At 59.6% G+C, this 101736-nt stretch carries 85 protein-coding genes and 4 pseudogenes; 41 read left to right on the top strand and 48 right to left on the bottom strand.

Going from position 1 to position 101736, the window contains the following annotated elements; genetic code table 11:
- On the top strand, positions 1-184 hold a 184-nt coding region (locus AB1E34_RS21425), incomplete at its 5' end, for a transposase (RefSeq protein ID WP_372574352.1).
- 186 nt (positions 185-370) lie between these two features.
- Here AB1E34_RS21425 and AB1E34_RS21420 read toward each other — a convergent pair.
- The 14 genes from AB1E34_RS21420 to AB1E34_RS21355 all read right to left on the bottom strand — a co-directional run bounded on the left by AB1E34_RS21420 (position 371) and on the right by AB1E34_RS21355 (position 19024).
- Positions 371-1477 (bottom strand): polysaccharide biosynthesis/export family protein, encoded by a 1107-nt coding sequence (locus AB1E34_RS21420; RefSeq protein ID WP_372574351.1) that lies wholly within the window; start codon positions 1475-1477, stop codon positions 371-373.
- Positions 1474-2841, bottom strand: a complete 1368-nt coding sequence (gene tagF, locus AB1E34_RS21415; RefSeq protein WP_372574350.1) for a type VI secretion system-associated protein TagF — start codon at positions 2839-2841, stop codon at positions 1474-1476. The genes AB1E34_RS21420 and tagF overlap by 4 nt, the downstream gene beginning before the upstream one ends.
- 9 nt (positions 2842-2850) lie before the next feature.
- Positions 2851-6330, bottom strand: coding sequence for a type VI secretion system membrane subunit TssM (tssM, locus tag AB1E34_RS21410; RefSeq protein ID WP_372574349.1), 3480 nt, complete (start codon positions 6328-6330; stop codon positions 2851-2853).
- The gene (tssL, locus tag AB1E34_RS21405; RefSeq protein WP_372574348.1) at positions 6327-7772 is read right to left on the bottom strand and encodes a type VI secretion system protein TssL, long form; all 1446 of its coding nucleotides are present in this window, start codon (positions 7770-7772) and stop codon (positions 6327-6329) included. The genes tssM and tssL overlap by 4 nt, the downstream gene beginning before the upstream one ends.
- Entirely contained in the window at positions 7769-9109 is a 1341-nt protein-coding gene (gene tssK, locus AB1E34_RS21400; RefSeq protein WP_372574347.1) for a type VI secretion system baseplate subunit TssK, read from the bottom strand. Before tssK ends, tssL begins: the two co-directional genes overlap by 4 nt.
- Positions 9106-10362 (bottom strand): hypothetical protein, encoded by a 1257-nt coding sequence (locus tag AB1E34_RS21395; RefSeq protein ID WP_372574346.1) that lies wholly within the window; start codon positions 10360-10362, stop codon positions 9106-9108. The genes tssK and AB1E34_RS21395 overlap by 4 nt, the downstream gene beginning before the upstream one ends.
- A complete protein-coding gene (gene tssG / locus AB1E34_RS21390; protein ID WP_372574345.1) occupies positions 10359-11336 on the bottom strand; it encodes a type VI secretion system baseplate subunit TssG in 978 nt (325 codons plus the stop codon). The genes AB1E34_RS21395 and tssG overlap by 4 nt, the downstream gene beginning before the upstream one ends.
- Positions 11333-13111 carry a type VI secretion system baseplate subunit TssF gene (gene tssF / locus AB1E34_RS21385; RefSeq protein ID WP_372574344.1) on the bottom strand — a complete coding sequence of 593 codons (1779 nt, stop codon included), beginning with the start codon at positions 13109-13111 and terminating at the stop codon, positions 11333-11335. The genes tssG and tssF overlap by 4 nt, the downstream gene beginning before the upstream one ends.
- Positions 13104-13613: a type VI secretion system baseplate subunit TssE gene (tssE, locus tag AB1E34_RS21380; RefSeq protein WP_372574343.1), complete on the bottom strand. Its 510-nt coding sequence runs from the start codon at positions 13611-13613 to the stop codon at positions 13104-13106. Before tssE ends, tssF begins: the two co-directional genes overlap by 8 nt.
- A 1-nt stretch (position 13614) precedes the next feature.
- Positions 13615-14421 carry a type VI secretion system accessory protein TagJ gene (locus AB1E34_RS21375; RefSeq protein WP_372574342.1) on the bottom strand — a complete coding sequence of 269 codons (807 nt, stop codon included), beginning with the start codon at positions 14419-14421 and terminating at the stop codon, positions 13615-13617.
- Positions 14418-15791: a type VI secretion system contractile sheath large subunit gene (gene tssC, locus AB1E34_RS21370; RefSeq protein ID WP_372574341.1), complete on the bottom strand. Its 1374-nt coding sequence runs from the start codon at positions 15789-15791 to the stop codon at positions 14418-14420. Before tssC (AB1E34_RS21370) ends, AB1E34_RS21375 begins: the two co-directional genes overlap by 4 nt.
- Before the next feature lie 40 nt (positions 15792-15831).
- The gene (gene tssC, locus AB1E34_RS21365; protein WP_372574340.1) at positions 15832-17310 is read right to left on the bottom strand and encodes a type VI secretion system contractile sheath large subunit; all 1479 of its coding nucleotides are present in this window, start codon (positions 17308-17310) and stop codon (positions 15832-15834) included.
- Entirely contained in the window at positions 17310-17834 is a 525-nt protein-coding gene (tssB, locus tag AB1E34_RS21360; protein WP_372574339.1) for a type VI secretion system contractile sheath small subunit, read from the bottom strand. The genes tssC (AB1E34_RS21365) and tssB overlap by 1 nt, the downstream gene beginning before the upstream one ends.
- A 134-nt stretch (positions 17835-17968) precedes the next feature.
- Entirely contained in the window at positions 17969-19024 is a 1056-nt protein-coding gene (locus AB1E34_RS21355; RefSeq protein WP_372574338.1) for a type VI secretion system protein TssA, read from the bottom strand.
- Positions 19025-19194: 170 nt separating this feature from the next.
- Between AB1E34_RS21355 and tssH the strand changes: the two genes are divergently transcribed.
- The 11 genes and pseudogenes from tssH (at position 19195) to AB1E34_RS21300 (ending at position 32109) form a co-directional block, all read left to right on the top strand.
- Positions 19195-21786, top strand: a complete 2592-nt coding sequence (gene tssH, locus AB1E34_RS21350; protein WP_372574337.1) for a type VI secretion system ATPase TssH — start codon at positions 19195-19197, stop codon at positions 21784-21786.
- A gap of 91 nt (positions 21787-21877) precedes the next feature.
- Positions 21878-22354: an Hcp family type VI secretion system effector gene (locus AB1E34_RS21345; protein ID WP_372574336.1), complete on the top strand. Its 477-nt coding sequence runs from the start codon at positions 21878-21880 to the stop codon at positions 22352-22354.
- Positions 22355-22467: 113 nt separating this feature from the next.
- The gene (locus AB1E34_RS21340) at positions 22468-22905 is read left to right on the top strand and encodes a hypothetical protein (RefSeq protein WP_372574335.1); all 438 of its coding nucleotides are present in this window, start codon (positions 22468-22470) and stop codon (positions 22903-22905) included.
- Positions 22906-22978: 73 nt separating this feature from the next.
- On the top strand, positions 22979-25225 hold the full coding sequence (locus AB1E34_RS21335) for a type VI secretion system Vgr family protein (protein ID WP_372574334.1): 2247 nt from the start codon (positions 22979-22981) through the stop codon (positions 25223-25225).
- 60 nt (positions 25226-25285) lie between these two features.
- Positions 25286-26281, top strand: coding sequence for a DUF2169 family type VI secretion system accessory protein (locus AB1E34_RS21330; protein WP_372574333.1), 996 nt, complete (start codon positions 25286-25288; stop codon positions 26279-26281).
- Positions 26278-27813 (top strand): DUF4150 domain-containing protein, encoded by a 1536-nt coding sequence (locus tag AB1E34_RS21325; RefSeq protein ID WP_372574332.1) that lies wholly within the window; start codon positions 26278-26280, stop codon positions 27811-27813. Before AB1E34_RS21330 ends, AB1E34_RS21325 begins: the two co-directional genes overlap by 4 nt.
- Before the next feature lie 27 nt (positions 27814-27840).
- Complete coding sequence (locus AB1E34_RS21320; RefSeq protein ID WP_372574331.1) at positions 27841-28953, top strand: hypothetical protein; 1113 nt, start codon at positions 27841-27843, stop codon at positions 28951-28953.
- A 91-nt stretch (positions 28954-29044) separates the two neighbouring features.
- A pseudogene (locus AB1E34_RS21315) lies at positions 29045-29434 on the top strand (integrase core domain-containing protein); the annotation flags it as partial.
- Between the two features lie 274 nt (positions 29435-29708).
- Entirely contained in the window at positions 29709-30119 is a 411-nt protein-coding gene (locus AB1E34_RS21310) for a hypothetical protein (RefSeq protein WP_372574330.1), read from the top strand.
- Positions 30120-30482: 363 nt separating this feature from the next.
- Positions 30483-30650 (top strand): annotated as a pseudogene (locus AB1E34_RS21305) (IS630-like element ISSpo6 family transposase); the annotation flags it as partial.
- Between the two features lie 89 nt (positions 30651-30739).
- A pseudogene (locus AB1E34_RS21300) lies at positions 30740-32109 on the top strand (IS5 family transposase).
- 287 nt (positions 32110-32396) lie between these two features.
- Here AB1E34_RS21300 and AB1E34_RS21295 read toward each other — a convergent pair.
- From AB1E34_RS21295 to AB1E34_RS21285, 3 genes are all read right to left on the bottom strand, one after another.
- Entirely contained in the window at positions 32397-35516 is a 3120-nt protein-coding gene (locus tag AB1E34_RS21295) for an efflux RND transporter permease subunit (protein WP_372574329.1), read from the bottom strand.
- On the bottom strand, positions 35517-36671 hold the full coding sequence (locus AB1E34_RS21290) for an efflux RND transporter periplasmic adaptor subunit (protein ID WP_372574328.1): 1155 nt from the start codon (positions 36669-36671) through the stop codon (positions 35517-35519).
- Between the two features lie 208 nt (positions 36672-36879).
- Positions 36880-37854, bottom strand: a complete 975-nt coding sequence (locus AB1E34_RS21285; protein ID WP_372574327.1) for a LacI family DNA-binding transcriptional regulator — start codon at positions 37852-37854, stop codon at positions 36880-36882.
- A gap of 188 nt (positions 37855-38042) precedes the next feature.
- Between AB1E34_RS21285 and AB1E34_RS21280 the strand changes: the two genes are divergently transcribed.
- From AB1E34_RS21280 to AB1E34_RS21240, 9 genes are read left to right on the top strand one after another with little or no spacing between them, the layout of a single operon-like run.
- On the top strand, positions 38043-38987 hold the full coding sequence (locus tag AB1E34_RS21280) for a phosphotransferase (protein WP_372574326.1): 945 nt from the start codon (positions 38043-38045) through the stop codon (positions 38985-38987).
- Positions 38975-40291 (top strand): phosphopyruvate hydratase, encoded by a 1317-nt coding sequence (gene eno / locus AB1E34_RS21275; RefSeq protein ID WP_372574325.1) that lies wholly within the window; start codon positions 38975-38977, stop codon positions 40289-40291. Before AB1E34_RS21280 ends, eno begins: the two co-directional genes overlap by 13 nt.
- Positions 40288-41148 carry a fumarylacetoacetate hydrolase family protein gene (locus AB1E34_RS21270; protein ID WP_372574324.1) on the top strand — a complete coding sequence of 287 codons (861 nt, stop codon included), beginning with the start codon at positions 40288-40290 and terminating at the stop codon, positions 41146-41148. Before eno ends, AB1E34_RS21270 begins: the two co-directional genes overlap by 4 nt.
- Entirely contained in the window at positions 41145-41894 is a 750-nt protein-coding gene (locus tag AB1E34_RS21265; protein ID WP_372574323.1) for an SDR family NAD(P)-dependent oxidoreductase, read from the top strand. The genes AB1E34_RS21270 and AB1E34_RS21265 overlap by 4 nt, the downstream gene beginning before the upstream one ends.
- Positions 41895-41941: 47 nt before the next feature.
- The gene (locus tag AB1E34_RS21260; protein ID WP_372574322.1) at positions 41942-42658 is read left to right on the top strand and encodes an SDR family oxidoreductase; all 717 of its coding nucleotides are present in this window, start codon (positions 41942-41944) and stop codon (positions 42656-42658) included.
- Positions 42659-42714: 56 nt separating this feature from the next.
- Entirely contained in the window at positions 42715-43980 is a 1266-nt protein-coding gene (locus AB1E34_RS21255; RefSeq protein ID WP_372574321.1) for an ABC transporter substrate-binding protein, read from the top strand.
- A gap of 26 nt (positions 43981-44006) precedes the next feature.
- Entirely contained in the window at positions 44007-44975 is a 969-nt protein-coding gene (locus AB1E34_RS21250) for a carbohydrate ABC transporter permease (protein ID WP_372574320.1), read from the top strand.
- The gene (locus AB1E34_RS21245; protein WP_372574319.1) at positions 44968-45867 is read left to right on the top strand and encodes a carbohydrate ABC transporter permease; all 900 of its coding nucleotides are present in this window, start codon (positions 44968-44970) and stop codon (positions 45865-45867) included. Before AB1E34_RS21250 ends, AB1E34_RS21245 begins: the two co-directional genes overlap by 8 nt.
- Before the next feature lie 11 nt (positions 45868-45878).
- Positions 45879-46988, top strand: a complete 1110-nt coding sequence (locus AB1E34_RS21240; protein ID WP_372574318.1) for an ABC transporter ATP-binding protein — start codon at positions 45879-45881, stop codon at positions 46986-46988.
- Between the two features lie 150 nt (positions 46989-47138).
- Here AB1E34_RS21240 and AB1E34_RS21235 read toward each other — a convergent pair whose 3' ends face one another.
- From AB1E34_RS21235 to AB1E34_RS21225, 3 genes are read right to left on the bottom strand one after another with little or no spacing between them, the layout of a single operon-like run.
- Positions 47139-47816, bottom strand: a complete 678-nt coding sequence (locus tag AB1E34_RS21235) for a GntR family transcriptional regulator (RefSeq protein ID WP_372574317.1) — start codon at positions 47814-47816, stop codon at positions 47139-47141.
- Positions 47813-48844 carry a Gfo/Idh/MocA family protein gene (locus AB1E34_RS21230; protein ID WP_372574316.1) on the bottom strand — a complete coding sequence of 344 codons (1032 nt, stop codon included), beginning with the start codon at positions 48842-48844 and terminating at the stop codon, positions 47813-47815. Before AB1E34_RS21230 ends, AB1E34_RS21235 begins: the two co-directional genes overlap by 4 nt.
- Entirely contained in the window at positions 48841-49926 is a 1086-nt protein-coding gene (locus AB1E34_RS21225; RefSeq protein WP_372574315.1) for an isocitrate/isopropylmalate dehydrogenase family protein, read from the bottom strand. The genes AB1E34_RS21230 and AB1E34_RS21225 overlap by 4 nt, the downstream gene beginning before the upstream one ends.
- A 136-nt stretch (positions 49927-50062) precedes the next feature.
- On the opposite strand from AB1E34_RS21225, the gene AB1E34_RS21220 reads away from it, so the two are divergent.
- From AB1E34_RS21220 to otnC, 7 genes are read left to right on the top strand one after another with little or no spacing between them, the layout of a single operon-like run.
- Complete coding sequence (locus AB1E34_RS21220) at positions 50063-51070, top strand: Bug family tripartite tricarboxylate transporter substrate binding protein (protein WP_372574314.1); 1008 nt, start codon at positions 50063-50065, stop codon at positions 51068-51070.
- 57 nt (positions 51071-51127) lie between these two features.
- On the top strand, positions 51128-51877 hold the full coding sequence (locus AB1E34_RS21215) for a hypothetical protein (protein ID WP_372574313.1): 750 nt from the start codon (positions 51128-51130) through the stop codon (positions 51875-51877).
- Positions 51878-51881: 4 nt separating this feature from the next.
- Positions 51882-53393, top strand: a complete 1512-nt coding sequence (locus AB1E34_RS21210; protein WP_372574312.1) for a tripartite tricarboxylate transporter permease — start codon at positions 51882-51884, stop codon at positions 53391-53393.
- Complete coding sequence (locus AB1E34_RS21205; RefSeq protein WP_372574311.1) at positions 53393-53680, top strand: putative quinol monooxygenase; 288 nt, start codon at positions 53393-53395, stop codon at positions 53678-53680. Before AB1E34_RS21210 ends, AB1E34_RS21205 begins: the two co-directional genes overlap by 1 nt.
- On the top strand, positions 53677-54474 hold the full coding sequence (locus AB1E34_RS21200; protein ID WP_372574310.1) for an N-acyl homoserine lactonase family protein: 798 nt from the start codon (positions 53677-53679) through the stop codon (positions 54472-54474). The genes AB1E34_RS21205 and AB1E34_RS21200 overlap by 4 nt, the downstream gene beginning before the upstream one ends.
- Positions 54471-55700, top strand: a complete 1230-nt coding sequence (gene otnK / locus AB1E34_RS21195; RefSeq protein ID WP_372574309.1) for a 3-oxo-tetronate kinase — start codon at positions 54471-54473, stop codon at positions 55698-55700. Before AB1E34_RS21200 ends, otnK begins: the two co-directional genes overlap by 4 nt.
- Entirely contained in the window at positions 55697-56368 is a 672-nt protein-coding gene (otnC, locus tag AB1E34_RS21190; RefSeq protein ID WP_372574308.1) for a 3-oxo-tetronate 4-phosphate decarboxylase, read from the top strand. Before otnK ends, otnC begins: the two co-directional genes overlap by 4 nt.
- Positions 56369-56554: 186 nt before the next feature.
- Here the strand turns inward: otnC and AB1E34_RS21185 are convergent, their stop codons facing one another.
- From AB1E34_RS21185 to AB1E34_RS21170, 4 genes are all read right to left on the bottom strand, one after another.
- On the bottom strand, positions 56555-57832 hold the full coding sequence (locus tag AB1E34_RS21185; protein ID WP_372574307.1) for a TRAP transporter large permease: 1278 nt from the start codon (positions 57830-57832) through the stop codon (positions 56555-56557).
- Positions 57833-57835: 3 nt separating this feature from the next.
- Entirely contained in the window at positions 57836-58342 is a 507-nt protein-coding gene (locus tag AB1E34_RS21180; protein WP_372574306.1) for a TRAP transporter small permease, read from the bottom strand.
- Positions 58343-58412: 70 nt separating this feature from the next.
- Positions 58413-59384: a TRAP transporter substrate-binding protein gene (locus tag AB1E34_RS21175; RefSeq protein WP_372574305.1), complete on the bottom strand. Its 972-nt coding sequence runs from the start codon at positions 59382-59384 to the stop codon at positions 58413-58415.
- Positions 59374-60126: a GntR family transcriptional regulator gene (locus AB1E34_RS21170; RefSeq protein ID WP_372574304.1), complete on the bottom strand. Its 753-nt coding sequence runs from the start codon at positions 60124-60126 to the stop codon at positions 59374-59376. Before AB1E34_RS21170 ends, AB1E34_RS21175 begins: the two co-directional genes overlap by 11 nt.
- 97 nt (positions 60127-60223) lie before the next feature.
- On the opposite strand from AB1E34_RS21170, the gene uxuA reads away from it, so the two are divergent.
- A complete protein-coding gene (gene uxuA / locus AB1E34_RS21165) occupies positions 60224-61435 on the top strand; it encodes a mannonate dehydratase (RefSeq protein WP_372574303.1) in 1212 nt (403 codons plus the stop codon).
- Positions 61432-62901 carry a mannitol dehydrogenase family protein gene (locus tag AB1E34_RS21160; RefSeq protein WP_372574302.1) on the top strand — a complete coding sequence of 490 codons (1470 nt, stop codon included), beginning with the start codon at positions 61432-61434 and terminating at the stop codon, positions 62899-62901. Before uxuA ends, AB1E34_RS21160 begins: the two co-directional genes overlap by 4 nt.
- 49 nt (positions 62902-62950) lie before the next feature.
- Here the strand turns inward: AB1E34_RS21160 and cynS are convergent, their stop codons facing one another.
- The 10 genes from cynS to AB1E34_RS21110 all read right to left on the bottom strand — a co-directional run bounded on the left by cynS (position 62951) and on the right by AB1E34_RS21110 (position 75708).
- Positions 62951-63412, bottom strand: coding sequence for a cyanase (cynS, locus tag AB1E34_RS21155; RefSeq protein ID WP_372574301.1), 462 nt, complete (start codon positions 63410-63412; stop codon positions 62951-62953).
- Between the two features lie 32 nt (positions 63413-63444).
- A complete protein-coding gene (locus AB1E34_RS21150; RefSeq protein WP_372574300.1) occupies positions 63445-65175 on the bottom strand; it encodes a bifunctional protein-serine/threonine kinase/phosphatase in 1731 nt (576 codons plus the stop codon).
- Positions 65176-65255: 80 nt separating this feature from the next.
- Positions 65256-66083: a formate/nitrite transporter family protein gene (locus tag AB1E34_RS21145; RefSeq protein ID WP_372574299.1), complete on the bottom strand. Its 828-nt coding sequence runs from the start codon at positions 66081-66083 to the stop codon at positions 65256-65258.
- 653 nt (positions 66084-66736) lie between these two features.
- Positions 66737-68263 carry a sulfatase family protein gene (locus AB1E34_RS21140; RefSeq protein WP_372574298.1) on the bottom strand — a complete coding sequence of 509 codons (1527 nt, stop codon included), beginning with the start codon at positions 68261-68263 and terminating at the stop codon, positions 66737-66739.
- 86 nt (positions 68264-68349) lie between these two features.
- Positions 68350-69333 carry an ABC transporter ATP-binding protein gene (locus AB1E34_RS21135; RefSeq protein WP_372574297.1) on the bottom strand — a complete coding sequence of 328 codons (984 nt, stop codon included), beginning with the start codon at positions 69331-69333 and terminating at the stop codon, positions 68350-68352.
- On the bottom strand, positions 69326-70384 hold the full coding sequence (locus AB1E34_RS21130; protein ID WP_372574296.1) for an ABC transporter ATP-binding protein: 1059 nt from the start codon (positions 70382-70384) through the stop codon (positions 69326-69328). The genes AB1E34_RS21135 and AB1E34_RS21130 overlap by 8 nt, the downstream gene beginning before the upstream one ends.
- The gene (locus tag AB1E34_RS21125; protein WP_372574295.1) at positions 70359-71507 is read right to left on the bottom strand and encodes an ABC transporter permease; all 1149 of its coding nucleotides are present in this window, start codon (positions 71505-71507) and stop codon (positions 70359-70361) included. The genes AB1E34_RS21130 and AB1E34_RS21125 overlap by 26 nt, the downstream gene beginning before the upstream one ends.
- Positions 71504-72487: an ABC transporter permease gene (locus AB1E34_RS21120; RefSeq protein ID WP_372574294.1), complete on the bottom strand. Its 984-nt coding sequence runs from the start codon at positions 72485-72487 to the stop codon at positions 71504-71506. Before AB1E34_RS21120 ends, AB1E34_RS21125 begins: the two co-directional genes overlap by 4 nt.
- A 125-nt stretch (positions 72488-72612) precedes the next feature.
- On the bottom strand, positions 72613-74541 hold the full coding sequence (locus AB1E34_RS21115) for an ABC transporter substrate-binding protein (RefSeq protein ID WP_372574293.1): 1929 nt from the start codon (positions 74539-74541) through the stop codon (positions 72613-72615).
- Positions 74542-74580: 39 nt separating this feature from the next.
- Complete coding sequence (locus tag AB1E34_RS21110) at positions 74581-75708, bottom strand: mandelate racemase/muconate lactonizing enzyme family protein (RefSeq protein ID WP_372574292.1); 1128 nt, start codon at positions 75706-75708, stop codon at positions 74581-74583.
- Between the two features lie 234 nt (positions 75709-75942).
- Between AB1E34_RS21110 and AB1E34_RS21105 the strand changes: the two genes are divergently transcribed.
- From AB1E34_RS21105 to AB1E34_RS21085, 5 genes are all read left to right on the top strand, one after another.
- Positions 75943-76602 carry a GntR family transcriptional regulator gene (locus AB1E34_RS21105; protein ID WP_372574291.1) on the top strand — a complete coding sequence of 220 codons (660 nt, stop codon included), beginning with the start codon at positions 75943-75945 and terminating at the stop codon, positions 76600-76602.
- A 271-nt stretch (positions 76603-76873) separates the two neighbouring features.
- Positions 76874-78073 (top strand): ABC transporter ATP-binding protein, encoded by a 1200-nt coding sequence (locus tag AB1E34_RS21100; protein ID WP_372574290.1) that lies wholly within the window; start codon positions 76874-76876, stop codon positions 78071-78073.
- Between the two features lie 39 nt (positions 78074-78112).
- Positions 78113-79333 (top strand): ABC transporter substrate-binding protein, encoded by a 1221-nt coding sequence (locus tag AB1E34_RS21095; RefSeq protein ID WP_372574289.1) that lies wholly within the window; start codon positions 78113-78115, stop codon positions 79331-79333.
- A gap of 59 nt (positions 79334-79392) precedes the next feature.
- Entirely contained in the window at positions 79393-80331 is a 939-nt protein-coding gene (locus AB1E34_RS21090; RefSeq protein WP_372574288.1) for a carbohydrate ABC transporter permease, read from the top strand.
- Positions 80328-81191, top strand: coding sequence for a carbohydrate ABC transporter permease (locus AB1E34_RS21085; RefSeq protein ID WP_372574287.1), 864 nt, complete (start codon positions 80328-80330; stop codon positions 81189-81191). The genes AB1E34_RS21090 and AB1E34_RS21085 overlap by 4 nt, the downstream gene beginning before the upstream one ends.
- A 72-nt stretch (positions 81192-81263) precedes the next feature.
- Here AB1E34_RS21085 and AB1E34_RS21080 read toward each other — a convergent pair whose 3' ends face one another.
- The 3 genes from AB1E34_RS21080 to AB1E34_RS21070 all read right to left on the bottom strand — a co-directional run bounded on the left by AB1E34_RS21080 (position 81264) and on the right by AB1E34_RS21070 (position 85028).
- On the bottom strand, positions 81264-82436 hold the full coding sequence (locus AB1E34_RS21080) for a glycerate kinase family protein (protein WP_372574286.1): 1173 nt from the start codon (positions 82434-82436) through the stop codon (positions 81264-81266).
- 43 nt (positions 82437-82479) lie between these two features.
- Complete coding sequence (locus tag AB1E34_RS21075) at positions 82480-84231, bottom strand: SLC13 family permease (RefSeq protein WP_372574285.1); 1752 nt, start codon at positions 84229-84231, stop codon at positions 82480-82482.
- A gap of 503 nt (positions 84232-84734) precedes the next feature.
- A complete protein-coding gene (locus AB1E34_RS21070; RefSeq protein ID WP_372574284.1) occupies positions 84735-85028 on the bottom strand; it encodes a hypothetical protein in 294 nt (97 codons plus the stop codon).
- Between the two features lie 186 nt (positions 85029-85214).
- On the opposite strand from AB1E34_RS21070, the gene AB1E34_RS21065 reads away from it, so the two are divergent.
- From AB1E34_RS21065 to tnpA, 5 genes are all read left to right on the top strand, one after another.
- Positions 85215-86279: a hypothetical protein gene (locus AB1E34_RS21065; RefSeq protein WP_372574283.1), complete on the top strand. Its 1065-nt coding sequence runs from the start codon at positions 85215-85217 to the stop codon at positions 86277-86279.
- Between the two features lie 128 nt (positions 86280-86407).
- Positions 86408-87805: an ABC transporter transmembrane domain-containing protein gene (locus AB1E34_RS21060; RefSeq protein WP_372574282.1), complete on the top strand. Its 1398-nt coding sequence runs from the start codon at positions 86408-86410 to the stop codon at positions 87803-87805.
- A 1-nt stretch (position 87806) separates the two neighbouring features.
- Positions 87807-89375 carry a sensor histidine kinase gene (locus AB1E34_RS21055; protein WP_372574281.1) on the top strand — a complete coding sequence of 523 codons (1569 nt, stop codon included), beginning with the start codon at positions 87807-87809 and terminating at the stop codon, positions 89373-89375.
- Between the two features lie 103 nt (positions 89376-89478).
- On the top strand, positions 89479-90162 hold the full coding sequence (locus tag AB1E34_RS21050) for a response regulator transcription factor (protein ID WP_372574280.1): 684 nt from the start codon (positions 89479-89481) through the stop codon (positions 90160-90162).
- A gap of 176 nt (positions 90163-90338) precedes the next feature.
- On the top strand, positions 90339-90755 hold the full coding sequence (tnpA, locus tag AB1E34_RS21045) for an IS200/IS605 family transposase (protein ID WP_372572594.1): 417 nt from the start codon (positions 90339-90341) through the stop codon (positions 90753-90755).
- 145 nt (positions 90756-90900) lie between these two features.
- Here tnpA and AB1E34_RS21040 read toward each other — a convergent pair whose 3' ends face one another.
- The 10 genes from AB1E34_RS21040 to AB1E34_RS20995 all read right to left on the bottom strand — a co-directional run bounded on the left by AB1E34_RS21040 (position 90901) and on the right by AB1E34_RS20995 (position 100247).
- Positions 90901-91299 (bottom strand): MAPEG family protein, encoded by a 399-nt coding sequence (locus tag AB1E34_RS21040; protein ID WP_372574279.1) that lies wholly within the window; start codon positions 91297-91299, stop codon positions 90901-90903.
- Between the two features lie 25 nt (positions 91300-91324).
- Complete coding sequence (locus AB1E34_RS21035; protein ID WP_372574278.1) at positions 91325-91711, bottom strand: VOC family protein; 387 nt, start codon at positions 91709-91711, stop codon at positions 91325-91327.
- Between the two features lie 70 nt (positions 91712-91781).
- Positions 91782-93017 carry an RNA polymerase sigma factor gene (locus AB1E34_RS21030; RefSeq protein ID WP_372574277.1) on the bottom strand — a complete coding sequence of 412 codons (1236 nt, stop codon included), beginning with the start codon at positions 93015-93017 and terminating at the stop codon, positions 91782-91784.
- Positions 93018-93021: 4 nt separating this feature from the next.
- Complete coding sequence (locus AB1E34_RS21025; protein WP_372574276.1) at positions 93022-93393, bottom strand: YciI family protein; 372 nt, start codon at positions 93391-93393, stop codon at positions 93022-93024.
- 196 nt (positions 93394-93589) lie between these two features.
- On the bottom strand, positions 93590-94588 hold the full coding sequence (locus tag AB1E34_RS21020) for a D-cysteine desulfhydrase family protein (protein ID WP_372574275.1): 999 nt from the start codon (positions 94586-94588) through the stop codon (positions 93590-93592).
- Between the two features lie 61 nt (positions 94589-94649).
- Entirely contained in the window at positions 94650-94913 is a 264-nt protein-coding gene (locus tag AB1E34_RS21015) for a hypothetical protein (RefSeq protein ID WP_372574274.1), read from the bottom strand.
- The gene (locus tag AB1E34_RS21010) at positions 94913-95653 is read right to left on the bottom strand and encodes an aspartate/glutamate racemase family protein (RefSeq protein ID WP_372574273.1); all 741 of its coding nucleotides are present in this window, start codon (positions 95651-95653) and stop codon (positions 94913-94915) included. Before AB1E34_RS21010 ends, AB1E34_RS21015 begins: the two co-directional genes overlap by 1 nt.
- Before the next feature lie 48 nt (positions 95654-95701).
- Positions 95702-96940 (bottom strand): NAD(P)/FAD-dependent oxidoreductase, encoded by a 1239-nt coding sequence (locus AB1E34_RS21005; protein ID WP_372574272.1) that lies wholly within the window; start codon positions 96938-96940, stop codon positions 95702-95704.
- Between the two features lie 4 nt (positions 96941-96944).
- Positions 96945-99158 (bottom strand): TRAP transporter permease, encoded by a 2214-nt coding sequence (locus AB1E34_RS21000; RefSeq protein WP_372574271.1) that lies wholly within the window; start codon positions 99156-99158, stop codon positions 96945-96947.
- An 81-nt stretch (positions 99159-99239) separates the two neighbouring features.
- Positions 99240-100247, bottom strand: coding sequence for a TAXI family TRAP transporter solute-binding subunit (locus AB1E34_RS20995; protein WP_372574270.1), 1008 nt, complete (start codon positions 100245-100247; stop codon positions 99240-99242).
- Positions 100248-100376: 129 nt separating this feature from the next.
- Here AB1E34_RS20995 and AB1E34_RS20990 point away from each other — a divergent pair, with 129 nt between their 5' ends.
- Positions 100377-101339 carry a LysR family transcriptional regulator gene (locus tag AB1E34_RS20990; RefSeq protein ID WP_372574269.1) on the top strand — a complete coding sequence of 321 codons (963 nt, stop codon included), beginning with the start codon at positions 100377-100379 and terminating at the stop codon, positions 101337-101339.
- A gap of 42 nt (positions 101340-101381) precedes the next feature.
- Here AB1E34_RS20990 and AB1E34_RS20985 read toward each other — a convergent pair.
- Positions 101382-101736: pseudogene (locus AB1E34_RS20985) on the bottom strand (hypothetical protein); the annotation flags it as partial.

Genomic DNA, 101736 nt, shown 5'->3' with positions numbered 1-101736 from the left:
GCCGCCATATTCGCCTGACCTAAACCCGATCGAAATGGCCTTCTCGAAGCTGAAGGCGCATTTGCGAAGGATCGGGGCTAGGACATTCGACCAGATGTTCGATGCACTCGCCGAAATCTGCAATCTGTTCACATCGCGGGAATGTTGGAATTACTTCTGTGAGGCTGGATATGGATCAGGTTAAAGGCTCGGAACTTTAGGTTCGAGCAGGGACATTCAGCAGAAGGGCATAGGTTGCCACGCCGCAGAACCACAGTGCCGATGACGATGGCATTTGCGCTAGAAAACTGGAGCGTCATGGCGAACACGACCGCAATGAAAGTCCAGCTAGGGCAACATAGCTGTGGGCTGGCGCCAGTCCGTCGCAGATTTACTCCAGTACCAGAGGTGCCTGCGGAGCGGGCACTTCGGGTGGGCTGTTGAATATCTGGAAGTATTTCGAGAAATTCGCCAGCGGGGCATTGCCGACATAGAGTACGTCTCCGTCTCGCATCTGAAATTTCGAGGCGTTCAAGATCTGCTGAGGGTCCTTGTAGTCGGCGCGAAAGATTACATCGCCGGTCACGACCCGCTGATTGCCTTGCCAATCGCGCAGCATGAAGGACTCGCCCGGCTTCATGCGCCGCATTACGAAGACCGACCGCGGATTGGCGCGGGAGGCCTGCAAACCGCCTGCCTTGGCGACTGCCTTGGCCAGGGTGACGGCCCCTTCCGCAAACGGGAACTCGCCGGTGTTCAACAAGGCACCCTCGGCGAAATAGCTGGCATCGCCCAGACCGACAACCACCGTATCGTTGGGCAGCAGGGGAATATCAGAACGCGGGTTGGCGATCAACTCGTCGAGCCGTTGGCTGGCCTGATGGCTGCCGCGCAGCAGGGTGACGACGGTCTGGTCTGGCGCGGTTCGGGCGCCGCCAGCTGTGGCGATCCCGTCCAGCACGCTCTCGCCGCCGGGCGTCAAACCGTATACGCCCGCCGCACCGACGGCGCCCTGCACGGTATAGTTGTCGGTCGCTTTGCGCGAAATCGATACGGTCGTGGACGGATTGATGGCGTTTTCGCGCAGTGTCTGGGTGATCAGGTTCTGTGCCCCGGCGGTGGAACGCCCGCCGATCTGCACCGTGCCCACGAAGGGCAGGTTCACCGCGCCGGTGCTGGAAACCGGGAACTCCCCCAATGTCACGGCGCCGCTTTCGGCGGCGTTGAACATGCCGGATTCACCGGTGTCAAACAGCGTCACGCTGATCGTGTCGCCGGGCTTGATGACGCCAGGCAAGTGGTTTTGGCGCCCCAACGTACTCAGATCGCCCCCGAGCTGACGATCGCCCAGTTTGGCCACGACCTCATCATTAATCTGCAGGATCGGCACGTCCGCCTTGCGGGATTTTGACAGCACAGTCTGAGTCTTCGGGCCGTCTGACGGGGCGCAGGCCGCAAGTGCCAGTGCCATCAGGACGGCCAGGGATTGTCGTTTCATTCTTCTTTGCCTTTCAGTTCGTTTGCCAGCGTGCCCTCTGCGGGGAGCCTGGCCTTTAAAATCACGGTCACAGCGGCGGCATCCATTGCGGCCCCGGCGATGATCGCGTCCTGTGCTAGGTGGTCGGCTGCCCGCTGCGCTGTGGCGGCAGAGCCGAGAACCCGGGACATGTCATGCTCGGACAGGACTGCGTGCACCCCACCCGAGCAGAGCAGGAACCGGTCTCCGGCCATCGCCTCACCGGCGGTGGTTTCGACATTCGGGCGCATCTCGGCGCCAAGGGCGCGGTTGATCATGGTTGGTATCATCCGGTCAACATGATCGCGCGTCAGCTGGGTGAACCGCCCGTCGCGCATCATGTAGGCGCGCACATTTCCGCTCCAAAACAGGGCATAGCGCCCGCCCTGGATCAGCAGCACACCCGCTGATGCGGCGAAGACCCTTCCGGTCGGCAGGCCGCGCGCGCGCAGCTTGGTGTTGACCGTCCCCAGCTTGCCCTTGGCCTCGGCGATGAGATCGTTCATCGAAAACGGGTTTTCGATCGTCGCAAGGGTTGCGGCGGCGTCTTTCACCGCATCGTTCAGACCCGGCACATGTCCGATACCGCTGAGCAGGCTCATGGCCTGCCCATCGGGGCTGATTGCAACGGCGTCGGTCAGTGTGGCCTTGCGTGCCGCTTTAACAGCCGCGCCGCCGCTTTCGGCGCTGAGCAGCACCCGCTGCGGTGTCGCCGGGGCCTCGGGTGTGGGTGCGGGCTCGTCGGCCCCGGAGAGGGGCTGACGCAGAAGCTGTTGGTGAAACGAGGCGGGGTCCGGCAAGCCGTCGGTCCTGAGAACCGCGCCTCCGCGCGTCCACCAGAGACTCTGGTTCGCCCCATTGTTTGTCGCCGCGCGCGTAACCGGTGTGAACAGAAACTGCATCGCGGCCAGATCGTGATCCAGGCCGGAGCGATTGAACCCGGCCTCCAGCACGGAATGCGCGCGCGCCTCGGCCCATTCGAACCAGGCGGACATGTCCTGGATCAGATGATCCAGGCGGCCAGCATGTCCGGGCAATGGTGTCGCGATCACCAGAGGAAAGTACCGGCCCACCCGGTCCACGCTGGGGATCATCACCAGCATGACCGGATCGGGGCTAAGCACACCGCCGCCCACCAGCCCGTTCCAGGCGGGGGCGACGAGGAAGCTGTCAAGCCAGTCGCGCCCCAGTGCGCGCTGGCTTTCGCGCACGCATTGGCGCAGCCAGTCGTCCAGCGCGTTGATCATTCCGCGGGACAGCCCGTGCGAGACAAAGTCGCCCTGCGTAGGCAATTTGCCGAAATAGCCGGTGCGCAGTTCGACCTGCGGGCGGGTCCGGGATGACATGGTCCGCATCTACTCCATCAGGGTCCGGGGGCAGGAAAAGGCGGACATCGCCTCAAGCTCGAACGGGTTGTTGACGCTATCCGCCGTGATCCGGAACCGCAGCCCGTAGCCCGCGACCTGAAAGGCGGCGTCGAACTCGTTGCGCGAGACCGGCGTGATCCGCTGTGCGCGGTCGATCAGCCGGAAGGCGCTCCAGTCGCTGTTGATCACCAAATCGTTGCTGCGTGCGCTTGGCAGGGCACGGAGGAAGGCGCGGCCCGGGTTCTGGCCCGGCCATATCAGCGGACGACGCGGCGCGTTGGCGAAGCCATAGACCGATATCTCGCCGCCAAGGCCTACCTGCACCGTGGACGGGTCGCCGCTGCTGCCGATCAGGTCGAAATCTACGCCCACTTCGGGATGGGTGGCGCCTGCCGGGAAAAACGCAGTGCGGATCTGGGCGGCGCGCTGGAACTGAGCCAGAGCTTCGGAGCTGTCGCCTGCTGTCCCCAGACCGCCCTTCCAACTCCACGGGTTGGTGGAGCGATCAACGAACGGGTCGAGATTGGCGGCAAAGAAGCTGTCGAAGACGCCGTCGGGGCCAAAGATGCGCGTGAAATCATCAAGGGTCACCTCGCGCGATTGCTGCCGGTCGAACGGGTAGCGCCCCGCGACCGCGCGCAGGCATTGCTGGGCGGGACCAGCGGCCCAGATTGCAGACAATTCGTCGCGCGCGCGTTCGACCGTGCTGGCCGCCAGCGACCCGGCCAGACCGGTTAACCATGCATCCGCCGGTCCCGGCAGAGCGCGGGCCGAGGCCACAAGCTCTTGAATACCCTCGTTGAGCTGGCTTTCCGCAGCAAAGACCTCAGCCGCGCGCGCATCGCTCGCATTGACCCGGTTGAGCTGCTGATAGATGCCGTCGAATTGCGGAGTGAGCGCCGCGAAACCTTCAGCCGTCTCCTCTCCTGCGTCAGCCTCGCTTGCCAGCGCCCGCCGCAGTGGGCCGAAGAGATCGGGCGCCGCAGCTGGATCGAAAGACAGCGCCGAGGCGTCGAACCCCTCGGGCGCAACGGAGAGCGGACCGATCAGATCGGTCCGGTCGACAATGTCGGTTGCCAGGCGTTGCAGCGGATCGGCTTCTGATGACAGCAGCAGCAGCAGGTCGGCCCCGTCGCCCAGCGATGCGACTGCGCGGATGCGGATATCGCTCACGGTGTCACGCCACATATCGCTGAACTGTGTCCAATACAGCTCGACCGCATTGCGGGCGATCTCGCTGACATCGTCGGGCCTGGACCCGCCCGCGCCGCGCACCCAATCCTCCTGCGCGGCGATCTCGGCCATGGTCCCGACCTGCGGCAGCAGGACGCCCTGATATCCCGCGCTTGTGTAAAGCCCGGGGATCGGCTCGGTCAGCGCTGTACCCGACATGCGCTCGAACGCATCCGAGGCCGCGGGGCCCACGGCACCGGCGACGCTCCAGCCGGGTAGGGCGCGGGTTTCAGTGCGCGTCGCCAGCAGATCGAGCGTGCGTTGTGCGGGCGAGCGGTTGGCGATCGTCTCGCGGGTCTTGGCCACCAGATCGGTGTCGATTTCCAACACCGGAAGGTCTCCGCGTTGCAGCATCGCCTCAAGATGGCGATGCAGGGTGACGCGAGTGGGCGCGCGGCCCGGTCCGGGATAAAGCGTGGCAAAGACATCCTCGGCTTGGGCCAGCAGCGCATCGGCATCCACCGGACCGTAACCGGCAAGCGACAGGTAGTGCTTGAGCGTCTCGAACGCCTCGGCCTCGGTCAGATCGTCGGATTTGAGCCTGTCCTGAAGCGCCACCATGTAGCGGGGTTGCAGATAGGTGCCCAGCGCGGCGGCATAAAGGTCCTGATAGCGCGCGTTGATGCGCCGCTCCTGCCCAAGCCCGAAGCCCAGCAGATAGAGCGGCACCTGTTCGGCCTCGGCATCGAAGACGGCGGGCGTGGTTTCCAGCGTGTTGAGCGCCGGCAGGACCCGCAGGAAATCGCGGTCCCGTACGTCCTGCGTGGGGATGTTGCGGGCGCGGGTGGCATAGCGGGCCAGCGTATCATCTGCGCGCACCAGCGCCCGGTGGTTCACCAGATAGCTGCTGGTCCACGAGATCGAGAGGCCCAGCACGACCAGCGCCAGTAGCGCATAACCGGCTGCGATGACAATCTTGCGGCGCTGGCTGACACGCCGGTCGCGGGCGATCAGCGCGGCCTCGCCCAGGATCACATCCGAGAACAGCCGCGACACGAAGTAACTGCGGTTCATCGCACGCGCGGGCGCGCCGGGAATGCGCCGCGCCTCGGCGTCCTGTGTAGCTGACGCGAAATAGAGGCCCCGGATCAGCGGGGCTGAGACGGTTGCAGTGCCCGAGGCCAGTTCCTCGACAATCTCGCGCAGGCTGTCATGCAACGCGGCGATCTGGGCTGGAAACCGGAAGATCGCGCCGCGCCGGTCGATATCGGTCTCCTGTTGCAGTCGTTCCAGCAGCAGCCCGTTCAGCCGGTCCTGCAAAGCGGAGTACTCATGGCTGAACATCTCGGGCAGGTCGCCGTCCCGTTCGGCCTTCTCGAAATCGAAGGTCATGCCCCAGACCTGCTCGCGCGACTGGCCGCCCAGATCCTCGAAGAACGTGGCGAATCCGTTCAGCCGGTCGGCTTTGGTCAGCACGATATAAACCGGCACGCGGGCCTTGAGCGTATCTTCGATTTCGGCGAGACGCTGACGGATCGCGCGCACTTCGCGCAGGCGCTGGTCGGGCTCCTGCGTCAGCAGGTCGGTCAGCGACAGGGTCAGAACTACGCCATTGATGGGCTGCGCGGGGCGGCGTTTGCGCAGCATCGACAGGAAGCCCAGAAACCCCTGCGCGTCGCGTTCGCGCTGGCTGTCCTGCGTGGTATAGCGCCCGGCCGTGTCGATCAGGATCGCGCGGTCGGTGAACCACCAATTGCAGTTGCGGGTGCCGCCGACGCCCTGCACGGGTTCGGCCCCCATCGCGTCGCCCAGCGGAAACTTGAGCCCCGAATTGGTCAGCAGGGTGGTCTTGCCCGCGCCGGGCGCGCCTATCATCAGATACCACGGAAATTCATAGACATAGCCGACGCGCTGCCGGGCCACCTTGCGCATCAGCTTCATCGCCTCGCGCAGGCGGTCGCGCAGATCGTTGATTTCTTCCTGGGTCTCCTCTGCGGCACGCGCCCCAGGCGACTGGGTTGCGTCCTCGACCAGCTGTGCATCTGCCTTGCGGGCACGCCGCCACGAGAGAAGCTGCCAGATCGCGCCGAGCACCAGCACAATTGCGATGGCGATAAGACGGTTGCGTGCGGGCGCAAGCGGCGCGAAATCGCCATAGGCGAGGCGCGGACCGAAGACCCAGATGAGGACGCAGATCGCGATCAGCCAGACCAGCACCAGAAAGCGCCGCCCGACGACGCCCAGATAGCTGTCCATCTGCGACCTGAAACTTGTCCACATGCCCAGAGGATTCATTGATTTGCCTCCGATGGGTTGGCCTGCGGCTCATAGAATTGCGGATCGACCCGGTCGCCCGCACCCCGCACGAGGATTTCGGTGCGGCGGTTACGCTCACGTCCTTCAGGAGTGTCATTGCTGGCAATGGGTCTGGTATCCGCCTCGCCGCGAATATCGACGCTGTCCGAGGGGACATAGCCCACCAGAATGTCGCGCACCGCATTTGCCCGTGCGGTCGACAGGTGAAAGTTCGACGGGTAGGGCGCGGCCCGGATCGGCAGGTTGTCGGTATGGCCCAGCACGGTCACGTTGAAATCCTCCGCCGCCAGCGCCTGGCCGATGCGGTGGAAGAGCGGCTCGAAATCCTCTTCGACCCAGGCCGCGCCGACGCCGAAGGCCCCGGAATTGGCAATCCGCACCAGCACGCTGTCGCCATCGCGCAGCAGAGTGACGAGGCCCTGTTCGACCTCGGGCTGCAGGAACGAGATGAACACCTCGATCGGTGGTGGTGATGGTGGCGCGATCGGCTGTTCTGGGACCACCGGTTCTACCTTCAAGGGCGGCGCTTCGGCGGGCGGCGGGGTGGGCGGAGGGGTCGCCACCGGGATGAACAGGGTGGGTACATCATCGGGTGGCAGCGTCGCCATCTGGTCCAGCGTGCCATTGGTCGCGCGGCCAAGCAGTAGCGTGAACGCCAAGAAGATCAGCGACAGCAGCAGCAGCGCCAGACCACTCAGCAGCCAGAACATCCGACCCCGGCGCAGGGGCATATGGGCAGCGTCTTCGCCCTGCCAATGGGGTGAGAGATCCCGCTCGGTCCCGTCGAAATGCTGGCGCAGCACGCGGTAGAGGTTGTCACGGATCTGCGCCAACTCGAGCCCGCCGCGTGCACTGACGCGGGTGCGTCCCTCGAAACCCAGCGACAGGCAGAGATAGATCAGCATCAGGATATCGCGATAGGTGCCCGGCTCCTGCTGGAAACGGCGCAGCAATTCGAACACCTTGTCTCCGCCGGTCACGTCGTGATGAAAGGTCGAGACCAGCCCTTCGATCGCCCAGCCTTCGCCCCATGGGCGGTTGCGGATCACGTCGTCCAGCGTGGCGCAGACCACGTAATGCGCCGCGCGGGCCTGCAACGGCACGATACCTGCAGCGCCCAGCCGTTTTTCATAGTCCTTGACTGCGGCGATGGTTTCGCGCCGTAACTGGCTCAGATCGGGGGTCAACTCGCGCTTGCGCAATGCGTGGGCGAGGTTTAGCAGCGGTGCCGCCTCGGCGACCACCACGGGCAGGTCGCTACCATCCAGCCGGAACCCGGCCAGAATGTCGGGAACCGAGATCGGGTCGGCAACCGGTTCGGCCTCGGGCGCAGGCCTTACCGGGTCGCGCTTCTTGCCGGGTGTGGGCAGGACGATCAGCGGTTCGTCCTTGCCATCAGGCGGGCTGGATGCGGCGGTCACGGCCTGATCCCCCACAATTCCATTTCAAGCCCCGGGACTTCCGAGGATAGATGCAGGGCAATGGTGCCCGAGCTGGTCACGTCGCGCCACACATCCCCTTGGGTTTCCAACGAAAAATAGGTCGTGCCAGAGCGGAAGGGCAGTTGCCGCGGTGCCACGGGCATGGCCCGCACCTGCACGCCCGGCAGCGCCACGTTGACCAGTTCGGCGATCCGTTCGACCGGGCCGATCTTGATCTGGTTCGGCAAGAGGCGGCGGAGCCGCTCCTCGGGGATGTCGGCCTTGACCGCCAGTACAAGCGCCGCTTCGTCCTTGAGGCCCTGATCGGCGATCATGCCCACTTGCACCCCATGGCGACGCTGCTCCAGCGGGATCGGCACTGCGCTCTGGTCCAGCACGGTCGAGAGCGCGCGGCGCAGCTCGTCCATCACCGGTTCGAAACTGGCTCGGGGATCGATATGGCGATAGGCGGGCAGTTCGGCGGGCAGCCGGGTGTCGGTGGTGAAGGTCGCAAGCTCTCCGGCCAACGAACGTAGCGTGCGATAGGCGCTTTCGGGATGAATCTGTGCAGCCTGTTCGGCCAGATGTTCGACCAGCGGGCTGGCGCGGTTGAGCGTCTGCAACATCAGGTAATCGCCCAGTTCCGCCGAGCCGCGTAGCGTCGGTTCCGCCGCGCGCCGGGCGATGGCCGTGGCGCGATGGCGCAGGAGGCCCAGCAACTCGTTCATGAAGCCCAGCAGACGGGGCGCTGCGGCGATGGTCTGCACTGGCGGGATCATGTCGGTGTCGAGCACAACGCTCAGATCCGCGCGCACTTCGACGATCCGGGCGATAGGCAGGGTCTCGAACCCGGCCAGATCGTCGCCATCCGTCTTGAGGCTCAGCGCAAAGCGGCCCACGGCAATCGGCGCGGTATATGAAATGTCGGTATTGTTGTCATCGGCATCGAATTCCTCGCGCCTCAGCCTTACGCCGCGTGCGGCCTCGCCCTCGCCGGGGCCGAACTCGGGCGCGCCGGGCCGTTGGGCAGGCAGCGCCAGATAGACCGTCACATCGGTCATGCCCTCGGATAGCGGCAGCGGATCAGGCAGAGCACATTGATCGGGTGCCGAGAAAAGGGTGCCGTCGGCCAAGGTGCCCCGGATCGAAGTCAAACCGAACCGCCCGATCCCCAGCGCGGCCTTATCGGGCGTCAATTCAAGCAGACCCCAGGGGTAGGGGGCCAGCGTTGCGGTGCGGTCGCGCACAAGGCCCTCGACCCAGCGGTCGGCCTGCTGAAAATGCTGGACTTTCAGGAACATGCCTTCAGTCCATGCGACACGGTTCTGGGTCTTCACCTGTTCTGCCTTTCCAACGGATCAATCAGGGCGTCGCGCAGCGCGCGCGCCAGCGTCTCGGGGTTGAGCGCGGCCTCTTCGGAGCACCAGCGCGCGCGGTATTCCCGCCATGCCTCGGTCGTCGGGCGCAACCGGGCAGCCACACCGCCCGTGGCGGTGACGTGATGGGTGATGGTCTCGGGGGCCAGGTCTTCGCGCGCTTGCGTTAATGCAGCCACAAGCGTCTCGGTCAGGGCGGCCTGGCGCGCGACGATCCGCGCAAGGCAAGTCGACAGAACCTCGACCGACAGGCCCGCCGGATCCGAGAGCAGGATGGCGGGTTCGAATGCCGCGCGGGCGGGGATATCCTGTCTGGGCGGATCGACATCCAGATCGCCCAGAACGCGGTTTGTCAGCGCCTCGACCTCGCTCAGCCCGTCAAGCGCGACTCGCAGTGCCTCGCCCGCGTTGGCCAGCTGCGCCGCCTCGGGGGCGTCCACCTCGCCTTCGTAGATCCCGAGCGCATCATGCAGGGGTTTCAGGGCGCCGGGACCACGTTTCGTGGCGATGGCGGGAGAGGGCGTCGCGCGGGCCTGAGTTGCGGCAAGGCTCAGCCCCTCGCGGGGCGCGGCGATCTGTTGGAACCGGTCGGGTGCAGGGGTCTCGCTGTTCCAGTCATCGGGCAGGAGCACGCGCGCGACCGGGTCGTGATCGGGATGCGATGGCAGGCTGTCCTCCAGTTCGACCGTTGCCTCACGTCCTGCGCCGTAGGTTCCCAACTGGTCCCAACCAGCGTTGCGCGGACCGGGATCGGGTGCCTGACCGAGTAGGCCATCCAGCCATTCCTCGCCACCCCGTCCCGGCAACGGACCCGAGGCATCCTCGCCGCCGGGAGCTACATCCGACAGGATCGCGCTGATCGTGGGCGTGGCGGGATCGGCAAAAAGATCGGTGACCCCAGCCGCCTCGCTGGCCCGGGACTGATCTACCCGGGCGCGCAGTTTGTGCGCGCCAAGGATCACCGTCGCGCCGTGGTGGATCGCGACTTCGTGGCCTTCGGGTACGGGATGGCCTTCTATCAACACATTGCCCGATGCCTCGGCCACAAAGCCGCCGCCAGCGCGCCGAACGCTCAGCCGCGCTTCGGCCTGTTCTTCGGCGGGAAGCATCCAGGTCACGCCCGGCCCCGTGCCGATGGTGAAGGGCGTCGCGCCGTCGGTCATTCGCTGGTCACCCGCGCCGGGCCCATCCATACGTTCAAAGGTCAACTTCATGCCGCCACCCGCGCGGCGGAACCGACAATCGCGTCCTCGCTATCTGCCTCGGCTGGCAGGCTGCGCGCCCAGCAGTTCCAGTCAAGCCGTGCGCCTGGCCCCTCGCGGCTGAGCTGCGTCTCGGGGATGTCGCGACGGTCCAGCACGATCTGGAAATCGAAATCAATCACCGGCCCGACATAGAGCCGGGTAAGGCGCCGGATGCGCTCCAGCCGGGGTTGGCCTTCTTCGAGGCTTACGAAATCGCCATAGCGGACGGGTCCGATACGCACCCTGATCTGCCCGGTGCGGTCCGGGAACCGGCTGCCTGCGGTGGCGTCGCGGTCCATGACCACCGCGCCGCTCATCCGGGTCTGTTCCGAGCGCGGCAACGCGCGCCAGCGCAGATGGAATTGTTCGATTTCGACCGGCAGCCCGAGCTCGGCCGAGAGGATCTGGCGCAGCCCCACCGCCCCCCGCGTCCGTTGCGCATAAAGCCCGGCATAGCGCAGCGTCTCGTCACCGGGCAGCGGGGTTTCTCGCTGCAGGCCCGGGGTGGCGAAACCGATCAGCGCGCGCAGCGCGAGCAGGATCTTGTTGTGGCCTGCCGCGCTCCATCGCAACCGGCGAGGCAGGCTGTATTTCTCGGTCACCTCGGCGAAGAGCCAGGTCAGCCGGTCCGAGAACATATCGATAAACGCCAGAAACCCGCCCGCGCGCCGCCGTTGGTCGCGCGCCGCCAGAACGCCATAGGCGGGGGGCAGCGGCGAGAGCGGCCCCAGCAGACCCATGATCGGCGTTTCCAGCTCGATCAAATCGGCGCTCTCCCGCACGGCGGTGATCGCCTGAGGCGTCGCCGCCCCGGCGGGGACGGTGCGCGTCACCACGCGCCGCCCGCTGCGTCGCGCCTCGGTCTCGGCCACACGCAGGGCGGTGGCGGCGTCGAACCGAGCGGGATGGGATTTCAACAGCTCGAAGAGATGCGTGTCGGTCATATCAGCGGCTGCTCCCCGGATCGGGCGGCGAACTGAGCGAGCGTGTCGGCACGATCCTTGAGCCGCACGCGCATCCGCGTGAAGGTGTTGAGCGTGGTGTAGGCGCCCAGAAAGTGGTCGATCACACTGCTGAACAGCATCGCGCGACCTGGTTCGATCTGATCGGGATCGAGGGTCAGCGTGATGTCTACCCCGCTGACCACCACGCCGGACAGGCGGGCAATGGCGGGTTTGCTGCGTGCCTCGTGAATAGCGTCGATCATCTGAGCCGTCTCGCGGCTGTCGCCGGGATCGTAGAGGCGCAGGATGCCCTTGAGCGCCGCCGCGCCCTCGGTCTCGAGCGACAGGTGGTTCAGCGACAGGTGCGACATCAGCTGCCAGCGGTGATCGCCTGAGTGATCGGTGCGATCCGGCAGACTGATCGGGCGCAGACAAGTGATCGCCCCGGCCCCTTCGACCGGCGAGGCGAAGCGCAGGCGCGGCTGTCCGCCCCCGAAAGGCAGCGCGCGGGGCAATGCGCCATTGGTGGCGAGAATGTCGATCCCGGCGGTCAGTTCACCCGGCGCGGTCGCCTCGCCCCGGCTGTCGACAAAGGCGATGGAGGCCCGTCGCGCCGCCGCGTTACTGGTGCGGGTGCTGCGGTCGATCTGGTAGAAGACACCCTCGCGCGCGCGATCGCTGATCCGGTGGAAAAAGGGCCATGCGGGCATGGTCTGGCCCGCCGCATCGCTGAGCGTGATCCGCGTGATCGAATGCACCTGCCGTGTATCGGCTCGCCGCGCGTCGGCCAGTAGTGGGAAGCTGGCGCGGGTGCCATCCAGCACCACCGGCTCTGCCCGCGTCTCGAACAGATTCACCACCGGCGTCGCGCCCAGCAGCAACGATTGGCGGCTCACCTGCTGTTCCAGGCTGTCGGGCGCCTTGTCGAGATAGAGATAAAGGTCCAACCGGTCGGTCTGGCTGATCGGTCCGGTCTCGATATCGAAGAACAGGAATTTCTCGGGTAGTGCGAAGAACTCGGTCAGCAAGCGGTAGCCGGGGAACGCGCCCTCGGGGCTGGGCAGCAACGCCTCATCCACCGTGAACCCGACCGGCTTCAGGGCGGAGGATGGCAGGAACCGCGCCGAACTATCCGAGCCATGCGCAGCCACGGCAACGCGGGTCACATGCTGCATCAGATGCGCATGCAGCGTCTGCGCCTGCCGCGCGGACCCGGCCGCAAAGAACCGGAACCGAGTGAGGCCCAGTTCGGAAATCGGGGTCTTGCCCATGGGCACCAGCGTGATCCGCAGACAGCCCGCCGGGCTTGCGCCCGGCAGCGCAGGGGCCTCGATGGGGCGGTTCATCATCCGCACCGACTCGATCCGGATCGGGGCCAGCGCCACGTCCTGCGTGGTGCTGAAGCGGCAGATATCGCCTTCGACCCGCTCGCTGTCGATCTGCGTGCCGCGCGGCAAAATCTGTTGGGCGTCCGCCTCGGGGTCCGGGGCGATGGCCAGTACAGTCATCGCTGGCACCGGGGCCAGGTAGTGCGGGTAGAGCGTTTCCAGCAGCCCATCGCTCAGCTCGGGCAGGCTGTCATCCAGCTTTTGCCGCAGCCGCGCGGTGGAATAGGCGAAGCTTTGGACCAGCCGCTCCACATGCGGGTCATCGCTGGTCTCGGGTGACAGGCGCAGCCGCCCGGCGATCTTGGGAAAGGCATCGGCGAAGCGGCCAGCGCGGCCGCGCAGCGCCTCAAGCTCTTCGCTGTAATATTCCAGGAACCGGTTACGCATGACGAGCCCCGCTGATCACGGTGAAGCCATGGGTGGCGGGGTCGAGCCGGGTTTCGAAGCTGACCGGCGGCAGGCCGGGACGGGCGCGAAACCGCGCGGTGATGCGCAGTCGCAGAGCCCGCTGGTCCTGTTGTGGCATTGGCAGCAACGAGACAGACAGGTCCTCCAGGCGCGGCTCGAACCGGGCGATGCGCCATTCGATCCGGGCGGCGAAACGGCGGCGCTGTTCATCGGTCACGAGGCTGGCGTTAAAGAAATCCTCGACGCCGAGGCCGACCAAACTGTCCTCAAGCACCGGCAGACCGTCCGGCGGCGAGGTTGGTCGGCACCGCGTGTTGAGCAGGATCGCCAGATCGCGCCGTACTGCCTCGCGCAAGCCGTTCAGCGTTTCGGACCGGCTGATGGGCGGATCGTGCGGCAGCTCTGGATCGGTGTCGATCAACCGATCCAGAAGCGAAGGGGCGAGCCGGTCCGGCCGCGCGGAGACTGGGGCGCGGGACATCCTAGGCGTCACCCTCTTCAAAATGCAGGGTGGTCGCGGTGGCGCAGGTTTGCATGTCGTCCCCGACCAGCCAACCACGCTGGCCATGGCCAAAGATCAGCCCACCGGGTCCTTCGGAAAAGTCGGTGATCCGGCCCAGCGATTGCGCAGCCCCCTCGGGCGCGGGGTAGATCGCCGGAATGCGCAGATCGGCAGCAGAGGCGTTGGTCAGCGTGACCCGCGCCCGGCGGTAGGCCAGATCAAGCGGGCGTGTGACCGGTTCGAAACGGACCTCTGACAGAGTGTCGAACTCCAACCACATATAGTTGCCGCCCGCCGTCACCACTTCCAGCGCGTGAGGCAGCCGGTCATCGAGATCGCGAAACGTGTCGAACGCCAAGCCGTCCCAGATGACATTCTGCGCGCCGCGTTCGTCGTCCAGCTGGTGTAGCAGGGCGCGCGCGCTGTCGCCATCGCCTGAGCGCAGCGCGACATTCATCTTAAGCGCCAGATTGCTCAGGGCAGAGGGTCCTTCGGGAAAGACCGGCAGTGCACCGTCCTCCCACCAGGCGTTGCGCGCCTGGATTCCGCGCAGATGCTGGCGAAACACGCCGAGCCCCAGCGCCTTGTCCGGCGCGTTCTGCCCAGCCAGCTTGGCTTGGGTTTCGGCCCGGCCCAGATCGCCCGCCAAAACCGCCAGTTCGGCCAGCAGCATCCGCGCCTCGAAATCGCGTGGCCGGGATTTGACCGTGGCGACAGCCGCGCCAACGGCGCCGTTGAGGTCGTCGTCCGAAAGCGCCCGCGAGATCACGTCCGTGGTCTGGGTCATGCGACAAGTCCTTCACGAGATGCGGTTCCCGAGCTGTCGGTGACCAGATGGAAACTGGTCGAGACATCGTCGAGCTGGAAATGAGGTTGCAGCCGGATGGTGCAGTTATAGGTGCCGGGGCGACCGGGGATGGGGGTCACGGCGACGCCCGCATCACGCAGCGGATACTGCGCCTTCAACTCGTTCCCGGCGTCGTCATTGCCCAGGCAATAGCCGCGCAACCACGCCTCCAGATCCGCTTGGATGGTACCGGGGTCGGCGAGCGAGCCGATCTCGTCCCGCATGATCACTTTCAGATAATGGGCAAACCGCGAGGTGCAGAGCACATAGTGCAGCATCGCCGCCAGCCGGGCGTTCTGAGTTGCGATGGGACGGTCATAGCGTTTCGGAATATGCAGCGAGGGCAACATGTTGAACACCGGGTCGGTGTCCAGATGCAGATGCGAGAGCGGGATGATGCCATGTTCGCACAGCGCCTCTTCCTGCTCCGATGACAGGCGCAGCCGCACCGGGCCCTGCGCCGACAGGCCATGCCGGTCGGTCCCCGGATCCACCGGGTTCAGGCCCGCCACGCGTCCGCCGCCTGGCTCGTCCTGATAGGCGCCGCGAATGGCGGCGAACCAGCCGCTGGATAGAAACGCGTCAATCACCGTCAGGGCAAACCCGAACGCACCATTGCAGGGCAGCGTGCCCGCCACCGCGTCGCGTTGCACGAAGGGGCGCGGATGATAGGGGTCGTCGCGGCGCACCAGCAGCAGATCGGGTGCGACCAGCCCCACAAAGCGGGTATCCTCGCCTCGTCTGAGTGCCTGCCAGCGCGCGAAATCGGGCTGCTCGCGCTGGATCAGATGCGCGGGCTCGATCCCGGTATACGGGGCCAGATCGTCGAAACTGGCCAGCCCGAAGGTTGGCGAGCCCGCCGCCGCAATAAGGGGGCAAAAGGCCGAGGCCGCAACCGCCGCCAGACGGCGAAGCGCGTCCACCGTGTCGGCGGCCCCGCCGTCGGTTCGGTGGGAGAGCTGGTAATCTCCGACCAGCAAACCGAAGGGCTGCCCGCCGGGCATGCCGAATTCGCCCTCATGGACAAGACGATAGAGATGGCTTTGATCGAAGTCGGCGGCGCGCTCAAGGCCGCGCGCCAGGGTGGGCCAGTCTACATCCAGAACCTTAATGATCACGCCCTGACCGGGGTCGGAGCGATCCACCAGCAAGCGCAGGCCGCGCCAACGTGCCTCGAGCGCGCGGAAGTCGGCATGGTTGCGGATGACGTCAAGCTGGCGCGACACGACCCGATCGATGCGGGCGATCACCGCATCGACACGCGCGAACAGATCCGCTCGTCGCGCATCATCCGAGAGGGCAGGGCGCATTTCCGCGCCCTGCCTCATGTGCTCAACCTGTTCCTGCATCTCAGTTCTTTTCTGGAATCCTGGCCACCATCCGCAGTGCTGTGGTCAGCTCTTCCATCTGCAACCATGGGCGCAGCCAAGCGACTGCATTGTAACTGCCGGGACGGCCAGGAATCTCTTCGACCGAGACCTTGGCGTCGCGCAGCGGGTATTGCGCGCGCGCCTCGGGGCCGGCTGCGTCATTGGCATTGACGTAGTTGTTGATCCAGCGATTCAGCCAGTCTTCGCAATCCTCGACCTCCATGAACGAGCCGATCTTGTCGCGCCCTATGACCTTGAGGTAATGCGCAAAGCGCGAGGTCGCCATCATGTAGGGCAGACGTGCTGAAATGGCGGCATTCGCCGTCGCCTCGGGCCTGTCGTATTTCTTGGGCCGATGCGTGGTCTGTGCGCCGAAGAACACGGCATAATCGGTGTTCTTGTAATGGCAGAGCGGCAAGAAGCCGTTGGCGCCCAGTTCGGCGTCGCGGCGGTCGGTGATGCCGATCTCGGTGGGGCATTTCACATCCGTATCGCCCTGATCAGTCATGAAGAGATGTGTCGGCAGCCCCTCGACCTTGCCGCCATTCTCAGCGCCGCGGATCGCGGTACACCAGCCGCTATCGGCAAACGCATTGGTCAGCCGCGTGCCCATCACATAGGCCGAGTTCATCCAGCAGTAATTGTTGTGCGGGATCTGATCGCCGTCATAAGCGATGGCCTCGTTATAGTCGAATTCGTCAATCTTCTTGGTTCGCTCACCATAGGGCATGCGCGCCAGAACACGGGGCAGGGTCAGCGTGACGAAGCGCGAATCCTCGCTGTCTCGGAAGCCGCGCCATTTGGTGTATTCGGTGCTGTCGAAAATCTTCGACAGGTCCCGGGGTTTCGATAGCTCGGTATAGTCGTCGAAGCCGAAAAGTTGCGGGCTGGCTGCCGAGACGAACGGGGCGAAGGACGCGGCCGAAACCTGGCTCAGGCTGGACAGAAGCTCGACATCCTCGAAACTGTTGTCGAACTCGTAGTCGCCGATGATCGCGCCGATCGGCTCGCCGCCCGGGGTCCCGAACTCATCCTCGTAGATCGATTTGAACAGGCGGGATTGATCGAATTCCACAGCCTTTGACAGATCGCGGCCCAGATCGCGTTTGGAGGCGTTCAGCACGCGGACCTTGAGGTTGGTGCCGGTGTTGGATTCATGGGTCAGATGCCGCAAGCCGCGCCAGGAACCTTCGAGTGTGGCAAATTCAGGCGACTGCATGATCACCGCCAGCTGGCGCGAAATCTTGGCATCGATCTCTTCGATCGCCCTGTTAAGCGTGATCGTCAGGTTTCGACTATACTGCACGGTGCCCGACAGCGCGGCGTCGGTGAGCGTCTGCATCAGTTCCGCAGCACGGTCCGGTTCGGTTTGCCGCGTGGCACCGATCACCTGGTCCAGCAGGCTGTTTTCGGTGCTTTCTACGACATCAGAGAGCTGCTTTTCGGTTTGCGTTTCCATTAGTTTTGACCCCCGTCGCTCTCGCCCTGCCGCGACTTGATCTCGCCGACGATCTTGGCGACTGCCTCATTGTCCTGAAGGATGTTCTCAAGCAGCTGCTCCAGCTCTTCCGAGCGGTCCGCCTTGGTCAGCAGATCGCGCAGATGGTTGCGGCTTTCCAGCAGCGCCTTGAGCGCGGGCACCTGTTCGACCACACGGGCGGGTTCGAAATCATCCATCGCGCTGAAGGACAGGTTGACTGCCATCATCGCGTCGTCATCTTCAACCAGGGTGTTTTCGACCTTGGTGGCCACGCCGGGCGTCATCCGTGCCATCACGTCATCGAAATTGTCGCGGTCGATCTGCACGAATTTACGTTGGCTGAACGGCGCGAGTTCTTCGGTCGGGTTACCTGAAAAATCGCCGAGCACGCCGACAACAAAGGGCAGTTCCTTTTCGACCATCGCGCCTTCGGTTTCGACTTCGTATTTGATGTGGACGCGCGGTTTGCGCACCTTTTCAAGCTTGTCGTGAATGCTGGCCAATGTCGTACTCCTTAGTAACTTATGAAAACATGCGCACCGGCTGGTGCACCTTTGGTCGGCGCAGGCGGTGAGGTGTCCACCGCCCTGTCTGCATCCTGTATCGCCACCTTGCGGACATGCCGGGCGGCGGCCCGTTAATGTGCCTCTTCTCCTGGGTCCTGAGTCTTGATGCCGGCGGTGGTCAGCACCGCCTGCCGGGCATGGTCGTCGGGGATCAATTCCTTCAAGAGGCTGACGAAATCCATTCGACCGCGCCGCACGAGCGTTTCCAGCGCATCCGCGATCGGGGAATGGGGCTCGGCCTCGCGAAAATAGACCGCAACCTCGAGCAGGCGGTTGAACGCGTCTTCCCGCGTGGCGATCGCGCCTGTGCGAGGGGTGGCCTTGGTATCCTGTGCTGCGGTCTTTTCCGGCGCGATCGTCACGGTCTCCTCCAGAACAGCCAGCCTACGCACCGTGCGCGCGGCGTCGTCGAGAATGTCGTTGATCTGTGTGAAAGTCGGAGCGTCGGCGCCGCGCAACGCGCTCAACCGTGTGTCCAGATCGCGGATCGCAAGCGCGGCGCGCTCAATCTGGTCCAGATGCCCTTGCATCGCAGCACTACCGACGCGCCGCATCGCATCGCGGACCTCTTCTTCGCCGTTGCCGTTCTGAACGTCCCACAGCGTCGCCTCGCCATAACTGCCACCGGGAATCAGAGGCAGCAATCGCAAAGGTTGCAAAAGCGCGCCGGGTCGCCCGGACCCGTTCAACCCTGCTAGAGCGGCGAAGGTATCGTCGTCCGGGTCCTCGGGACGAGGATGCAATGTAGTTCCAAAAGCAGCCACCATATCATCCATCAATCGAATAGACCTTGCGAGCCCTTCGAACCCGTCCAGACGGGTCTCCGACTCAATCAACCAGACAGCAATTTCTACATCCTTCGCATAATTGGAAAGAATCTCAATTGCCAATTGGCGAACTTCCGCCCATTCCTTTTGTGCAGGCATAAAGGACAATAATGCACCCTCAGATATTTCTAATTTGCGCTCAATCAACCTTGCCGCGGATCGCGAATCACGTAATCGGCGATATAATTCCTGTGCCCCTTCAGATACGCGCGGATTTTCGCCAACCATTGCGATCTCTTCCGTGGCGTCAGTAGGTTCTGCGGGGCTTCTCTGATCCATGGACGCGTTTTTTTCTTTCATTATCATATCTCTATGAGTCAATACTATTTATTCGCGAAATTTTCGTGACATCTAACCTCTATGTATTGTGACTTCAATTCAAGTCATCTAGTTTTGTTCTCGCCGGGCAAGTTAATCTTGTTCTCGGGTGTTTAGTAGTTTCTTTTTGAAAAGCGAGTTGTGCTTAACTCATGCCTTCAGTCGATCTTCACGCTTTGATCGCGAAGCTGTCATCCGAGCTGTCAGTTTCACTGGAATCCGCTGCGGCATTGGCGATGCGCCATTCTCATGAGACAGTCGAATTGGGACATTGGCTGATTTCTCTCATGAAAATAGATGGTTTTAATGCCCTGGTTGCGGAATCGGGCGGAGATGTCGCGAAGATCGAAGCCCAAGCCCGTGCGTCGGTCGAAGCAGCGCCTCGTGGACGATGCGGCGCGCCCGCAATGTCGCAGGCCGTGATAACGTTGGCGCGTGAGGGCTGGGTCACCACTTCGCTGCAACTCGGGGTGGTGCGTGTCACACCCGAAGCGCTCTTGCTGACATTGGTGACGGACACCGAGTTGCGCGCTGTGTTGCGGGGAACGGCCCCTGCGATGTTGCAACTCAGCCAAGGTGTGATTGAGGATGCAGCGCGCCATGCGGCCCCCGCTGCCGATGCAGATCGCGTGGGACAACCTGCCCCATCCGCAGGGGGTGAGGATTTTCTGGCTCAGTTCGCCACCGACCTGACCGAAGAGGCGCGGCAGGGGCGGGTCGACCGGATCATTGGGCGCGACGCCGAGCTGCGCCAGATGATCGATATCCTGATCCGGCGGCGCCAGAACAACCCGATCCTCGTGGGCGAGGCGGGTGTTGGGAAAACCGCCATCGCCGAGGCGTTTGCGCTCGCTATAGCCGAAGGTGACATCCCCGCGCGCCTGAGTGACGTCACGCTCTATGTACTGGACATGAACCTGTTGCAGGCGGGGGCAGGGGTCAAAGGCGAATTCGAGCGGCGGTTGAAGGGTCTGGTGGATCAGGTCAAGGCGTCGGATCGCCCGATTATTCTGTTCATTGATGAGGCGCATATGATGATCGGCGCAGGGGGCTCTGCGGGGCAGGGCGATGCGGCGAACATCCTCAAGCCCGCGCTGGCGCGGGGCGAATTGCGTACGATCGCGGCGACTACCTGGGCGGAATACAAGAAATACTTCGAAAAGGACCCGGCGCTGACGCGGCGGTTCCAGACCGTGAAGGTGGATGAGCCGGATACCGAGACGGCGATCCGCATGATGCGGGCGATTGCTCCGACATTCCGGGACCATCACGATGTCATCATCCGCGACGGCGCTTTGCGCGCGGCGGTGGAACTGTCGGAACGCTTTCTGCCGGAACGGCAATTGCCGGACAAGGCGGTCAGCCTGATTGACACCGCTGCAGCAGCGGTCAGCATGAGTCGCGAGACCACGCCCGAGGCCTTGAACCAGCGTTTGCGCGAGGCTGAGAGCTTGCAGGCCGAGATTGATGCACTGGCGTTGGAGCCGTTGACCAAGGGCTTGCCTGCGCGGCTGAAATCCCTGAAGTCCGATCTGGCGCAAGCACAGTCCGAGGCGCGCGCGCTGGAGCAGCGCCTGGCCCGGCAGCGCGATCTTGCCGCTGCGGCGGATGCGGTCGAGGCCGAAGAGGGCGAGGACACGAGAAAGCGTCTGGCCCAGGCCGAACGCGCTCTGGCGAAAGAGGCGGGCGAAACCCCGCTCGTGCATCGCGTGGTCGATGCCGAGGCGGTCGCTTCGGTGGTGGGCCGCTGGACCGGCGTTCCAACCGGGCGGCTCATGCGCAGCGAGATTGCGGCGGTTTCCTCGCTGGCCGACCGTTTGAAGCAGCGGGTGCTAGGACAGGATACCACCATTGATGCGTTGGCGGACGCAATGAAGGTTGCCCGCGCCGATCTGCGTGACCCGCGTCGTCCGCAGGGTGTGTTCCTGATGGTCGGCACCTCGGGTGTCGGCAAGACCGAGACGGCTTTGGCACTGGCCGACGAGCTTTACGGCGGGCCGCAGGCTCTGACCGTGATAAACATGTCCGAGTTCAAGGAAGAGCATAAAGTCTCGCTGCTGATGGGTTCGCCGCCGGGCTATGTCGGCTACGGCGAAGGGGGCGTGCTGACCGAGGCGGTGCGGCGCAGACCCTATAGCGTGCTGCTGCTGGATGAGATGGACAAGGCGCACCCCGGTGTGCAGGAGATATTCTATCAGGTGTTCGACAAGGGCACCTTGCGCGATGGCGAAGGCCGCGACGTCGATTTCCGCAACACTACGATCATCATGACTGCCAATACCGGCACCGCGACGCTGGCCGATCTGGCTGAGGACCCCGACGCAATGCCCGAAGGTGACGCATTGGCCGACATGCTGCGGCCCGAGCTGGCGGATGTTTTCAAACCAGCCTTTCTCGGGCGTCTGTCGCTGCTGCCCTATCTGCCGCTCGACCGCGCGGTGCTGGCGGGCATCGTCGATCTGCAACTGGCCCGGGTCGCTGACCGGCTGGATGAAAGCTACGGTGCGGCGCTGAAACCGACCCCGAGCGCCCGGCAGGTTCTGATCGACCGGGCCGAGACAGGAGATGCGGGTGCCCGCGCTATCGAGGCGCTGATCGCCCGAGATCTCATGCCGAAACTGGCAGACTATTTTCTGGAATCGCTGGCGCGGGGGAAGACCCCGCGCTCAGTGGTCGTCGATACGGATGCGGATGGAGGTTTCGTGATCTCCGCCTCCACACCCAATCGACGCAGTGTGAGTTGAAGGGACGCGCCGCAAATTCATACGTACCGCCCCCTTTGATGTTACGAAGATCGACCATCTAACTGGTGCTAGAAAACTATCGGAGTTTTGAATGCCTATTTACCTGCAACTGGACGGAATCCCTGGCGACGCAACCCATGAGACTCATAAGAGCTGGATGGACATTGAGTCGATCCACTGGAATGTCGCGCGGAACATGAATACCGCTGCGGGTTCGACCGCAAACCGCGAAGCGTCGGAACCGACAGTGAGTGAAGTTGTCCTGACCAAGGTCAGCGACAGCTCATCGACCAAACTGTTCGCCGAGGCCTGCACTGGCCGCACCGGCAAGACCACCGTGATCCATCTGGTGACCACCGGTAATCCGGGTGACACTTATATCGAGTACAAGCTGACCAACACGCTGGTCTCGAACTATTCGGTCGACAGCACGGGTGATCGACCGGTCGAAACCGTCAAGCTGAACTTCACCAAGATGGAAGTGAAGTACATCCCGCATGACGATCAGCATAAACCGATGTCGCCCATGATCGCGTCTTACGACCTTTCGACGACACGCGCGGCCTGAATCAGCGATGACTTATGCCGGATCGCGCCCGCGCGCGGTCCGGATATTCCGGTGCACACAGCCGCCCGGTTCAGACAACACGCCCGATCTCATCGCAATGCGGAGACGCAGATATGGCCCTCGTCCAGGATCGCCCGAAATATCGTTACATGACCGTGCCCCGAGGTCAGGGAACACGGCACAGATCGTATCAGAAGAAAACCGGAAGCCTCGCAGAGGTGGCTCATTGGGGTGTTGGCGCTCTGGCTTGGGCGATCAACCAGCACAAGATCTCACAAGAGATGGAGGTGTTGGCCCCACAGATCGAACAGATGATGACAACCGATGGCGGCGTCATGGTCGCGCATTTCTACAAGCGCGCGCCTGAGCTATCGGGGAACGCGGATAAGCCGATTTTTACTGGCGCTGCTATTGTTGGCGCGGGCTGTACCGCTGCTGAAGTTGCCGCGCAATGGCGCGCCCGTCTCGAAGGGCCGCAGATCCGACCCTATTACGGCAAGGGCTGGACAACCGAAGACCATCTGATCTGGATCACGATGTCGGACCACTGAAACCGGGGTGGTGCCGTTCTTTGACGGCGGGGCAACCCGTTGCGTGACAGGTCTAAACTGCAAGGTGTAACACATGAACGCGTCATCCGATTTTGTTCAGGCGGAACGTATACTGCGCATCGACGGGCTGCTGGGCGCGGATGAGTTGCTGGCCGAACGCCTTGTGCTGAACGAAGGCGTGAGCGCACTGTTCGAGGGCACGCTGCAACTGCGCTCCAAGCGGGATGACCTCGCGCCGGACCAGATCGTTGGCAAGCTGGCCGATGTCAGCCTGGAACTTGGCAATGGCACGCGGCGGGTCTGGAACAGCCTTGTCACCAATATGACCATGGGACCCAAGGTGACGCGAGGGTTGCAGTCCTATCGGTTGACTTTGCGGCCGCAGATGTGGCTGCTGAGCCAGCGCTCGGATTGCCGCAGCTGGCTGGACAAGAGCAGCGTCGAGGTCTGCGAGATGCTGCTCTCGGAACATGGCCTGCCCGCGCCGGTGACCAGCGGTATCGTGGCCCCCCCTGAGCCGCAGCACTACTCGGTTCAGTACAATGAGACCGATCTGGCCTATCTGACACGGCGGCTGGAAGAGGATGGGGTTTTCTACTGGTTCGAGCACAAGACAGGTGAGCATGTTCTGCATATCGCCTCCCATGTGGCCGGATACACAGGCGGCGAAAGGGTGCGTTTTGCCCATGGCTCGACCGACCGGAATCACATCAACAGGTTCGAAACCTCGTTCAGCTACACGCCGGGTTTGCGCACGGCGCGGGACTGGAATTTCCAGACCCCCGGCATGGTGCCCGAGGGTGGTTCGCCCAGTCTCGTGAACCTGCCAAAGAATGGCAGCTACGAGCTGTATGAATTCCAGACGGTCGGGGGCTACGGTACGGGCCGGGCCTCGGACGCGATCGACAACGCCGCGATGGAGCGGCAGATGAAACTGCGCATGCAGGCGAGCGAGGCCGATCATCGGCGGGTCGATGGCGCGTCAAACACTCGTACTCTGAGGGCAGGGGCCAAGTTCACACCCTATGACGTGGCCAATCCCGAGAATGTCTTTGACGAGCATGTTGTGCTGGCCATTGAGCATGAGGCCACCGATGCCAGCTATGAGACCGGCGGCGGTCAGCCCGATTATCAGAACCGCTTTCTTGCGCTGCCCGCGGATGTGCCCGCAACCCCGCATCGTGCCACCCCGCGCCCACGCATTGATGGCACCCAGGTGGCGGTGGTGGCTGGCCCCCCGGGCGAGGAAATCCACCCCGACGAATATGGCCGAATCAAGCTTTGGTTTCCGTGGGACCGGCGCGCGAAAAAGGATGGCGGCGATACGGCTTGGGTGCGGGTCATGCAGAGTTGGGCCGGCGCAGGCTGGGGTGGCCAGGTGATCCCGCGCATCGGGATGGAGGTGATGGTCACCTATCTCGATGGCGATCCTGACAGACCGGTCGTGACCGGCGTCGTGCCAAACCAACGCCAGAAGGTGCCCTATGAGCTGCCAGAGCATAAGACAAAATCGATCATGCGTTCCAACACCCACAAGGGAGACGGGTTCAACGAGATCACCTTTGAGGACCAGAACGGCATCGAGAACATGTTCTTTCATGCCCAGAGGGATCAGACGACCCGGGTGCTGAACGACCGGACCAAGCGAGTGGACCGGCACGAGGTGGCGGCGATCGGTGCCAATCGTGCGGTTGAGGTCGGCGGCAACCAGAAACACGAAATCGGCAGATCGATGAACACCGTGGTTGGCGGAACGGGGACCTCGGCTTTTGCCCTGATGTCGGCGGTTAGCGGTATGGCCGGGCACACAGCCGGGCTCCTTAAACAGGCGGGCGATGTGGCCGGTGGCGGTGGGCCGGCGCTTTCAGCCTTCGCCGGAACGCTGGCCTCGTCAGCGCTTGGTTTCCTGGGTGCGGGCGGGCTGGCCAGCCGATCCGGTTTGGTGGGCGGGGACAGCAACCGCCCGGATGCCGGGCGCGCCCTGGGTGATGCCGGCAGCGGCGTGGGGAACGCGGCCGCCGGGCTTTTTCCCATGCCGGGTGTGATGAACACCATTGTTGGCAGTTTCAAATCCGACACGATCGGTATTGCCCGTGCTGAACAGATCGGTACCAGCAAGGTGACAAATGTCGGCTCCACCTCTCTGGAAAGTGTTGGAAAATATAAGAAAATCGCCGTTGGAGAGGAATTTGTCATCGAATGCGGCGACAGCAAGTTCATCATGAAATCCAATGGAGAGGTTCTAATACTGGGTAAGACGTTCAACTTCGTAGCTACGGATCACTTCCAGATGCGCGGCAAACCCATCGATATGAACTGATCGCCAGTGCACCTTATCAACCGGACACATCTTGCAGCTTTGGCTTTCCGGCAATTCGACATGGAGGGAGCTCTGGATGTCGTGGTCGCCGTGCGCGGACTTTTTGAACATCGCCAAGATGCAGCGGTGGCTGAGAAGCCGTCCGACAATGTGTTTCAATGGCAGGATGTATATGATGCAGATCCGCATGGCTCACCGCTGCTCATACAAACCGATTTGGTTCCCGAAAAACCCGGTACGGATGTCACGTTTCTGGGCGAAAGCTATCGGCCTGATGATGGGCGGACGAATTGGCGTTGCGGTTTGAAGCTGGGACCAATCGACAAGACCCTGCAAGTTACGGGCCCTCGCCGGTGGGAGGCGAAGCAAACTTCTGTGACCCGGCGCATGGCCTGGGAGATCGGCTCGGTGGATTCGGCGGATAGTGTCCCGGTAGATTGGCGGCTCACTGCGGGCGGGCCGCTGATCGGCCCCGAAGGACCGGATGCCACCACCATTGATCCCCGCAACCCGATTGGTTTGGGGCGGCCCGATGCCGACGCGCCTGACACTGCGGAGTATCGCGCGCCTCAGATTTTGCGGGTGGACGAGACCGAGCCGTGCCAACCCGCTGGCCTCGGGCCTCTTGCGCCGTTCTGGCAAGATCGCAGCCAATACGCGGGAACTTATGACGAGGCGTGGAAAGCAAACCGTCATCCACTTCTGCCTCGAGATTTCGATAGCAGGTTCTGGCAATGCGCGCCGCCGGATCAGATCGCAACTCCGCATCTTCGGGGTGACGAGACCTACTGTCTCAGGAATTTGCACTGGGAGGTGCCAGAGGCGAAAGGCGTATTGCCCGGCATAGACCTGGCCGTTCTGCACGAGGATAGCGGGATCGCGGACTGGCATGTGCTGGCGCTTGATGGCGTACAGTTTGACTGGCGGTCGGATGCGATGGTGGCCCTGACTTGGCGGGTGCGCTTCCCCCTGCCCAAGGCGCAAACGGCAAAACTGACACTGCAACGGGTCAGATTGGTCCCGCAATCAGAGGTCCCGGAAGAGGAGGTCGCATGAGCCTTCCCGGCGACGACTATGTTGGCGAGCCCGGCTATCCCGCGCCCTGGACCACCTCGACCCCGCGAGAGGGCTTGCGCGACAGCGACGCGGCTGTGGTCGTCTCGCTGGCGCCCGATGTGTGCAAATCCACCAAGACACCGATCCCTTATCCGGTGGTCGAGTTTTGCGGCCATGACGAAGGCTACACTCCCTCGGTCCGCTTCACCGGTCAAAAGGCGATGGTGTTCCGGTCACACACCACGGATGTGCATGGCGACGAACCCGGCCGCGGCGGTGGCGTCGCCTCGGGCACCTGCGGCGGCATCTGCGAGCCCATCGAACACGCCGATCAGGTCCGTGCCGAGGGCAGCCCGGTGATCCGGCATCTCGACCGGTTCCACATGAACAACCGCAACACCGAAGGTGAAGCGATCTTCGTGCGCGACATGCTCACCTACGCCGCGCCAGAGGATGATGACCCTCTACCGGGCTCCATGCGATCCGAAAAGGTGTTTATTGATGGTGCGGAGTATCAGGTGGCCGACGCTTCGGGTGGGACCATCAACTTCTTTAGCCCACCCGCGCCGGGAACCTTTGTCGAGGTGCCGCCTATTCCTGGGACACAAACCGCGCCGCAGCCACAACCTGAGCCATCTAGCCCTTCAAACGGGCCGAAAATACCCTGGAAATGGGGGTTGAAAGGACTTGGCCCGTTTGCGCTCCTCTTCACCGGCTACGAATTGGGCGAGGCCGAGAACCAGCGCGCCTTCGATGATCCCGAAGGCTATATGGCCCGCGAAGCCCGGATGTTTGGCGGCGTCGAGAGTTTTGACGCCGGTCAGCTTGAGATTCACGAACGTGCGGTGGAACGGTTGCGCCAGGGGACGCCGCAGGGTTTCGTCCGCGATGACTATTATCGTGAGATGCAGCGCTACCGGCAGCAACGCGAACTCGACCAGTTACTGCGCGGGCCGAAACCCGAACCTGAGCCCGAGCTCGAGGAAGACCCGTTGCCCGTGCCACCACCGGGAACTGGCGCCCGGATCACGCAGCGACAACGCTACCGCAAGAAATGTGAGGTCGATCGCTATGGGCGCATGAGCAAGATATGCGGTCAATACGGCATGCAAGCACATCATATCGTGCCCGACTACACCCTTCGCTATGGAACGCGAAAGGAAGGTGAAGAAGGTATCAACCGTATTCCAAACATGCCTAGCCTTGACGACGGCATGTCGATCTGTGTGGTTGGGAATGCGGCAACAGAGGAAACCGAACACAATCGTGCGCATTTCGCGGATGCGGCTATTGCTGAGTTGGGCTTGGGGGCTGATCCACCCCATACCGCCCGGTTAGCAGATGTCGTTCGAGAGTCGCGGCGTGCGATGGTCGCAGTGCGGCCAGATTGTGCGGCTCAAATTGTCCGGGCACTAGCTCAACAATACGGCCCCCGCAATCCGGACCAATTACTTCGGACCAAGAACAGACCGCCTTTGCCAGCGGAAACCATTGAGGCCTTGCAATCGGGTGCAACAGCTTCGATGCCATAGACCAGATACAATAGCAGGAATGAACCGATGATCCGTTTCACCCGCGCAGTCGCGGCTTCCGAAATCAGCCTGTCCGTCAGTGCTACACTTGACACCGCCGAGCCCTACGAGCCGAGCGCGCGTCTGTATCAATACGAACACCAAGGCCATGACCCGAGCGGTGAATGGTTCTACGAGAACTTTCGGATGAGCGTCCAGGATATCCTGTTCGCGCGCGATATCGGAAACGACGTGCGACCATCTTACTACACGATCTTGTCGGCAGATGGCGAAGTGCAACATTTGGCCCGTCCGGCACAGTATCTGGAAATTATTCCGGGCACTGGAGCGGCAGAAGATAACAAGAACATCGGTTGTACGTATACGTTGCGTCAAATTGGTGATCACCTTTATGTAGTTGGCGCAGGTGGGCAATTCTACAAACGCTATAGCAGGGATGGCTGGGCGCTGCTTTCAGAGACGTTGCTGTTCGATCCGAAAGCGGAGCGGCGGCGTACGGCGGAAGAAGAAGCCAAAGGCAACTCAGAGCCGGAATTCGGCACTGAGGAATGGATTGAATGGAGTATCGCAGACTCACTAAGGCCGCCAGCCTCCCGAAACATCCTCTTCAACGACATAGCGGGCCTCACTGAAGACGCGATCTACCTCTGCGGCGAGGTCGGCCCGGGCTCGAAGCCGGTTCTGGCCTATTGGAATGGCGGAACGCTCGAAGAACTCAAAGTCCCGATGGAGGAAGCGGCCCTTACCGGTATCTATATCGAGAGCCCTGATGAGGTCTGGATCTGCGGGCGCGAAGGGGTGCTGCTTCACGGCAGCCATGCGCGGGGGTTCAATCCGGTCCCCGGAAACCGGCGCCTGAACCTGTTCCACCACATCACACCCTATCGTGGCAAACTGGTCATGCCGGCCAGTGTACGGCCAGGGGGGCTCTGGGAATACGATCCCAATACCGGAATGTTTGGCCATTTCGAACCACGTCTCCCGCCGTTGACCAAATCTCCCGCGGACCGCAACGAACCCGATGGCGGCCCGTTTTTTGCGCAAGCGGTGGGTGATGTCCTGTGGGTCGTGGCCTCGCGTGACATTTTTCGCTTTGACGGTAACGGCTGGGAACGCATCAAGCACCCCGATCGTCCTTGATCTGCACATGGGGGAGCTATGAGACAATGATCCCCCGCACAATAGAGAATGCCATTGGTGGACGATTGAAAGCCGACGTTCCTCGCCGGGCATGGTCGCCGACACATCCCTGTCCGGCCTGCGTGTCACGCGCGAGCTGGATCGGATCATCGCAGATCGGGGCAGGCCCGGCACTATCGTCTCGGACAACGGCACCGAATTCACCAGCATGGCTATCCTGCGATGGGTTCAGGACACCGGGATCGACTGGCATTACATCGCGCCGGGAAAACCAACCCAGAACGCATTCATCGAAAGCTTCAACGGCAAGCTACGCGATGAATGCCTCAACGAAACGCTCTTCAGCTCACTGGCCGAGGCCCGTGAAACGCTGGAAGCATGGCAGGAGGATTACAATACCAACAGACCACATTCGGCGCTCGGAAATCTGACGCCGAGAGAATTTGCTGAGAAAACAAACATGGACAAACTGGCCGCGTAAGGACATCAACCAAACCCCAAGGACTCTCAGACAGATGGAGGAAACTCGGGGCTCAGGTCAAAAGAGATATATGAAGAGGGGCCATGAAAGCGAAGTGGCGGTGCGAGCCAGAGATTCGTGCGATAATGGAAACGGATTTTGCCACAGCGCCACACGCTCAACTCGTTAGAACTCGTATGGCACGCCCAATCCCGAAGGGCGACACGCTAAAAGCACTCAAGGAGGGCTGGACCCAAGCGGAGTTTGACGATTGGGTAACGATGGGACGACCAGAATGAAAGTACAGTTTTCGCGGATTGTGGCACGTAGCCGCACAAATGTTACGCTTGTGGGTTTGCCCGAGTTCATCGAAGAAGCGCCTGGACAGGTTGAACCCTTTACGCCCTGGTGTTTTGTCATCAGTTTCGATGAAGGCCGGATCGGCGACAAATGGGTCTGTCAAGAGCTTGAACAATCGGTAGCCAGGCTTCTTATCATCGATGACCCAGAGACTGGCCGATCAAGCTATGCCTCTATGTCTTTCGATGGGGAATTCAACAGGTTCTTGCCATCAGGAATTGCGACAGAACAAGTGCCAGAAGCAGGTCTTAAGGGGGGCAGTAGTTCATGGCCAGATCAATGGCGTGGAGCAAATTGGCGGGCACATTTATGCTTGTGGCAGTGGTGGGCAATTTATGAGACGTGAGCAGTCTAGGGCTTGGGGAACAGTCACCGACAGATATCGTTTGAGCGTGCAGGATCGAAAAGAAAAGCAGCGGCTCTGGGAAGTCGATAACCCTTGGCCATCTGGACAAGGGTATGGAAGATGGTTTTTTCATATGTAGAGATATGTTGATAGTTTTTCTGTCCAGTTCACTAATCTTGGCGGCCTCCGAGAAGATGAAATCTATCTCGTCACCCAAGGCGCAGACAGAGACAATGGCGAGATTTTTTTCTGGAATGGCGAGACGCTGAAGGAGCTCCCCAACCCCGGCGGCGAAAAGATGAACGGCTTTCTCTTCGAAAATGAAAACCGTGTCTGGATCTTCGGCCGTAAAGGCATGTTGCTCTAAACCCGATCGAAACGGCCTTCTCGAAGCTGAAGGCGCATTTGCGAAGGATCGGGGCCAGGACATTCGATCAGATGTTCGATGCACTCGCCGAAATCTGTAATCTGTTCACGCCACAGGAATGTTGGAACTACTTAGTTCGCGCTGAACAAGTTTTATCTTGCTGATTTTGTTTGGTATTATCGCAAGTTTGTTGAGCTGGAAGTGCAAGGTTTTGTATTGTGATGGCAGAAATCCTGCAATTTAGAGCCGTGAAATGAAGCCACAAAAGCCGCCTCCGGAACAAGACGATCTCTGGCGCTCGCGTCTCGTTGAGATGATCGACCTGCGCCACGAGTTGGTGAAACTGGCCGCCTTGATCGATTGGGAGGTGTTCGAGCGGGAATGCGCTGGATTGTTTCCCTCCCACACCGGCCGACCGGCGATATCGACGCGCCTGGTTGCGGGCCTGCTTTACCTTCAACATGCTTATGCGCTCTCGGACGAGGCGGTTGTGGCGCGATGGGCCGAAAACCCTTATTGGCAGCATTTCTGCGGAGAGGTGTTCTTTCAACATCGTCTGCCGCTGGATCCCTCATCGCTGACACGCTGGCGCAAGCGGATCGGCGAGGAAGGTGTCGAGTGGATGTTGACCGAGACGATCGAGGCCGGCAAACGCGCCGGGACGGTGAAGGGCAACGACCTCAAGCGGGTCACGGTTGACACCACGGTGATGGAAAAGACCATCGCGCACCCGACCGACGCTCGCCTGTATGAGACGGCCCGGCGCAAGATGGTCGGGCTGGCGCGCGCGCGGCCGGGATCGGCCTGCGCCAAAATTACAACCGTCTCGGACCCCGGCTGGCCAGACAGGTCGGACGCTACGCCCATGCCCGTCAATTCAAACGGATGCGCAAGGCGTTGCGCCGGCTCAAGGGCTACACGGGCCGGGTGCTGCGCGACATCGAACGGCAATTGGACAAGGTTGCGGAGGGTCCATTGCGACAGCGCCTGCTGGAGTTGATCGCACTTGTGAACCGGCTGCTGGCGCAAAAGCCGAAGGACAAAAAGAAGCTCTACAGCCTGCATGAACCTGCGGTGGACTGCATCTCGAAGGGCAAGGCGCGCAAGCGTTACGAGTTCGGCACCAAGGTCAGCGCCACCACCACCAACCGGGGCGGCTTCGTGGTCGGGATGCGGGCCCTGCCGGGCAATCCCCATGACGGTCACACATTGCACGAGGCGCTGGGGCAGGTCGAGATACTGACCGATCAGAGACCGGAACTTGCCTTCGTCGACCGCGGGTACCGCGGCCACGGCATGGAGCATGTAAAGGTCTTCATGACCGGCGCCCGGCGCGGCGTCACCCGAACCATCGCGAAACTCCTGCCAAGGCGCAGTGCAATCGAGCCCATGATTGGGCACATGAAAACCGATGGCCGCCTGACCAGATGCCCGCTCAAGGGAACCGAAGGCGACGCGATCTTTGCCGTGCTCTGCGGCTGCGGACACAACATTGGCATGATCCTGAGCTACCTCAGGGACCTCTTGCGCCGCTTGTTCTGGCAGCACATCCTGCTCCGCCAGATCAACCATGCCGAAATGGTGGCCAACCAGCCCGTTCAAACATCCATGACGCCAGCCTGAAAGCCTTGTTCAGGGCGAACTACTTCTGTGAGGCTGGGTATGGATCAGGTTAAAGGCTCGGGACTTTAGCGTCGGATTTCACGGACTTCCGACGAACTGCATGATCCAAGACAGCACAAAATGAGCGGTGAACATGTCTGGTCTTTTCTGACTGAACGACGAACAATTGGCGCGTCCTGAACCTGTCTACACCTCCAGATCCACTTTGGAGGAACGATAGCGTGGTAACGTCACCTTGAAGCACCTGAGGGAGCGGGTCCGGTAATCGCAACGTTTACAACACGGTCTCATTCGGAGATTGCTCGCTTGCCTGACGCACGCTCCCGCACCCGTTCAATAACGACGTACAGAACCGGCACCAACACAAGGCTCAATACAGTTGCAACTATCATGCCCCCGAAGACGGCGGTTCCAAGGGACCGTCGGGCAGCAGAGCCAGCGCCACTGGCAATGACCAGCGGCAGAACGCCGAGGATGAAAGCAAACGCGGTCATCAGCAGCGGCCTGATACGGATGCGCGCTGCTTCCATTGCCGATTCCTCGACCGACAGCCCCTCTTGGCGGCGACGCCGGGCAAACTCGATGATCAGGATGGCCCCTTTGCTTGCCAGACCAATAAGCATGACCAGCCCGATCTGGCAGTAGAGGTTATTGTCATAGCCGCGTAACCACTGCGCCACGAGCGCGCCGAAGATCGCAAGCGGGACCGCCAGCAAAACCATCAGGGGCATGACGAAGCTTTCATATTGTGCGGCCAGAAACAGGAAGGCAAAGACAACCGCCAGCCCGAACAGGATCGGAGCGACATTCCCGGCCTTGAGTTCCTGATAGGCATTGCCTGTCCATTCGAAGCTATAGCCCTGCGGTAGCGTCTGTTTCGCAAGGCTGGTCATTGCAGCAATGGCCTGGCTGGAACTGTGCCCCTCCCCAGCGGCGCCGTTTATGCTGGTCGAGCGGAACAGGTTGTAGTGGTTGATGGTACGAGCCCCGATCTGCGGCTGTACCGTCACCAACGCGCTCAGTGGCACCATGCCGCCCTGGTCATTGCGTACATAAAGCCGACCGATATCCTCTTCGGCCTGTCGGGCATTTACGTCGGCCTGCAAATAAACTTTGTAGACTCTGCCGTAGATGTTGAAATCGTTGACGTAGATGCCCCCCAAAAAAGTTTGCAGCGCATCGAATACGTCATCGACCGAAATGCCTTCTGTCAGCGCTTTGGCCCGGTCCAGTTCGAGATGGAGCTGTGGCGTGCTGGCAGAAAACGGACTGAACAGGCCGGAAAGTTCGGGCCGGGCATTTCCAGCCGCAACCATTTCCTGCGTTATCTGTTCCAGATCCTGCAGTGAGCCGCCGGTGGTGTCCTGCAATTCGAATTGGAACCCGCCGGTTGGAGACAGGCCGAAGATAGGCGGCGGATTGAATGTGGTAAGCACCCCACCCGGGAGTTCGTCGAACTGCGCCTGCGCCTGCGCCATGAGCTCGGTTACGCTTTCACCCGAGCCTTTCCGCTTGTCCCAGGACTCGAGAACGGCGAACAGGTTGCCCTGGTTGGAGGCAGTAGTGTTTGTGAGAAAACTGAAGCCTGCGAAAGTGATGACGCCTTTGACTCCGGGCAGATCATGCAGGATTTCGTAAGCCTCGTCGACGACCTTCTGGGTCTGTCCCAGCGCCGTACCTTCTGGCGTCTCAAGGCTGATGATGAAATAGCCCTGGTCTTCGTTTGGGATAAATCCAGCGGGCACCACAGTAAACATGTAGACAGTTCCTGCCAAAAGAGCAGCGAACGCCAATGCCACCGGTTGCCATACCTGGATGAACCAGCCAACCACTGCCTCATAGCGGAGCGTAAACCAAGCGAACCCGGCATCGAAGCGTTGAATGATCTTGGCTTTGGGTCGGGCACCGCCCAGCAGCAATCCACACAGGGCTGGGCTAAGCGTCAGGGCGTTGATCGCCGAAATGGCAACCGCCGACGCGATGGTCAGGGCGAATTGCTGGTATAGCTTTCCTGTCAGGCCCGGCATCAAGGCAACAGGTATGAACACGGCCATAAGCACCAGTGAGGTGGCCACAATCGGGCTGGTGACCTCATCCATGGCCCGACTTGCGGCCTTCTTTGCGTCTGTTTCGCCGTTCTCGATATGGCGCGAGACGTTCTCGACCACAACGATTGCATCATCGACGACCAGCCCGACTGCCAGCACCAGACCGAACAGTGTCAGCAGATTGATGGAAAAACCAAGGGCCAGCATCAGGGCGAAGGTGCCGATCAGGCAGACCGGAATTGTAATCACCGGAACAAGCGCCGCCCTGAGGTTGGGAAGAAAGATGACGATGACAAAAACGACAAGCAGGATTGCCTGCCCAAGCGTGAAAAGAACGTCCCGGATTGCCTCACGATCGAAATTGGTCGTGTCGTAGATGACCGTGTACTCAAGACCTTCAGGGAAATCCTGGGACAGCTCGGCCATGGTTTCGCGAACCTGCGATGCCAGTTGCAGGGCGTTCGCCCCGGGAAGCTGCATGATACCAAGGCCAACTGTTGGGCCACTGTCCAGCGTGGAAGTGAACGAGTAATCTTCGGCGCCCAGTTCCACGCGCGCCACGTCCTTCAGCCGAATGACAGCGCTGTCGTCGCCTACACCCAGGATGATATCCTCAAACTCTTCCTTGCTATCGAGCCGTCCCTTTGCGGTCAGTGTCAGTTGGAATTTTTGATTGTCGCCCGTAGGGGGCGCGCCCAGAGAACCGGCAGCGACCTGCTGGTTTTGCTGGGTAATCGCGTCGTAGACGTCAGAAGCGGTCAAGCCGAGGCTTGCCATCTTTTCGGGATCAAGCCAGATACGCATCGCGTACACCCGCTCGCCCCAAACCATCACCGTACCGACACCCGGGATACGCTTGAGCCGGTCGGTTATGTGGATGTCCGCATAGTTTGAGATGAACAACTCGTCGAACTGTCCGGTTGGTGAAATCAGGTTGACCCCCATGGTCAGGTCAACCGACTCTTTTGTAACCGTCACGCCAGAGGCAACAACCTCATCCGGAAGCTGCGCCATCGCCGTGGAGACTCTGTTTTGTGTGTCCACTGCGGCAATGCTGAGGTCATAGCCTTCCTCGAAGGTCACGGTGATATTCGATGTTCCATCGTTGGAACTGGTCGATGACATGTAAACCATGCCCTGAACGCCGTTTATCTGCTCTTCCAGGGGAATGGTTACCGTTTCTTCGACCACTTCGGCGCTGCCACCGGTATAAGTGGCGCTGACGACCACCGTCGGCGGCACAACCTCCGGAAATTCTCCAACGGGAAGCAGGGGTATGGAAATCAACCCTGCGATTACAATGACCAGGGCAATCACCGAGGCAAAGACGGGTCTGAAGATGAAGAACCGGCTCAGCATTTAGCCATCAGCCTTATTGCCATCCAAGCCGTCGGATGGCTTTTTGATTTGCACGGCCATGCCTGATCGGACCCGTTGCTGTCCTTTCACGATGACCGTTTCACCTTCTTTTAATCCGGTCATGACGATGCGCCGACCTTCATAGGTGCGGCCAACAGTTACGCGGCGCATGTCTGCCTTGTCATCTTTGCCGACAACAAACACAAAGAACCCGGCCTGATCCTGCGCAATCGCTTCTGAGGGTACGGTTACCTGCCCTGACTGTTCGGCAAGCTGGATGTTCACAGTCGCATATTGACCGGGGCGTAACGTCTTTTGTGGATTGGGGAAAACCGCCCGCACAGCAATAGTGCCCGTCGTGGGATCAACACCAGGATCGGAGAAGTCGAGCGCGCCTGAATGTGGATGCACGCTGCCGTCAATCAGGGTGATCTCCACCTTCAGATCAGGATTGGCCGACCTGTATTTTTCCAACTCCAAAAATTGCGTTTCACTGGGGCTTACATAGACATAGAGCGGCTCCATTTGGACAAGCTCGGCCAATACCGTGTCATTGGCTGATACGATATTGCCGACATCCTGAAAAACCCGCCCGATACGTCCACTGATCGGAGCCGATACGGTGGCGTAGTCAACGTTGACCTGCGCTGACTCAACCGCCCCCTGGCTGCTGTCGAGATCGCCCTGTGTTTCGGCTGCGGTGGTGGTCTTTTGGTCCAATTGCTCCTGCGCGACTGTTCCGTCACTTGCCAAAGCAGTAAACCGCTCCTTCTCCCTGTTTGCGAAATCCAGGCTGGCCTGGTTCTTGTCTCGCGCGCCTTCGAGGCGTTTGAGCTCAGTGGTGTAGGGGCGCTGGTCGATAACGAATAGGGTGTCGCCTTTGGCAATGTCGGAGCCTTCTTGGAAGGGCCGGGCCTCAACATGACCGTCGACACGCGATCGAATGAAAACGGTGTTGGGCGCTTCGGTACGTCCCGTCAGTTCGAGATAGAGCGGTACGTCTTCTGCCGTTGCCTTTTCAACGACAACCTTCGGCGCTGTGGCTGCTGGTGCTTCCGACTTTTTCTCGTAGCAACCCGCTAGCGGTGCCAGCAGGCACAACATTACTAACTGGCGCAGGCTCCTGTTCTTAGTCGTGATCGGCCGAAAACGCACTCATTCCCCCCAAATTACGTAACCCTTGTTCATGATTAGCCTAAATTGCCTGTGTTTTCACGAACAACTGTTTTTTAACCTGGGGTTTGCTTCTTTGGGCTTTGATGGAATGGACATCCCCTGGCCAGGTGATGGGAAACAGAGACGCCGTGCTGGTCGCAACACACAGGTCTGCACTTCATATGGGGCCACTTGCGGTGCAACGGCCTCATCTTATGATCAACTCCGCAGGGAATGATGTAGGCACGAATTGGGGTTGATCATGATTGACGATCAGATCGACTGCACAGTTTGCAAGTTCGGTGACTGGTACCTGGATTGTCGATACACCGTTTCCGATCCAAGCATAAAAAGACGGATCACCGTAGCCGATAAACGCAATTTTTTTGCGGGAGTGTTTTGTCTCATCGATGACTGCGCTAAGCGCCCCGTTCGAGATCTCAAATCCGCCGCATAGCAGCGCTGTCGCGCATCCCGCCTCAAGAATGGCTTTCGCCTGCGCGTGTCCCATCGCAAAAGACGGCGTTCCAGTATGTATCATGTCTGGCGTGACGTCGATGCGGGCCTCATCCGCACCAGTCAAAAACGCGCCCAGACGGGTTCGACCGCTGGAAAGCTCACGGTTGGCTCCGATATAGGCGATTTTCGTGTGACCGGCGCTTGCGAGATGTTTTACAGCGGCACGAATCGCCGGCCCGTCATCGACAAGAATGCCCGAGGTTTGGCTTGTGTTACTACTCTGCCGGATCAGTTCGATGACTCGCATCGTTCCCGCGATTGGTGCGTCCTGTCCGGTTTGGTGCGGCGCTGGCACCATTACCACGGAGGAGGCTTGAACCTCCTGCAACCGGTCCAGCGCCTGCTGCTGAGTGGCGACATCATCACCCGTCAGGTGAATGATCAACTGAAATGAATGCGCGTCGCAGGCAGTGGCCATGTCATTCGCGAAGCGGGCGTAGAATTCATTCACGATGTTGGGGAGCAAAAGCCCAATTATCTTTGGCGCATCGCCGCGCATGACCATCGCAGCAGCGCTCTTGACATACCCCAGTTCGCGCGCGCGCTTTTGCACTGCTTCACGGGTCTCTTTTTGGACATTGGGACTATTTGACAGGGCGCGCGACACCGTCATATGCGAGATGCCAAGATCGTTGGCGATGGATTTTATCGTTACACGGCTCAACAACCAACTCCTGTCTGTCCGGTCCTAGCATGAAAAAAGGTGCCTTGACAAAAAGCAGACTAACATCAAAATTGTTCACGTGAACATAGTCAAGCTGGAATGCACTCGAAATGCCTCAATCGCTGACAGATAGGTGTTGTGAACTGATCGAGGAATTGGGCCTTGGCGACCGATCAGATCCGCAGGACGTGACACCGCTGACTGGGGGTGTGGCCTCGGATATCGCATCACTGAAAGTCGGCGACGCGCGTTACTGTGTAAAATTTGCATTGCCCAAATTGAAAGTAGCCGCCGACTGGCGCGCGCCCAGGCATCGCAATGCGGCGGAATATGCGTGGCTAGAGGTGGCCGCTCGGGTTGTTCCGGAAAGCGCGGTCCGCCTCTACGGTCGATCAGATAGCGCGCATGGCTTCGTCATGGAATTCGTGACCGGCGCGGAAACCTACCTTTGGAAAACCGCATTGCTGGAAGGCCAGCCAGCAAAAGGCGAGGCGCGCGCAGTCGGCGATATGGTGGGCCGCATTCACGCAGCATCGGCAAAGCCCAACTTCGACAGGTCCTTTTTCTGGAATCGCGATGATTTCCGCGCTCTGCGGATTGAGCCCTACCTGTCTTTCACTGCCGAACAACACCGGCATCTTGCCCCCCAACTGCATGATCTTGCCGACATGCTTTACGACAGCACGCAAGTTCTGGTGCATGGTGATGTCAGCCCGAAAAACATCCTGATCCGGCACGGCCGCCCGATCATTCTGGACGCGGAATGCGCAACTATGGGCGATGCATCTTTTGATCCGTCATTCTGTCTGAACCATCTCATACTAAAAGCCGTGCACCTGCCTGCGCAGCGCACAGCGCTTTATGATGAAGTCGCGCAATTCTGGCGCGCTTATGCCCCCCATGTTTCATGGGAAGACGCAAGTGATCTGGAGGCGCGCATCTGCCGCCTTTTGCCTGCTTTGATGCTGGCGCGTGTCGATGGAAAGTCGCCGGTGGAATACCTCGGTACTCCGCGCCGCGAGCAGGTACGAAAACTGGCACTGCCATTGATCGGGAATCCGCCAGCGACACTCTCAGATTTCGTGCAAACCCTGACCTCCCGACTGAAGGAATTGGATGCGTGGCAGCGATAGAAGGAATAAAAGCCCGGCGCGTCTGGGACTCCCGTGGAAAGCCGACGGTTGAGGTCGATGTGACGCTTGAAAACGGCGTCCTTGGACGTGCCATTGCGCCAGCGGGCGCATCGCGCGGCACACGGGAAGCTGTCGATCTTCGCGACGGCGGAGTTATGTTGCGAGGGCAAAACGTGCAATCCGCGCTCGACAGCGTGAACGGTCCGATCGCTGCCGCCCTAACAGGGCTTGACGTGCAGGATCAAAGCAGAGCGGACGAAGCCATTTTGGCGCTCGACAACTCACCCTTGAAGGATACCCTCGGGGGAAACGCCACAGTCGCTACATCTCTGGCCGTTCTGCACGCTGCGGCTGCGAATGCCGGGCGTCCGCTCTGGCAGCATGTGGCCGAAACGACCGGGTTTACTCCGTCTTTGCCTTTGCCCGAGATTCAGATTTTCGGGGGCGGCGCGCATGCAGGTCGTCGCGTCGACATTCAGGATTTCATGATCATGATACCGGGTGCGGCCAGCTTTGACGAGGTGATGGAGGTTACCAGCGAGGTTTACTTCGCTGCCGGTGACATCATGAAGTCCAAGGGCAAGCTGGCCGGTGTCGCCGATGAGGGCGGCTGGTGGCCGGTCTTTGACAGCAATGAAGAGGCGCTTGAAACGCTGATCGAAGCCATTGAGAAGGCCGGGGAAAAGCCGGGCGAGCGGGTTGTTGTTTCTCTCGACATTGCGGCTTCTGAATTTGGCAAGGAAGGGCGCTATCGCCTTGCTCTGGAAGACCGCTACCTCGACAGCGCCGAGATGATCGAGATGCTGGGCGGCTGGCTCGAGACCTACCCGATTGCCTCGATTGAAGACCCGCTAGCGGAGGACGATGTTGCCGGCACCGTCGAGTTTACCCGCCGCTTCGGTGACCGTGTTCAGATTATCGGCGACGACTATCTGGTCACAAACGTCGATCTTGTCCGCAAGGCCCAGACCCAAGGTGCCTGCAACGCGGTTCTGATCAAGGTCAATCAGGCGGGCACCATCTCTGAAAGCTTCGAGACCTTCCGCATGGCCCGGGCCAAGGGCTGGGGCGCGATTGTCTCGGCGCGTTCAGGAGAGACGGAAGATGTCTCGATCAGCCATCTGGCCACGGGGCTGGGCGGCGGACAGCTCAAAGTTGGCTCCTTCACCCGGTCCGAGCGGATGATCAAATGGAACGAATGTCTACGCATTCAGGACACGTTGGGCAGCGGTTCGTTCGTCGGTGGCAAGCCACTCGCCAACACGTGGTGGGGCAGCAAGAATAATAAGGAAACAGCAGCATGAAACTCTCCCGCTATGGCGATCGCCAGGGGCGCAAAATCCCTTGCATTATTGACGCAGACGGCACAGCCCGCGACGTGTCTTCGATCGTCGAGGACTTCGGACCGCGCACGCTGTCGCCTGACCTGCTGACAAAGCTGGCAGCGCTCGATCCCACCACTTTACCCGTTGCCCAAACCGACGGTATGCGCCTGGCGCCGCCAGTCGCGCAACCTTTCAACATCTGGTGTGTGGGGTTGAACTATTCTGACCATGCAGCCGAGGCCGGACTGCCAGTGCCGGACGAGCCGATCCTGTTTAACAAATCCACTGTCACATATTGCGGTCCGAATGATGACATTCTGAAGTCCCCTCGTATGACCAAGCTGGACTGGGAGGTCGAACTCGGCATCATCATCGGCAAACCAACCCTGGATATCTCCCGGGACGAAGCGATGGACCACATCGCGGGTTTCGTGCTGGTCAACGATATCTCGGAGCGCGCCTGGCAGCAGGAACGTTCTGGCCAGTGGGTCAAGGGCAAGAGTTTCCCAAACTTCTGCCCTACCGGGCCGTTCCTCGCCAACAAGGATGAAATAGCCGACGTACAAAACCTCGGCATGTGGCTCGATGTCAACGGGCAACGGGTGCAGACCGGCAATACCGGTACGATGATTTTCGACGTGAAAACCATCGTTAGCTACATGTCGGAATTCACCCGCCTAGAACCAGGGGATCTGATCTGTACCGGCACGCCTCCGGGCGTGGGTGCGGGCATGAAGCCGCAGATGTGGCTGACCGAGGGCGACACCGTACGCCTGGGCATCGACGGGCTGGGCGAGCAGGCCCAGACGGTCGTCGCATTGGAGGCCATGTCGTGAACAGCTATGATTTCAACAGTCAGGTTGCTGCAATCACGGGCGGGTGCAACGGCATCGGCGCAGCTATCGCCGACCGCCTCGCCGCTTCTGGCGCGAAAACCGCTATCTGGGATATGGATATCTCGGCCCCAGAAGAGCGCGTCACAGCAATCGATTGCGACAATCTGTTCTTAACACAAACCGACGTTTCCGACCTCGCCAGCGTCGAGGCTGCGCAGGCTGCCACCGAGGAGAAGTTCGGTAAAGTGGATGTGCTGGTCAACTGTGCTGGCATTGCCGGGCCTACGTCGGTTTTGGCTGACTACCCCGCCGATGCATGGCGCAAGGTGCAGGACGTGAACACCAACGGCACGTTCCACACTTGCCGAACCGTCATCCCCGGAATGATTGCGCGCAATTATGGGCGCATCGTCAACGTGGCATCAGTTGCGGGGAAAGAGGGTAATCCGAACGCCTCCGCCTATTCCACCTCGAAGGCTGCGGTGATTGCGATGACCAAATCGCTGGGCAAGGAGCTCGCGGGCTACGACATTGCCGTCAATTGCATCACGCCTGCCGCCGCAAAGACCCGGATATTCGATCAGGTCTCAGAGGATTTCGTCGAATTCATGCTCTCCAAAATTCCGCGCGGGCGGTTTGTGACGGTCGAAGAAATCGCGAATATGGTTTCGTGGATCGCCTCTGCCGAGAACTCTTTCACGACAGGCGCGGTGTTTGACCTGTCGGGCGGACGGGCCACCTATTGACCCCGCAGCAGCCCTCATATCCGCCGCAACAGCGGCTCGCGGGACAAGTGGCCTGCGTTACGGCGGCGGGCCAGGGCATCGGGCGCGCCATTGCCGAACGGTTCGTGGCCGAGGGGGCGCAGGTTCATGTTTCGGACATTGACTCGCGCTTGCTGAACGGGCTTGCGGCTGCGTCGACCACGGCGGTGGATGCGACTGATCCGGTGGCTGTAGAAGACTGGCTGTCCAATCACGACCGCATCGACATCATGGTTCACGCGGTGGGCTTCGTACATCACGGCACGGTCGAAACCACAACTGATCAGGACTGGCGCAAAAGCCAGTCCATCTGCCTCGACAGTGCCTTTCATGTGACCCGTGCGGTGGTCCCACGCATGAAGGCGAATGGCGGCGCAGTGGTATTGATTGCTTCGTTGGCCTCATCAGTCAAAGGCTACCCGTTTCGCGCGGCCTATGGCGCGGCCAAAGGTGGCGTGATCGGGCTGATGAAAGCCTGCGCGGCCGACTACCTGGAGCATGGCATCCGCTTTAACGCGATCTGCCCGGGTGTGGTCGACACGCCCTCACTGCGACAGCGCATCGCCGATCTGGCAGAAGAGCTTGGCAGCGTTGAGGCCGCCGAAGCCTGGTTCCTGAAGCGCCAACCCGCTGGCCGCTTTGCCAGTGCAGACGAGATCGCGGCCACCTGCGCGTGGCTGGTCTCAGCAGGCGGGGGCTTTGTCACTGGCCAGACCATCAATGTGGACGGGGGGATTTCAATATGAAGCTGTCCGCAAAACTCACCGAGAAATAACCAAAATCTCAACGGAGGAGAAATGAGATGAAACTGAATAGGGCTATGACGGGTGTCTCGATTCTGGCCGCCACTGCACTGGCTGTGGGCGCGCAGGCCGAACCCAAAACCAACATGATGCACCAATGGGCGCAAGGCTCGGAAGCCGCAGCGATCGCCAAGCTGGGCGAAATGTTTGAGGCCGCCGGTGGCACATGGGAGCAGACGGCGATTTCCGGCCATACCTCCAACACTCTTGCCAAGCTGCGCTCCGACGTGGTGGCCGGTAACGCTCCTGCGGCTGTGCAGCTGAAAGGCCCCGAGATTGCTGAGTGGAACAATACAGGCGCAACGGCCAATCTCGATGAGGTTGCCGCCAAGGAGGGTTGGGACGACGTGGTTGCGCCGGAACTGACCTCGGTGATGAAACCCACCGGCAGTTGGGTTGCGGCACCTATGAACATCCACCGTGTCAACTGGCTGTACAGCTCGCCAAAGCTTCTTGATGAGCTCGGCCTTGAGATTCCCAAAACATGGGATGAGTTCAATGCAGCTTGCGACAAGATCGTCGCGGCGGGCAAAACTTGCATCGCCCATGGCGCAGCGGACTGGTCGGACACAACCACATTCGACAGTGTCGTCTACGGCATGGATATCGACCTCTATCGAAAGGCCTTCCAAGAGGCGGATACGGATGCCATGCGCAGCCAGGGCATGATCGACGCTTTTGCTCAACTGCGTAAGATGGTGGGGTATATGGATGACGGCATCAATGGCCGCTCGTGGGAACAGTCAATGACGATGACCATGACCGGCGAGGCCGCGTTCTTCCTCATGGGCGACTGGACCGTGGCATCTGCCAATCTGGCGGGCTTTAAGGAAGGCGAAGACTACCTGTGTCACCAGACCCCCGTAAACTGGGGTGGCAACGGCTTCATCCTCAACGCGGACTCGGTGGTGTTCTTCAACCAAAATGACCCTGACTACGTGGAGGGTCAAAAACTCCTCGCCAGCACCATCATGTCGCCCGAGTTTCAGGTGACCTTCAACGTTGCCAAGGGCTCGATCCCATCGCGCACCGACGTTGATCTGTCGGTCGGTGGATTCACCCAGTGCCAGCAGCAGGGGCTGACAGACCTGAAAGCCTCTGTCGAAGAAGGTACGCTGGTCCGCTCGATGGCGCATAACATGACGGTTCTGCAAAAATACCGTGGCGCCATGATGGAAGTGATTACCGAGTTTGTCGCCGACGACTCGATCACACCGGAAGAGGCCGCAAATCAGCTTGCTGACGCGGTCGAACTGCAAAGCTAGGGATCGGTAGCAAGATAGCCGTGCCGATGTCCTCTTATCGTTGGCGCGGTCCGATCAAGACGCCACTCGAAAGACTGATCATGCCGGAATCGACGCAACCCTCACTGGCCGCGCGACTTGCAAGCTGGACGCCACAGCTGGTCCTCGTGCCCACCCTTGCTGCCGCCTTCATCTATGTGGTGGTGTTCTCGGCTTGGACGCTATGGATTTCCGTGTCGCAATCCACGCTGCTGCCTAACATGGCCTATGGTGGCTTTGGCGAATATGCCGCACTCTGGAAAAGCAAGCGCTGGATTGTCGCCTATCAAAACCTGTTTTTGTTTGGTGCGCTCTATGTGCTGGGCTCGCTCTTTGTCGGCACGCTGCTCGCTGTTCTCATCGACCAGCGGGTACGCTTCGAATCCGTCTGGCGCACTATCTTTCTCTACCCGCTCGCAATCTCCTTCATCGTCACCGGCACGGTATGGCGCTGGATTTTCCACCCGCAAACCGGGGTCGAGCGTGCGCTGAATGATCTGGGCTGGCTGAGCGCGCAATTCGACTGGATCACCGACCGGGACATGGCGCTTTACGTCGTGGTGTTCACCGGGATATGGCACGCATCTGGTTTCGCGATGGCGCTGATCCTGGCCGGATTGCGATCCGTTGACGGGGACCTGATCAAGGCCGCTCAGATAGACGGGGCCTCTATGCCGCGTATTTATCGCAGGGTGGTGCTGCCGACGATCTGGCCGATCTTTGTCGCGGTCTCCGTCGTGCTGCTGCAATTCGCGATCAAAACCTATGACCTTGTCGTGGCCTTGACACAGGGGGGACCAGGGGTCGCGACCACCGTGCCTGCCATCGTGGTCTATGACCTGATGTTCCAGCGCGGTCAGATAGCACAAGGGGCGGCGGCAGCCGTCATGATCCTCGTCGCGCTCGCCATTGTTATCGTGCCCTATGTTCTTTGGACCAGTTGGCGCGCCAGGAAAGAGGGCCAGCGCCATGGCTGAGACATCCCATCAGGCCTTCGACCCGCTGGCAACAGGCGGCCGGTTCCGGCGGCTTTGGGCGAAGGGCACGGTCTACGCGCTCCTGGCCTTCTTCGCGCTGCTCTATCTGTCACCGCTGGTCATCATCTTCATGAACAGCTTTCGGCCGCTGGAGGAAATCGTGCGCGAAGGCTTCATTTCGGTTCCCAACGCGCTGAGTTGGCGATACTGGGCCGAAGCCTGGAGCACGTTTTGCCTGGGCGGAAGCTGCGAAGGCGTATCACGGTACTTCTCCAATACGCTGATGATGACCATCCCGGCAACGATCCTGTCCACGGCATTTGGGGTCGTGAATGGTTACGCCCTGTCCAAGTGGCGCTTTCGATACGACGCCTGGGTATTCGGCCTGATCACTTTGGGCGTGTTCCTTCCGGCGCAGATGACGCTGCTGCCCTGGGCGTTCGTGCTTGGAAAGATCGGGCTTTCGAACACGATCGGCGGGCTGGTTCTGGTACATACGATCCAGGGGATCAGCTTTACGACGCTGTTCTGCCGCAACTATTTCCTGTCCGTCCCGGATGATTTGATCAAGGCGGCCCGCATCGACGGCGCCGGATTCTGGCGGATATTCCGGCGGATCATGCTGCCGCTATCGCCGCCAATCCTCATTGTCTGCGTGATCTGGCAATTCACGGGGATTTGGAATGAGTTTCTGTTCGGTACCGTGTTCACCTCGGGTGCCAATCAGCCGATCACTGCCGCCATCGTGGCCTTCTCTGGCTCGGGCACCGGCGAACGCCACTACAATGTCGAGGCCGCGTCCGTCATCTTCGCGGCCCTGCCGCCACTCTTCGTCTACGTCATCGGCGGCAAATACTTCGTCCGGGGCCTGACCTCCGGCGCGGTCAAATAAGGGAGCCGGCAATGTCATCTTTGCTGATCAAGAACCTGCGCAAGAGCTACGGATCGGTTGACGTCCTGAAGGACATCAATCTCGAAGCTGAGTCAGGAGAATTCGTCGCGCTTGTCGGCCCGTCGGGCTGCGGTAAATCCACTTTGCTGTCGATCATCGCAGGGCTCGAAAGCGTCACATCTGGCGAGGTGATGATCGAAGACAAGGTCGTCAATAACGAGGCCCCAAAGGACCGTGACATCGCCATGGTCTTCCAGTCTTATGCGCTCTACCCAACCATGACCGTACGCCAGAACATGACCTTTGGAATGGAATGCCGGAACATCGACAAGGCCACTCAGGCAGAGACTGTCGCGCGGGTTGCCGCCTTGTTGCAGATCGAGCCGCTTCTGGACCGCAAGCCCGGCCAGCTATCGGGTGGTCAGCGCCAGCGTGTCGCCATGGGCCGCGCCCTGGTGCGCGATCCGAAACTGTTCCTCTTCGATGAGCCCCTCTCCAACCTCGACGCGAAGCTGCGGGTCGAGATGCGGTCCGAGATCAAGAAACTGCACCATAACGTCGGGCGAACCACGGTTTACGTGACTCATGACCAGATCGAGGCGATGACTTTGGCCACGCGCATTGCAGTGATGCACCATGGTGTGTTGCAACAATATGCAGCGCCAAAGGAAATCTACGAACGCCCCGCCAATATCTTCGTTGCCGGTTTCATGGGCTCGCCGAATATGAATTTCTTCGCCGCCAAATTCGTGAAAACGGCTGAAGGGTCCAGCATCATTCTGGATGGCAGCGACGGCACGCGATTGCCACTCCCCCACAACGACTACCCGGGCATCAGCGACGGCGAACAGGTCACATTCGGCGTTCGCCCCGAACATTTCAGCCCCGCCCATGAGGCGCGTGCCGCGCGCAAAGGAAACGCCTCGGTCATCGTGCAGGTTTCGGTCGATATGGACGAGCCCACCGGGTCCGAGACGATCCTGATGTGCACAATCGCAGGCCAGAAGGCAATCATCGTCTGCGAGCCGGACGAAGCGCCCGCGCCCGGCAGCGTCATGGATTTTGAGGTCGACATGAGCAAGGTCAGCTTGTTCGACCCCAAAACCGAAATGCGCCTGTGACGCCCACAGCAGCAGGTTGGTTTTATTAACCGTCGTTCGGTTGCTCGTGCCCAGACTTGAAACCAATTGGCGGCGACGAAGACAATGGCGAAAGCTCCATGCAAATCATGGCAAAAGCGGAACGCTGTGGTCGCATGACAAATACGATCGCTAAAGACTGTTGAGTCGATGTTTCTCAAGAATTCCACAAAGCATCGCTTTGGCCTGGAGGCGGTGATTGCGGTGGCGTTCGCGCGCGTCCTCTGGCCGACCATCGCGGATCGCATCGAAAACAGCGCGGTGGTCCTCATTTGACTGCAAGGGCAGGGGCCTAATAAACAGAGTGGTTGCACGGGCGCGACGAACCTGATCACTCATCATGGCTACAATCGCCTGGATGCGTTTGTTTCCCCCCAAACGCACGAGTTCTTGATGAAACAACTCGTCGGATTCAGCCCAGGCTTCCAGATTTTCTGTTTCGATGGCCTGATCCATCTGGGCAATCGAGCGAGCCAGATGTTCTAAATCCTCTTCAGTGCAATTTGCTTCTGCGGCGCGCTGGGCGGCGAGGCTTTCAAGTTCGGTCAGGATGTCATAGATTTCACGCATGTCTTCGGGTGAGACAGGCAGAATCCGCACGCCTTTCCGTGGTCGCATCTCCAGCAAACCACGGCTTTCAAGCATCAGTGCGGCCTCGCGGACCGGGGTGCGTGACATTCCCAGAGTCTGGGCAAGCTCTGATTCCAGATGGTCGGTTCCTGCGGCCAACTCACCGGTCAGGATCATCCTGCGCAGTTCTTTGACCGCGCGCTGCGTGTTGGAAAGAGTTTTGCTGTTCTGATCCTTCACGGCGTCTCCAGGGTGATCTTTCTTCCTTCCGCGTCCGAGCGGTAGATGGCTTCTTCGATGCGGATCACGTCCAGATAGTCCGGGGCGGTGTTTTCCAGCGATGTGCCAGTTAGAAGGCCCGAAATGACATGGTTTTGCAAGGCATGGACGCAGTCGCCGCCAAAACCACTATGGGTGGTCGCTGGCAAAATCTGTTGCTGCTCCCGTTTTCCGAAGCCGCGCCATGCAACCGATCCGTCACCATAGAGGGACAGAGTGCCCTCTGTGCCTTCGATCAATGCCTCGCCCATGGTTTGACGCAGGTTCTCCGCGCTGTGGTCCACGCACCTGTTGCCGTCGAACATGGCTTTCAACCCGTTGGGATGATCCAACAGGATGTAGCCCGCGTCTTCACCCGCAATTGCCGGGTTAATTTTGCGCAGATCGGCATAGACCGCGCTTGGCGCGCCGAATAGAAACCGGAACGTGTCGACCCAATGAACAGCGGTTTCGTGCACCAGAAAGCGTGGCATCTCCTGGAAATAGGGTTGCCGCTCCAGATAGGCCCGCGGTCCTTGACCGTCACCGGGCCGCAACCGGAATGTGGCCTGTAAGGGTGTGCCGATTTGGCCCTGCGCAATCGCTATCTTGATGGCGCGGTACCAGGGCTGAAAGCGAAAATTCTCATGCACGACGACGGTCGCGTCGGCGGCTTGCGCCTTTGCGACCATGTCTTGCGCCTCATCCAGAGACTGGCAAAAAGGCTTTTGGCAAATCATCCATTTGAGGCCGCATCGCAGCGCCGTTTGGATCGCCTCGGCTTGCGCAATGGGGGGCAGGATAATGTCCAGCAGATCCGGTTCCTCGGTCTCCAACATCTGGGCGAGATCCTGATAGGCGGGCAGGCCGGTGGCGCGGGCCTTTTCGATGTCGCGGTTGCACGAGGCCACAGGGATCGCACCGGGCATGCGCGACCAGCTTTCATAGTGGAACTGGCTGAAGTATCCGGCACCGACACAGGCAACCTTTATGTCTTGCCTGCTGCTCATGTCAGCGCATCCGTAACAGCTGCGGCGGCGTCCAGGGTTCCTGCGGTACCGCCCAGGTCCCGGGTCAGGTTGCGGCCATCTGCCGTTACCGTCTCGACCGCTTCGCGCAGGCGCGCGCCATCGCTGGAAAGCGCAGGGTTATCATGGGTCACGCCCAGCCATTCCAGCATCATCGCAGCAGACAGGATCATGGCAAAAGGGTTGGCTGTCCCTTGCCCGGCAATGTCCGGCGCAGACCCGTGGCAAGGTTGGAACACGGCGTGATCCAGCCCGATATCCGCTGAAGGGGCCAGTCCCAATCCACCCATTAGGCCTGCACCCAGATCGGACAGGATGTCGCCAAACATATTCTCGGTCACCAGAACATCGAATTCCCAGGGCTTTTGCACCATCCACAGAGCGGTGGCATCGACATAGGCGTGGTCTGCGGTCAGGTCTGGGTGATGCGCCGCCTCGGCATCAAAGATCGACCGAAAGAAGGCAAAGGCGCGAAAGACATTGGCCTTGTCGACGCAGGTGACCCGACCGTGTCCACGGCCAGACGCCTTGCGGGTCTGTGCCAGTTGAAACGCGAAGCGGAACAGTTTTTCTGAAACATCGCGGGTGATCAGCAGCGTCTCACGCGCCTCGTTTTCGCTGACCTCACCGGCGCCCTGGGTATGGAACAGGCCTTCGGTGCTTTCCCGGATCAGGACGAAGTCGATCTCTTTTCCGTCTGGCAAGGCCAGGGGCGTGGCTTGTCCGGAGATCACTTTGACCGGGCGGACCCCGGCGAACAGACCCAGCTGTTTGCGCAGATCAATCTGGGGTGAAATCTCGGTCCCGTCGGGATAGCGCACGTCCGGCAACCCCATCGCCGACAACAGAATCGCGTCGGCACGACGCGCGATGTCCAGCGACATCGCGGGGAAGGAGTCGCCTTTGGCCGCGTAATGGGCAGCCCCGGCAGGCGCATCGGTAAAGGTCAGGCTGTATTCGGCATTTTGGTTTGAAAGCGAGCGCAGGATTTCAAGCGTAGGCGCCATAATTTCCGGGCCAATTCCATCTCCGTGGAAAACCGCAACTTCGTAATCTTTGCTCATCTGAACCCGTTTCCTTCCTGTTCCGCCTTCATAGCGCGATCGCAGCGGTTACCACAGCCCGTTGACAATGCATTCTGTAATGTATACGCAAATAAATGCAATAACAAGCGCACAGTTGTTTTGGGAGGACTTGGAAATGAGATTGGGACTTGGGCGGCTTGCGGTCGCAGCCGTGATGGCGACCGGGATTACATCAACTGCCAGCGCGCAGGATTATCCCTATCGTGACATCACCACAGCCGTGGTCTGGGGCGCTGGCGGCGGCACCGATACGATCAACCGCATGATCATGGCAGAGATGGAAAAGCACCTGCCGGTCTCGATCAACGTGATCAACCAAACCGGCGGAGTCGCGGGATCGAACGGGATGGTCTATGTCATGAACCAGCCGGATGACGGGTACACTCTGGTCGGCTTGTCAGAATCCAACGTTACGGCGGCGGTGCAGGGCGGTTGGGACAAGAAGTTCGACTTCTGGTATCCGTTTATCGTCGGCGGTTCGCCCGATCTGATCTCGGTGCCCGCAGACAGCCCTTATAACTCGCTTCAGGAACTGGTTGATGCCGCAAAAGCCGCACCCGGCACCATTCCTGCCGCCGCATCCGGTGCGGGATCAATCCACCACCTGAACCTGCTGGCGATCGAGAAAGGGGCCGGGGCTGAGTTCAAATTTGTCCCTTACAAAGGGTCTGCTCCCGGACAGGAGGCGGCCATAGCGGGTGAGGTCGTGCTGGTTGTGACCTCTCTGGCCGAACAAGCGCCGCTGATTGAGGGTGGGCAGCTTAAGCCGCTGGCTATGCTGACGCCGGACGATGCGCAGATCGGCGGGGCAACCGTACCGTCTGCCTTTGGTATCTATGACGGCCTGGACCAGTATCTGCCATTGAAGCAGGCGATTGGATTTGCGGTACATAATTCGGCCGGGGATGACGTGAAAGGGGCCTTGGGTGAAGCGTTTGAACAGGCAATTGCCTCTGACACCGTTGCGGAATGGGCGGCTGCAAACAACTATGACGTAGGCGGTCAGCACGGAGCCGAAGCGCAAGAGTTGTTTGCCAACCTTGAGGCCACGTTTGCCTATACCCTGCAGGATCTGGGGGCCGCCACGGTCGATCCTGCTTCGCTGGGTATCGAAAAGCCCTAAGACAACGCGCTTGGAAAGGGCGCGCGGTTTCGCGCCCTTTTCGTCGGGAGGCAGGACGTGGACAAGGTCGACGAAACACAGGTCATGCGGGCGCGCGATTTCTGGGCATCCATTGTGATGATCGTGGTGTCGCTGTTCTTTCTTTGGAAAACTTCAGAGATTCCCCTTTGGGGCGGAAACCGTGCAGGGGTCAGTGGCGCGGATTGGTATAACTCCGCCGCGATTGTTCCGCTGTTTATCTTTGGCGGGTTGCTGATTTTGTCGCTGGTCCTGCTGGTGATCTCGATCCGAGCTGGCGGTGCGCAAAACGCCCTGAGCAGCATTGGGATCGGCTGGGACAGAGTCGAGGTGTTTCGCAGCTCAACGATCGGGCTGATGCTTTTGGCCTATGTGGTTGGGCTGGTGCCCAGAGTGGATTTCATCCTGTGCTCAGGCCTGATGATCACCGCGCTGACCTTTGGCTTCTATGGCGGGCACGCGCAGCGCGCCTTGAACGCCTGCATGACGGTGGTCGCTGCCGGGCTTTTTGCGTTTGTCAGCTTTCCTACGCAGGCAGAGTGGAACGCGCATGGCGACGATTGGGTCACGTTGGTCTTGTGGGTTGCCCTGACCCTGCTGGTTCTCAAAAAGGCCGGGTCCGAGCGTGTTTTGCGCTATGTTCCGTTCATCGCGATACTGGCACCGCTCATCCTTGTGTGCGCGATGGCCTTTGGCTTTCGCCAGAACGTTCCCGCGCGTGGTGGGCTGATCTTCAAGCAAATCGAATACCACTATTACGTGACGCTTCGTCCGTTATGGAAAGACTGACAGAATGGATTTCATCTTTGCTCAGTTGGCCGGTTTTGGGTCCGCTCTGGCAGGTTTGGCCGGCGATCCGCTGAGCTACCTGTACCTGATTGTGTCAGTGTTTCTTGGCATCACTTTCGGGGCACTGCCGGGATTGACGGCTACGCTGGCCGTCACGATCCTGACCGGGTTTTTCGGCAATAAAATCCCGTTGGATTATTCGCTGATCGCCCTGTTGGGGGCTTATGTTGGTGCAATCTATGGCGGGTCATACCCATCCATTCTGCTGAACATTCCCGGCACAGCGGCCAGCGCGGCGACGGCCATGGATGGCTATCCTTTGGCCAAGGCAGGGCGCGGTGGCGAAGCGTTGGGGCTTACCACAACAGCCAGCTTTATTGGGACCGTGATCGGTACGCTGACGCTGCTGATCTTTGTCTGGGCGTTGCTGTTGGTATCAAAGAACATCGCCAGCCCGGAAAAGGCACTAATGGCGCTGTTCGGTATCCTGCTGTCGGGTACGCTGATGAGCGAGGACCTGGTAATCAAGGGGTGGATCGCCGGGTTGATCGGGCTTGCGATGTCCATGGTCGGGCTGGATCCGCTATTGTCTGAACCCCGCTACACTTTTGGCTGGTCCTACCTGTTGAGCGGGTTTCAGGTTGTTCCCGTTCTGATGGGTGCCTTTGCCATTCCGCAGATCATCGACGGGTTGCGCCATGTCGAGGCGGGAAAGGTCCTAGCTCTGAAAGGCCGTATCCTGCCAAATCTCAGCGCAATTCGTCGCTATCTGCCCACCATTGGCCGGTCCGGAGTGATCGGGACCGGTGTCGGGGCACTTCCGGGCGTAGGTGAGGATGTCGCGGGCTGGGTCAGTTACGGCGTCGGCAAAACCGTCTCGGCCGAAGGTGAGAAATTCGGCCGCGGGTCCTTGGAAGGTCTGCTGTGTTCTGAGACGGCAAACAATGCCTGTATCGGCGGAGCGCTGATTCCGCTCTTGGTGTTGGGCATTCCCGGCTCGCCACCTGCAGCGGCTTTGATGGGGGCTTTCAAGATCAACAACGTCATCCCGGGGCCGACCATAGACCCCGAGATCATCCTGCGCGTTGTCGCGATCCTTGTGATGGCCTCACTGACAATGTTCCTGATGGGGCTGTTCACGGCGCGGGTCTTCATCAAGATCTTGGCCATTCCGCAGACCATCTTTTTGCCTGTCGTGATGGTTTTGACGACCATCGGGTCCTTCAGCGTGGGGGGAGGTATCAATGATCTTTACCTGATGCTGGGTGTCGGGGCCGTGGCCTATTTCATGAACCTGATGAAATACCCCATCGCACCGCTGGTGATCGGCGTCATTCTGGGCGGATTGTTTGATGAAACCTTCCGCCGTTCGCTGTTCTTGTCGGATGGGGATTTGTCGGTCTTCTTTTCGCGCCCCGGTGCCGCCATTCTGCTGGTGCTGAATACTGGGTTGATCCTCAGCCAATTGCCCGTCGCCAAACGCGCTTTCTTACGCCTGAAAGGACGGTCTGCCTAATGTTTGCTGTAACTGTCACCTTCACCCTGAAGCCCGGTTTGCGCGACGCCTTCTTGCCCTTGATGGTGGAAAACGCGGCATCGTCCTTGCGCGACGAACCGGGCTGTCAACAATTCGATGTCTGCCTCGGGCAAGACCCGAATACGGTGTTCCTGTATGAGATTTATGATGACAGCGCGGCTTTCGATGCCCACCTTGAAAGCACGCATTTCAAGTCCTTCGATAGAGCCGTGGCGGCGATGATCGCTGCCAAGGTTGTTCATCAATACGCCGAGGTCATCCGATGAGCGATTGGGAAATCCACGCGGTCAAATACGCCGAGCGCAATGCCCGAACCCGAGCGGACAGTTTCATCATCGACGACAACCACGACGCGCCCCATGCGATGGATTACTACATCTGGGTTCTGAAGCGTGGGGATGAGGTGCTGTTGGTCGACACCGGCTATGACGCGGAAGAAGGTGCTGCGCGTGGTCGCCCCATCGCAATGGACCCGCGCGAGGCACTGCGCCCATTGGGCATCACCCCCGAAGCGGTTAGCCAGATCATCATAACGCATCTTCATTATGATCATGCCGGGGGGCTGCATCTGTTCCCGAATGCCACGCTGCATATGCAAGCGGCCGAGATGAATTTCGCCACCGGTCCCTGTATGTGCGATGGCCACCTGCGCGCGCCTTTCACCGCTGGTCACATCTGTGAGGCTGTGCAGCGGCTTTATTCTGGCAAGGTGGTCTTCCACGACGGGGATGCAGAGATTGCCGACGGGGTGACGGTGCATTGCATCGGCGGGCACTCGCGCGGGCTTCAATGTGTGCGGGTGAGAACTGCGGCAGGATGGGTGGTTTTGGCCTCGGATGCCTCGCACTATTACGAGAACTTCATGGCGCGCAAAGCCTTTCCCATCGTGGTCGATATGCAGGACATGCTGGATGGGTTTGAAACTCTGGAGCGTCTGGCGTCCCATCCCACGCTGATCATTCCCGGCCACGACCCTCTTGTGCGAGAGGTGTTCCCCGTTGGGGTGGCCCCGCACATCCACCGGCTTGACCCCGGCCCGCTGAAAGAGATCAAGATATGAGAATTGGTGTCATTGCCGATGATTTCACCGGGGCCTCCGACATCGCCTTGACTCTCGCTGAGGCCGGAATGCGTGTGTGCCAGTTCATCGGCGTCCCCAAAAACGCCGCAAACAGCGATCTGGACGCCGGAGTTGTGGCCCTGAAATCCCGTACTGCGCCGGCTGATGATGCCATTCGAGACAGCCTCGCGGCGTGCGACTGGTTGTTGGCGCAGGGGGCTGAACAGATCGTGTTCAAAGTCTGTTCGACTTTCGACAGCACCGCCAACGGCAATATCGGTCCGGTTCTGGATTCCTTGTCGGATCGGCTGGGTGCGGAAGGCGTGATCGTCTGCCCGGCTTTCCCCGAGAACGGGCGCAGCGTCTATCAGGGTCATTTGTTTGTTCAGGACAAGCTGCTAAGCGAAAGCGGCATGCAGGATCATCCGCTTACCCCTATGCGAGACGCGGATTTGAGGCGGGTTCTGGCGGCACAATCCAGTAAACCTGTCGGTCACGTGGGAGCTTTGACAGTCATGCGCGGCGCTGCGGCCATTCGCGCCACATTGCCGATGGAGGGATACGCCATCGTGGATGCGATCCGAGATGAAGATCTGTTTGAGATTGGTAAAGCGGCCAAGGGCGCGCTACTGCTGTGCGGCGGCTCTGGCATTGCCTTGGGGCTGCCCGCAAACTTCGATATCGCCCCGGTCGAACCATCCTGGAGCGCCATAGAAGGCCCCGGAGCTGTTCTGTCAGGGTCGTGCAGCCGGGCCACGCGGCAACAGGTCGAAGTCTACAAAGAACAGGCGCCGCATCGCGAAATCACCGCGTCAGAGGCCGTGAACGGGACTGTCAATGCACACGAGCTTGCCGGGTGGGCAATGGTGCAAGCGGTTCCCCCGTTGATCTATTCCTCGGCCAAACCGGACGTGGTGAAGGCGGCACAAGATACCTTCGGAACGGATCGTGCCGCGGTTGCCATTGAGACCCTCTTTGCCGATTTATCTGCTGAACTGGCTGCAAAAGGCGCGCGCAGGATTGTCGTGGCAGGGGGTGAAACCTCGGGCGCGGCGGTCAAAGGGCTCAGAGCGCAGGCCTTGGAAATTGGCCCACGCCTTGCCGCCGGTGTGCCTGTGCTGTGCCTGGTGCATGCCCACCCGATTGCGCTTGCGCTTAAGTCCGGCAATTTCGGAGATCAGGATTTCTTTGCCGATGCGCTGGCCAAAATGGAGCAATCCGCATGAGCGAAGAAGCCAAGCTGCGCGAAGAAATCTGTGTTCTGGCGAAATCCCTGTTTGACCGGGGGCTCACCTGCGGCGCATCCGGCAATATCTCGGCCCGTCTGTCCGATGGTACACTACTGATGACACCAACCGGGAGTTCAATGGGGTTTCTGGACCCATCGCGCATCAGCCATCTGGACGCTAACCTGCAATTGCTCAGCGGAGATCGCCCGACCAAGGAAATCCCGTTGCACACGGCGTTTTACGACACCCGCAACGGAACCGGCGCGGTTGTGCATCTGCATTCGACCCATTCGGTCGCAGTATCAATGCTGCCTGAAACCGATCCAGACAATGCGCTGCCACCACTTACTCCGTATTCAGTCATGAGATTGGGCAGGATTAAGTTGCTGCCAGTCTTTTTGCCTGGAGATGCTGCCATGGGTGACGCCGTAAGGGGCCTGGCCGGTCAACGCACGGCAGTGCTATTGGCCAATCACGGACCGGTTGTTGCTGGCAGAGATCTATGGGCGGCGGTGTTCGCAATGGAAGAACTGGAGGAAACAGCAAAACTGACTTTGCTTACTCGGGGATTGAAGCCTAGCGTCCTCACGATTGAGGAAGTGCGTGCCGTGAACAAAATGGGCCAGCGTGGCACCGTGAACCTAAACGGATCGGGTCGGGAATAGCCGCCAAATACACCGATACGCTACCTGAACGTCTGTGATTTCGCGCCTCGCCCCATGGCGAGGGCACGCGGTTTTCGGAAGTCGGTTGATTGCATTTGGTGACTTGGCTTTCGGCAGTTCGTTGGTTTGGATGCGAGAATCGTTTTGACCATACGAGCGGCAGGCTCGGGCTCTTCTTGCGGGACCTCACTTGGTCAGAAGGGACGGCAGCCAGGTCGCCAGCGCCGGGATGTAGGACACCAGAAGAAGCACCACGATATTGGTCAACAGGAAGGGCAGGATCGCGATCACCACGGGTGCCAGCGGGAGCCGGGCGATCCCGGCGCAGACGAACAGGCAGACGCCAACCGGCGGCGTGGTCAACCCGATCATCAGGTTGAGCACAGCAAAGGTGGCGAAATGCAGCGGCTCGATCCCAACCGCCTGCGCCAGCGACAGGAGTGGCACAAAAAGGATGATCAGCGCGGCGATTGTCTCCATGAACATGCCGACAAAAAGCAGCAGTAGGTTGATCAGCAGGATCACCAGAATGCGGTTGTCGGTCAGCGATAGCACGCCATCGGCAATCGCCTGTGGAATACGCTCGGAAACGAGAATCCATCCAAAAACGTTGGCGAACCCCACCAGCGCAAGAATGCCGGCCGCTGACGCCGCGCTTTCCACGATGATGCCGGGCAGTTTGGCAATGGGTAGCTCGCGATAGATGAACGCTCCGACGAAAAACGCGTAAACCGAGGCGATAACAGCAGTTTCGGTGGGCGTGGCGAGGCCGGATAGCAGACCGTAGATGATCAGAAAGGTCATTGCCAGCGCCCAGCACGCGCCTCCAAAAGACCGGGCGACTTCAGCGAAGCCCTGCCATTCCTGACGAGGGAAATTTTTGCGCGCCGCGATCACGTAAGCCGTGACCATCATCGCCACCCCCATCAGGATGCCGGGGATGGCACCGGCCAGGAACATTTGCCCAACGGAAATACCCGAAAGTGCCCCGACGATGATCATGGGTACCGAGGGCGGAATGATTGGGCCGACGGTCGAGGATGCAGCGGTAACGGCAGCAGAGAAATCAGCCGGATAGCCCGCCTTTTTCATACCCGGGATCATCACACCGCCGATGGATGCCGCGTCGGCCACAGCCGTGCCGGTGATACCACCAAAGAGCATGGAGGCGGCAATGTTGGTCAATCCCAGCCCGCCCTTGATCCAACCAACCAGCGAATTTGCGAAACGAATGATGCGATTGGTAATGCCGCCGCGGTTCATCAGGTTGCCGGCCAGAATGAAACCGGGAATGGATAGAAGGACAAAAACATCCATGCCAGCATACATCTTTTGCGGCATGACCACTGGCGGCAATCCTGCCAGCAACAGATAGGACAGCGAAGACAGGCCCAGCGTAACGGCCACAGGAATGCCAAGGACAAGTCCACCGACGAAGACAAGAAAGAGGACGGTGACCTCCATGGCTCAGATATCCTCGTCCGCTTTTACCGGCTTGCCGTCCTCAGCGCCGGTTACCATGCCAAGCACGCGCAAGGTGGCGAAGATCGCCAGAAACACAAGCATCAGCCAGACCGTCACGTGTATGAAATCCATGCGCACACCCAGCGCGGGAGAAGTCTGCATCTTGCCAATGGAAACATACCGCCAGGCATGTGGCAGCAGATAGAGCGCCAGCCCTGCGCTGGCGATGGCTGAAATCAATCGCAGAACCCATGGCGCCTGGCCCGGAAGGGCTTCGCAGACCACATCGACATTCACCAGATCTCCGGATCGAAAGGCCAGCCCCGCACCGAACGCTACCATGAACAGCAGCGCGTAGCGGGTCAGTTCCTCGGTCCAGACGGGTGCCAGGCCGGTCAATCGGCCCACCACCTGCAGTAGCACCGCAGCGATCAGCACGGCAAATGAAAGCCCCGTGCCCCATTGGGCCAGATGGGTCACCAGATGGATGATCCTGTCAGCGTTTTTCACTTGGGACCTCGGAGTTGAAGAAGGTCCGGCCCCGCGATGAAGCGGAGCCGGTTTGTGCGTTTGTCCCGGACTATTCCGAGAACAGGCCTTCGACGATCGGCTTGATCTCGTCATTGACATTCAAGAGCACCGCGTCCTTTGCAGCAGCTTGAAAAGCAGCACCATCGACTTCAACGAAAGTCATGCCCTTTTCTTCCAGAAAGGCTCGGTCAGCCGCGATGGACTGGTCAAAGAGTTCACGCTCATAAGCTTGAGCGCGTGCGGCGGCCTCCAGGACGGCGGCCTGATCGTCTGCGCTGAGCTTGTTCCAGGTGGATTCCGCGATGGTCAGATAGATCCAGGAGCGCACATGCTCGGTCATATTCACGTGGCTTTGCACTTCAAAGAAGCTGGCCGAGCGGATCAGGGCAAGCGGGTTTTCCTGGCTTTCGATGGTGCCGTTCTGAAGCGATGTGAATACCTCGGAAAACGCCATCGGGCCGGGGTTTGCGCCAAGCGCCTGCCAGGTGTCAACGAAGAGCGGCACATTGGGCACACGCATCTTCAGACCGTTCAGGTCATCAGGGCTGGCGATTGCACGGTTCGAGGTCAGGTTGCGTGGACCACGCGCGAAGTGGGCAATGGGCCGGATCTGTGCCTTTTCGATGATCTGCGCCTTGATCTGGTCGCCGATCTCGCCCGTTGCAACCTCATCCATGTGGTCGATTGACTTGTAGGCATAGGGCACGGCGAGCAGTGCCGCCATTGGGGCCCAGTTTTGCAGGCTTTCACCGGTGATGGTCATGTCAACTGTCCCCAATTGCATGCCGTTGATCAGGTCGATTTCCTTGCCGAGTGACTCATTGGGGAAAACCTCCACGGCGATGCGGCCATCGGTCAGCGAAGCAAGCTCTTCACCGAACTTGACCGAGGCTAGGTGCCACGGGTTGTCCTCGTTCGCGAGGTGGCCCAGTTTCAGGGTCATCTCCTGCGCCAGTGCCGGTACGGTGGTCAGCGCTGCAACGGTTGCGGCGGCAACTGTCTTTTTCCAGTTAAACGTCATTTTCCACTCCTCCTTGGAAAGGTGCATTGACCGGTTCCGGGATCTTCCCGTCCGGTATGTCGAAAAACTCGGGTTTGGCCCCGAGGATCTGCGGCAGGTCGCTCAGGACCTCACGCAGATGGCACCGAATGGCCGCGTTGGCGCCTCGCGGATCGCCGATCTCAATGCGATCAACGACCTCGGTATGTTGTGTGATGAGCTTCTTGACCGGGAATTGGGTCAATGAAAGAAAGCGTACCCGGTCCATCTGCGATTTCAGACCCTCGATGAGGCGCCATGCACCGCGCTTGCCAGCGGCATCGGCCAGGGTGCGGTGAAACCGCTCGTCCAGTTCGATGAATTCCCGAGGATCCATTTGGGCCACGGCGGTTTGGGCTTTGATCTGATCGCGCAATTCGCGGATCACGGCGGCGTCGGGATGCGTGGCGAGAATACTGACGATATCAGCTTCGATCGCCTCGCGCAGGAAACGCGCATTCAGAACGGCGGTATAGCTGATCTTGGAAATTATGGTGCCGCGCTGGGGCAGGATGGCAAGTAGCCCTTCACCGGCAAGCTTGATAAAGGCTTCGCGGACAGGTTGACGGCTGACATTGCAAGCGCTGGCAATCTCGCTCTCGGAAATCCGGTCACCCGGCGCAAAACGGTTGCGGATAATGGCATCACGCAGGCGCGTGTAAATCTGCGGAGAAATCGCCGCTGACGGATCGAGGTCGCTGGAAAATACGCTCTGCGCAGTCATGATTCGTCTTACTCCCTGCACTCATCTACCATACTTCCATACTAGTCAGCAGAATTATTTGATGATAGAAGGAAACACACGACTCGGGAGGTGCTGGATGAAGCAGACTTGGCGATGGTTCGGACCCAGAGATCTGGTATCCATTGACGATACCTTGCAGGCCGGTGTCGAGGGGGTAGTCTCGGCGTTGCACCATTTGCCCACTGGCACCGTCTGGCCGCTTGAAGAGATAGAAAAGCGACAGCGCGAGATCGGTCGTCTGAAGGATGGCAGTTCGTCGGGGCTGACCTGGGACGTGGCGGAGAGTTTGCCGGTCTCGGAAGACATCAAGAAACAGCAGGGGAACTGGCGCGCGCATATCGCGGCCTACAAGGAGAGTTTGCGCAACCTCGCCGCCGCCGGAATCGAGGTGGTCTGTTACAATTTCATGCCGGTGTTGGACTGGACGCGCACCGATCTTTCCTGGCGCCGCCCCTCGGGCGCGACCTGCATGCGGTTTGACCTGACGGATTTCGCTGCTTTTGACCTGCACATACTCGCGCGCCCCGGCGCAGAGGATGATTTCGACGAGGCCCTGCGAGAGGCCGCATCCAAACGATTTTTAGGGATGAGCGACGCCCGGCGCTCGGAACTGGTCAAAAACGTGGTCTTCGGTCTGCCTGGCGCGGCCGAGAACTTCAGTCTTGAGGATGTACGCAAGCACATCGCCGAGTATGCGCAAGTCAGCGAGGACCGGCTGCGCACCCACCTTGTTGATTTCCTGACAGAAGTGGTCCCGGTCGCCGAAGAGCTTGGCCTGCGGCTGTGTTGTCACCCGGATGACCCGCCCGTGCCTCTTCTGGGGTTGCCCCGCATCATGTCAACCGAGGCACATTATGCCGCCGTCATGCAGGCCGTTGACCACATCGCAAATGGCATCACCCTGTGTTCCGGGTCGCTTGGCGCGCGGCCTGATAACGACTTGCCTGGCATGATGGATCGGCTTGGCCACCGGGTGCATTTCCTGCATCTGCGCAACGTCACGCGCGAAACACCCGATATTCGGGGCTCTTTCTTCGAGGATGAACATCTCGGCGGCGATACCGACATGGTATCGCTGCTTGCCGCGTGCCTGCGCGAAGAGACCCGCCGCCAATCCGATGGGAGGGCCGATTGCTCAATCCCCTTCCGCCCGGATCACGGCCAGGACATTCTTGATGACCTTGGCCGCAAGGCGCAGCCCGGCTACCCGTCGATCGGCCGCCTCAAAGGCTTGGCAGAGCTGCGCGGTGTTATCGCCGGGTTGCAGCACTGTGCCGCCGTGCAATGACCATCAGGCTGACAACGACGAAAGGACTGCCGGACGGGGTACAGCGGCCCGGCTATTCTCGCGACGCCCATGGTCCGGGCATCGTCCATATTGGCCTGGGTGCGTTCCACAAAGCGCATCAGGCGGTGTACACCGATGACGCATTGGCAGCACTGGGTGGTGACTGGCGCATCATCGGCGTCAGCCTCCGCAGTGAGGCGCCTGCAGTGGAGTTGGTCCCGCAGAACGGGCTCTACACTGTTATCGACCGCAGCGCCACAGGCAGCCGACCCCGTGTGATCGGCGCATTTGCGGCAACGCTTTGCCTGCAAACCGACCGCAACGCCGTGCTGAATGCACTGATCGCACCGGCGACCCGGATCGTTTCGATTACCGTCACCGAAAAAGGCTATGGGATCGACCGGACAACCGGTGGCATTGATCGCACGCATCCGGCGATAGATGCAGACCTAGAGGATCCGAACCAGCCGCAAGGCCTTGCCGGTCTGTTAGTCTGGGCTCTGGGCAAACGGCGTGCGGCGGGCATTGCACCTTTTACCGTGCTTTCCTGTGACAATTTGCCAGAAAATGGCTCTTTGCTGCGCGGTCTGCTGATGGATTTCGCACGGCACTCGACGCCGGACCTGACTGACCATATCGCCAGCGATGTGGCGTTTCCCTCCACCATGGTTGACAGGATCACCCCGGCTCGCACCAAAGAAACGCTGGTGTTGACCGAAGAAATGGTAGGCCGGCGGGACAAAGCAGCGATCGAGACCGAAGCCTTTCGCCAATGGGTCATCGAGGATCACTTTCCAACCGGGCGGCCACAATGGGAAGCGGGCGGCGCGATCTTTGTGCCGGATGTGCGACCATACGAGAACATGAAGCTTCGCATGTTGAACGGAACCCATTCACTGCTGGCCTATGCCGGTTTCCTCGCCGGGCACCGGTATGTCCGTGATGTGATGGCGGATGCGAATCTGGTAACGCTCTTGCGCAGGCATCTGCTGGCCGCCTCTGCCACGCTTGACCCGTTACCCGGCGTGGATTTCTCCAGCTACGCCGCCGAGTTGGAAGACCGGTTCCGCAATCCGCACCTGGCGCACGAAACCTACCAAATTGCCATGGATGGGTCCCAGAAGATGCCACAGCGCATCTTCGCGCCCGCCGCCGAAGCCCTGGAGAAAGATCAACCGATAGATACGTTCGCCTTGGCGACGGCAGCCTGGATCCGCTACACATTCGGGTCGACCGACGGGGGCGAAGCTTATGATCTGCGTGACCCCAGAGCAGACGAACTGCGACGGCCTGGACTTGGCGAGGATCCATGGACTGTCGTAAAGGCCCGATTGGCCCTGCCTGGCCTATGTCCTGCGGCTCTTCGCGAGAACCAGACGTGGCAACACGCGGTTACGGCCCAACTGGCCAAGTTCATGCAAGACGGGGCTGAAAACACTATCCGCAGGATGGCGACACAGGATTGATTTGTTGAGGCTCAGTTGAAAACCATCCGAGGGCGCACTCGTCAGCGAACTACCATGAATTATACGCCAGATATTTACCTGACATTTCAACCTTCACCCTGTCGCCTTTTGGATTTTCGACCCGAACCACCGTCATGTCGAAATCAATCGCTGACATGATGCCGTCTCCGAACTTCTCATGAATAAGCGCTTTGAGCGTCGGGCCATAAACGCCGACGATCTCGTAAAAGCGGTAAATGCAAGGATCGGTTGGAACGGTCTGTTCCCATATCTTTGTTGGGCTTTCTTGCAAGACCGCAGATGCCTCGGGCGGCAGACTGAGCGCCCCAACAAACGCGTCGGCTTTTTCGGCAGGCATGGCGTTCATGCCCATTGCGGCCGAGTGAGTCCAGACAGGTGACATTCCGATGGTCTCGGCGATGCCCTCCCAGGTGAGCCCCGCCTGTTTCTTTGCTTGAATGATCATTGCAGTGACATCCTCGCGGGTCACTATTTGAGTAATCATATCCATGTTTGCTCCTTCTCTTTCAGGTTTGGTGACTCTCAGGGGCGCGCCAACAGGATCAGCAGGAATACAAAAAACGCTGCCGAAATACCTTGCCAGAATCTTACGGGATTGCGTTCTGCGAGAGGGCGCTGCGCGTAGCTGCGGCTGCCGGGCGGGGGCGCGTGCAGCGCAGCTTCTAGTTCGGAAAGAGCGGCAAAGCGATGTTGGCTCAGCGGATGCGTGGCCTGGCGCAGGGTATCATCAATCCAATAAGGGGCTGCGTTTGCACCGTCGGCCGATGGCCGGTAGCTCAACCGCGCTCTGTCGCGCCGACTGCTGACGCGGGCGGCGTCCGCGCCGTAAGGCAAGCGCCCGGTCAACATCTCATACAACACAACACCGAGCGAGAACTGGTCAGAGAATGCCTCGACCGGATCTCCGACGAAGTACTCCGGCGCTGTATATTGCAGTGTTCCAAGGACCGCAGTGTTCGCGTAGGGTTGACCTTCTTCAACGCCCTTAACCCGGGTTGATCCCAGATCAATGATCTTCACCGTTCCATCGTGGTCGATCATCAAGTTCTCAGGCCGAAAATCCTGATGAATCATATCTTTACGGTGAAAGGCCCGTAGGCCGCGGATCATCTGGATCGCCAGGTCGCGCACCTCTTCCATAGTGGGGTGGGGGTTGTCTCGCATCCATTGACGCAGAGTTTGGCCTTCGATGAATTCCGTCACGACATAGAGTCCTGAACGTCGCTCGGGCGCAGCAGCGGCTCGCACGGCATGAGGCGAAGACAGGCGCCGGGCGATCCATTCCTCCATCAGGAATAACCGCCTGTAGAGGGGGTCGGATTTCGTCTCGCTCGCAGGCATCTTCAACGCAATCTTCTGACCGTCGGCTGCTATGGCCAGAAAGATATGACTACGGTTGTTCTCATGGATTTTGCGGATGATACGGAACCCGTCGAGCACATCTCCCGGGTTCGGCAGGGGTAAGAGCGGCAAATCTAATGCAACTGTGTCTGCCATTGGATTGCCCTGGGGCAGTGCGGCAATCCGCGCGATCTGAATGGTCAGATCGTCTTTGCTGCCGACCGCGCGGGCGGCTTCGGCAATGGCTTGGGCGGCGGCATCCAGGCTCTCTGCCTTATCAATTGTGGCGAGGACAAGCTCTGGTTGCCAATGCTCGTGCGCGCCGTCAGTGGTCAGAAGAAAGACATCGCCCGGCTGCAACAGCATCTCGCGATATTCAATAGAAACTGTTTCGTCGAGCCCGAGGCCCCGGCTCAGTTGCGGCGCGCCGCCCGGCCGAAACCTGACGTGATCCTGCGTGAGAGGCTCCAGACTGTTCTTCGCCACACGCCAGATCCGACTGTCACCGACATGAAGGATATGCGCCTTACGGCCTTTCAGGATCAGTGCAGAAAGGGTACAGACATGTCCCAGTTCTGCCCGCTCGGGCATTGCGCGACGGTTCATGCCATATAACCAGGCATTGGTCGCAGAGATTACGTTGCTGGCAGCAGTCTTCACGCTCCAGGCGTCCGACGTGTCATAATAGTCGGTCAAAAGGCTCTTCACCGAAATCTCGGCCGCCTCGTGACTGACCGGGCTGGGCGAGATCCCATCTGCCACCGCCAGTGACACTCCTTTCAGACGCAACGCGCTGCCGCTTGGCACCAGGGCACCAAAGAAATCCTGGTTCTTCTGCCCCTTCGAGCCGATCTGAGAATACTGACCGAGTTCGACGACCAGGTCGTTATGGGCGGAACTGTCTTTCGGCATGGGTTTGCGTGTTTGCTGCATCCAGAAGTGAGGGTCGCACAGCGCTTTGGCTGTGCGATTGGTCGGTTTGGCTGTCGGACTTACTCGGCCGCTACTTCCTGGGGCCCACGGGAGGGGCTGGTCTTGTAGTAAGTCGAATAGAGCATCGCGCCCACAAAGGTCAGACCACCAACAAGATTGCCAACGACGGTCGGAATCTCGTTAAAGAGCAGGTAGTCGCCCCAGGTGAAATCCGCGCCCATCAGAAGGCCGATGGGGAATAGGAACATGTTCACGATCGAATGCTCGAACCCCATGTAGAAGAAGATCAGGATAGGCATCCACATCGCAATGACCTTACCCGGAACAGAGGTCGACATCATCGCAGCAACCACGCCGGTCGACACCATCCAGTTGCACATCACAGCGCGCACAAAGAGCGTCAGCATACCGCCCGCACCAGCCTCGGCATAACCTACCGTTCGGTTATGGCCGATATTCATAAGGGCCTGCCCAACCGCATTTGGTTCCTGAGTGAAGCCCATTGTCAGAGTGATGGTAATGAAAATTGCCGTTGTCATCGCCCCCGCGAAGTTGCCGAGGAAGACAAGACCCCAGTTTCTCCACAGCGCCTTCATGTCAACACCCGCGCGCTTGTCGATCACCGCGAGAGGAACAAGCGTGAACACGCCTGTCAGAAGGTCATATCCGAGCAGGTAAAGCGTACAAAACCCAACCGGGAAAAGCAGCGCGCCAATAATGAAATGCCCGGTTTGAACGGATATTGTCACAGCGAAAGCGGCAGCAAGCGCCAGGATCGCACCGGCCATATAGGCGCGGATCAACGTGTCTTTGGTTGACATAAGCGCCTTTTTAGCGCCGGCATCGACCATTTGGGCCGAAAACTCGACCGGTGTTACATATGACATGGAAGTCCTCTTGCATTGGTGTATTGCACATAGCCGAGGTGACGCGAACAGCGTCGAAGGGAGGCTCGCTCAGGGGGTGGTCGCAACGCCGTTGTCGCGTATGTTGTGATTTTCTGGGTCATTGCAGCAGACGCTGCCATCACCCGATGCGTCACCTTCTGTGGCGCGCACTCAGAGCTCTTCTATCACCTAGTCAGGTAAGGTGAGCGGCTGGGGTACTGTCAACGGCTTGCCTGCACAAACCCGCTGTCTGGTGAATAATTTGGCGCTAGGAATGGCCCTCGCTCAAGAATTATGCTGCGATGCAGCGGATTATTTGCTGCGCCGCGACATTCGAGGAAATCTGGCGATATTGTAAGATCAAAACCCGAAGGGATTCATTTTTGAACTTATCAACGATCAGGATGTGGCCATGGCTAGCACCGCAATGACATTTGGATCGCGTTGGGGGATCCAAACGCTTCACCAGATTCAGAGCTGGGGCCTTCGCTTCAGCCGCGATGGCGGTCTGCGGAATCGAAATTGTGTACATGATCCGCGAAGGTCAACACACGCCCGGAGCTTTCCCGTTTGGTCAATTCTCGAAACCTTGCAACAGGTTCTTTGGCGGCCCATGACGGGCATCCAGCAGCCGATCAAATTCCTGCGGTTAGCTAGTGCCAACCGACGCGTGGTGAGGCTTCGATGATGTCCTTTGGGCGCTGACGGAGCATTTCGAAGATTTCGTCTTTGATCGCCTTGGCGGCGGGGTCATCAAATAAGTTGTGCATTTCATCAGGATCATTCCGCAAGTCGTAGAGTTCGCCGGTTCCCGTCTGTCTGTCAGTCGACATCCGGTGGCGGACCGTTCGGATGGTTCGCAGGTCCAGGCTTATGCCGCTTCTTCGAGCGTCCACCTCCCATTCGTTGAGCGCGAATTCGCGGGTTTCCCGACCGTTCACAACCGGAACAAGCGAAGACCCACTGTCGGGGCTGGCATTGATCTCGCACAGCTGGGCAAAGGTTGAGCGCAGATCAAGTGTTGAGACCGGGTCGGCGACGACGCGCCCAGTGGGCAGATTTGGTCCTGCGATCACGAGGGGGACGCGCAGAAGCCCATCATAGAGCATCGGCCCTTTCAGAAGCAGCCCATGATCGCCAAGCCATTCTCCGTGATCGCTGGTGAAGACGATGATCGTGTTGTCCAGTTGGCCCGCTTTGGACAGGGCCGCGACGATGCGACCAACCTGGTGGTCGATGGCGGAGATCATTCCGTAGTAGATTGCCGTGATGTCGCGCAGCTGCCGCTCGGTCAATGTGGTACTTGCGCCCCAGTCCTGACCCTGCGCCGCATGCGGCCGCTTGAGGTTTCGCCGCACCGGGTTTTCGAGGAACGCGCGATGCCACCAGGGGCGGCGATCCAGATCAAGGGTGCGGTGTCTGGGGATGTCGACCTCGTCCGGATCATACATCGTCGACCAGGGCGCGGCGGCAAGAAAGGGGGGATGCGGGTCAGGAAATGAGATCCAGGCAAAGAACGGATCGGCGCCCTTGCGATCGATGAGATCTATGGCCTGATCCCCGATCCAGGGCGAGGAGTGCCATTTGTCGTCGAGTGCTGACCGCCAGGCCTGAAAATGTGTTGTCTCAGGGGCCACGTTTTCGCTCGCTTTTTGCCAGCGCGCGCGTCCACCGCCATCTGCGTCGAGATGATTTTCATAATGCAACGTGTATGGCGCATCGGACCAGACACAGTGATGATGGGGCCGCAACATCAGTTGGACGTCGTTGAAACCGAAATAGCCGCCACCCCAATCGGCCGGGAAATCCGCAGTGCTGTGATAGCATTCCGGCGTTCCGGTCGGGGCAAAGGTTTCGTTGGTGGCAAAATGCGCCTTGCCAATGAAGTGCGTGGAATAGCCGTTGTCAGAGAACATCCCGCCCAGCCCTTGCTGGCCGATCGTCGGGTCCAGATTGCGCCCGTTATCCCGTACGCCATGGGAATAGGGCAGTTTGCCCGTCAGGATCGAGGCACGCGCGGGTTGGCACATGGGATGCGGCGTGATGCAGGTTTCAAAGCGTGTTCCACGCCGGGCCAATGCATCGATATGCGGTGTGCGAACTTTGCGTTTGTCCAGCCCGATGCAATCGCCGCGCTGCTGATCGGTGGTGATCAAAATGACGTTCGGGCCGGTTTTCATGGTCATTCTCTCCTGATTTGAACGTTCGAGGTGAGGGGCGTCGCCGACAGGGAGGAACCGGCCTGCTGACGCCCCTCGGGTCCGGCTCAGATGTCGCCCGCATGGTGGCAGAGAACATCGGCGCCAGCGATGGTTTTGCGCGGCGGTGGTTTGGTCGTGCAAAGCGCGGTGGCATGTGGGCAGCGCGGCGCGAAACGGCAACCGATACGGGCGAGGCTTCCATCACCGATCGGGACCGTCTTGCGCCGTTTCCGCCGTGCCCTCGGATCGGGTATGGGAACGGCACCCAGCAGCGCTCGGGTGTAAGGGTGTCTGGGCGTTTCGAAGAGGGTTTCGGTTGTCGCAAGTTCCACGATCTGGCCCATATACATGACCGCGATCCGGTCGCAGAAATGTTCCACCACCGCGATATCATGGGCGATGAACACATAGGTCAGGTCCAGCTCTTCCTGAAGATCGCGCAGCAGGTTCAGGGTTTGCGCCTGGATCGAGACATCCAGCGCCGACACAGCCTCGTCTGCAATCACCAGTTCCGGTCGGGTCGCCAGGGCGCGGGCGATGCCAAGGCGCTGTCGCTGCCCGCCTGAAAAGGCATTGGGATATCGCATCAGGTATTCCGGTCGCAGCCCGACCTGTTCAAGCAATGATGACACCCTCTCGGCCAAGTCCTTTCCCGCCAGACCTTCGGTCTTGGTCAGACATTGGCCAACCAGATCGATCACCCGCAGACGGGGGTTCAGCGAGGATTGCGGATCCTGGAACACCATGCGCATGTCACGCCAAACCTCTGTCAGCGACGCCTTGTCGGCAGCGGCCAGTTCAATGGGCTCTCTGCCGTTCCGGCTAAATCTGATTGTCCCGCCGCTGGGTTCCAAAACGCGCATGATGCAGCGTCCAAGTGTTGTCTTGCCGCTCCCGCTTTCTCCGACGATGCCAAAGGTCTCACCTCGGATGACGTCAAAGCTGATGTCGTCCACGGCCTTCACGACGCCCGTCGCCTTGCCAAAAAACCCACCTCCGGTGGGGAAGTGCTTGTTGAGCCCGCGAATTTCCAGAATCGGGTCAGTCATGCGGCACCTCGCGCGTGTGCAGGAAACACGCAACTTCGGACTCGTTGCGCCTGACAAGATCGGGCTCACGGACATCACACAGGCCCGGCATGAACTGGTCACACCGGGTGCGGAACGTGCAGCCTGATGGCCGCGCAAGCGGGTGAGGAACCATACCGCGAATGGCGGGCAACCGTCGCTGTTTTGGCGCGCCCAACCTCGGCACAGAGTTCAGTAGGGCCCGTGTATAGGGGTGCAGCGGGTTTTCGAAGATGGAATAGACGTCACCCCGTTCCACCACTTGGCCCATATACATCACCGCCACCTCTTCGGCGACTTCGGCGACCACACCGAGGTCGTGGGTGATCAGCATCACGCCCATGCCCAACTCGTCCTTCAACTCGGCGATCAGATCTAGGATTTGCGCCTGTGTCGTCACATCCAGCGCCGTCGTGGGTTCATCCGCGATCAGCAGCCGGGGCTGGCAACTGAGCGCCATGGCGATCATCGCGCGCTGGCGCATGCCGCCCGACAGCTCGAACGGGTAAGCCTCGTATCGCTCCGCTGGCTTGGGGATGCCGACCTTGTCCAGCAGTTCGATGGCGATTTCGCGCGCTTCGCGCTTGGACACATTGCGATGCAGCAGGATGGTTTCGACGATCTGCCGACCGATTTTCTGGATCGGGCCCAACGAGACCATGGGCTCCTGAAAGATCATCGCGATGTCCTGACCGCGGATTTCCCGCAATTCCCGCGATCCGTGGCGGGCCTTGGCCAGGTCAACGGTGCGCCCATCCGCCGCGCGATAGAGGATACTGCCCGCCGTGATCCGGCCCGGAGCATCGACGATACGCAGGATCGAGCGGGCCATGATCGACTTGCCACACCCGCTTTCGCCCAGAATGCATAACGTGCGATTGGGATAGATATCCAGATCAACGCCCTCGACCGCCTTGACGACGCCATCTTCGGTAAAGAAATGCGTCTTGAGCCCGCGCATTTCGATCAGCGGCGGGCCTTCGGGCGCAGGGATCATATGGGCAAGGTCAGTGGGCATGCGGATCAGCGGCATCTCTGAGGCCGTCTCCCAGGAAGTTAAGGGCAAGAACAGCGATCACAATCATGGTTCCGGGCCCGATCAGCAGCCAGGGTGCTTCGATGATCGACCGGATGTTCTGGGCCTCTTTCAACAAGGTGCCCCAGGAAATGATTGGTGGTTGCAGGCCGATGCCCAGAAAGGACAGTGAGGTTTCGGCAAGGATCATCAGCGGCACGGCCAGCGTGAGCGAGGCAATGATATGACTTGAGAAGGAGGGGACCATGTGCTTGCGGATCACCTCCCAATCGCTCAGCCCGTCGAGCCGGGCGGCGGTAATGAAATCCTCGCTTCGCAGAGACAGGAACTTGCCCCGCACTTCCCGCGCCAGCGAGGTCCAGCCGATCATTGATACGATCAGCGTGACAATGAAATAGGTACGCAGCGGTGGCCAACCCAATGGGATGGCGGCGGCCAGCCCCATCCACAATGGGATGGTCGGGATCGACCGGATGAACTCGATCAACCGCTGGATCACGTTGTCGACCCAGCCGCCGTAATACCCAGACAGCCCGCCCAGCGAGACACCGACGACCAGCGAGACCAGCACACCGATCAGACCGATCGACATGGAGATATTGGTGCCCGCGATGATCCGGCTGAGCACGTCCCGGCCTAGCCGGTCGGCCCCGAGGAAATAGATCACATCATCAGGGTCTTTCGGGCCGAACAGATGCGTCTTGGACGGGATCAGCCCGAGGATTTCATATTCATACCCTTCGACAAAAAACCCCAGCGGGATCACGCGACGGGGGTCGACCACGTAGCTGCGCCGCATCGTGGTCTGATCGATTTTCTGACGCATGGCCTTGCCATGCAGCAGGAAGCTACGGTCGCCGTTTTCGTCTTCGACGAAGAAATAGATGCCCTGCGGCGGCGCGAACAGACCGCGGCGGTTGGTGTCGGTGGGGTCTTCGGGCGACAGGAAATCGCCGAACAGTGCCATTACATAGATCAGGCCCACGACCCATAGGCTGTAATACGCCACGCGGTGACGCCGGAACTTGCGCCACGTCAGTTGCCAGGGACCCAGCAGCACGGGGACTGCATTGCCCGTATCCTGGGGTGGTACCGGGGGCGAGGTGTGAGTGGCGGTCATTGATACCTGATCCTCGGGTCGATCCACGCCAGCAGCAGGTCTGAGATCAGCGTGCCAAGCACGGTCAACAAACTGACAATCAGTATCAGCGAACCAGCCAGATACATATCCTGCACGAGCAGTGCGCGCAGCAGCAGCGGCCCGGTTGTCGGCAGGTTCATGACAACAGCGACGATGATCTCGCCGGAGACCAGCGTGGGCAGGATCCAGCCAATGGTGGACACAAAAGGGTTCAGCGCCACGCGCAGCGGATAGCGGAGCAAAAGCTGAAATTCCGACATGCCCTTGGCGCGAGCGGTGGTAACGTATGGGCGGTAGAGTTCGTCCAGCAGATTGGCACGCATGATCCGGATCAGCGCAGCAGCTCCGGATGTGCCAACCACAACAATCGGCATCCAGATGTGCTTCAGCAGGTCGACAAATTTATCCCAGGTCCAAGGCGCATCCAAATATTGTGGGCTCACCAGCCCGCCAACGCTTTGGCCGAAATACTTGAACGCGATATACATCATCACCAGTGCCAGCAGAAAGTTCGGAATGGCCAGACCGACAAAACCAAGGAAGGTTGCCGCATAGTCACCAAATGAATACTTGCGAACGGCCGAATAGACCCCGATGGGCAGGGCCACGATCCAGATGAACAACAGCGTCAGGATCGATATGCCAAAGGTCCAGCCCAGCCGGTCCCAGATCAGATCATTCACCGGGACGTTCTTTTCAAAAGACAGCCCGAAGTTTCCGTGCAGCAGGATACCCTTCATCCATTTGTAATATTGAACATAAATCGGCTGCCCCAGCCCGTATTGATCGCGCAAAGCCTGCGCCGTGCCTTCGTCCAGACCGCCCTGATCCGATAGCTCTGCCGCCAGCGTATCGAGGTAATCGCCCGGCGGCAGTTGGATAATGATGAACGTCACGATGGACACCAGAAACACCGTCGGGATCATGTAAAGGATGCGGCGATATAGAAACCCCAGCATATGTCTGTCTCCTGGTGGTGCCGGTGTCCGGTCTCTGGGATTGTCGGGATCGCAGCCTGAAGATCAAGCGTCTGGATTGAAGCGTCCCACCCCGGGCCATTGGCCCAAGGTGGGGTCGGGACCGGTCAGGGCAGGTTTGCTCCGCCCTCGAAATAGACCTGCGCCGTGTAGGGCGCGGGCGTCCAGAGTTGACCCGCAATCGGCATCGGGTCGACATAGTTGCGCACATTGTTGCGCACGATGCCAAAGGCGCCGTTGCTTTGGATCAGACCAATGGTCAGCAATTGGGAGTTTGCCTTTTCGATCAGTTCCAGCAGCGCTTCTTCCTGTTTGGCCGGATCGCCGGTCGAAGTGACACCCTTGTAGATCGTGAACAGTTCCTTGATGTGGTCGGGCGGTTCGATCCCCTTGATGTTGTCGACACCCCAGGCTGCCCATTTGGGCGCCCAATAGACCGCTCCGCCGCGCGGCAGGTAACAGAACGGATTGGCATAGGCATCGACCAGCCCGCCGGGACAGTTCCAGATATAGGCATCGTGCTCGGCCGCCGAAGCGATCTCCTGCAGGCGGGAGCGGTCCGAGGCGCGGATCTGAAAGTCCAGCCCGACATCCTTGGCATAGCCCGCCATCAGCTCTGCAACATCGGGATATTGCCAGCCGAACACGTCCGCGACCAGAAAGACCAGCGTGAACCTTTCGCCACCCGGCCCAAGGCGATACCCATCACTGTCGCGCTGATCGAGCCCGATACCGTCGAGCAGTTCATTGGCCAGGTCCGGATCGAACTCGGTGTAACGCGTGGCCCATTCCTCGTTATAAAACGGCGCGTTGGGGTGGGGCGCAGTCTGGACCGGCCGCCCGGCACCGAGATAGACTAGATCATTGATTTCCTCGCGGTCCATGGCGTGGCTCAGCGCCTGCCGGAACTCGAACTTGTTGACGATCTCATTCTTGACCGGATCGGGGTTGTTGAGGTTCAGCAGGATCGCCGTCTGACTGCCGGGAATGTCACCGACCTGAAAGAAACCATATTGACCGCGTTCCTTGTTGTCGGTCAGCGCCGCGAGATTTACGGGACGACCGATATGACGCGCCATATAGTCGATCTCGCCATTGAACGCCTTGAGAAGGATCGATTCAGGGTCTTCGACCTGATCCCATGTCAGCCCGTCGATATAGGGCAACTGGTTCCCGGCCTCATCCACTTTCCAGAAATAGGGGTTACGCTCGGCCACCACGCGGTCGGTCGAGCCATAGGCGTTCTTGACCTTCCAGGCGTGCAGCGTTGGACGGTCGGGGTTCTGCCAGAACAGCGGCGTGTGCATCGGGCCGGCCTTGAGGTTGAATAGCGAGACCCAATCCGCCGCAGCCGGTTCGGCATCAACCAGCGCCTGCACATCCGGGTTATGATCAGCATGGAACTGGCTGAGATAGTGCTTTGCATAAACCACTGGCGGGTAGCCGAAGCCATAGGCGAGGTTCTGGATGAACAGGCCGTTGGGCTCGCTGAATTTGAACTCGACCGTCGTGTCGTCGATTTTCGTCACTTTGACCGGGCCGCCCGCGTCAACGAAATTCGCATGTTTCGAAGGGGTTAACCGTTCGTCGAGGAACACCTCATACCAGAACATGATATCGTGGGCCGTAAAGGGGGCGCCATCGGACCAGCGCATGCCATCGCGCAGCTTGAACGTATAGGTTGTTGCATCATCGGATACGGTCCAGCTTTCGGCGATGTTGGGCTGCACCTCGCTCCAATCAGGACTCCAGCGGACGAGCAATTCGGTACCGACCTGACGCAGGATGTTGTGCTGGTCACCGCCGCCCAGGATTGCACGGCGCAGGGTTCCCCCGTATTCGCCTATGCTGTCGAGCGTCTCCATGACCATTGGTTCGTTGGGCAGGCGTTCCTCGACCGGTGGCAGCTCACCTGCGGCGACTTTCGCCGCAAGATCAGGCGCCTCCTCGAAGGCCCAGGCCGGGATGGCGCAGGCCACGGCGAGCACAAGTGCGCCCGCTTGGCGCATCCTGTTGTATCCTTTGAACGTCCTCATTACTTCCTCCTCATTCGGCAAAGTCGATCCTTGTCAAAGTCACCAGTTGGTCACGGAGCCATCGGGCCTGCGCAGATGGGGAGACTCGACGTGGTCCGGGATGACCGCCCGTGCGACATCCTCGTCCACCTCCACCCCCAATCCGGGCGCGTCAGGCACGACATAGACGGGTCCGTCCATTTCAACCTGAACCGGGAAGATCCGGGGGTCGTGAAACCCCAGATCCTGTTCGACGCAGGATTGACGGGTTTCAATCCAGCTGAAGTTCGGGACCGCAGCCGCCATGTGGATTGACGCGGCGGTACAGACTGGCCCCAAAGGGTTGTGCGGCATCAGATCGACATAATGCCGCTCGCACCAGCCAGCGACTTTCATCGCTTCGGTGAAGCCGCCGATATTGCAGATATCAAGGCGCATGTATTGCGTCAGGCCCGCTTCGAGAAAACGCGCGGCTTCCCATTTCGAAGAAAACTCTTCGCCGATTGCAAAGGGCACATCGACCATTTTGCGCAGCGCCGCATAGGCTTCGGGTGTTTCGCTGCGGATCGGTTCCTCGAGAAAGTCCAGCGTGCCCACCGGCAGCATCTGGCAAAAGCTTGCGGCTTCGGCAACCGAAAACCGGTGATGTAAATCGATGCCCAGCGTGATCGCGCGGCCAAATTCCTCGCGGATCGCAATCAGTTCTTCGGCGGTTCCGGACAAGGAGGCACGTGGATCATAGATCCCGCCATTGTCGAAATTCGATGGGTAGATCCGTATGCAATCCCAACCGGCCTCGACCAGAATGCGCGCCTTGTCCAGCAACTCCTGCGCACTGGTGCCCATGCAACTGGCAAAGCTGGGCACCGTATCGCGCTGGCGTCCACCAAGAAGTTGATAAACAGGCACCTCAAGCTGCTTTCCAAGAATATCATACAACGCGATGTCGATGGCCGAGATCGCCGCCGTCAGAACGCGCCCACCCTCGAAATACTGGCTGCGATAGGCCTCTTGCCAGATGCGCCCGATCCTGCGCGAATCCTGCCCGACGAGGAAATCCGCAAAGTGCGAGATTGTGGCCGCGACGGAGCGTTCTCGCGAGGACATGCCTGACTCTCCCCAGCCGACGGTCCCGTCTTCGGTCATGACCTTGACGAGAAGCTGGTTGCGATGACCAACGCGGACCAAAAGCGGTTCAATGGATGCAATTCTGGGCAAGGTATCCCCCGGATCAGCGAGTCTCTTTCCGATATTGATATCATCAAATTTCTCAAATCGTATATTATTTTTTTCATTTAATATCACAAAGAAGCGGAATCGGTTGGTCAAAAAGCTGGAACTCCCGTCTAAACTCCCCTAGTTTCGTCGGGACACAGCAATGCGTATCCCGCAGGGCTGGCCCAGACTGAGACGTGGACTGATATGAATGCCATCGACAAATCCGGCGACACTGAATCCTCGCTGTACGAGGCCGTTTTGTCAGACATTTCCGGCGGTGTGCTGGAAGGCGGGCAACGTTTGAAGGTCGCTGAACTGGCGCGGCGCTACGGCGTCAGTACCAGCCCCGTGCGCGAAGTTCTGCGGCGTCTGCAAGGTGAAGGATTCGTGGATATCAGCCCAAATCGCGGGGCAACGATCCGCAAGGCCGACGCCAACACCATCCAGAATATTTTCGAGATCCTGCAGCTGCTGGAGCCCTACTTTGTCGGCTGGTTCGCTGAATTTGCGCCCTCGGAAATGATTGATGAGATGGAAGCGATACAGGAACAGATCGAGCAGAGCGCGGCCCCTGATATTGTGCTGTTCCGCAAGCTGGATGCCGAGTTCCATCGCACCATCTGCAAGCGGCACTACAACCAGCAAGCCGCCGAGATGTGGCAGAACCTGCGGCGGGCGCTGAATGTTCATGGCGCCAAGCTGAGCATCAAGCCGGCCCGCTTCGAGGCCATCAAGCGCGAACACCGCGAGTTGATTGATGCCTTTCGCGCCAATGATGCCGAGCGGGCCGTTGAGGTGATCAAGCGGCATGTTGACGGTTCATACCACCAGATGTCGCAACAAATGCGTGTCCTGGGCCTTTAAAGGCAACGCTTGAAGGCAAAGGCGCGGAGGCGGGGTCCGCGCTTTGCGGTCGGGCTTGCCATCCAATGAAACATGGCTCTTCGCCCTAATTCACCTGTCCACCGACAACCGCGATCCGATCCGATCGAGTCAGCGATTCCTCTGAGTGGTCTGTATGTTGAGGTACGATTACCGTTATTTTAAGTACGATATTCACCAAATAATATATTAAATCTTGATGTTCGTGCGTTGATAGGGGATGAAGGGTGGCGAGCTTAATCGGGAGGAGAGCTTGTCGACCGTTTGCATAGACAAACTCACCAAGCGCTATGATGCGCAGGACGAGCCCGCCTTGCGGTCACTTAGCCTTGATATTGCAGAGGGTGAGTTTTTGGTGCTGGTCGGGCCAAGCGGCTGTGGGAAGTCAACAGCGCTGAAGCTGATCGCAGGTCTCGAAGATGTCAGCGACGGTACCGTCTCGATCGGGGAAACGGTCGTGAATGACTATGCCTCGCGGGACCGCGACATCGCGATGGTCTTTCAGAATTACGCGCTTTATCCGCACATGACGGTCTATGAAAACATCGCCTTTCCAATGTCGATCGCGCGACGCCCCCGGGCGGAAATCGATGCTGCCGTCAAGGATGTCGCCCGAACCTTGCAGCTTGAAGCGCTGCTGGGGCGCAAGCCCGCGCATCTGTCCGGCGGGCAGAGGCAGCGCGTGGCCATGGGGCGCGCATTGATCCGACGCCCGTCGGTTTTTCTGATGGACGAGCCGCTGTCGAATCTCGATGCGAAACTGCGCGTGCAAATGCGTTCGGAAATCGCTCAGATACAACGACGCCTCAAGGTGACAACCATCTACGTCACCCATGACCAGGTCGAGGCGATGACAATGGGTGACCGGGTTGCATTGATGCGCAAGGGGGTGCTGCAGCAGGTTGATACGCCTGACACGCTGTATCACCGTCCCGCCAATACTTTCGTCGCGTCGTTCATCGGGTCACCTGCCATGAACCTGTTTCGCGCACAGCTGACACAGTCTGAAGATGCGCAGATGATGGTTACGTTCGGAGACCAGACACTGGCCGTCACTGACCGGGCCAGAGACCGTCACCCGGGGTTGCGCACCCTGACCGGAGACGCTGTCATCGTCGGCATCCGCCCCGAAGACATCGAAGATGCCGGGCTGGTTGGTGATGCAGCGCCCTCCTGGAAGATCAGGGCCGAAGTCAAGCTGGTGGAATCCCTGGGCTCGGACCATATGACCCATCTGCGCATCGATGCCGAACAGGTGTTCGATACCGATGACGACACCGGCGATGTCGCCCCCGACAAGTCTGTCTGTATCGCGAGGTTCGGTGCCAGATCGACGGTGCGCGCCGGACAGACGGCCACTGCGGTGGTCCAGTGCGACTGGCTGCATTTCTTTGACCCCAAGACCGGCGAAGCGCTGTCAAAAACCGCCCAGCCACCCGGAAAGGACCCATAGATCGTGCGTTCGCGTGCGAAAACCAACGAGGAGGAACCCATGAAGACCCGTCTCACCGTCCAAGCATTGGCAACCGCCACCGCCTGCGCGTTCTCGACCGCCGCTATTGCCGATGACAAGGTCACCTTGTCGATGTGGCACCAGCATCCCGAGTGGAAAGATCGCGCCGAAGCCATTCTCGAAAAATTCGAAGCGGCACATCCGCATATCGACATCGAACTCGAAGAGATTGCCGGAACCAATTATACGGCGCGCCTGAACACCGCGCTTGCTGCCGGAGAGGCGCCGGATCTCTTTGGCTTGCCAGCGGGTCCCGAGACCGTCGCAGCCGCCGAGGCAGGTTATCTGACCGACCTGACCGGAAAGCTCGATCTGTCGTCGCTGGTGCCATCTGCCGCCAGCGCTGTGGATAATGACGGCAAGGTTTTCGGCGTGCCTATTCTGGGATCGTATACGGTTGGTCTCTACTATCATCGGGACATCATGGAAGAGCAGGGGCTGACACCGCCCACGACACGTGAGGAACTGCTGTCGGTTTGTGAAACGCTGAAGGAGCGGGGCATCAACCCGCTGGTGGTGCCTGCTTCGGACGGGATCGTGCCGTCGTTCATGTATATGATGTCTGCAGCCAGTATCATGGGTGCCGACGGATTTGACGAATTGCGGGCGGGTACGCGTAAGTTCACCGACCCGGACATGGTCAAGGCGGCGGCTTTCATTCAGGAAATCGCCCCCTGCCTGCAACCTGGTGCGCTGTCGACTGCCTATGTCGAAGGCAAGGCTCTGGCCGCCATGAAACAGGGCGCGATGATGCCCGGCGGCTCGGCTGATTTTGCAGGCTATCAGGAGATCAATCCTGAGGTTGATCTGGGCGTCGTGCCCTTCCCGGCGGCCGAAGGTGGCACCCCGGCCACTGTGACCGGGCTGGAATACATTTTCACCATCAATTCACAGTCCGAGCATAAAGACGAAGCGTTGACATTCCTGCAGTGGATGCTGGGCGAGGTCGCGCAGCAGATGGTCGTCGACACCATCACGATGACCACCAACAAGGACGTCGTTCCAACTGACAGCCGGATCCTGGAAGAGTTCGGCACGGCGCGCGCATCGAACGACGTGCGCGTTTTCTACGAACTGCCTGAGGTCGGTTCGGTCTTTGGAGCGGCGCAGAACAATATCGCCGCGCTACTTCTGGGTGACATGACGCCCGAGGCGTTCTCCGAACTTTTGCAGGCCGAGGTCAAACCTTCGGGCAGCTAAGCGCAGGTTCCGGTGGCTGGGTGCGCCCGGCCACCTATTCACGGAGGCAATAGGCCGCGATGATCAAGAGAGATAGGCAAAGCCGACCGCCATCAGAATTTTCACGGCGCTACGGGCATCTGTGGTTTGTGGTGCCGGGGCTGGTCTTTTTCCTTGGCGTTTTCTTGTTGCCTCTGGCGCTGGCGTTCGGCATCTCGATGACCAACTGGTCGGGCCTGGGCAACAACGTCCAGTTCATCGGGCTTGCAAATTATGCCGAGATTCTGACCCACGGCCCGTTCTATCGTGCCGCATTCCACAATGCCGTGATCTTCGTGGTGATTTTGATCTTTCAGCACACGATCGGCCTCTACACCGCGGTGTTGCTGAACGAAAAACCACGCTTCATGCAGTTCTACCGGACCGTGCTGTTTCTGCCCGTGATTATGTCGCTGGTCGCCACCGGTTTTGTCTGGACGCTGATGTTGTCGCCCAATATCGGGCTGATCAATCCTGTCCTGAAAAGTACCGGCCTTGGGTTTCTCGCCGTTCAATGGCTCAGCCAGCCGGGCACTGCGCTGATCGCGGTTATTGTTGTGACGGCCTGGAACAGCCTTGGCTGGGCCATCATCATTTACCTTGCAAGCCTGCAGGCGGTTCCCGAAGAACTCAAACAAGCCGCAGAGATGGATGGCGCCAACTCGCGGCAGGTCTTTTGGCGCGTGGTTTTCCCGCAATTGTCGCCCGCCTTTACCGCGCTCACAGTTCTGACCTTCATTGGCACGTTCAGGACCTTTGACGTGGTCTATGTGCTGACCGGTCCTCTGGGCGCACCCAACTATGCGACCGACGTGCTTGGGACGCTGATCTATCGGACAGCCTTTGGAACGTCGTCCTTTTCGTCGGGCGACATTCGCTTTGCCTTCGGGATCGCCATGGCGCTTTTGATGATGCTGGCCATGGCCGCGATCTGCTGGATGCTGATCCGGCAATTGCGCCGCAGGGAGATCGAGACATGATTACCCCGGCACATGGCCGTCGGCGGCAGACCCGTCTGGACCGCGATCTGGCAACGGCCTGGCGCACCGCCTATCTGTGCTGCGCTTCGGCGATTGTCCTTGTGCCGCTGTTCTTCATGATTTTGGCCTCGTTCAAGACGGTGCCCGAATTTTTCATGAACCCCTATGGTGTTCCAAAATCGTGGGCGTTCACCAACTATACCAAGGCATGGACTGACGCGAACCTGTCCATCACGCTGCCAAACACCATCATCGTGACGACAGTGTCGGTGGTCCTGAGCACCATATTGTCGGCGATGATTGCCTATGGTCTGCGACGCAAGGACCGGCGGTTTTCAACCGGGTTGTACAGCCTCTTCGTGGCGGGCCTTCTGGTCCCCGTCCACGCCATCATCCTGCCGCTCTTTGTGATGCTCAAAGCGCTTGGGTTGCTGGGCAGTCTGCTGGCGCTGATCCTGCCCTACAGCGCGATGGGACTGCCCCTTGGTGTTCTTGTGCTGACGCCGATGGCGGCGGCCCTGCCCGAAGAGTTGGTGCAATCGGCGCGGATGGATGGCGCCAGCGAATGGCAGATCTTCCGACGCGTGATCTTGCCACTGATGAAGCCCGGTCTGGTCTCGGTCGCGATTCTGAACGGCGTCTGGATGTGGAACGAGTTTTTTATCCCGTTGATCGTCGCGTTCAAGCCAGAGGCGCAGACCATGCCGGTTGGGATCGTCGCCTTTATCGGCACGTATTCCACCGAATGGGGGCTGGTCTTTGCCAGTGTTGTGATCTCGACCTTGCCCGTGATCGTTGCCTATCTGGTCATGACACGTCAGTTCCAGACCGGTCTCACGGCGGGTGCCGTAAAGGGTTAGTCCACAGAAGCGGGCTGAGAAAGCCAAGCTCGGTTCTATTCGCCGAATGGTGCCAGCGGGAACGCCAGTGGGTCATGCTGCGTTTCGCCTTTTCGACATCATCAAGCCAACACGCATCATTCGCATTGCATCCTCGGCCGCGCGGCAAAGCAGGCGTTCGCCGTCTTGGATGGCTTCTTCCAAGGTGCATGGCCGTTTCAGGATCGAGGCGAAGGCAGAGATTCCATGATCAAAGGTCTGATCCACGCCTTTCCCGATGGTGCCCGCCAGCGCAATTGTCGGTATGCCGCACTCTTCTGCGCGTCGCGCGACTTCGCACGGGACTTTTCCATAGGGACTCTGGCCATCAAGACTACCTTCTGCAGTGACGACCAGATCGGCCTTGCTCAGCAAACGGTCAAAATCGAGATACTGCATCACCACATCAAAGCGTGGATGAAGCGTTGCACCTGCGAACGCGATCAGCCCCGACCCCAGCCCGCCCGATGCTCCGGCCCCCTGGGCACTGCCAACATCGATGTTCATCTCGGCCCGGATCACCTGCGACCAACGGTGCAGTGCCGCATCTAGATGGTCGACCTGAGCAGGCGTTGCGCCCTTTTGAGGGCCGAAGACGCGGGCGACTCCTTTGGGTCCCAAGAGCATATTGTGCCAATTCACCGCTGCATCAATTTGCACGGTGTTAAGACGTTTATCGAGGCCAGACAGGCATATTCTGTCGAGATGTAAGAGCTCGCCGCCGCCAGTGTCGATCTCGGCGTTGTTGGAGTCCAGCAAACGCGCACCCAGCGCCTGGGCAAGACCTGCGCCGCCGTCGTTTATGCCGCTATCGCCACAACCAACAAGGATGCGTTCCACCCCGGCATCAAGCGCATGGAGGATCAACTCTCCCACACCATAGGACGTGGTCAGCATCGGATTGCGCCGATCACGGGGTACAAGCGACAGGCCAGCGGCGGCGGCCATTTCGATGACAGCTGTACGCGGGCCATCCCCACCCAATATCCCGAAGAAACTGTCGACAGGGTCGCCCACGGGGCCGGTCACGCGCGCCGGGACAATTGTGCCGCCCGTTGCGCGTACAAGCGCTTCGGTGGTGCCTTCGCCACCATCAACCATAGGCGCTTTCAGGATGCGGGCGTTGGGCATAGCCCGCAGGATGCCTTTTGAAATGGAGTTGGTTACCTCAGAAACGCAGAGGGATTCCTTGAAACCGGAGGGGGCAACGAGAATAGTCATACTCATCTTGAACTTCCTTCTTCTGGGTTACCTTGGGGGCCTGCTCCGGTCACTGGAACAGGCGGGAAAGATCGCGTTCGAGCTGTTTGCCTGTGGCGCGCAAGTCTTGCCGGGCACGGCGCACATCACGGCGCATGGTGTTGAGAAGCGTGACGCGGGTTTGGGCGGCGGCTGTAGGCTGCTTTGAGGGGGTGGCGTTTGCGCCGGAAAGCCGTGCAAAAGCCTCGGGCCGTTCCTTCGGACGCAGGCTGACCGGCGTGGCACTGGCGGAAAAGTCCTGCGGCGCGGTTGCAATCGCGGCGCGCTGCGAAGACGACACGACATGAATGTAAGTGGCTATCGGCTTTGCGTCGCTGGTGTTCGGGGCCAGTTTCGCAATTTGATGCGGCCAGACCCAAAGCGCGAAGGTCATGAGCAGAACAATCTTCAGGGGTGCCAAAGGCAATGCCAGCCGGAACAGGTCTGTCTGGGTGAAACCGGCCTGATCGTGCATCCCGAAGATTGCGACCGGCTTTGCGCTGGCCATCAGGGTCTGGCAGAAACCGGTGCCCATAACGGCAATCAGAATGGCCAGTGTTGCATCATGCCCCAACCCAGCGACAGGCAGAGCCAGGGCGGGAATAAGGATGGCTGCCCGTGCTGATCGGGATGTAATCGCCAGATGGGATGCCACCGCTACAGCGGACAGAAAAAGCACGACTGCGCCTGAGTGCGTTGCGAGTTCGGCTGGCAATAGTGACAGCGCACCTGCGGCCAGCCAGCGGTCGAGCCCTGTGTCAATCACGGCAACAGACAGCATCAGAGTCGCGGTCATATAAAGTACCAGCTCGACATCAACCGAGCGGAAGACATCCTTTGGCTTGCGGGTGCAAAACGGTGGAAGCAGCAGCAACACCGCGCCACCCAAGGCAACGATCGTTTCGTCCAACCCGTGTAGCGGCTTGACGATCCAAAGCGAGATGACACCACTCAGAACCCAAAGGATGCGATGCTGGATCTTGGTCAGCTGCCCGCTTTTCGATGACGGTTTCAGCCGGGCGTTGCGTAACTCCTGCGGGACAAAAAGAACGAAGATCAGAAGCGTTGCAGCCAAGACCGATGCAAAGGCCAATGGTGCCCCGATCATCAGCCAGTCGAGATAGCCAAACGCCGGACCACCGCTTGCACTGATTGCCTCGACAGCCACCACATGCGCGCCAGCGCCAATCAAGGAGCCACCAGCAGACAAAAGAATGGCCGTGGGGAACAGTAATGCCAGCGGTTTTGCCAGTCGGCGATCGGGAAGCGCGGTGACAAGACCCAGAAACACCGGCAAGAGCAGAGCCGCCCGCCCTGAGGTGCTAGGCAACAGAAACGCGGTCGATGAGATCGCGGCACCGGTCATAAGGAAGAACGACAAGATACGTGGTGCACTCTGGGTCAGCGGCGCCACCAACCGTTCAGCCAGGCCTGCCTCTTTGATGACCGCCGCGATGACGAACGCCGCCAGCAGCAGCCACACGATCTTTTCACCTAGCGTATCGGTCAGCGCTTCTTGTGGCTGAGCGCCTGAAACGACAAGGGCCAGGGCTGCCAGCAAGGCGACCAGACTGTCAGGTAGCCGCGTTGCAACCCAGCCGATCATCGCGAAGATAATGACGATGAGAACGATTTTGGCGTCAGCGGACAATTCCGCTGCCGTCAGCCAAATCACCGATCCGATCAGAATGCCGAATGCCAGAGGCAGTATCGCAGATATCGTGCTGGCCAGCGCTGCCGAATGAGGGTGGCCTTGCCGTGCAAAATTTATCGCGATGGCCATTTGGTGCTCCTTCCTTCTGTCGGCTGCGCTTTCGCGCCTTCTTGACCAAAGGATTAAGGGAAGCACCTGACGGCTACGTATTCATCGAGATGAACGGCAACCCGGTAAGATTGTGAACGTTTTATGACAGTCCCGCAAAAGTTGCTCGATCTACAGATCCAAAGGGCGCAAACCCGCGCTAAGACAACCGATCCCTTGGCCGCGTTCATCTGACGTTCATGTTTATGCCCCGATAAAATTCATCTCGCCGCGAGACATAGGAATTCTTGGCCTGACGTTCGGGGGGTCAGTGTTCATAGTCCCAGGCAAGGTTGATGCGTTTCAAAAGCACTTGCGAAAGATGCGAGGCTTCAGGCCCTGCACGGCGTCGCCTAAACCATGCGCTGATCTTTACTGTTTTCCTTTCAGGTATCTGGCTTTTCTCCTTATGCCCGCTCTCGGTCGCAAACGCTCAGTCAGCCAGCTTCAGATCTGTGGACACCAATTCCGATCGCGAGCTGAGTTTAGACGAGTTGGAGGCTGCGTTTGGCCGGGACGGAGCGGCCAGATTGATGAACTCCACCGATCACAATGGCGATAATCGGATTACGATCCCGGAACTGCGGAGGGGGCCAAGTGACAATCGGAACGACGATCGACGCTCTAATTCCTCTGCTGACCGAGAGGATAGCGACGACGATAGAGACGATGACAGGAATGACAACGACCGCGATGGTGGTGAGGGCGGTGATGGCGGCGGCGGTGATGGCGATGGCGATGGCGGGGATGATGATTGATCGGAACTCAAGGCGCATCATGTGATGACCCGTGCTCGCAATGTGGTGCTGAGCCGAAGGTGCAATACGCAGGGTCGCTGTCCTTCCGCCCGTTCATCCGACGTTCATCTCACTACGGGGCGATGGTTCATCTGGCCATAGAATAACGATCATACAACTCCGCAAAATGGAAAACACCTCTACCACTGCGATAACGGAGCTGAAGCTATGACCAACATGACCCCACTTACCACCGATCTGTGCGCGATCGCGAAATGGGCCTTTACGACACGACGTGTGAACCGCGACGATGTGCGCGGGCTCTCGACCAACTTCCAATCCGCAAAACCGGGCGACCTGATCCTGTGTGAAATCGCCAAGATCGGCCATCACAAGAAAATCCAGCTTGCCGAGCGGCGTGTGTCGACAAGCTATCCGGGCGACTTGGTGGTTCTGTGTGTCGGTGATCGCTATGCGCCCGACCAATTTCTGGCCAGCGCAGTCGTAGACGACGATCTGATCGATCTGGTGGCAGGCGGCGGCGTGGCCGGTCGTGTTGATGCAGCCCATGTCCGGATGAGTGAACCGACCCGCTTAAGGCCGCTGGGTCTGTTGACCAGCAAGAACGGCCGCGCCCTAAATGTCGAGGACTATGCCCTGCCCAGCCTGCCCACAAATGATCGTGTCACGGTGATTGGTGTCTTTGGCGCTTCGATGAATTCTGGCAAAACCACCGCGGCTACAAGCCTCGCTCACGGATTAATGCGGTCCGGTTTTGCCGTTGCTGGTGTCAAAGCCACCGGCACCGGGGCATTCGGTGACTTCAATAGTTTTGAGGATGGCGGTGCCCCGGCTTTGGATTTCACGGATGTCGGCATGTCCACGACGTTTCGAATGCCACTGGATCGGATCGAAGCAGGCTTTGAGACATTGGTTGCTACATCGGCGGCGCGCGGGGCAGAGGTTGTCGTTGTCGAGATCGCCGATGGTGTATTCCAGCAGGAAACCCGCGCAATCCTGAAGTCTTCCCGCATACGCGAACGGCTGGATGGCATTCTTTTTGCGGCGCCTGACGCGCTCAGCGCATTGGGAGGTGTGACAGTCCTGAAACAGATGGAGCTTTCACCCTTTGCGATTTCCGGCATGGTCAGCTGCTCGCCCCTCTCGACCGCAGAAGCGGCAGATGTCACTGGCCTGCCGATTCTGTCGCGCGAAGACCTCTGGCTGCCGGAAACGATTGCGCTGCACGTCGCGCCCCTAATGCGACGCAGCTCCAAGAACGTGGCTGCATGAGGACTCTACCCCCGCCTCTTGCCACAAAGGATCGCGCCTTTGGCGCGGTCCTCGTTATTGGGAGCGGGATTGTCCAAGCCGCTGCCCTGGCCATTGCCGCCTTTGCAACGCGCGACGCCTTTGCGGCCTTGCATACAGGCGAAACGCTCGCGATCAGAACGGTTTGCGAACTGGCCATTTCCAGTACGATTGGGGCAATTTGTCTGTTTTTCTCGCGCCGAGAGGCTGAACGCCTGGGGCAAAGCTATTCGATCGCGTTGCGGCGCGTTCTTTATGAACAGATTGCGAGCCTGCCAAAATCCCGACACGAAGAACGGCGCGTCGGCGCGTTGTCGTTGCGGTTTGTTGGGGATTTGTCTGCTGCGCGCCTTTGGTTCGGACGCGGATTGCCGGATGTGCTGACGGCTGGTGTTGTGCTGCCCGGTGCGGTTGCCATTCTCTTTGCGCTAGACCCATCGCTGGCACGCATCGGCGTTTTGCCGGTCGGTGGCGCGCTGGTCTTAATGGTTGCCGTGGCCTGGACCCTTGAGCGGCGACATCAGTATCTTCGGCGTCGACGCGCCAATATCGCTATCACCATGATAGAACGCATCGCAATCGCGCCAGAGCTGGACCTTATGGGCCGCACCAACAAAGAGCTGCGCGCATTGGATAAACGGGGCACATCCCTGAAACAGGATGCCGTTTCGCGTCGCAGTCGAGCAACCGGCTTGCAGGCGATCGTGCAGGTGGGGGTCGCGCTTTCAGGCCTTGCAATACTATGGACAGCCAGCCGAAGCGGCACCGCGCCCGCCACCGTCGCCGCAAGCCTGTCCGTCCTCGCACTCGTCGCGATGCCTCTGCAGGATCTCGGAGCGGCTTGGGACAAGTTCTGCGCCTGGCGCGTGGCTCGGGAAAAGGCACATCGCTTGTTGCGTGAGCCCAGCGTCCAGCGGCAGGCAAAATCCGGCAAAGTACCAACCTCGGTTACGGTAAGAGGTCGGATTGGCAACGAGCCACTCCAATTTACGGCTGAGGCCGGATCGCTTACGACACTCAAAGCCAACAACGCAATACAACTTGCCCGCCTGATCGCAGGTCTTGATAGAATTGAGAACATGGAGCTGTTGTTTAACGGTCAGACCAAAAGGCCGCATGTGTATTACATCGGCGATGATCACGTCGGTCTACAGGGTAGTCTTCGACGATCCGCGACATTGAGCACACGCAAACGACCCAAAAATGCAAGGGTCGCAGAAGTCCTGTCCGCCTTTGGTCTCGCTGACTTGCTGCGCGCGCCAGATGGCCTCAATCAACGCCTATCCGAAAACGGAAAGGGTCTGACCCCTGCACAATCCCTACGTCTGGATATGGCGCGTTCGGTATTGGGGCATGCAGATGTGATTGTCATTTCGTCCCTCCGTTGGTCCGTAGACCCGGACCGGAAAGTCCTTCTAGATACGCTCCGGCGATTGACGCCCGCCACCGTGATACTGGTCGAGGCCGACGAGCACCTTAGTTCAACACATAAAGCGAAAACCAACTGACATGCGCTCTACCACTCTTTTTGGAATTTACGCCGCCGTTATCATCGGCCTTCTGGGCAGCCTAGCCTGGCTCACTCTCTACAGCCTTGAAAAGTCCCGATGGTGGGATGCGCGCACACAGCTTGCACAAGAATCCTACGGCCTGCATCTACAGCTTGAGGCAAACCTATACCGCTTGTTCAAACAACATGGCGATGCATTGCTGATCGGCGAGCGCGACGGAGGAGAAGCAGAAGCTGAGCTGCAAACCAAGATCGAGGTGATTATTGCAGACATTCGCAACGTCATCGGTCGCGAGATCCAGATGGTTGGTGAGGAAGAGATCGAGGAGCTTGAGTTGCTCGATGACATTGAAGAAGACATCGGCTCGGTCAATGCAGCGATCACAAGTCTGGCTGCGACGGGCGATCCCATAGACACGCTCGTGCAGATCGAACGGCTGGCCGCGCTTCTGGATGGTGAAATTGACATCATACTGGATCGCAAAATCGAGACCGCTCTGGAAGAAGAATTGGAGGAGGTCGAAGAAGTTCTGGCAGAGGCGGCCAAGTTCCGCGCCTGGAACAGGCAGATGGTCTATGCCATCCTGGGTGCGACGGTGATCATGCTGGTCGGGGGGCTGCTGTCCTTCAACCGACAGATCAGGAAGCCCATAATACGGCTCCAGAAAAGTATCGAGCAATTGCGCGAAGCAAACTATTCCGCCTCTGTTGCGCTTGGTGGCAGTCGTGAGTTCCGTGATTTGAGCGGTGTTCTGAGCAGCATGGGCAAAAGTCTGGCCGCACGCGAGGCCAGCCGTGAGGAACAGAGGAAAAAACTGGAAGCAACGGTCGCAGCGCGAACCGCTGAACTGCAAAACCTGATCGACAAGCTTGAGATGGGTGAAGAAAACCGCAAGCAACTGATGGCGGACATCAGCCACGAACTGCGCACGCCGCTTGCCATTATTCTTGGCGAGACCGATGTGACCCTTCGCACGGCGGACACGCTCAGCGAGGACGTGTCTGACGCCCTCGCGCGCATTCGCGACAGTGCAAAACACACAAATCAGATCGTTGATGACATGCTGACTGTGGCACGGTACGAGGCTGGCCAGTTGCGCCTGGACCGCAAGGAAATAGATATCCGCAAGATCATCCGAGATGCCGTTGCTATGTTCCCCGGTGCCGTCGAAATCACCAACCCGGACAATCCTGTCCGGGCGCCTGTCGACGAAGTACGCCTGCGTCAGTCGGTTCTAGCCCTGTTGCAGAATGCGCGGCGCTATGGTGGACCGTCGATCAAGATCGTGCTGCAAGAGGGCAAAAACAACATCGATATCTCTATTGTCGATGATGGCCCCGGTCTGAGTACGTCAGAGAAATCCAGGGCATTTGATCGCTTTTTTCGCGGTTCAAACGCATCAGGTGATGGGGGCGAAGGCACCGGGCTGGGTTTGCCGGTTGTGAAATCCATCGTGCAGGCCCATGGCGGTACTGTCGCCCTTGAGGATGCCGAAACCGGCGGTCTTCGGGTTATTGTATCGCTTCCGAAAAAGTTACGAATGAAGGTCGTTTCGGCCAAGGCTTAGGCCAGTTTTGAGCATAGTAACGGTAGATTGTTTATTGATTGGCGTCAGGTCCCTTTAGGATGTCTCAAAACGGGCCTGAAATTCTCTCTCCCCGAAAATCAGGATGGAGCAGCACATGAACATATTATTGGTCGAGGACGAAACCCGTGTTGCTGACTTCGTCCGTCGTGGACTGGCGGCCGAGGGCTGGTCGGTTGATCATGTAGCCGACGGTGAAGATGCGCTCGAATATGTCGCATCGAACAGCTATGACGTGATTCTTCTGGACTTGATGTTACCCGGCATACAAGGGCAGGATGTTTGCCGCAAATTGCGCGCCCGCAAATCCAAGACCCCAATCCTCATGCTGACCGCGCTGGACAGCCCTGAAGAAAAGGTTGAGGGGCTGAAAATGGGCGCAGACGATTATCTGCCCAAACCTTTCGACTTCGACGAATTGATCGCCCGCGTCGAGGCGCTCCACCGCCGCGCCACAGGATATGCCGCTGAACTGCAAGATAATCTGATAACAAGCGGGGCGCTTACGTTTGACCGCTCGTCGTTGCAGGTAACGGTTGATGGTGCCGAAGTTGATCTGTCAAAGAAAGAACGTGATCTCTTGATACTTTTCCTCACCAATTCCGGCCGAGTGCTGTCACGCGAGCGCATACTGAACGCCGTCTGGGGTCTCAATGCCGACCCGCTCACCAATGTTGTCGATGTCTATGTGGGCCGGGTGAGGCGGAAAATCGGAGAAGAAGGCGCACGGATTGTGACGCTGAGAAACGTCGGATATCGGATGGACTAGCTACTGTCGGACCTTGCGGGTGGCGCCAAAATCCTGTATTTTAGTATCCACGCTCTGGAGCAAACCCTCCGACTTCCAGTCGGACCCGCTTCAGCGTAAAGAATCGTGTAATGATCTTACCCTCTGGAAAATGAGCCGCAGCCGGGTCGAAGGCTCATTTTCCAGAGGGTAAGATCATGCAATATGACAGCGGCAAGCACTGCGTTTTCTATCATCGCTATCATATCGTCTGGTCGACGAAGTATCGCTACAAGGTGTTGACCGGGGCGTTGCGCTTGCGGGTGCGCGACATCCTTCGGCAGGTCTGTCGGGAGAACGAGGTCGACATCTTGCGCGGTGTGCTGTCGAGTGACCACGTCCACATGTTCGTGTCCGCGCCGCCGAAGATTGCCATTTCCGATCTGGTGCGCAAGATGAAGGGCCGTTCGTCCCACAAGGTGCAACGGGAATTCCCCGCGATCCGCAAGCGCTATTGGGGACGCCGGTTCTGGGGGCGAGGGTATTTCTCAACGACCAACGGCGCCATCACCGAAGACGTCGTGTTGCAATACCTCGAAAACCACATCGCCGATCCTACCGACGTCAGTCGGTAGTCGTTCAGTGCACCCTCAACCCACCTGCCCAAATGACCACTCCATCCCAAATGGGCATTTGGTTGCCGCGGACCGAAGCCTCGGGTGTGGCCGCCCCGCGCGGTATTGCGGATCGGGGCGGGCCGCTACCCAAGGGGGCGTTTCGTTAGATCATGCTGGCGAGGCGCAGCAGGATCGTCACTCCCAGTGCGACAAGCGTGACCGAGGTCAGCAGCGCCCCGGCGGGGCGACCCATGCCGTCGGGCGACCAGCGCATTGCGAGGTAGTGCAGCACCCGCCCGAGCAACAAGGCGCAACCACACAGGATCAGCAGCCAGACCGGCGCACCGGCCACCTCGGCTCCGGCAAGGGCAATCAGCCCCAGCGGGACATATTCAATGAAATTGCCATGCGCGCGCATGCGCCGGAGCAATTCCTCATCCCCGCCGTGCAACAGCGTGATCCCGGTCTGGACACGCCTGAGCCCCACCACAATCGACATCGGAACGCTGATGATCACGAATATCGCGGTGAAAAAGAGGGTGGTCTGAAGTGCAAAACCCATCTGCATGCCTCCTTGCTCCTGCGGCCTAGACCGTCATGCTTTCATAGGTGATCAGCGCAAACCGCGCGCCCTGCGGATCGCTCAGTGTGGCCATGCGGCCCACGCCGGGCACATCCATCGTCGGCGCGATCACCTCTGCCCCCTGCGCCTGTGCCTGGGCGACGCCAGCATCCACATCGGCGACCGTGAAATAGATGGTCCAGTTGCCGCTTTCCTCGGGCATAGGCGAAAACCCCCCGATGGTCGTCTCACCGATGGCGATGGCGGAATAGCTCGATCCGTCCTGCATCGGCATGTCGTTGATGGTCCAGCCCAGCACGTCTTTGTAGAACGCCTTGGCTTTGGCCTGATCCGGGCCGGAATGTCCGATCCAGCCGGAATTGCCAGGGGTGGTCATTTCTAGAATGCTCATGATCTGTGCTCCGTTTTGGGCGCCCCGCGCTTTCGGGACTGACACAAGGACGCATGACCGAGCTGTGAACCTACACCGAGCCGGAATTTTTCTGACACGCTGCGATCTTTTCGCGGATCACCACCTGCTCTGGCCCGGTCGGCCCTAAGGTTAGCGCGCGCTCGTAGGCGGCGACCGCCGCATCGGGCTCTCCGGTCTCCTGCAGCAGGCCCGCCCGCAACGTGTGAAACCAGCGGTATCCATCCAGCTCGCCTGAGATCTCCGCCAACGCGCCCAGAGCATGTTCTGGCCCCTTTGTTCTGGCCTGCACCGCGATATGATTGAGCCGGACCACTGGTGTCGGCTGCATCGCATAAAGAGCGGCATAATGGGCTTCGATGACCGGCCAGTTGGTCTTATCGGCCGTGCGCGCAAATGCATGTTCGGCAGCGATTGCAGCCTGAATGCGGTAGGGGCCGACATGGTCGATCCGCTGCGCCTTCTGAAGCCAGGCCAGCGCTTCCTGCATCTCGCCCCGATGCCAGAGCGTCCGGTCCTGATCTTCAAATGCAACCAGCCTGCCGGTGCTATCCATGCGGGCTTCACGTCTTGCATGCTGAAACAACAGCAAGGACAGCAGCGCGCCCTGCTCGCCCATCCCCGGAAACAATTCGGCAAGCAGTCGGGCCAGACGGATGGCCTCTTCACAGAGCGTCAAACGGATCTGGGTGTCGCTGTCCGAGGTCGACCAGCCCTCGTTGAACATAAGGTAGATCATCAGCGACACCTCACCCAGCCGCCTGCCGCGTTCCTGTGGGCTAGGTGTCTCAAACGCAACGGGGTTGGCCGCGATCCTCTTCTTGGCGCGGGTGATGCGCTGCTCCATTGCCTTGCGTTTCACCAGAAACCCGCGGGCGATTTCTGCAACCGTCAGCCCGCCACTGATGCGCAGCGCCAGCGCAATCTGGTCTTGCCGTTCCAGCGCAGGATGGCAACAGATGAACAAGAGCCGCAGAACATCGTCGCGCAAGGCATCAGGGTCGGGCACGGGATGCTCCGAAACCACCAGGTCCTCCGGCACCTGAGACAGAATCCGCTGCTGCCGCTGCGCCTTGCGAATGCGGTCCAGCCCCGCGTTCCGCGCTGCAGTCAAAAGCCAGGCCAGTGGATCGCGGGGAGTGCCACGCTTGGGCCAGTCGACCAACGCTTTGACACAGGCCTCGGCAAATGCCTCTTCGGCGATCTCCACATCGCGAAAATAGCGCGTCAGGGCGGCCAGCGCTTTTGGTCGCTGCGTCCGGAAGGTTGCTTCAAGCCAATCCGACACGCGCCTAGTCCGAAGAGATCACACCGCCCGCCCAGGCGATGGGCCGCACCTCCAGCCGCGCCACCGGTGACGAGATCATACGGGCAAATGAAATCGCCTCGTCCAGATCGCGAAACTCAGCCGCGTAGAACCCAAGGAAGCTCTCTTTGGTCTCGGCGAACGGCCCGTCGACGATCAACGGCGCCTGACCGGGCGATCCCGCCGGATCAACAGTGACGGCGGTGGAGGGCGGCATGAGTTTGACAGAAAGATAGTCGCCCCGCGCCTCCAGTGCTGTCTGCAATGCGTGATGGCCGCCCATCACCTCATCCTGATGCTCGCCGCTCAGGGCCTCGAACACACCCGTTTCGCCGTAAATCGCAATCGCATACAACATGCCGCTTTTTCTCCGCTCAATACTTCGATGCTGCAAGGACGCGCGAGAGAATGCAAATCCGACATCGCCGCGCGGCTTGCCGTGAGACTTGGGGAAGTAGGGCTTAAGATGCGCATCTACGCATCTGGTCGCCAGAGAAGATCTGGCATGATTGCCGCTCTGTTTTTCAAGCATGAATCATGCGGCTAGACGGAAATCAATGGGTCCTGACACCAGGGGCGGAAATGCGGAAGTCCTCTGCAAGCTCGCTTTCGTAGCCGAACAAAGCAGGCAATCCACCTGTATGGATCATCACTACTTTTTGGCCTGGCTGGATTTGCTCTTCAGAGATGAGGTCCAACAACCCCGCGAAGGTTTTTGCTGAGTAAACAGGATCAAGAAAAATACCTTCGGATTGAGCCATCCTTTCCAGGGCGGATCGTGTTTTTGCTCCAAGTTTGCCGTAACCTGGGGCCAGTGCTCCATCCCAGACTTCGATTTTGGCGAGCAACCTAGCGGGATCAATGCCAAGCAGGCTTCCAAGCTTCTGCAAAACAATGCTCATACGCTCCCGCTGCTTTTCGCGGTCGCGACGTACGCACACTCCATGCACCCGAGCGGACATTCCTGAGAGGGCTATCCCGGTCAACAATCCGCCATGTGTCGCCCCGCTGCCGGACGGGACGACCACTGCGTCGAAATCCCGTGTTTGCTCACAGAGTTCCTGCCCCGCAGCGACATAGCCGAGTGCGCCAAGCGGCGGATGGTTCAGCCCCAGGTGAATGACATAAGGCTTGCGTCCTTGCGCCCTCAGCTCTTCAGCGCGCGCATGCAGCGCCGCATCTGCGCCGACCTCGTCCTCACCAACCGGATAGGTCATGTGTTCAGCGCCCAGCAGTTTCGCCAGCAGCACATTGCCGGATTTGTAATATTCCGGGCCCATGTTCGGGACGCGCTCTTCAAGTTGTAGAACGGATTTCATACCCAGCTTTGCAGCCGCAGCTGCGGCGGAACGAACATAGTTTGATTGAACGGCACCGGTAATCAGGATCGTATCTGCACCTTGCGCCAGCGCGTCGCCAAAGTAGAACTCAAGCTGCCTTGTTTTGTTGCCACCAAACCCAAGGCCCGTCAGATCATCACGCTTTAGCCAAAGATCGATCCCCAACTCTTCGGACAGCCTGTTCAACCGCTCTAGCGGGGTTGCGCCGGACATGAAGTGGGCTCTTGCAAACCCGGCAAGTACGTCTTTTTGAGTCATCACCCGACCACTAGATTTACGCCCTCACATAGGCGCGTTGAAAAAGAACATAGCAAGCAACAAGGGAAATTACCCGAATTGCGGTTTTGACAAGGGATTTTGGCAGGCAGGGGCACGTGGCGCGGCCGCCGAATCTGCCGGTCAGCGCCAGCACAACGGGTTCACTCAGCTCGGGATGAACAGCCAATCCAACGATCAGACCCAATGGGCGCTCGAAGACTGCCATGGCTATTGTTTTGAGTTCGCCAGAAACTGTCCCTTCCCGATGCCAGCGAGCCATCAACCCCAGGGCATGATGCCAGAGTAGGGCGCGCGTGCTGAAACGCTATGCGCCATTTGAGCCAATGTCGTGAGGTCGAATACGGGCAGTTCCAGCTCCTGCTGTATCCGGGCGGCGTAAGGCGGCAAATCGGTACACTCCAATACCAGCGAACGAATTTCAGGCCGTTCGCGTTTCAGATCGCGGGCGGCATCCAGAACCTCGGCTTCGATCAGGTCCGTGTCCATTCTTGTCCGTGTGTTGCGCAAAATCACATCGGCAAACTCATGTGTTTTTTCCAGCCCTTTCACGGCCACGGGAATTCCCGCTGCGCCGACACCTTCAAAGTGTTGCGGGGTCAGCGCCGATGCATCCGCCGTCAAGATCCCCACGGGAGCGCGGGCGCCAGTCATGTGAAACGCCAGGGGCACCTGAATGAGGCTGGATGCGAAAACGGGCACCGAAACGGCAGCGGCCAGTTCTCTTTGGAACAAAGCCAGAAAGCCGCAACTGCCGGTGATGGCCCGCACGCCTTCCGCCTCTAGCCGTCGCGCACCTTTGATGAACGGTGCCAGCAACTCGGGCGACGGGTTGTTCAGCAGGGTTGGAACGGTAACGCCATCGATCATTTCATAAAGCACCGGAAACGGCAGGCCCGACGGGTTCTTGATGTGACCGGGAGGCTTAGGGAAGTAGCTTTCCAGGCACAGAACACCGATCGAAGCCCCACAGATATTCTGCCCACCATTATAAACCGGCATTTTTGTTGCGTCCTTTCAACGATATTGCGCAGACTTGGTTGATGTCGCTCAGAATCGGGTCAGAGAAAACGGCGCGAGATCGATGTTATGGCGTCGCCCTGATACAAGGTCAGCCACAAGCTCCCCCGTTTTCGGCGCCATCATCAAACCGTAATGCGAATGCCCAAAGGCACCATAAAGTCCCGAATTCCTGTCGAGTTGCCCGATCGCCGGAAGGCTGTCCGGGAAAGATGGACGCCGTCCCATCCAGAACCGCGCTTGGCTCGTGTCGAGATCCGGTATCATTGCTTTGGCCTGTTCCGTCAGGATCGCTTGTTTGCGCGGGTCGGCAGGCGCATCGATACTCGCAAACTCCGCCGTGCCCGCAACCCGCAGACCGTCTTGCATCGAGCTTGCCACCACCTTTGCATCCACATCCATGACGGAATTGTTCAGACAGGTGGACGGGTTGGGAAATTCAACATGGTATCCGCGCTCTGCCACCAAGGGAACAGACAAGCCAAGTGGTTTCAACAGGTCTGCGGACCAGACACCGGCGGCGAGTACCACATGCTTCGCGTGCAATGTTTCATTTGATGTTGCCAGATTCCAACCCCCGCCCTCTGCGCGTGCCAGAAATGTTACTTCGGCCCTGGCAATCTCGGCGCCTTGATCGCGGGCCTTGTCTGCCAGTATCGCCCCGACGCGGCCCGGCGAAGTAACCCGCGCTTGCCCTTTGATAAGAACCGCTGCTTTGAACTCACGCGTCAGAGCCGGTTCGAGGCGGTGCAATTCATCCCCTTCAACACGCTCCAGCTGGCCGCCTTTTTCTTTCCGGATCAGATAGTCCAGCCCATTGAGGTTGGCTTGGTCAGGATTGCGGAAGGCGTGAACATAAAAGCTGTCCGCGATCAGGTCTTCATGGCCTGTTCCTTGCAGATGTCGCCGGTATAGCTCGATCGACGGGCGACACAGCAATTCCATGGCGTTCGCGACCTCGCGAACGGTCTTTTCGCGTGAGTTTCCGAGAAACCTCAAACCCCAGGGGATCATCCTTGGCCAGAACGAAAGCCGCACCGACAGCGCGCTTTTTGGGTCCAGAAGCATTTGGGGCAGCTTTTTCCAGATCCCCGGCATTGCCTGCGGGATGATTGACCAAGGAGAGACCACCCCCGCATTCCCGAACGAGGTTTCCTGACCCGGTTCGCCTCTGTCGACAAGCCGGACCGGGATGCCGCGTTCCTGCAACGAAAGGGCGCAGCAAATGCCGACGATGCCAGCGCCGATGATGGTGACCTGCTCTGTCATCATGTCAGGCCGGGGAATGGCTGCGGTTGCGGGCGATCAATTGCGTGACGATGACCGGTGAGGCCACCGCCAGTGCGATCAGGTCAGCCGTCAAGCTCGGGGCGACAAAGATAACGCCAGCGATCGCCATCAGAATCCGCGACACCATGTTCAGCGGTTGCAGCCAATAGCCCACCACGGCTGCGGACAATGCGATGACACCTGCGATACAGCTGGAAGCAGTGTAGGTGAACTCCCACAGATTAAACCCTGTCGAGGATACGAACAGCAGAACCGGCGCATAGACAAAGGCCATCGGCGCAATGACTTTCCCCAAACCAAGGGTAAACGCCGACAACCCGGTTCGGAATGGGTTCGAGTTGGCAATCGCCGCCGCCGCATAAGCCGATGTACAGACCGGTGGCGTGATCTCGGATACCACGCCGTAATAGAGCACGAACAGGTGGCTGGCGATGGGTGGGACGCCCAACTGCGCCAGCGCAGGCTGAGCAACAGAGACCAGCATGATGTAGAGAGCAGTGGTCGGGATACCCGCGCCCATCAGGATACAGACGACGGCGATGAACACCAGCGAGATGAACAGCTGCAGGTCTTCCATCGCGAACAGCTGGAAACTGCCAAACGAGATCATGTTGTACAGATCCGAGGCCAGATTGCCCGCACCTTGCGTCACCATGAAGCCAATACGGAAACCGATACCGGTTGTGTTGATCACGCCGACCACGATGCCCACGGCTGCTGCGGCTGCACCGACCGCCAGCGAGTATTTAACACCCAGCTCGACCGCTTGCAGCATCTCGGGGACTTCGATGCGTTTTTGCGGATTGAGTGTCGCGATTACCGACAAGGCGCAAAGGATCGCTGTCATGGTCAGATCGAATCCGCCATCCGAGTATTTCCACAGAACAAAAGCGAGAAACGCTGCTGCGTAGATCAGAGTCGGTGGCTGTTTCACGCGCGACATGCCCGCGATCACGGCAAGAGAGATGCCGCAGAAAGCGGACATAAATGGGGTGTAACCGGTAAAGAGAACCACAAGCAGGCCGATCAAAGGCACGATGTTGGCCCAGCCTTCGGCCCAAACAGCCTTCAGTTGCGGCAACTGCTCCTTTGCCAGACCTTGCAGGTTCAGCTTGCGCGCCATTAGGTGCACCACGGCAAAGACACCGACATAGTGCAGGATCGCCGGGAAGATCGCCGCGATAACGATGGTGGTGTAGGGCACCTCGAGGAACTCGGCCATGATGAAGGCCGCGGCCCCCATGATCGGTGGTGTGATCTGCCCGCCTGCCGAGGACGCGGCCTCGACCCCGCCGGCGAAATGACCCGGGTAGCCAAGGCGTTTCATGTTCGGAATGGTCAGGGCTCCGGTCGAGACGGTGTTCGCCACGGACGAACCGGAAATCGTGCCGAAGAAGGCCGAAGAGACGACGGAAACTTTGGCGGGCCCGCCCGTATAGCGGCCAGCCAGAATGGTGGCGTTGTCGATGAACAACTGACCCAATCCGGTGCGCTGTGCGATCACGCCGAACAGGACGAAGTGAAAGACGATGGTCGAGACCACCCAGAGTGTGACGCCATAAATGCCTTCCTGTGGGAAGTACATTGACGACACGAAGGTTTTGAAGTTCACGCCCGGATGCTGCAGCAAGCCGGGGAAATACGGTCCCAACAGGGCGTATGAAATAAAGACACAGATGATCAGCGGCAGCACCCATCCCAGGGTGCGGCGGGCGATATCCAGCACCAACAGGATGATGACAACACCCAGAAACACGTCATAGCCGTTGGGGTTGCCCATGCGGAATGTCTGTTCTTCGATCCCAAGGAACGGGATGCCGCGCCAGGCGAGGCCCACGTAAAGTGCGGCAAGGATGCCGAACCCCATGAAGACCAGATCGTAGAGAGGGATGTTACCGATCCGGAACCGGCTGACCTTGAGCGCATAGAGGCTTTTCGAACCGACAATCGGGATCGTCGCGTAAACAAGGATGAACAACAGGGCCAGATAGATGCCCATATGCCAGTGATCAGCGGGCAGGCCGAAACCGGCAGTGAAGAATTCATAGAGCGCTAAGATCAGGGCAACGACGCGCAAGACCTTCCCGGTCGTCGGCGTAACCTGCCGGACGGCGGCGCCTTCGTCGAACTGTTCTTCGATGGCCGCGAGTTCCTCGGCCGTCAATTCGTGGTCATCAAGTTTCTGGGTCTCGGACATGATGGCCCCCTGATTTCGCATGTTTAGAGAGTGCGGTGCCCCGAGAAGGGGCACCGGACGATAGGTTGCGGTGAGGTAAGGTTACTGAAGAAGCCCGGCTTCTTTGTAGAACTTCTCGGCACCCGGGTGTAGCGGAACACCCAGGGCTTCGACACCATCCAGCGCCGTGTCTGGTGTGATCTGCTTGCCCTTTGCGTGGCCGTTATCCAGCAGCTTGCGGGTATTGTCGTTCCACAGGGCCTTGGTCATCTGATAGACCAGATCTTCCGATAGATCCGAGGATACAACCAGCATCGCGCTGACCGCCGGGGTCTTGGTTTCAGCGTCGATGCCTTCATAAACGCCAGCCGGAATGGCCGAAGGGATATAGGCCGGAATGATCTCGTTGATCTTCGCCAGATCCTCGTCGCTGAACGAGTGCAGGTTCATGCCTTTGGTCGAGGACAGTTGCACCATGGCGGCAACCGGCCAGCCTGCGGCATAGAAATAGGCGTCCAACTGACCGTCGGCCAGACGCTCGGCGCTTTGGCTGTTGTTTAACTCGGCTTCGTCCATGTTGTCACGGTTGACGCCCCAGGCATCCAGCATCTGCAGAACGGCAACTTGCGTGCCCGAACCCGCCTGCGCAATGCCGACGCGTTTGCCTTCCAGATCGCTCAAATCACTGACGGTGGACCCCGCAGGCAGCACCAGATGCAGGTCTTCAGGGAACAGGTTGGCCACGATGCGCAGGTTGGGATGCGGCTTGCCTTCGAACTTACCTTCACCCAGATACATCGATCGCGTGACATCTGCTGCGGCAAGCCCGGCTTCCAGCTCTCCGTTCTGCACAGCCGCGTTGTTGAAGACCGAAGCGGTGGTGGATTGGGCAATCGCGATTAGGCCCGGAACGCCGCACTGGCCGCCTTCCTCACAGGGGCGCGAGCCCGGAGGGGCGGAGATACCGTTTGCGATTGTCCCGCCGATTGGAAAGTAGGTTCCGCCCGCACCGCCGGTCCCGATGCGGAAAAAGGTTGGGTCCTGCGCCAGTGCGGGCGCGGCCAGCGCGCCAGCTAATGCGAGGCCAGTCAGGCATTTCACAAGTTTCATCATCGTCTCCCTTGTTGGATCGTTGGTTTCGGTTTCTTCCGAATTTCGACCCCTCAAGCCTAAAGGCAATTTGCATAAAAACAAATTTGTTATATTTCACAAAATTAAAGTTTAGCTTATGTATTGCACATGAACCTGACGCAGCTTACCGTATTCCGCGAGGTGATGGAGACTGGCTCTATCTCTCAGACAGCCAAGAAGCTGAACCGCACGCAACCTGCGATCAGTCTGGCATTGAAAAACCTTGAGAAAACATTGGGATTGCCGTTGTTTGAACGCAAAGGACGTCGATTGGTCCCGGTCCCGGAAGCGCATTACCTGCTGGCGGAAACAACGGGCATCCTGGACCGCCTTGCAACGATTTCCAACACGATGGAAGGGCTGATCAAAGGGCATTCCGGTAGCCTGAACATCGCCACGATGCCCGGCCCGTCGACCTTTTTGTTCCCGCGATTCATCAGCCAATCGGTCGGTGAAAACCCAGAGATTCGCATTACGTTGTCTACGCGCAGCTCGCCCCAGATCATGGAGCTTGCGGGGTCGCAGAACATCGATTTCGGGTTCGCCGATTTCGAGCACTCCGCTGGGAAGGCGCCCCAGTATTCTGCCGAACTCATCAGGGCGGACTGTTTTTGTGCAATAGACATCGAACATCCACTTGCTTCAAAACAGAGCATAAGCATCTCTGAATTGGACGGCGTTCCGATGGGCGGGTTACATTCGACCCATCCATTCCAGCGCAAGATCCGAAAAGAGTTTCAGGATGCGTCTGCTAACTACAACCCGACCGTGACGTGCCAGTTTTTTCTGCCCCTCATTCCTTTTGTCAGTTCCGGCCAGTGCTGCACCATCGTTGACCCATTGACGGTCGCAACGGAGCGCGAATTGAATCCGTCCAATGGAAAGGTCGTTTTTGTGCCGTTCGACAACCCGCTCAGGTATGAATACGCGATCCTCGAACCTGACCACCGACCTCCATCTCAATTGGCTCTGAAGATAAGGGCGGGGTGGAAAGCTGAAGTGCTAAAGATGCTGAAGGAACTGAAGGCCAACCCTTGTACAGAATGGTATGGTGAAGAGAAAGGCGAATAAAACTGAAGACCTTCAACATACCTGACCGAATGAATGGTCGATCTAATTTGCTAGCTGTGGAACAACAACCAACCGCAGCATGCCGTCTGCCAAACTTTTCAAAAGTCTGCTCTCTTTAGGCCTTGATGTACAAATCCGAAAAAACGCCGTGATCTCTTCGGTCCGCAAGAAACTACGCAACAGAACCGCAAGACTCTCATCAGTGCATCGCTGCATAACCGTTTCGAACAGATGCCGGAGTGTCGTCTGTGGGTGGCTCCTGCATAGCAAGACATTTTTGAAAGTAATTTCGCACTGGTCAGAAGCAGACGTGTGTCCGGCCTCACATGATGATTTCTCCGTCAATAGTTTGTTTCCGATTTGGGTGCCCGAGGCGAACTCTCTTTCGGCAGACCCC

The organism is Ruegeria jejuensis (assembly GCF_041537905.1).
Classification (GTDB): Bacteria; Pseudomonadota; Alphaproteobacteria; order Rhodobacterales; family Rhodobacteraceae; genus Ruegeria_C.
The sequence above is the reverse complement of the archived record's forward strand: the minus strand, read 5'-3'. Positions and strand labels throughout refer to the sequence as shown.

What these genes read in the sequence shown, in the direction of transcription:
- AB1E34_RS21420 (WP_372574351.1), bottom strand. Translation starts at nt 1,477, where the DNA reads ATGAAACGACAATCCCTGGCCGTCCTGATGGCACTGGCACTTGCGGCC.
- tagF (WP_372574350.1), bottom strand. Translation starts at nt 2,841, where the DNA reads ATGTCATCCCGGACCCGCCCGCAGGTCGAACTGCGCACCGGCTATTTC.
- tssM (WP_372574349.1), bottom strand. Translation starts at nt 6,330, where the DNA reads ATGAATCCTCTGGGCATGTGGACAAGTTTCAGGTCGCAGATGGACAGC.
- AB1E34_RS21395 (WP_372574346.1), bottom strand. Translation starts at nt 10,362, where the DNA reads ATGAAGTTGACCTTTGAACGTATGGATGGGCCCGGCGCGGGTGACCAG.
- tssG (WP_372574345.1), bottom strand. Translation starts at nt 11,336, where the DNA reads ATGACCGACACGCATCTCTTCGAGCTGTTGAAATCCCATCCCGCTCGG.
- tssF (WP_372574344.1), bottom strand. Translation starts at nt 13,111, where the DNA reads ATGCGTAACCGGTTCCTGGAATATTACAGCGAAGAGCTTGAGGCGCTG.
- tssE (WP_372574343.1), bottom strand. Translation starts at nt 13,613, where the DNA reads ATGTCCCGCGCCCCAGTCTCCGCGCGGCCGGACCGGCTCGCCCCTTCG.
- AB1E34_RS21375 (WP_372574342.1), bottom strand. Translation starts at nt 14,421, where the DNA reads ATGACCCAGACCACGGACGTGATCTCGCGGGCGCTTTCGGACGACGAC.
- tssC (WP_372574341.1), bottom strand. Translation starts at nt 15,791, where the DNA reads ATGCGCCCTGCCCTCTCGGATGATGCGCGACGAGCGGATCTGTTCGCG.
- tssC (WP_372574340.1), bottom strand. Translation starts at nt 17,310, where the DNA reads ATGGAAACGCAAACCGAAAAGCAGCTCTCTGATGTCGTAGAAAGCACC.
- AB1E34_RS21355 (WP_372574338.1), bottom strand. Translation starts at nt 19,024, where the DNA reads ATGAAAGAAAAAAACGCGTCCATGGATCAGAGAAGCCCCGCAGAACCT.
- tssH (WP_372574337.1), top strand. Translation starts at nt 19,195, where the DNA reads ATGCCTTCAGTCGATCTTCACGCTTTGATCGCGAAGCTGTCATCCGAG.
- AB1E34_RS21345 (WP_372574336.1), top strand. Translation starts at nt 21,878, where the DNA reads ATGCCTATTTACCTGCAACTGGACGGAATCCCTGGCGACGCAACCCAT.
- AB1E34_RS21340 (WP_372574335.1), top strand. Translation starts at nt 22,468, where the DNA reads ATGGCCCTCGTCCAGGATCGCCCGAAATATCGTTACATGACCGTGCCC.
- AB1E34_RS21335 (WP_372574334.1), top strand. Translation starts at nt 22,979, where the DNA reads ATGAACGCGTCATCCGATTTTGTTCAGGCGGAACGTATACTGCGCATC.
- AB1E34_RS21330 (WP_372574333.1), top strand. Translation starts at nt 25,286, where the DNA reads ATGGAGGGAGCTCTGGATGTCGTGGTCGCCGTGCGCGGACTTTTTGAA.
- AB1E34_RS21325 (WP_372574332.1), top strand. Translation starts at nt 26,278, where the DNA reads ATGAGCCTTCCCGGCGACGACTATGTTGGCGAGCCCGGCTATCCCGCG.
- AB1E34_RS21320 (WP_372574331.1), top strand. Translation starts at nt 27,841, where the DNA reads ATGATCCGTTTCACCCGCGCAGTCGCGGCTTCCGAAATCAGCCTGTCC.
- AB1E34_RS21310 (WP_372574330.1), top strand. Translation starts at nt 29,709, where the DNA reads ATGAAAGTACAGTTTTCGCGGATTGTGGCACGTAGCCGCACAAATGTT.
- AB1E34_RS21295 (WP_372574329.1), bottom strand. Translation starts at nt 35,516, where the DNA reads ATGCTGAGCCGGTTCTTCATCTTCAGACCCGTCTTTGCCTCGGTGATT.
- AB1E34_RS21270 (WP_372574324.1), top strand. Translation starts at nt 40,288, where the DNA reads ATGAAACTCTCCCGCTATGGCGATCGCCAGGGGCGCAAAATCCCTTGC.
- AB1E34_RS21255 (WP_372574321.1), top strand. Translation starts at nt 42,715, where the DNA reads ATGAAACTGAATAGGGCTATGACGGGTGTCTCGATTCTGGCCGCCACT.
- AB1E34_RS21250 (WP_372574320.1), top strand. Translation starts at nt 44,007, where the DNA reads ATGTCCTCTTATCGTTGGCGCGGTCCGATCAAGACGCCACTCGAAAGA.
- AB1E34_RS21245 (WP_372574319.1), top strand. Translation starts at nt 44,968, where the DNA reads ATGGCTGAGACATCCCATCAGGCCTTCGACCCGCTGGCAACAGGCGGC.
- AB1E34_RS21240 (WP_372574318.1), top strand. Translation starts at nt 45,879, where the DNA reads ATGTCATCTTTGCTGATCAAGAACCTGCGCAAGAGCTACGGATCGGTT.
- AB1E34_RS21230 (WP_372574316.1), bottom strand. Translation starts at nt 48,844, where the DNA reads ATGAGCAGCAGGCAAGACATAAAGGTTGCCTGTGTCGGTGCCGGATAC.
- AB1E34_RS21225 (WP_372574315.1), bottom strand. Translation starts at nt 49,926, where the DNA reads ATGAGCAAAGATTACGAAGTTGCGGTTTTCCACGGAGATGGAATTGGC.
- AB1E34_RS21220 (WP_372574314.1), top strand. Translation starts at nt 50,063, where the DNA reads ATGAGATTGGGACTTGGGCGGCTTGCGGTCGCAGCCGTGATGGCGACC.
- AB1E34_RS21210 (WP_372574312.1), top strand. Translation starts at nt 51,882, where the DNA reads ATGGATTTCATCTTTGCTCAGTTGGCCGGTTTTGGGTCCGCTCTGGCA.
- AB1E34_RS21205 (WP_372574311.1), top strand. Translation starts at nt 53,393, where the DNA reads ATGTTTGCTGTAACTGTCACCTTCACCCTGAAGCCCGGTTTGCGCGAC.
- AB1E34_RS21200 (WP_372574310.1), top strand. Translation starts at nt 53,677, where the DNA reads ATGAGCGATTGGGAAATCCACGCGGTCAAATACGCCGAGCGCAATGCC.
- otnK (WP_372574309.1), top strand. Translation starts at nt 54,471, where the DNA reads ATGAGAATTGGTGTCATTGCCGATGATTTCACCGGGGCCTCCGACATC.
- otnC (WP_372574308.1), top strand. Translation starts at nt 55,697, where the DNA reads ATGAGCGAAGAAGCCAAGCTGCGCGAAGAAATCTGTGTTCTGGCGAAA.
- AB1E34_RS21185 (WP_372574307.1), bottom strand. Translation starts at nt 57,832, where the DNA reads ATGGAGGTCACCGTCCTCTTTCTTGTCTTCGTCGGTGGACTTGTCCTT.
- AB1E34_RS21175 (WP_372574305.1), bottom strand. Translation starts at nt 59,384, where the DNA reads ATGACGTTTAACTGGAAAAAGACAGTTGCCGCCGCAACCGTTGCAGCG.
- AB1E34_RS21170 (WP_372574304.1), bottom strand. Translation starts at nt 60,126, where the DNA reads ATGACTGCGCAGAGCGTATTTTCCAGCGACCTCGATCCGTCAGCGGCG.
- uxuA (WP_372574303.1), top strand. Translation starts at nt 60,224, where the DNA reads ATGAAGCAGACTTGGCGATGGTTCGGACCCAGAGATCTGGTATCCATT.
- AB1E34_RS21160 (WP_372574302.1), top strand. Translation starts at nt 61,432, where the DNA reads ATGACCATCAGGCTGACAACGACGAAAGGACTGCCGGACGGGGTACAG.
- cynS (WP_372574301.1), bottom strand. Translation starts at nt 63,412, where the DNA reads ATGGATATGATTACTCAAATAGTGACCCGCGAGGATGTCACTGCAATG.
- AB1E34_RS21150 (WP_372574300.1), bottom strand. Translation starts at nt 65,175, where the DNA reads ATGCCGAAAGACAGTTCCGCCCATAACGACCTGGTCGTCGAACTCGGT.
- AB1E34_RS21145 (WP_372574299.1), bottom strand. Translation starts at nt 66,083, where the DNA reads ATGTCATATGTAACACCGGTCGAGTTTTCGGCCCAAATGGTCGATGCC.
- AB1E34_RS21140 (WP_372574298.1), bottom strand. Translation starts at nt 68,263, where the DNA reads ATGAAAACCGGCCCGAACGTCATTTTGATCACCACCGATCAGCAGCGC.
- AB1E34_RS21135 (WP_372574297.1), bottom strand. Translation starts at nt 69,333, where the DNA reads ATGACTGACCCGATTCTGGAAATTCGCGGGCTCAACAAGCACTTCCCC.
- AB1E34_RS21130 (WP_372574296.1), bottom strand. Translation starts at nt 70,384, where the DNA reads ATGCCGCTGATCCGCATGCCCACTGACCTTGCCCATATGATCCCTGCG.
- AB1E34_RS21125 (WP_372574295.1), bottom strand. Translation starts at nt 71,507, where the DNA reads ATGACCGCCACTCACACCTCGCCCCCGGTACCACCCCAGGATACGGGC.
- AB1E34_RS21120 (WP_372574294.1), bottom strand. Translation starts at nt 72,487, where the DNA reads ATGCTGGGGTTTCTATATCGCCGCATCCTTTACATGATCCCGACGGTG.
- AB1E34_RS21115 (WP_372574293.1), bottom strand. Translation starts at nt 74,541, where the DNA reads ATGAGGACGTTCAAAGGATACAACAGGATGCGCCAAGCGGGCGCACTT.
- AB1E34_RS21105 (WP_372574291.1), top strand. Translation starts at nt 75,943, where the DNA reads ATGAATGCCATCGACAAATCCGGCGACACTGAATCCTCGCTGTACGAG.
- AB1E34_RS21095 (WP_372574289.1), top strand. Translation starts at nt 78,113, where the DNA reads ATGAAGACCCGTCTCACCGTCCAAGCATTGGCAACCGCCACCGCCTGC.
- AB1E34_RS21090 (WP_372574288.1), top strand. Translation starts at nt 79,393, where the DNA reads ATGATCAAGAGAGATAGGCAAAGCCGACCGCCATCAGAATTTTCACGG.
- AB1E34_RS21085 (WP_372574287.1), top strand. Translation starts at nt 80,328, where the DNA reads ATGATTACCCCGGCACATGGCCGTCGGCGGCAGACCCGTCTGGACCGC.
- AB1E34_RS21080 (WP_372574286.1), bottom strand. Translation starts at nt 82,436, where the DNA reads ATGAGTATGACTATTCTCGTTGCCCCCTCCGGTTTCAAGGAATCCCTC.
- AB1E34_RS21075 (WP_372574285.1), bottom strand. Translation starts at nt 84,231, where the DNA reads ATGGCCATCGCGATAAATTTTGCACGGCAAGGCCACCCTCATTCGGCA.
- AB1E34_RS21070 (WP_372574284.1), bottom strand. Translation starts at nt 85,028, where the DNA reads ATGATGCGCCTTGAGTTCCGATCAATCATCATCCCCGCCATCGCCATC.
- AB1E34_RS21065 (WP_372574283.1), top strand. Translation starts at nt 85,215, where the DNA reads ATGACCAACATGACCCCACTTACCACCGATCTGTGCGCGATCGCGAAA.
- AB1E34_RS21055 (WP_372574281.1), top strand. Translation starts at nt 87,807, where the DNA reads ATGCGCTCTACCACTCTTTTTGGAATTTACGCCGCCGTTATCATCGGC.
- AB1E34_RS21050 (WP_372574280.1), top strand. Translation starts at nt 89,479, where the DNA reads ATGGAGCAGCACATGAACATATTATTGGTCGAGGACGAAACCCGTGTT.
- tnpA (WP_372572594.1), top strand. Translation starts at nt 90,339, where the DNA reads ATGCAATATGACAGCGGCAAGCACTGCGTTTTCTATCATCGCTATCAT.
- AB1E34_RS21040 (WP_372574279.1), bottom strand. Translation starts at nt 91,299, where the DNA reads ATGGGTTTTGCACTTCAGACCACCCTCTTTTTCACCGCGATATTCGTG.
- AB1E34_RS21035 (WP_372574278.1), bottom strand. Translation starts at nt 91,711, where the DNA reads ATGAGCATTCTAGAAATGACCACCCCTGGCAATTCCGGCTGGATCGGA.
- AB1E34_RS21025 (WP_372574276.1), bottom strand. Translation starts at nt 93,393, where the DNA reads ATGTTGTATGCGATTGCGATTTACGGCGAAACGGGTGTGTTCGAGGCC.
- AB1E34_RS21020 (WP_372574275.1), bottom strand. Translation starts at nt 94,588, where the DNA reads ATGTCCGGCGCAACCCCGCTAGAGCGGTTGAACAGGCTGTCCGAAGAG.
- AB1E34_RS21015 (WP_372574274.1), bottom strand. Translation starts at nt 94,913, where the DNA reads ATGGCTCGCTGGCATCGGGAAGGGACAGTTTCTGGCGAACTCAAAACA.
- AB1E34_RS21010 (WP_372574273.1), bottom strand. Translation starts at nt 95,653, where the DNA reads ATGCCGGTTTATAATGGTGGGCAGAATATCTGTGGGGCTTCGATCGGT.
- AB1E34_RS21005 (WP_372574272.1), bottom strand. Translation starts at nt 96,940, where the DNA reads ATGACAGAGCAGGTCACCATCATCGGCGCTGGCATCGTCGGCATTTGC.
- AB1E34_RS21000 (WP_372574271.1), bottom strand. Translation starts at nt 99,158, where the DNA reads ATGTCCGAGACCCAGAAACTTGATGACCACGAATTGACGGCCGAGGAA.
- AB1E34_RS20995 (WP_372574270.1), bottom strand. Translation starts at nt 100,247, where the DNA reads ATGAAACTTGTGAAATGCCTGACTGGCCTCGCATTAGCTGGCGCGCTG.
- AB1E34_RS20990 (WP_372574269.1), top strand. Translation starts at nt 100,377, where the DNA reads ATGAACCTGACGCAGCTTACCGTATTCCGCGAGGTGATGGAGACTGGC.